Origin of the sequence: Alteromonas gilva (genome assembly GCF_028595265.1) — a bacterium.
In the GTDB taxonomy this organism is placed as follows: Bacteria; Pseudomonadota; Gammaproteobacteria; order Enterobacterales; family Alteromonadaceae; genus Alteromonas; species Alteromonas gilva.
Window position 1 is genome coordinate 403,701 of sequence record NZ_JAQQXP010000002.1, and the last position, 115,343, is coordinate 519,043.

Annotated in this window: 94 protein-coding genes and 5 tRNA genes (2 of these 99 cut by a window edge); 60 read left to right on the top strand and 39 right to left on the bottom strand. The window is 48.7% G+C overall.

The window, feature by feature from the left end; translation table 11 throughout:
- Nucleotides 1-250, top strand: the 3' portion of a protein-coding gene (locus OIK42_RS15440) for a hotdog fold domain-containing protein (RefSeq protein WP_273641948.1). It extends 227 nt beyond the left edge of the window; only the last 250 of its 477 coding nucleotides appear in the window; its start codon lies off the left edge, out of view; it ends in the stop codon at nucleotides 248-250.
- Nucleotides 251-315: 65 nt separating this feature from the next.
- Here OIK42_RS15440 and OIK42_RS15445 read toward each other — a convergent pair whose 3' ends face one another.
- The 7 genes from OIK42_RS15445 to OIK42_RS15475 all read right to left on the bottom strand — a co-directional run bounded on the left by OIK42_RS15445 (nucleotide 316) and on the right by OIK42_RS15475 (nucleotide 10,193).
- Entirely contained in the window at nucleotides 316-2,727 is a 2,412-nt protein-coding gene (locus OIK42_RS15445; protein ID WP_273641949.1) for a glycosyl hydrolase 115 family protein, read from the bottom strand.
- A gap of 202 nt (nucleotides 2,728-2,929) precedes the next feature.
- The gene (locus OIK42_RS15450; protein ID WP_273641950.1) at nucleotides 2,930-4,249 is read right to left on the bottom strand and encodes a sensor histidine kinase; all 1,320 of its coding nucleotides are present in this window, start codon (nucleotides 4,247-4,249) and stop codon (nucleotides 2,930-2,932) included.
- A complete protein-coding gene (locus OIK42_RS15455) occupies nucleotides 4,246-5,589 on the bottom strand; it encodes a sigma-54-dependent transcriptional regulator (RefSeq protein ID WP_273641951.1) in 1,344 nt (447 codons plus the stop codon). Before OIK42_RS15455 ends, OIK42_RS15450 begins: the two co-directional genes overlap by 4 nt.
- A gap of 83 nt (nucleotides 5,590-5,672) precedes the next feature.
- On the bottom strand, nucleotides 5,673-6,878 hold the full coding sequence (locus OIK42_RS15460) for an ABC transporter permease (RefSeq protein WP_273641952.1): 1,206 nt from the start codon (nucleotides 6,876-6,878) through the stop codon (nucleotides 5,673-5,675).
- 10 nt (nucleotides 6,879-6,888) lie between these two features.
- Nucleotides 6,889-8,202, bottom strand: a complete 1,314-nt coding sequence (locus OIK42_RS15465; protein ID WP_273641953.1) for an ABC transporter permease — start codon at nucleotides 8,200-8,202, stop codon at nucleotides 6,889-6,891.
- 1 nt (nucleotide 8,203) lies between these two features.
- Complete coding sequence (locus OIK42_RS15470; RefSeq protein ID WP_273641954.1) at nucleotides 8,204-8,920, bottom strand: ABC transporter ATP-binding protein; 717 nt, start codon at nucleotides 8,918-8,920, stop codon at nucleotides 8,204-8,206.
- A gap of 16 nt (nucleotides 8,921-8,936) precedes the next feature.
- Complete coding sequence (locus OIK42_RS15475; RefSeq protein ID WP_273641955.1) at nucleotides 8,937-10,193, bottom strand: efflux RND transporter periplasmic adaptor subunit; 1,257 nt, start codon at nucleotides 10,191-10,193, stop codon at nucleotides 8,937-8,939.
- A 758-nt stretch (nucleotides 10,194-10,951) separates the two neighbouring features.
- Here OIK42_RS15475 and OIK42_RS15480 point away from each other — a divergent pair.
- Together OIK42_RS15480 and ilvN are read left to right on the top strand one after the other, a co-directional pair.
- Complete coding sequence (locus OIK42_RS15480; protein WP_273641956.1) at nucleotides 10,952-12,670, top strand: acetolactate synthase 3 large subunit; 1,719 nt, start codon at nucleotides 10,952-10,954, stop codon at nucleotides 12,668-12,670.
- Nucleotides 12,670-13,167, top strand: coding sequence for an acetolactate synthase small subunit (ilvN, locus tag OIK42_RS15485; protein ID WP_273641957.1), 498 nt, complete (start codon nucleotides 12,670-12,672; stop codon nucleotides 13,165-13,167). Before OIK42_RS15480 ends, ilvN begins: the two co-directional genes overlap by 1 nt.
- A gap of 167 nt (nucleotides 13,168-13,334) precedes the next feature.
- Here the strand turns inward: ilvN and OIK42_RS15490 are convergent, their stop codons facing one another.
- Nucleotides 13,335-14,135, bottom strand: coding sequence for a hypothetical protein (locus OIK42_RS15490; protein ID WP_273641958.1), 801 nt, complete (start codon nucleotides 14,133-14,135; stop codon nucleotides 13,335-13,337).
- Nucleotides 14,136-14,688: 553 nt separating this feature from the next.
- Here OIK42_RS15490 and tatA point away from each other — a divergent pair.
- The 7 genes from tatA to hemB all read left to right on the top strand — a co-directional run bounded on the left by tatA (nucleotide 14,689) and on the right by hemB (nucleotide 20,344).
- Entirely contained in the window at nucleotides 14,689-14,925 is a 237-nt protein-coding gene (gene tatA / locus OIK42_RS15495; RefSeq protein WP_273641959.1) for a twin-arginine translocase TatA/TatE family subunit, read from the top strand.
- Nucleotides 14,925-15,224: a Sec-independent protein translocase protein TatB gene (gene tatB / locus OIK42_RS15500; RefSeq protein WP_273641960.1), complete on the top strand. Its 300-nt coding sequence runs from the start codon at nucleotides 14,925-14,927 to the stop codon at nucleotides 15,222-15,224. The genes tatA and tatB overlap by 1 nt, the downstream gene beginning before the upstream one ends.
- Nucleotides 15,225-15,986, top strand: a complete 762-nt coding sequence (gene tatC / locus OIK42_RS15505) for a twin-arginine translocase subunit TatC (RefSeq protein ID WP_273641961.1) — start codon at nucleotides 15,225-15,227, stop codon at nucleotides 15,984-15,986.
- A gap of 63 nt (nucleotides 15,987-16,049) precedes the next feature.
- Complete coding sequence (locus tag OIK42_RS15510) at nucleotides 16,050-16,670, top strand: hypothetical protein (RefSeq protein WP_273641962.1); 621 nt, start codon at nucleotides 16,050-16,052, stop codon at nucleotides 16,668-16,670.
- 1 nt (nucleotide 16,671) lies between these two features.
- Entirely contained in the window at nucleotides 16,672-17,442 is a 771-nt protein-coding gene (locus tag OIK42_RS15515; RefSeq protein ID WP_273641963.1) for a TatD family hydrolase, read from the top strand.
- A 13-nt stretch (nucleotides 17,443-17,455) separates the two neighbouring features.
- Nucleotides 17,456-19,336: a sensor domain-containing diguanylate cyclase gene (locus OIK42_RS15520; protein ID WP_273641964.1), complete on the top strand. Its 1,881-nt coding sequence runs from the start codon at nucleotides 17,456-17,458 to the stop codon at nucleotides 19,334-19,336.
- A gap of 9 nt (nucleotides 19,337-19,345) precedes the next feature.
- On the top strand, nucleotides 19,346-20,344 hold the full coding sequence (hemB, locus tag OIK42_RS15525) for a porphobilinogen synthase (RefSeq protein WP_273641965.1): 999 nt from the start codon (nucleotides 19,346-19,348) through the stop codon (nucleotides 20,342-20,344).
- A gap of 28 nt (nucleotides 20,345-20,372) precedes the next feature.
- Here hemB and OIK42_RS15530 read toward each other — a convergent pair whose 3' ends face one another.
- Nucleotides 20,373-21,884 carry a Ppx/GppA phosphatase family protein gene (locus OIK42_RS15530; RefSeq protein ID WP_273641966.1) on the bottom strand — a complete coding sequence of 504 codons (1,512 nt, stop codon included), beginning with the start codon at nucleotides 21,882-21,884 and terminating at the stop codon, nucleotides 20,373-20,375.
- A 12-nt stretch (nucleotides 21,885-21,896) separates the two neighbouring features.
- Nucleotides 21,897-23,171: an ATP-dependent RNA helicase RhlB gene (rhlB, locus tag OIK42_RS15535; RefSeq protein ID WP_273641967.1), complete on the bottom strand. Its 1,275-nt coding sequence runs from the start codon at nucleotides 23,169-23,171 to the stop codon at nucleotides 21,897-21,899.
- A gap of 100 nt (nucleotides 23,172-23,271) precedes the next feature.
- Between rhlB and trxA (OIK42_RS15540) the strand changes: the two genes are divergently transcribed.
- From trxA (OIK42_RS15540) to OIK42_RS15555, 4 genes are all read left to right on the top strand, one after another.
- Complete coding sequence (trxA, locus tag OIK42_RS15540; RefSeq protein WP_105936165.1) at nucleotides 23,272-23,598, top strand: thioredoxin TrxA; 327 nt, start codon at nucleotides 23,272-23,274, stop codon at nucleotides 23,596-23,598.
- Nucleotides 23,599-23,890: 292 nt separating this feature from the next.
- Nucleotides 23,891-25,156 carry a transcription termination factor Rho gene (gene rho / locus OIK42_RS15545; RefSeq protein WP_273641968.1) on the top strand — a complete coding sequence of 422 codons (1,266 nt, stop codon included), beginning with the start codon at nucleotides 23,891-23,893 and terminating at the stop codon, nucleotides 25,154-25,156.
- 104 nt (nucleotides 25,157-25,260) lie between these two features.
- The gene (locus OIK42_RS15550) at nucleotides 25,261-26,568 is read left to right on the top strand and encodes an amidohydrolase (RefSeq protein ID WP_273641970.1); all 1,308 of its coding nucleotides are present in this window, start codon (nucleotides 25,261-25,263) and stop codon (nucleotides 26,566-26,568) included.
- A 6-nt stretch (nucleotides 26,569-26,574) separates the two neighbouring features.
- Nucleotides 26,575-29,361: an ATP-binding protein gene (locus OIK42_RS15555; RefSeq protein WP_273641971.1), complete on the top strand. Its 2,787-nt coding sequence runs from the start codon at nucleotides 26,575-26,577 to the stop codon at nucleotides 29,359-29,361.
- Here the strand turns inward: OIK42_RS15555 and OIK42_RS15560 are convergent.
- On the bottom strand, nucleotides 29,336-30,214 hold the full coding sequence (locus tag OIK42_RS15560; RefSeq protein ID WP_273641972.1) for a LysR family transcriptional regulator: 879 nt from the start codon (nucleotides 30,212-30,214) through the stop codon (nucleotides 29,336-29,338). The genes OIK42_RS15555 and OIK42_RS15560 overlap by 26 nt on opposite strands.
- A 261-nt stretch (nucleotides 30,215-30,475) precedes the next feature.
- On the opposite strand from OIK42_RS15560, the gene purE reads away from it, so the two are divergent.
- The 5 genes from purE (at nucleotide 30,476) to OIK42_RS15585 (ending at nucleotide 34,576) form a co-directional block, all read left to right on the top strand.
- Nucleotides 30,476-30,961, top strand: coding sequence for a 5-(carboxyamino)imidazole ribonucleotide mutase (gene purE, locus OIK42_RS15565; protein ID WP_273641973.1), 486 nt, complete (start codon nucleotides 30,476-30,478; stop codon nucleotides 30,959-30,961).
- 2 nt (nucleotides 30,962-30,963) lie between these two features.
- Complete coding sequence (locus tag OIK42_RS15570) at nucleotides 30,964-32,118, top strand: 5-(carboxyamino)imidazole ribonucleotide synthase (RefSeq protein ID WP_273641974.1); 1,155 nt, start codon at nucleotides 30,964-30,966, stop codon at nucleotides 32,116-32,118.
- 218 nt (nucleotides 32,119-32,336) lie between these two features.
- Nucleotides 32,337-32,813 carry a copper chaperone PCu(A)C gene (locus OIK42_RS15575; protein WP_273641975.1) on the top strand — a complete coding sequence of 159 codons (477 nt, stop codon included), beginning with the start codon at nucleotides 32,337-32,339 and terminating at the stop codon, nucleotides 32,811-32,813.
- Nucleotides 32,814-32,895: 82 nt separating this feature from the next.
- Nucleotides 32,896-33,366 (top strand): Dps family protein, encoded by a 471-nt coding sequence (locus tag OIK42_RS15580; RefSeq protein ID WP_273641976.1) that lies wholly within the window; start codon nucleotides 32,896-32,898, stop codon nucleotides 33,364-33,366.
- A gap of 94 nt (nucleotides 33,367-33,460) precedes the next feature.
- A complete protein-coding gene (locus tag OIK42_RS15585; RefSeq protein ID WP_273641977.1) occupies nucleotides 33,461-34,576 on the top strand; it encodes a PQQ-dependent sugar dehydrogenase in 1,116 nt (371 codons plus the stop codon).
- A gap of 75 nt (nucleotides 34,577-34,651) precedes the next feature.
- Here the strand turns inward: OIK42_RS15585 and OIK42_RS15590 are convergent, their stop codons facing one another.
- Nucleotides 34,652-36,712, bottom strand: coding sequence for a S9 family peptidase (locus tag OIK42_RS15590; protein WP_273641978.1), 2,061 nt, complete (start codon nucleotides 36,710-36,712; stop codon nucleotides 34,652-34,654).
- Nucleotides 36,712-37,050 (bottom strand): Mpo1-like protein, encoded by a 339-nt coding sequence (locus OIK42_RS15595; RefSeq protein ID WP_273641979.1) that lies wholly within the window; start codon nucleotides 37,048-37,050, stop codon nucleotides 36,712-36,714. The genes OIK42_RS15590 and OIK42_RS15595 overlap by 1 nt, the downstream gene beginning before the upstream one ends.
- Nucleotides 37,051-37,174: 124 nt before the next feature.
- On the opposite strand from OIK42_RS15595, the gene trxA (OIK42_RS15600) reads away from it, so the two are divergent.
- The 6 genes from trxA (OIK42_RS15600) (at nucleotide 37,175) to OIK42_RS15625 (ending at nucleotide 42,196) form a co-directional block, all read left to right on the top strand.
- The gene (gene trxA / locus OIK42_RS15600) at nucleotides 37,175-38,035 is read left to right on the top strand and encodes a thioredoxin (protein WP_273641980.1); all 861 of its coding nucleotides are present in this window, start codon (nucleotides 37,175-37,177) and stop codon (nucleotides 38,033-38,035) included.
- A gap of 120 nt (nucleotides 38,036-38,155) precedes the next feature.
- Nucleotides 38,156-38,344: a DUF2065 domain-containing protein gene (locus OIK42_RS15605; RefSeq protein WP_273641981.1), complete on the top strand. Its 189-nt coding sequence runs from the start codon at nucleotides 38,156-38,158 to the stop codon at nucleotides 38,342-38,344.
- Between the two features lie 113 nt (nucleotides 38,345-38,457).
- The gene (locus tag OIK42_RS15610; RefSeq protein ID WP_273641982.1) at nucleotides 38,458-39,756 is read left to right on the top strand and encodes an adenylosuccinate synthase; all 1,299 of its coding nucleotides are present in this window, start codon (nucleotides 38,458-38,460) and stop codon (nucleotides 39,754-39,756) included.
- Nucleotides 39,757-39,901: 145 nt separating this feature from the next.
- Nucleotides 39,902-41,284 carry an aldehyde dehydrogenase family protein gene (locus OIK42_RS15615; RefSeq protein WP_273641983.1) on the top strand — a complete coding sequence of 461 codons (1,383 nt, stop codon included), beginning with the start codon at nucleotides 39,902-39,904 and terminating at the stop codon, nucleotides 41,282-41,284.
- 33 nt (nucleotides 41,285-41,317) lie between these two features.
- Complete coding sequence (locus OIK42_RS15620; RefSeq protein WP_273641984.1) at nucleotides 41,318-41,737, top strand: VOC family protein; 420 nt, start codon at nucleotides 41,318-41,320, stop codon at nucleotides 41,735-41,737.
- Between the two features lie 171 nt (nucleotides 41,738-41,908).
- Nucleotides 41,909-42,196, top strand: a complete 288-nt coding sequence (locus tag OIK42_RS15625) for a hypothetical protein (RefSeq protein ID WP_273641985.1) — start codon at nucleotides 41,909-41,911, stop codon at nucleotides 42,194-42,196.
- Between the two features lie 50 nt (nucleotides 42,197-42,246).
- On the opposite strand, the gene ggt is transcribed toward OIK42_RS15625, so the two are convergent.
- The 3 genes from ggt to pbp4b are packed head-to-tail and all read right to left on the bottom strand — an operon-like array spanning nucleotide 42,247 to nucleotide 47,827.
- A complete protein-coding gene (gene ggt / locus OIK42_RS15630) occupies nucleotides 42,247-43,920 on the bottom strand; it encodes a gamma-glutamyltransferase (RefSeq protein ID WP_273641986.1) in 1,674 nt (557 codons plus the stop codon).
- A 4-nt stretch (nucleotides 43,921-43,924) separates the two neighbouring features.
- Nucleotides 43,925-45,301, bottom strand: coding sequence for a Na+/H+ antiporter NhaC family protein (locus tag OIK42_RS15635; protein WP_273641987.1), 1,377 nt, complete (start codon nucleotides 45,299-45,301; stop codon nucleotides 43,925-43,927).
- A 48-nt stretch (nucleotides 45,302-45,349) separates the two neighbouring features.
- Nucleotides 45,350-47,827 (bottom strand): penicillin binding protein PBP4B, encoded by a 2,478-nt coding sequence (pbp4b, locus tag OIK42_RS15640; RefSeq protein ID WP_273641988.1) that lies wholly within the window; start codon nucleotides 47,825-47,827, stop codon nucleotides 45,350-45,352.
- A 340-nt stretch (nucleotides 47,828-48,167) separates the two neighbouring features.
- Between pbp4b and OIK42_RS15645 the strand changes: the two genes are divergently transcribed.
- From OIK42_RS15645 to OIK42_RS15655, 3 genes are all read left to right on the top strand, one after another.
- Complete coding sequence (locus OIK42_RS15645) at nucleotides 48,168-50,012, top strand: glycoside hydrolase family 3 N-terminal domain-containing protein (RefSeq protein WP_273641989.1); 1,845 nt, start codon at nucleotides 48,168-48,170, stop codon at nucleotides 50,010-50,012.
- A 9-nt stretch (nucleotides 50,013-50,021) separates the two neighbouring features.
- Nucleotides 50,022-51,161, top strand: coding sequence for an acyltransferase family protein (locus OIK42_RS15650; RefSeq protein WP_273641990.1), 1,140 nt, complete (start codon nucleotides 50,022-50,024; stop codon nucleotides 51,159-51,161).
- Nucleotides 51,162-51,231: 70 nt separating this feature from the next.
- Nucleotides 51,232-51,963 (top strand): substrate-binding periplasmic protein, encoded by a 732-nt coding sequence (locus tag OIK42_RS15655; protein WP_273641991.1) that lies wholly within the window; start codon nucleotides 51,232-51,234, stop codon nucleotides 51,961-51,963.
- Nucleotides 51,964-51,967: 4 nt separating this feature from the next.
- Here the strand turns inward: OIK42_RS15655 and OIK42_RS15660 are convergent, their stop codons facing one another.
- A complete protein-coding gene (locus OIK42_RS15660; protein WP_273641992.1) occupies nucleotides 51,968-53,308 on the bottom strand; it encodes a M14 family zinc carboxypeptidase in 1,341 nt (446 codons plus the stop codon).
- Between the two features lie 189 nt (nucleotides 53,309-53,497).
- Between OIK42_RS15660 and OIK42_RS15665 the strand changes: the two genes are divergently transcribed.
- The gene (locus OIK42_RS15665; protein ID WP_273641993.1) at nucleotides 53,498-54,370 is read left to right on the top strand and encodes a MurR/RpiR family transcriptional regulator; all 873 of its coding nucleotides are present in this window, start codon (nucleotides 53,498-53,500) and stop codon (nucleotides 54,368-54,370) included.
- Here OIK42_RS15665 and OIK42_RS15670 read toward each other — a convergent pair.
- Genes OIK42_RS15670 through OIK42_RS15680 form a run of 3 tightly spaced genes read right to left on the bottom strand, consistent with a single transcriptional unit; the run spans nucleotide 54,361 to nucleotide 58,104 of the window.
- A complete protein-coding gene (locus OIK42_RS15670) occupies nucleotides 54,361-55,518 on the bottom strand; it encodes an exo-beta-N-acetylmuramidase NamZ family protein (protein WP_273641994.1) in 1,158 nt (385 codons plus the stop codon). The genes OIK42_RS15665 and OIK42_RS15670 overlap by 10 nt on opposite strands.
- 11 nt (nucleotides 55,519-55,529) lie before the next feature.
- Entirely contained in the window at nucleotides 55,530-56,468 is a 939-nt protein-coding gene (murQ, locus tag OIK42_RS15675; protein ID WP_273641995.1) for an N-acetylmuramic acid 6-phosphate etherase, read from the bottom strand.
- A gap of 55 nt (nucleotides 56,469-56,523) precedes the next feature.
- The gene (locus OIK42_RS15680) at nucleotides 56,524-58,104 is read right to left on the bottom strand and encodes a sodium:solute symporter (protein ID WP_273641996.1); all 1,581 of its coding nucleotides are present in this window, start codon (nucleotides 58,102-58,104) and stop codon (nucleotides 56,524-56,526) included.
- A gap of 209 nt (nucleotides 58,105-58,313) precedes the next feature.
- Between OIK42_RS15680 and alr the strand changes: the two genes are divergently transcribed.
- From alr to OIK42_RS15695, 3 genes are read left to right on the top strand one after another with little or no spacing between them, the layout of a single operon-like run.
- Nucleotides 58,314-59,384 carry an alanine racemase gene (gene alr, locus OIK42_RS15685; RefSeq protein WP_273641997.1) on the top strand — a complete coding sequence of 357 codons (1,071 nt, stop codon included), beginning with the start codon at nucleotides 58,314-58,316 and terminating at the stop codon, nucleotides 59,382-59,384.
- 27 nt (nucleotides 59,385-59,411) lie between these two features.
- A complete protein-coding gene (locus OIK42_RS15690) occupies nucleotides 59,412-60,194 on the top strand; it encodes a ZIP family metal transporter (RefSeq protein WP_273641998.1) in 783 nt (260 codons plus the stop codon).
- A 3-nt stretch (nucleotides 60,195-60,197) separates the two neighbouring features.
- Complete coding sequence (locus tag OIK42_RS15695; RefSeq protein ID WP_273641999.1) at nucleotides 60,198-61,097, top strand: glucosamine kinase nucleotide-binding domain-containing protein; 900 nt, start codon at nucleotides 60,198-60,200, stop codon at nucleotides 61,095-61,097.
- A gap of 10 nt (nucleotides 61,098-61,107) precedes the next feature.
- Here the strand turns inward: OIK42_RS15695 and OIK42_RS15700 are convergent, their stop codons facing one another.
- Nucleotides 61,108-61,764 (bottom strand): YitT family protein, encoded by a 657-nt coding sequence (locus OIK42_RS15700; RefSeq protein ID WP_273642000.1) that lies wholly within the window; start codon nucleotides 61,762-61,764, stop codon nucleotides 61,108-61,110.
- A 580-nt stretch (nucleotides 61,765-62,344) separates the two neighbouring features.
- Between OIK42_RS15700 and murB the strand changes: the two genes are divergently transcribed.
- From murB to OIK42_RS15765, 13 genes are all read left to right on the top strand, one after another.
- Complete coding sequence (gene murB, locus OIK42_RS15705) at nucleotides 62,345-63,349, top strand: UDP-N-acetylmuramate dehydrogenase (RefSeq protein WP_273642001.1); 1,005 nt, start codon at nucleotides 62,345-62,347, stop codon at nucleotides 63,347-63,349.
- Nucleotides 63,346-64,320: a bifunctional biotin--[acetyl-CoA-carboxylase] ligase/biotin operon repressor BirA gene (gene birA, locus OIK42_RS15710; protein ID WP_273642002.1), complete on the top strand. Its 975-nt coding sequence runs from the start codon at nucleotides 63,346-63,348 to the stop codon at nucleotides 64,318-64,320. Before murB ends, birA begins: the two co-directional genes overlap by 4 nt.
- Nucleotides 64,310-65,038 (top strand): type III pantothenate kinase, encoded by a 729-nt coding sequence (locus OIK42_RS15715; RefSeq protein WP_273642003.1) that lies wholly within the window; start codon nucleotides 64,310-64,312, stop codon nucleotides 65,036-65,038. Before birA ends, OIK42_RS15715 begins: the two co-directional genes overlap by 11 nt.
- Before the next feature lie 134 nt (nucleotides 65,039-65,172).
- Nucleotides 65,173-65,248 (top strand) — tRNA-Thr (locus OIK42_RS15720).
- Between the two features lie 13 nt (nucleotides 65,249-65,261).
- Nucleotides 65,262-65,346: transfer RNA gene (locus tag OIK42_RS15725), tRNA-Tyr, on the top strand.
- A gap of 32 nt (nucleotides 65,347-65,378) precedes the next feature.
- Nucleotides 65,379-65,453, top strand: a tRNA-Gly gene (locus OIK42_RS15730).
- 8 nt (nucleotides 65,454-65,461) lie between these two features.
- Nucleotides 65,462-65,537, top strand: a tRNA-Thr gene (locus OIK42_RS15735).
- A 68-nt stretch (nucleotides 65,538-65,605) separates the two neighbouring features.
- Nucleotides 65,606-66,790, top strand: coding sequence for an elongation factor Tu (tuf, locus tag OIK42_RS15740; protein ID WP_273642004.1), 1,185 nt, complete (start codon nucleotides 65,606-65,608; stop codon nucleotides 66,788-66,790).
- A gap of 699 nt (nucleotides 66,791-67,489) precedes the next feature.
- Complete coding sequence (locus OIK42_RS15745) at nucleotides 67,490-68,560, top strand: chemotaxis protein (protein WP_273642005.1); 1,071 nt, start codon at nucleotides 67,490-67,492, stop codon at nucleotides 68,558-68,560.
- Nucleotides 68,561-68,572: 12 nt separating this feature from the next.
- Nucleotides 68,573-69,625 (top strand): aldo/keto reductase, encoded by a 1,053-nt coding sequence (locus OIK42_RS15750; RefSeq protein WP_273642006.1) that lies wholly within the window; start codon nucleotides 68,573-68,575, stop codon nucleotides 69,623-69,625.
- Nucleotides 69,626-70,425: 800 nt separating this feature from the next.
- Nucleotides 70,426-71,613: a hypothetical protein gene (locus tag OIK42_RS15755; protein WP_273642007.1), complete on the top strand. Its 1,188-nt coding sequence runs from the start codon at nucleotides 70,426-70,428 to the stop codon at nucleotides 71,611-71,613.
- Nucleotides 71,614-71,964: 351 nt separating this feature from the next.
- Entirely contained in the window at nucleotides 71,965-73,911 is a 1,947-nt protein-coding gene (gene acs / locus OIK42_RS15760) for an acetate--CoA ligase (RefSeq protein ID WP_273642008.1), read from the top strand.
- An 11-nt stretch (nucleotides 73,912-73,922) separates the two neighbouring features.
- Nucleotides 73,923-74,576: a response regulator gene (locus OIK42_RS15765; RefSeq protein ID WP_273642009.1), complete on the top strand. Its 654-nt coding sequence runs from the start codon at nucleotides 73,923-73,925 to the stop codon at nucleotides 74,574-74,576.
- A 29-nt stretch (nucleotides 74,577-74,605) separates the two neighbouring features.
- On the opposite strand, the gene OIK42_RS15770 is transcribed toward OIK42_RS15765, so the two are convergent.
- The 5 genes from OIK42_RS15770 to OIK42_RS15790 form a co-directional block, all read right to left on the bottom strand.
- Nucleotides 74,606-75,469, bottom strand: coding sequence for a hypothetical protein (locus OIK42_RS15770; protein ID WP_273642010.1), 864 nt, complete (start codon nucleotides 75,467-75,469; stop codon nucleotides 74,606-74,608).
- 70 nt (nucleotides 75,470-75,539) lie between these two features.
- The gene (locus OIK42_RS15775; protein WP_273642012.1) at nucleotides 75,540-76,004 is read right to left on the bottom strand and encodes an ATP-dependent zinc protease family protein; all 465 of its coding nucleotides are present in this window, start codon (nucleotides 76,002-76,004) and stop codon (nucleotides 75,540-75,542) included.
- A 1-nt stretch (nucleotide 76,005) separates the two neighbouring features.
- Complete coding sequence (locus tag OIK42_RS15780) at nucleotides 76,006-77,037, bottom strand: succinylglutamate desuccinylase/aspartoacylase family protein (protein WP_273642014.1); 1,032 nt, start codon at nucleotides 77,035-77,037, stop codon at nucleotides 76,006-76,008.
- Nucleotides 77,037-77,942, bottom strand: coding sequence for a 30S ribosomal protein S6--L-glutamate ligase (gene rimK / locus OIK42_RS15785; RefSeq protein ID WP_273642015.1), 906 nt, complete (start codon nucleotides 77,940-77,942; stop codon nucleotides 77,037-77,039). Before rimK ends, OIK42_RS15780 begins: the two co-directional genes overlap by 1 nt.
- Nucleotides 77,943-78,398: 456 nt before the next feature.
- Nucleotides 78,399-78,974: a TetR/AcrR family transcriptional regulator gene (locus tag OIK42_RS15790; RefSeq protein WP_273642016.1), complete on the bottom strand. Its 576-nt coding sequence runs from the start codon at nucleotides 78,972-78,974 to the stop codon at nucleotides 78,399-78,401.
- Between the two features lie 85 nt (nucleotides 78,975-79,059).
- Between OIK42_RS15790 and OIK42_RS15795 the strand changes: the two genes are divergently transcribed.
- Nucleotides 79,060-79,461 carry an MAPEG family protein gene (locus OIK42_RS15795; RefSeq protein ID WP_273642017.1) on the top strand — a complete coding sequence of 134 codons (402 nt, stop codon included), beginning with the start codon at nucleotides 79,060-79,062 and terminating at the stop codon, nucleotides 79,459-79,461.
- Between the two features lie 36 nt (nucleotides 79,462-79,497).
- Here OIK42_RS15795 and OIK42_RS15800 read toward each other — a convergent pair whose 3' ends face one another.
- Complete coding sequence (locus tag OIK42_RS15800; protein ID WP_273642019.1) at nucleotides 79,498-82,929, bottom strand: PAS domain-containing hybrid sensor histidine kinase/response regulator; 3,432 nt, start codon at nucleotides 82,927-82,929, stop codon at nucleotides 79,498-79,500.
- Between the two features lie 255 nt (nucleotides 82,930-83,184).
- Here OIK42_RS15800 and OIK42_RS15805 point away from each other — a divergent pair, with 255 nt between their 5' ends.
- The 6 genes from OIK42_RS15805 to OIK42_RS15830 all read left to right on the top strand — a co-directional run bounded on the left by OIK42_RS15805 (nucleotide 83,185) and on the right by OIK42_RS15830 (nucleotide 89,415).
- On the top strand, nucleotides 83,185-83,451 hold the full coding sequence (locus OIK42_RS15805) for a DUF4212 domain-containing protein (RefSeq protein ID WP_273642020.1): 267 nt from the start codon (nucleotides 83,185-83,187) through the stop codon (nucleotides 83,449-83,451).
- 4 nt (nucleotides 83,452-83,455) lie between these two features.
- Nucleotides 83,456-85,180 (top strand): sodium:solute symporter family protein, encoded by a 1,725-nt coding sequence (locus tag OIK42_RS15810; RefSeq protein ID WP_273642021.1) that lies wholly within the window; start codon nucleotides 83,456-83,458, stop codon nucleotides 85,178-85,180.
- A 184-nt stretch (nucleotides 85,181-85,364) separates the two neighbouring features.
- Nucleotides 85,365-87,197, top strand: coding sequence for a DUF294 nucleotidyltransferase-like domain-containing protein (locus OIK42_RS15815; RefSeq protein WP_273642022.1), 1,833 nt, complete (start codon nucleotides 85,365-85,367; stop codon nucleotides 87,195-87,197).
- A 1-nt stretch (nucleotide 87,198) separates the two neighbouring features.
- The gene (locus tag OIK42_RS15820; protein WP_273642024.1) at nucleotides 87,199-87,903 is read left to right on the top strand and encodes a 3'-5' exonuclease; all 705 of its coding nucleotides are present in this window, start codon (nucleotides 87,199-87,201) and stop codon (nucleotides 87,901-87,903) included.
- 65 nt (nucleotides 87,904-87,968) lie between these two features.
- Nucleotides 87,969-88,055, top strand: a tRNA-Leu gene (locus OIK42_RS15825).
- Between the two features lie 652 nt (nucleotides 88,056-88,707).
- A complete protein-coding gene (locus tag OIK42_RS15830) occupies nucleotides 88,708-89,415 on the top strand; it encodes a coiled-coil domain-containing protein (RefSeq protein ID WP_273642025.1) in 708 nt (235 codons plus the stop codon).
- Between the two features lie 688 nt (nucleotides 89,416-90,103).
- Here OIK42_RS15830 and OIK42_RS15835 read toward each other — a convergent pair.
- Entirely contained in the window at nucleotides 90,104-91,279 is a 1,176-nt protein-coding gene (locus OIK42_RS15835) for a tetratricopeptide repeat protein (RefSeq protein WP_273642027.1), read from the bottom strand.
- A gap of 66 nt (nucleotides 91,280-91,345) precedes the next feature.
- On the opposite strand from OIK42_RS15835, the gene OIK42_RS15840 reads away from it, so the two are divergent.
- The 4 genes from OIK42_RS15840 to OIK42_RS15855 all read left to right on the top strand — a co-directional run bounded on the left by OIK42_RS15840 (nucleotide 91,346) and on the right by OIK42_RS15855 (nucleotide 95,296).
- On the top strand, nucleotides 91,346-92,206 hold the full coding sequence (locus tag OIK42_RS15840; RefSeq protein ID WP_273642028.1) for a DEAD/DEAH box helicase family protein: 861 nt from the start codon (nucleotides 91,346-91,348) through the stop codon (nucleotides 92,204-92,206).
- A 161-nt stretch (nucleotides 92,207-92,367) separates the two neighbouring features.
- Nucleotides 92,368-94,008 (top strand): hypothetical protein, encoded by a 1,641-nt coding sequence (locus OIK42_RS15845; protein WP_273642029.1) that lies wholly within the window; start codon nucleotides 92,368-92,370, stop codon nucleotides 94,006-94,008.
- Nucleotides 94,009-94,131: 123 nt separating this feature from the next.
- Nucleotides 94,132-95,001, top strand: a complete 870-nt coding sequence (locus OIK42_RS15850) for a histidine kinase (RefSeq protein WP_273642030.1) — start codon at nucleotides 94,132-94,134, stop codon at nucleotides 94,999-95,001.
- A complete protein-coding gene (locus OIK42_RS15855) occupies nucleotides 94,982-95,296 on the top strand; it encodes an STAS-like domain-containing protein (RefSeq protein ID WP_273642031.1) in 315 nt (104 codons plus the stop codon). The genes OIK42_RS15850 and OIK42_RS15855 overlap by 20 nt, the downstream gene beginning before the upstream one ends.
- A gap of 297 nt (nucleotides 95,297-95,593) precedes the next feature.
- Here the strand turns inward: OIK42_RS15855 and OIK42_RS15860 are convergent, their stop codons facing one another.
- The 5 genes from OIK42_RS15860 to OIK42_RS15880 all read right to left on the bottom strand — a co-directional run bounded on the left by OIK42_RS15860 (nucleotide 95,594) and on the right by OIK42_RS15880 (nucleotide 104,152).
- Nucleotides 95,594-96,364, bottom strand: a complete 771-nt coding sequence (locus tag OIK42_RS15860; protein ID WP_273642032.1) for an AsmA family protein — start codon at nucleotides 96,362-96,364, stop codon at nucleotides 95,594-95,596.
- A gap of 224 nt (nucleotides 96,365-96,588) precedes the next feature.
- Nucleotides 96,589-96,807 (bottom strand): hypothetical protein, encoded by a 219-nt coding sequence (locus OIK42_RS15865; RefSeq protein WP_273642033.1) that lies wholly within the window; start codon nucleotides 96,805-96,807, stop codon nucleotides 96,589-96,591.
- A 357-nt stretch (nucleotides 96,808-97,164) separates the two neighbouring features.
- Nucleotides 97,165-99,909: a M16 family metallopeptidase gene (locus OIK42_RS15870; protein WP_273642034.1), complete on the bottom strand. Its 2,745-nt coding sequence runs from the start codon at nucleotides 99,907-99,909 to the stop codon at nucleotides 97,165-97,167.
- A 90-nt stretch (nucleotides 99,910-99,999) separates the two neighbouring features.
- Nucleotides 100,000-102,069, bottom strand: coding sequence for an amidohydrolase family protein (locus OIK42_RS15875; RefSeq protein WP_273642035.1), 2,070 nt, complete (start codon nucleotides 102,067-102,069; stop codon nucleotides 100,000-100,002).
- Between the two features lie 100 nt (nucleotides 102,070-102,169).
- Nucleotides 102,170-104,152: a methyl-accepting chemotaxis protein gene (locus OIK42_RS15880; RefSeq protein ID WP_273642036.1), complete on the bottom strand. Its 1,983-nt coding sequence runs from the start codon at nucleotides 104,150-104,152 to the stop codon at nucleotides 102,170-102,172.
- A gap of 247 nt (nucleotides 104,153-104,399) precedes the next feature.
- On the opposite strand from OIK42_RS15880, the gene OIK42_RS15885 reads away from it, so the two are divergent.
- Nucleotides 104,400-105,041 (top strand): LysE family translocator, encoded by a 642-nt coding sequence (locus OIK42_RS15885; RefSeq protein WP_273642037.1) that lies wholly within the window; start codon nucleotides 104,400-104,402, stop codon nucleotides 105,039-105,041.
- A gap of 67 nt (nucleotides 105,042-105,108) precedes the next feature.
- Here the strand turns inward: OIK42_RS15885 and OIK42_RS15890 are convergent, their stop codons facing one another.
- Entirely contained in the window at nucleotides 105,109-105,873 is a 765-nt protein-coding gene (locus OIK42_RS15890; RefSeq protein ID WP_273642038.1) for a ParA family protein, read from the bottom strand.
- Nucleotides 105,874-106,046: 173 nt separating this feature from the next.
- Between OIK42_RS15890 and OIK42_RS15895 the strand changes: the two genes are divergently transcribed.
- Nucleotides 106,047-107,198, top strand: coding sequence for a tetratricopeptide repeat protein (locus OIK42_RS15895; protein WP_273642039.1), 1,152 nt, complete (start codon nucleotides 106,047-106,049; stop codon nucleotides 107,196-107,198).
- A gap of 9 nt (nucleotides 107,199-107,207) precedes the next feature.
- Nucleotides 107,208-108,152, top strand: coding sequence for a M28 family peptidase (locus tag OIK42_RS15900; RefSeq protein ID WP_273642040.1), 945 nt, complete (start codon nucleotides 107,208-107,210; stop codon nucleotides 108,150-108,152).
- Between the two features lie 36 nt (nucleotides 108,153-108,188).
- Here OIK42_RS15900 and OIK42_RS15905 read toward each other — a convergent pair whose 3' ends face one another.
- The 5 genes from OIK42_RS15905 to OIK42_RS15925 all read right to left on the bottom strand — a co-directional run bounded on the left by OIK42_RS15905 (nucleotide 108,189) and on the right by OIK42_RS15925 (nucleotide 112,967).
- Nucleotides 108,189-109,028 carry a 2OG-Fe(II) oxygenase family protein gene (locus OIK42_RS15905; protein ID WP_273642041.1) on the bottom strand — a complete coding sequence of 280 codons (840 nt, stop codon included), beginning with the start codon at nucleotides 109,026-109,028 and terminating at the stop codon, nucleotides 108,189-108,191.
- A 107-nt stretch (nucleotides 109,029-109,135) separates the two neighbouring features.
- Nucleotides 109,136-110,347: a NupC/NupG family nucleoside CNT transporter gene (locus OIK42_RS15910; protein ID WP_273642042.1), complete on the bottom strand. Its 1,212-nt coding sequence runs from the start codon at nucleotides 110,345-110,347 to the stop codon at nucleotides 109,136-109,138.
- Nucleotides 110,348-110,361: 14 nt separating this feature from the next.
- Nucleotides 110,362-110,985, bottom strand: a complete 624-nt coding sequence (gene udk / locus OIK42_RS15915; RefSeq protein WP_273642043.1) for a uridine kinase — start codon at nucleotides 110,983-110,985, stop codon at nucleotides 110,362-110,364.
- 235 nt (nucleotides 110,986-111,220) lie between these two features.
- Nucleotides 111,221-112,195, bottom strand: a complete 975-nt coding sequence (locus OIK42_RS15920; RefSeq protein ID WP_273642044.1) for a hypothetical protein — start codon at nucleotides 112,193-112,195, stop codon at nucleotides 111,221-111,223.
- The gene (locus OIK42_RS15925; protein WP_273642045.1) at nucleotides 112,182-112,967 is read right to left on the bottom strand and encodes a PhnD/SsuA/transferrin family substrate-binding protein; all 786 of its coding nucleotides are present in this window, start codon (nucleotides 112,965-112,967) and stop codon (nucleotides 112,182-112,184) included. Before OIK42_RS15925 ends, OIK42_RS15920 begins: the two co-directional genes overlap by 14 nt.
- Nucleotides 112,968-113,529: 562 nt before the next feature.
- On the opposite strand from OIK42_RS15925, the gene OIK42_RS15930 reads away from it, so the two are divergent.
- Nucleotides 113,530-115,343: the 5' portion of a TonB-dependent receptor gene (locus OIK42_RS15930; RefSeq protein ID WP_273642046.1), read on the top strand. The gene runs 1,357 nt beyond the window's last position; only the first 1,814 of its 3,171 coding nucleotides appear in the window; its start codon is at nucleotides 113,530-113,532; its stop codon lies beyond the right edge, outside the window.

Below are 115,343 nucleotides of genomic sequence, written 5' to 3' on the forward strand. Positions count from 1 at the left end.
AATGGCCATGGGGTTTATGTGCGAAGCCTCTATTCCCAAACATTTACGCTGGATCCCCAAAGGCATGACGGTGAGCTATCCGGCCAGGGCCGATTCAGACATTCGTTGTGTGGCCGAGGTGCCATCGGATGCCTGGCAGCCCGGAGAGCTCCCTATTAAAGTGACCGCTTATAACCAGCAGGGCACAGTGGTTGTCGAGGGCACAATAACCGTTTGGGTTAGTGAGAAACCTGCTAAACAGGCTTCCTGATTGCGCAAGTAGTGCGTTGTTGTTTAACGCCTTGCTGTTTTGTAATCGCTAACTTTCTATAACCGCTACTTCTCTACAACCGCAACCTCGTCAATGACGATGCCAGTTTGATTGACCGCCAGCTGCACAGTATGCGTACCTGGCGCAAGCTGCCCCAGACTGATTTTGTTAGTGATGCGGTTCGACAACACCCCAAGCTTCCAGGTATCGCTGCGTCCCACAGTGTTGAGCCGGATTTGTGTTACAACCTGGCTATTGAGGCGCACCTCTATTTGGTGATCAAAGCTGTTGGCATGAGTAGGCAGTGTAGCAATTTGCAGTATGACATCCTTGGGGTGCTCAAGCACAAACTGGTACTGCAGCGCGGCGTCCTGCTGGGTAAACCGGTGTTGGGTGGCGGGCAATAGGGTTAATGCACCACGGGAGTAACCCAGTTCAGGCAAGGCCCGCCATGCGAAGTCTGCCGGAGCCTTCATATCTGAAGGTTTAAGTACTGAGCGACGGTGTTGCTGTGTCGCCACTACTGTTGTGTTATCGGATAACGCCGGCTTGTCAAACACCGGTAATCGCCGTGGCGCTGCGTCCATCATGTAGCGCCATTTGCCGTTTTCCAATTCATTGTATTGCCTGGTGAGCTGCTGGATGGTGGTATGAGCGTTGATGGCTTTGGCCAGGTATGTGCGCTGCTCAGCTTCGTCTGTGGCAACAGATGCAAGATGACGATAAAGCCATTTTTGATTCATTGCGGCGGCGGCTTTTACCGGATACTCAATCAACTGAAACCACGCCGATGTTTGCGCGTCGCTTATTTGGCCCGCGTATTCTGATACGGCCTCAAGTAGCGCTTGAAATTGCGCCAGTCGAGCGTGAATCTTCTCCACAGTGAAGCCGGTCAGCTGGGTCGCTGTTGTTGGTTCTGTCTGGCTCCAGCCCATAAATTCCGGGCGGCGTTCAAATGCCAGATGAAAGTAATCCAGGAGTATTTTACTTACCGGGCCGGCAAGGTGAGGGCCAAAATCCCGTTTAATCTGGTAGCTGATAAAGTCATGGCTTTGTTGAAATTGGTGTTCCGGCCCATGCCAGGCAAGCTTAAAAAACCACTCTGTGTTGTATTCGATGGGTTTGATGTCACCCACATTGGCAATCCATAACTGCCTTGCGCCATTAGCATACGCTCGCGCCATCTCAAACTGAATGAGCGCCGGGTGGGTGCTGCTTAACCATAAATAGTCATGCGGTCGTCCCCAGTAGCTAAGATGATAGTAAACGCCGCTGCCACCGCGGCGGGATTGTTCTGCGTTGTTGCTCAACCGCCGGATATAACCATAGTTATCATCGGGCCACACAAGGGTAACATCATCGGGAACCTGTAAACCGGCGTCGTACAGGGCGAGCACCTCTTTATAAGGGGTAAATACCTGACGAAGCTCAGGTAGCGGAACGTCAAAGGTTTCGACGAGCATACTGCGCTGACGGGCGATAATCTGCTCTAAAACGGCAATGTTCTCTTGTGCAGATCCGGTGCCCTGCATATGGCTGTCGTGAACGCCACGCATACCCAGGGTAAACATTGCCAGTGCCGGCATACTGCTTACCTGCTGCACCCGCTCTTGCCAATAACGCTCAACGTTGCTGGTGTTAGCAACATAGTTGAAATCGCCCATTGAGCTGGCTTTCCACTCATCAACATTGTTGCGCAACATTGGCTCTGCATGGGATGAGCCAATATTTATATGGTACTTTTCGGCCATTGCCTTATTGCCCTTGATGGCAAAAAAGGCCCGGGTACCAGGATGCATGGCTGGCCACAGGGTGTTAGCTTTGAGACGCAACAGCAGCTGAAATACCTTTTCGTAGGTCTGCGGACCAATATTGGCTACTATTGGTTCGAAGGTATTGGCCGCCCAGGGCAGTAACCCCCAGTCTTCATCGTTGATAAAAATACCGCGAAATTTAACCTTTGGACTGTCTACAATGGGGAGTTCACTGAATTTAACGGCGGTTTTATTTGAAGACGGTATTGGCACGTCGGCCCACCACTGCCATGGGGATATTCCGGCTTTTTCAGCTAAGGTAAATAAGCCAAAGACCGCCCCGCGTGTGTCGGCGCCAGTAATATGCAGGTTGCCGTTCTGCTGGTAAATGACAAAGGCCTCCCATTTGCCGTGTGGGCTGTTTTCTAAGGGCTCAAACAAAGCTAAGGTTGGGTCTACCGCAATGATCAGGCGCGGTGAGGTCGCGTCATCACGCTGCGGAGAAAATGAAAAGGTCGTGCCGGTAATGCGACTCAAATCACGGGTTACATCGTTGGCAGCCCATTGTATTAATGGGTCGTCAGTCTTCACTTCAACGGCTATCGAAGATTCAGAATGGAGGGTAAATGACCCGGCCTGTACCGGAAGCAGGATACTGCCAGCAATAAAAGTCAACACTACAATAAACGTTCTTAATACCGGCATTCGTTGCTCATTATCCATTCAACTGCTTCGTTTATACGCTAAATCAGTGTTGGCGGGGGAGCAATGCGTGATGCTGTTTTGGTTCAGATATGAAGTTATATTCCGTCATGGCCTGCTTGTGCTATTGCATGAATATTCCAGCCTGTTGTCGCAAGCTTGACAAGATGTCACCTAATGGCACCATGGGTAATCCAGAGATTACATTTGCTGCGTCAAGGTATCAGTCAGGATGTGCCGGCAGGGCTGATGGCAGTATCACCCGCACCCGCAGGCCGCCTTCAGAACGGTTTTGTAAAGCTATCTGGCCGTGATGAGCTTCGGCTATTTCGCGGCATAACGCCAGACCCAAACCACTGCCGTTACTTTTGGTTGAGTAAAACGGGATCAGTGCCTGGGACAGTACTTGTTCGCTCATGCCCTGGCCCTTATCGGTAACCTCGATGATGGCTTCTTTTTTACGTAAGGTGATGGCGAGGGTGATCTCTGCGTCCGGTGAGTCTGACTCGTGCGCATTTTTGAGTAAGTTGATCAGTAGTTGCTCTAATTGAGTGGGATCGGCAATCAGACTGCTGTCGCCGTTTTGCACATAATTAAACGGCCATTGTTGCTGTAGCTGCGATATAAACGCTACCAAATCGATGCGTTGTAATTTTGGCTCTGGCAACTTGGCGAACTTACCATAACCCTGAACAAACTCAGTTAAGTGTTCAATACGGTCCGAAATGGTGGCAAACACGCGGCTTAACCGCGGCTCACCGAGGTTTTCACTTAATAGCTTGCCGCTGTGCAACATCGACGATATCGGTCCAATCGAGTTATTCAGCTCGTGACTGATAATACGAATGACTTTTTTCCATACCGCTACTTCCTGGCGGCTTAATTCGCGGGTCATGGGTTTAAGAATATACAGGGTATGGTGCTGGTTATTAAGCAAAAAACGGCCTGTCGCCAAGTGCCAGGTTTCGACTTCTTTGCCATCATAACTAATCGTAAACAGACCTTCGCGGCCGGTCCGCATTGCTTCGGTTACGCCAAAGGGTATGTGTTTGAGCAGATTGGGTAATGCGCACCCTTCCAGCCTGCTGCGCGAATGAAAGAATTTACGCGCAGCGTAATTGCTGAATACCACCACATCGTTGTCGTTGGTCAGGAGCAAAATCTCCGGTGAACTTTGCAGTACTTTGTCGAGCATGAGTTCGCGCTGGTGAAGCCAACGTTTTTCGTGCCTGAGCTGTTCGGCCGACTCATTGTATAACTGGCTCAGTTCGCTCAGCGCATCGTTGCGGCGGTATACTAGCTGGTTGGCAAAATCGCCATCTTTAAAGTTGAGCAAACCAATTTTAAGTGACTCAATGGCGGCAGCCAGGGGGGTTAAGCCCTTGTGAGTCAACAACAGGCAGGTCACTAACGTTATGCCGTATAAGCCAAGAGATTGATGCCATGGCCAAAGGTGAAGCCAAAACAAGGGGGCAAAGCCTGCCGTGATCGCTATGGTGACAGTCAGGTACACGATGGTGAAAGGGGGCCATTGGGGTTTCAATATTCAATTCCGAATTTCTTTAGCCTGCGATACAGCGACTGGCGACTTAATCCTAACTCCTTGGCGACCCGCGCAATAACCCCTTCGTGCTTATCCATGGCGTGCTGTAACACTTCACGGGAGACGTCATGGTTACTCTGCGCAACTGTCGGCGCAGTATTGCTTTGCACAGCCGGCGCTAAACGAAAGTCAGTCAGTTCTATAACACCATCAGGTTTTAGTACATTTACCCGTTTACAGGCGTTTTCTAATTCGCGCACATTGCCCGGCCAGGCGTATTCGGCGAGACCTTTGAGTGCGGTTAAACTGATATCCCGGCGCGGTAAAAAGTGCGCAACAAGCGGCGCAATATCCTCAGGCCGTTCCTTTAATGGCGGCAGCCTGAGTTCGATGGCGTTGAGGCGATAATACAGGTCTTCCCTGAAACGGCCTTGCCGGATATCGTTTAGCAGGTCAGCGTTGGTAGCAGAAATAACCCGCACATTCACTTTTTGGGTCTTAACAGAGCCCAGTCGTTCGAATTCACCGGTTTGTAACACGCGTAACAACTTCATTTGGCCGGCCGGCGACAGGTTGCCAATCTCATCTAAAAACAACGTACCGCCGTCGGCAGCTTCAAAACGGCCAACCCGGGCTTTTTGCGCACCGGTGTAAGCCCCTGCTTCTGCGCCAAAGAGTTCTGCTTCCATCAGGTCTGGCGGCAAGGCGCCAGCATTAATGCTAATAAATGGCTTATTGGCTAACGCAGAACTGGCCTGAATGAGTTGAGCGATTTTCTCTTTGCCGCTACCATTCGGGCCGGTAATCAGTACGCTGATATCCGATTTGGCCACTTGTATTGCCATGTCGATTAAACGTTGCATCGCGGCACTTTGATATACCAGTCCTACCCTGGCAGCGGCGTCTTTGGCATCGAGGCAGGCATGTTGCTGGCGGGTTAGCTGTTCGCTTTGCACTCTGGCTTTACCCAAATCAATCAGGTTGGCCACGGTATTCAGTAGTTTTTGGTCATCCCAGGGTTTGGCGACGTAGTCGGCAGCCCCGGCCTTAACCAATTCAACAGCATGCTCTAACTCCGTCCATGCCGTCATTAGAATGATCGGTAAATGAGGGTTGAGTTTGCGTAGTTCATCAAACAACACTTTGCCTTCCTCTCCGGAAGTCGTATCAGCGGTGAAGTTCATATCCTGGATCACCAGCGCGATCGCCTGGTAATTGACCGCCTGGCATGCTTGCGCTGGTGTGCTGGCCGTGACTACCTCATAGCCGTGAATCTCAAACAACAACGACAGTGCATCCAATACGGCCACGTTGTCATCTACAAGCAGAATTTTATCCATATAACCCTAACTATCTGTGCGTGAGTATGAAGTGTCGCTCAGGAAGTGCGTTACTATACGATAACCCTGAGCGACAGGCACGATTAAATGCTGCGCGTCGCAACACTGGGCGAGATCCTGGCGGCCCGGCGAGCGGGCGAAATAACCGCTAATAATGTCATTGCCAGGACCATGATCGCGGTACCTGCAACGTACCACATATCAAGGGCCGGTAACGAAAACTGGGCCAGTAGCTGCTGTCCCATAGCGATAGCCCCTATGCAACCAACGAGCAACCCTCCCAGGCATATCACGGCATTTTCTACCAGAAAGTAGCGGATAATGTCAGACTTACGGGCGCCGAGTGCGCGGCGTGTACCAATCTGGCGGGTACGCTTGCTGATATTAAACAGGGTCAGGCCAAAAATGCCCAGCGCCGTAACGCCGACTAATACTACTATCAAAACGATTAACATCCGCATCATTAAGGTATCGGATGCATTGTACTGGCGCTTGTTTTCATCCAGTGCGATGACATTAGAAATAACGCGTTTGTCATAGGCGTCGAGCATTTTCTCTTCAATGATACGCATTACGGCATCGCGTTGGCCAGGCTCAGTGCGCACCATAATTTTCTGATAAGTTTCGGCGCGCGTGTAGGGAAAGATCACCACGTTATCCGGGCGGCTGTCCTTTAACCATGGGCCTTTCATGCTATCGACAATGCCAATAATTTTAAATGGCCGGTCGCCCATATACATGACTTTGCCAAGGCCTGATTCGTCGGGATACGCTTCCTCAAGAAAGGCTTTTGAGGCAATGGCGACATTAGGTACTTTGGTGCGGTCCTGAGTGACGACCACTTCATCGGGGTAAAAGTTACGCCCCTCGCTGACCTCAACACCGAGGGTCGTTAGCATATGCTCATCCCCGGAGAGATAGCCTGTCCTTATATTACGGACGGGTTCCGGCTCAGGTTGCAAACCAATTCCTGTGGCACTGCCGGAACCACTTAGCGGTACAGCATTGGTGAGAGACGCATCCACGACGCCAGGCAATGCTCGGATCATGGCTTCATCTTCCTCAAATTGTTGAGATAAGTCGCGATCCTTGCCAAAGGTTAAAATCGTCAGCGAGAAGATATCCTGTTCAGGGTAACCGGTCTCTTGTTGTAAATAGCTGAGTCGGTCCTGAATAATAAACGCCGCATTACTCACAATGGCAGTAGTAATAGCAATTTGGATCAACAATAAAATGGCGCCAACCTTAGAGCGGCGCAAGGCATTTAGAATAGGTTTAAGTTCTAACATGGTCTTGTTCCTATTGGGTTTTAAGGTAAGTAGCCGGTGCTGTGCGACACACCAACCAGGCTGGGTAAATACCGGCAATAATGCAGGCTGAAATCGCAATCACCGGTGCAGCCAACAGCATACTCCAGTCCATTGTGGCCAGTGGCGAATAATACTGTTGCGTTACGCGCACGCCCCACAAGCCCAACTGAGCGATGCCAATACCGAGCAAACCGCCCACTAAACCCAGCATGGATACTTCTACGATATGCTGCAAAAACACTTGTCTTTTGCTGGCGCCCAAGGCGCGTCGTACACCTACTTCTGGTGCACGGCGCATAAATTTCGCCAGTAGCAAGCCCAAGATGTTGGCCAGGCATACCGCTAAAAACATGAAACTGAGGGCAACTAATACTTCGTTTTCTTCGGACACCACGTTGCGATAGTCCATCCACTCATTCACATTGCGCAAGCCATACTCCAATTGTTCGCGGTTAAAACGGCCGGTTTCCTGTTGCTGCGCCATGTAATTCATCAGGTATTCGCCGTAACGTTGAACCTCTGCATCGTTGTCGAGTTGCACCCAAAACTGCAGCCAGAATTGCTCGCCCTGGCGTTTCTCTTTCATACTGTTGATATTTTCAAACTTCCAACCGTTGGTATTTCCCCAGGTGTCCAAATCCATTGCGGCAAGTAAGCTAAACGGAATATAGATATCCTCATGAGTGTTAAACGCGCCGTTATTGACATCGTAAAATTTCAGATGCGCATCCCAGGGTTGAGTTACCCCGACAATTTGAAAACTGGTGTCGTCCAGGTAAATTTGTTGACCTACAGAATTGCTGCCGCCGAACAGTTTCTCGTTGACCTCAGCACTGATCACCACCACCGGACTGGCCGCCGCCGATTGCTCTGCAGTCCAGGGGCCACCGTACTGAAACTTAGTATCAAACAGGGTAAAAAAGTCGCGGTGAGTCACCCGGGCATTCTCTATAAATGGCCGTACCTCCGGAGAATTCATATGCACGGTAAAACCGGAGCGCAGCATTGCCGCTTTATATTTCGGAAAGGGCGCCTCGGCCAGATTTTTGGCATCCTGGTAAGTCAGCTGGTAAGGCAGGTTATCTTCTGACCAGCTATCGTTGCCATCATCCATGGTTTGTAACTGCGGATGAAACAAACGGGTACTTTTTTGCGGGATGGGGTCCATTGACATCATATGGTAGACCGACAGGCTGGTCATGGTAATGCCAATACCCATCGCAATAGCCAGCACCATCAAGATACTTACCAGTGGTGTACGACGCAGACTGCGCCAGCCCAGATCAAGATAATGGGTAAACATATTACACCTCCGCGGGCTGACGGGTTTCAATGTCAGTAGCGCCCTGATAGAGCGTGAAATCTGCCATTTGACCATCGACAATCTGAATATTGCGTGGCGCCCGGCGAGCCAGTTCCGGGTCGTGGGTGACCATCACAATGGTGGCGCCAGCGGCATTGATTTCTTCCAGCAGTTCCATTACCTGACGCGCCATCAGACTGTCGAGGTTACCGGTAGGTTCATCGGCAAGTAAGAAGCGCGGTTCACCTGCCAGCGCACGGGCTATGGCAACCCGTTGTTGCTGACCACCCGAGAGTTGTTGGGGCAGGTGTTTGGCACGGCTGCCCAGGCCAACCTGCTCCAGACAGGTCTCGATACGTTTTTTGCGTTCAGCCGCTTTGACGCCCCGATAGCGCAGCGGTACTTCCACATTTTCGTATAAGTTGAGGTCAGGTATGAGGTTAAAGCCCTGAAAAATAAACCCTATTTTTTGGTTACGTAAATCAGCGCGCTGATTATCCGACAAGCTACCCACGTCGACATCGTCGAGCATGTACTGGCCACCGGTAAAGGGTTCGAGCATACCGGCAATATTCAAAAAGGTGGTTTTTCCTGAGCCCGACGGGCCGGTAACGGCGATAAATTCACCTTCGTTCACCTGCAGATCAAAATCACGTAGCGCGTGAGTCTGAATCATTTCTGTTTGATAAACTTTGCTGACTTTTTTCATACTTAACATAAATTTATTCCTTTATTTAGCGCAGTAATACTGACGGCGCTTGTTCAAATGCCTGGTAACTGGAAATAATAATCTGGTCGCCCGGTACCACACCGTCGAGAATCTCGACTTCGCGCATGCTGGTGGCGCCGGTTTCAATCTGAATACGGGTGGCGATGTCATCATCGACTTTGTAGGCCACAAAGCCGCCCGATTGCATAAAGCTGCCGCGGCGAACTTTTACCACATTGCTTTTATTTTCAAGCAAAATACGCGCGGTGATTTGCTGGTTCTGGCGAATTTGCTCAACGGCGTTTTGGTCGAATCTCACCCGGGTTGTTACCTCCCGTTCGGTCACTTCCGGAGAGATCGCTGAGAGCGTGCCCATCACCGTCTGGCGGCCAATTTTTAATTCAACGTCCATGCCCAGACCTAACTCGTTGGCAAAACTTTCTGCAACATTGAGCTCGGCTTCATAGGCGGTTAAATCGACCAGGGTCATCAAAGACTGGTTTTGAGTAACTAATGAACGGCGGCTCACAAATAAATTACCTACCACCCCGTCAACACTGGCAACAATGCTGAGGTTATTGACTTTTCTTTCTAACTCATCAACCACAAATTGCTGGCGTTCAAGCGTATTTCGCGCTGAGTCCACTTCGAATGCAAGAGTATCCTTTGCCAGGGCGACTTCATGTTCTGCATGGGTGACGGTCAGGACGGCCCTGGCTAAGTCATCTTCGGCTTTCTCAAAGTCAATTTGGCTGATAATGTTGCTCTTGATAGACTTGTTGGCACGCCGGCTCTCGCGTTCGGCCGCTTTCAGTTCTACTTTTGCCATATCCAGTTGTTTGGTTAATAGCAGTGTTTGCCGTCTGGCGTCGAGTTCTTTGCGTGACAGCTCCCCTTCAAGCCGGGCAAGTTCGGAGCGCTCCTGCTGCAATTTGTTTTGTAGCTCGGGGCTGTCTACCGCGGCGATGACTTGACCCTTCACCACGCTGTCACCGGCCCGTACCTGCAGTGTTGCGATGCCTTCCTCAGGGCTGTATACCTGTGGTGCGTTGGCAGCAACTATGCGTCCCGTCGCTGCGATGTCGCGCACCAAATCCCCTTGTTCTACCGTGGCGATCTGAACCGTGGCACGACGGACTGACTCGCTGGCCGAGCCGGTAGTTAAAATTGCCTGGGCTGACAACACGATGGCGATACACGCTGTCAGTCCAATCAAAATCGGTTTGAGCCAGTTGCGCTTAGTCTTTACAGCGGTGTCCTGGGCACTGGTATCTTTAATCATTTATCGAATGCTCCGGTGTGATTCAACCATCCCAATTGACAGGCCGAGCAACAGCAAAGTGATAGGCAGCAAAAGAAAATGTGCAAGTAACATGGCGTATACCCCGTTAAAAATTAAAAAATGAACTCCTTTCTTAATACCAGTTACGTGCCAAAATTTAACCCTTTGTTAAATATGGGGTTTCTTTGTTGTTGGTGTCCGATCACGGTGACGCGGACACTGAGACTGTCCGCGGCCGGACACTTTTAAATGCGGTGTCCGCAACGTTGAAGCGGATGAGAGTGTTGATGCAACGAGGGCGTCATACACCCTATTGATATTGGATATAAGCGATTGTTACTAATTTGCCCAAGTCGAAAGCTTTATCCTAATATAGCGGTGGCAATTAAAACGTTTATTTTTTGCTGTTTAATAAAATAATGCTTTATTTATTAATGTTTAGATTGCAGCGTATAACGTCATGGCTGTTAATTTGATGTAAATAGAATAATCCTAAATTTCGACGTTAATTTTATAAAATTGAAATATATATCCTAAAAATTGATGTTTTGAGAAAATGTCTCTCACTATTATTCAAAAAACAGTTTGATCTTACCCATGCCTTAGATATAGTCCGCCTATCGCGATGGGCTTAGCGCATAAACAGGCTGAGTGGCTGTCGCCGGTACATTTTACTTTGTCGTGCTAACACGTAGGCAGGGCGAACAAAAACACAGTAACGTCTGTGATTGTTAAAATATCCAGTAGGAGATAATACCGTGAAGATGATGTCGGGCGCCGCCATGGTGGTGGAAGCGCTAAAAGATGTAGGAGTTACCCATGTGTTCGGTTACCCGGGTGGTGCCGTATTAGACATTTATGATGCATTATTTGCACAGGATGATGTCAAACATGTGCTCGTACGTCACGAACAGGCAGCTGCTCATATGGCAGATGGTTACGCGCGTTCGACAGGCAAAACCGGTACAGTGCTGGTCACATCGGGTCCGGGCGCAACCAATACGTTAACTGGTATTGCAACGGCGTATATGGATTCTATTCCTATGGTGGTGTTGTCAGGTCAGGTACCGTCGATGCACATCGGTGAGGATGCCTTTCAGGAAACCGATATGGTGGGGTGTTCCCGACCCGTGGTAAAGCATAGCTTTTTGGTAAAACGCGCGGAAGATATTCCCAATGCGATTGCCAAGGCGTATTACATTGCCAATACCGGACGACCGGGGCCGGTAGTGGTTGATTTACCTAAAGACATCGTTAACGTTCAGGAAGAGCATCCCTATGAGTTCCCGACGGATGTCACCATGCGTTCATATAACCCGACCGTACGTGGGCATATGAAGCAGGTTAAAAAAGCCGTTGCGTCGATGCAAAAAGCTGAACGGCCGGTTTTATACGTAGGCGGCGGTGCGGTTGCGGCCGAGGCTTCCGGGTTGGTAACACAGCTGGCGGAACTCCTGCATGCCCCCGTTACCTGTACGCTGATGGGCCTTGGTGCGTTTTCAGGCACGCACGACCAGTTTGTCGGGATGCTGGGCATGCATGGTACGCTTGAAGCCAATAAGACCATGCACAATGCTGATTGTATTATCGCACTGGGCGCTCGTTTTGACGATCGGGTGACCAATAATGTCGAAAAATTCTGTCCGCATGCTGAGATTATCCATGTGGATATCGATCCCGCGTCTATTTCTAAAACCATTAACGCACACATTCCGGTAGTGGGTTCTGTTGATGTCGTGCTTGAGCAAATACTGGAATTGCTCAAGCCTGAAGAATTAACCGGGCAAAGCGATAAGCTGGCGGATTGGTGGCAGCAAATTAATCAGTGGCGCACACGTCAATGTTTAAATTACGTCCAGGGTGATACCGTCATCAAGCCCCAGCGCGTTATCGAATCGCTGTACAAGCATACCAATGGTGATGCTTATGTCAGCTCGGACGTGGGGCAGCATCAAATGTTTGCCGCGCTGTATTATCCGTACAAAAAGCCGCGCCAGTGGATTAATTCGGGTGGCCTGGGCACCATGGGATTCGGTTTACCCGCGGCAATGGGCGTGCAGTTTGCGCATCCTAAATCCACGTCAGTGGTGGTGACCGGTGATGGTAGTATCCAAATGAATATCCAGGAACTGGCCACCTGTTTGCAGTACAATTTGCCGATTAAAATTATTTCTCTGAATAACCGCGCCTTAGGCATGGTTCGTCAGTGGCAGGACATGATTTATAAAGGCCGTCATTCGCATTCTTACATGGAGTCATTGCCAGATTTTGTGAAGCTGGTTGAAGCCTATGGTCATGTAGGGATTAAAGTTGATTCTCTCGATCAGTTAGATGATGCCATGGAGAAATGCTTTGCAATGAAAGACCGCTTAGTATTTATGGATATTCTGGTTGATCAGAATGAACACGTATACCCTATGCAGATCAAATATGGCGCAATGGATGACATGCGTTTAAGTAAGACGGAGAGAACCTGATGAGAAGAATTATTTCTGTATTAATGGAAAATGCCCCGGGTGCGCTGTCTCGTATTGTCGGCGCGTTCTCGCAACGCGGTTATAACGTCGATTCACTTTGCGTTGCCCCTACTGAAGATGCAAGTTTGTCACGCCTGACCATTATTACCCATGGTGATGACAAGGTGATTGAGCAAATTACCAAGCAGGTGAATAAACTCATCGACGTGCTCAAGGTGGTCGATTTATCAGAGAACACGCACATAGAGCGTGAAATGATGTTAATCAAAGTGGCCACCCGCAGTGAATCTGTCAGAGCTGAAGTTAAGCGTAACGCGGATATTTTTCGCGCCAATATTCTGGATGTGTCAGTGAGTAACTACACCATGGAAGTAACCGGCACAACAGACAAGCTCGACGCGTTTGCCACGACTATGGCGCAGTGCACTGAAATAATCGAATCATCAAGAACCGGCGTGTGTGGTTTAGCCCGAGGAGAACGAGCGCTGCGTCCTTAGCCTTGCCGCCGATCCGTATATCCATTGTCTAAAGCCAGCAATTACTGCTGGCTTTTTTGTATTGAAACCCGAGTGTCAGCAAAGGAGAAGGCCTCGGCAACATTGTCGGCAGCTTATTTGGCTTTGTTACGGCGTAAAGCCGGGAGGGGCGGCTGGCGGCAGTATGGTCAGGTTTTGCCATAATAAAACTCAAAGCGCAGGGCAACACCAAATGAAGGGTTAAAATCCTCCTCGCGCAACCAAATGACGAAAGGTTCGAGCTCAAAGAAGAGCCAGGAGCGAAGATAGTTCGTGCGCCAGCGCGCGCTGGTATACACTTCGCCAAGCTGGTGGTTTGGGCGCGACACACCGTTGGTTACGAGCCTGAATAATACGGCGCTGTCTGGCGATACCGGACGCAACAACTGAACCTCATGACGCCAGAACCAGTCATTAAAACGATCGCGGTAAAAATAGCGGTTTTTGAAGCGCAGATAATTATCGTCAGCCAACGAAAATGCAAAGTTAAGGCCCAGCTCCGCGCCCAGTTCGTCGCGTGTGTAATAATACAATTCGGCGTCATAGTCGATACTTACTGTATCAGTGAATGCATAACGTTGCTCATACTCACTTTTTACGAATAACTGGCCGCGTCGGCCGGCGCCTATCCGGTATGACAGCGGAGAGTCCTTCTGCTCCTGGTAGCGCAAAGCGAGTGTCGCTGAGTTTTGTGCATCGTCCACCGAGTCGCGGGCTGCGCGGATTGAGTCGTCCTGATTGAAACTGTCATCATCCGATAGTAATAAATCCACGCGGTCTTCGAGGGCGGGTAACGTTACTCTAATGCGAAATCGAAAATCCTGCTCAGCCAGTGAGGTAGTGCGTGGCTCCCAGCCAAACCTGACCCGTCCTTCTGCGCGGGCATCATGGTGTTTATTGCTGGTCTCAAGGGCAAAAAACTCATCCAGCTGGCGGGCTGTGTAATCCATTGACTCACTGAAGTTACTGTGCCATCGATCAAGCCAGCTATGGGAAATAGCAGGGGAGGAAGGTGGTGCAGACTCAGCTGTGGCCGATTGTTCGGCGCACCAGGCGTTATTACCCAGGCAGCAAACTACACTGATTCTGCATAGCCAACCCGCTAAACTCCTGGTACTAACAAACACGATATATCATTCCCATCAAAAGCCTGAAATACGATTAAGCTCTGGTTAAGTTAAAGATGTTTGCCTTGAGCTTTGTTGAACTTTGATATTGATAACCGGTCAACAAACCACAATGTTCGGCCAAATAATGGTGCCTGAACACTCATTTAAGCTTGCGTGATAAATACAGTCCCTGCAAATTATTTTTCGTCTCGGCGAGTGATGTAAACAGCGCAGGTTAGTGGTCGATGCAGACTTCAGTTGTGGCGTAAGCTAACATACAGTTGCTGTGTTACAGGCAATTGCTCGGTAGAATATAGTGATTAAACGATAAAAATGCTGGCGAAGACGACAGTCAGTGGCATACTGTACCAACAGATGTAAGTTAGAGGTTTTTATGGGTAATATTGGTTGGGTACAATTACTGATTGTACTGGTAATAGTTGTGTTGTTATTTGGCACCAAAAAGTTAAAAGGCATTGGTTCAGATCTGGGCGGTGCTATTAAAGGGTTTAAAAAGGCGGTGTCTGACGAAGACGCTGACTTTAAAGATAAGCAAGCCAAGGTTGAAGATAAGCCTCAGGCTGAAGGCGAGCCGCTTAAAACAGAAAGCGAAGCGAAAGATAAACGCTAATGTTCGATATCGGGTTTTGGGAACTTTTGCTGATTGGCGTGATGGCGCTCCTGGTACTGGGGCCGGAACGTTTGCCTGGTGCTTTGCGCTCGACACTAAAAACGGTGCGCAGCGTACGTAATGTTGCCTCTGGCTTTAAAGAAGAGGTTGAACATCAATTGCGGGTGCACGAGTTACACGAGAATCTGAAAAAAGCCGAACAACAAGGCCTAAAAGACCTTTCACCGGAATTACAGAGCAGTGTCGACGAACTTAAAAAGTCCGCCGAATCTGTTCAAGAACCGTATAAAAAGCCGTAAATGACCGAAGAAAATAGTCTTATTTCGCACCTGATTGAGCTGCGCTCAAGGTTGTTGCGTGCCGTACTCAGTGTGCTGCTGGTATTTGCTTGTTTAGCGTATTTTTCTAACGATTTATACCAACTACTGGCGCAGCCATTATTGAAAACCTTACCGGTTAATTCGTCGATGATAGCCACTGATGTTGCATCGCCATTCTTTGCGCCGTTCAAACTCACCATGGTGTTGTCATTCTTTTTGGCCATTCCGTACGTGCTGTATCAGGTGTGGGGCTTTGTTGCGCCGGGTCTGTACCGCAACGAGAAAAAGCTCGTTGGGCCATTACTGTTTTCCAGTACATTGTTATTTTATACAGGAATGGCCTTTGCGTATTTCGTGGTGTTTCCGGTGGTCTTTGCGTTTTTTACGTCGGTCGCACCGGAAGGCGTGACGGTTGCCACAGACATCAACAGCTACCTGAACTTTGTCTTAAAATTGTTTTTTGCCTTCGGCGTGTCTTTTGAAATACCGGTTGCCATTGTACTAATGTGCTGGACCGGTATGACTGATGCTGCCAGTCTTCGTCAAAAGCGGCCTTATGTGATTGTGGGTGCCTTTGTCGTGGGAATGCTGTTAACGCCGCCGGATATCATTTCACAGTCATTACTCGCCATCCCCATGTGGATATTGTACGAGTGTGGGATTGTTGTCGGTTCTTTTTATTCTCATAAAGAAGATGACGAAGAGGATGAGCAGCCAGAGAGTGATAAGTCAGGCGAGTAAGGGCTTACAGGCCCGAATTTAATCCGATTATCATCCGATTATCATAACAATAGGACGCAGTTTATGAACAAGTCTGCTTTGCTTATCGTAGTCAGTTTGGTGGTGTTGTCAGCATCTAATGCACAGGCTGAAACCCTGCAACAAGCCATTGCAGCGTGCAAGCGCATTGCCAATGATAGCCAGCGTCTGAATTGTTTTGATGCGCTGGTGATTTCTGGCGAGCAGTCTGTAAAGAAGCAGGCTGCAGTCGAGGCGCCGCCATTGGTCCGACAGCGGTCAGAAAAGAGCGCAGCAGCCGATGTTGCGGCCAGCCGCACGCCGGTCTCTGCACCAACCCCACAGAATAACAGTAACCGTCGCGCTGCACCGCCCGCACAAAGCCGCGAGGCCGTTACACAGAATACCCCGGCGCAGTCTGATAAGGTCTCTGAATTCGGGTTGGCCCCTAAAAAGCCGGTTGATCAGATAGAACGTATCGCCTCGGTTATCGCCAGCATTGAGGATGGACCGCGTGACACGCGCTACGTTCATTTGCAGGATGGCTCAGTGTGGAAACAAACCGATAGCACCCGTATGCGCCTAAAAGAGGGGCAGGAGGTATATGTTGAGCGCGGTGCTTTGGGGGCGTTTTACCTGAGTCGTGAGAATGTAAACCGTCGCATAAAAGTTAAGCGGATACAGTAACGTGGCCTGGTTTGATGCGGGGGTAAACGTCTTTGACCAACGTTTACCTGCTGAAGCGACACTGGCCGCTGCCGCACAGGCCAATGTTACGCGTATGTGTCTGATTACGACGCATCCTGACGAATGGGCCGTTGCGGAATCTCTTTACCAACAATATCCCCATACATTGTGTTATACCCTCGGGGTGCATCCGCATCATGCGAAAGATGTCAGGTCGTCGCATTGGGCGGAATTGCGCCGCCGCGTCAGTCGTCCCGGGGTTGTTGCTATTGGTGAGTGTGGTCTGGATTATAATCGTGACTTTTCACCGCGGGATGTTCAGCAAGCGGTGTTCAAAATGCAAATAGAGCTTGCCTGTGAACTTAACAAACCCCTGTATTTGCATGAGCGTGATGCGTTCGATGAGCAATGTGCCTGCTTGCAACCCTATTTAGCATCATTATCGGGCGGCATTGCACACTGTTTTACCGGCACTCCCGAACAGATGCATCACTACCTCTCGTTTGGCTTATATATCGGCGTGACTGGCTGGGTTTGCGACCCAAAACGAGGGGCGATGTTGCAACAAGCTGTGACCGAACTCCCCTTAGAGCGTTTAGTTCTGGAAACCGATGCGCCCTACTTGTATCCTAAAACACTGAAACCCAGAAAACGTGATAACTCACCGGCATATTTACCCCATGTAGGCCTGGAAGTGGCAGTATTAAAAGGCCTCGATGTTGCCCAGGTAGAAGCGGCTACTTTTCGAAATAGCTGTTTGTTATTCAAATAATTGAGTATTTGCTATGCAACTTTTTGCGTCCACGACACGCGCAACAGAAAAATGGCTGTTCAGTATCACCAGCGTTATGGTCATTGCTATACTCATTGTTATCGCGCAGGTTACCAGCAAAAATCACGGGGGCAACTACCGGCCAACACTTTACAGTTACCAAAGCCAAACCGGGGTGGAGTTCGACCAGATCCGTGCCCTTTCAGAAGACAGCTGGGCAGAAGTCGATAATCCGGCGTCTTTTGGTTTCAGTGAACAAGTGCACTGGTTACGATTTGACTTGGCGTCAGCCAATACGGCTAAAAACACATCTTATATTGAGATGGATTATCCTCTGCTCGATAACATTGACGTATGGATTGAGCAGGCGGGTGAGCAGCAGCAAATTTTTTCTGGTGGTGACGCTCGTCCGTTCTCGCAGCGGCCCCGACAGTATCACGGCTTTTTGATCCCGCTGCCTGATAGTGAGCAACCGGTTCGCGTTTATATCAGGGTCAGCTCAACCAGCGTCATAAAAGTACCGGTGACAATTTGGCAGCGCGTGGCCTTTGGTCAGCATGTCAGCAGTGTGAATCTGGTCATGGGGCTCTTTTTCGGATTACTGCTGGCCATGGGGCTGAGCAATCTGTTCTTTTTCTTTACCACTAAAAACTTCACGTTTTTATATTACAGCGGCTATGTCGTTTGTCTTGGTTTGACACTGGCGACCCTGCACGGCTACAGCTACAAGTATTTATGGCCCGAGCAGGTATGGTTTCAGGCTAAAGCCGTCAGCTTTTTAGCCAGTGCAACACTAATGTTTGCAGTGATTTTTTCCTCGGCGCTGTTAGAGGTGCGTCGCCATAGTATGCGCGCCGATAAGTATTTGAAAGCGCTGATGCTGGCGTTTGCCGGATTAACGGTGAGTTCCTTAGTCATTGACTATGCCATTTCCATAAAGCTGTTCTTAGTTTTGTTAACTATCGTCGTGTTTTTAATTATGGGCGTAGTAATTTGGCTTAGCTACCGTAAAATCATTATCGCCCGCTATTACACCTTAGCGTGGGGCGCGTTATTGATTAGCGCTTTTTCCGCCAGCCTGGACAACCTGGGTATCATATCGGTGAACGTTCCTTCCCATGTTTTACTGGTATATGGGGCGACGATCGAAGCGCTTATGCTGGCCCTTATTCTGGCCATTGGCTATAGCCGTCAGCGCGAGCAGATGTTTAAGGCTCAGGAAGATGCACTAGAGCAAGAGCGCAGTGCACTGGAGGCTAAACAGGCGTTAATTGACGTTCAGATGCGTTCTCAAAACGAACTTGAGTACAATGTACAGGAACGGACCCTTGAACTTGAAATCGCCTTAAGGGAGCTTTCTGAAGCCAACCGCGAGCTGGAGAAGCTCAATACCATCGATCCGCTTACCGGCATACGTAATCGCCGTCATTTCGATAAACGGGTGATTGCCGAGGGTCGCCGTAGTCGACGGGAACAAACCCCGTTGGCGCTGGCGATGCTCGATATTGATCACTTTAAACAGGTGAACGACCAATATGGTCACAGTGTGGGTGACGCCTGTATCACCCATGTCGCCTCTCTTTTACAGGAAATGTTAAAGCGTCCCAGCGACGATGTTTGTCGTTATGGTGGCGAAGAGTTTGTGATTATTTTACCCAACACCGATATAGAAGGTGCCTACCAGTTGATTGAAAGTATGCGCCAGGTCGTTGAACAAAGCCCCTGCCACTGTGACGGTCATACCGTTCCTCTTACCCTGAGCGGTGGTGTTGCCAGTGCGGTCATTAGTCGGGATGAAGGGCACGCCCGCCTGTTAAAGCTTGCTGACGAGCGCCTTTACATGGCCAAGCAAGCAGGCAGAAACCGTGTGGTTGCCAATCCTAAACCCAAATAGAGTTAATTTATGAGCTATTCACAATATTTACCCCGCCGCCCGCGTCGCTTACGCCGTACAGAAGGCTTGCGGGCCATGGTGGCTGAGCATCAGTTACACGCCGCAGACCTGATTTACCCGGTATTTGTATTGCCTGGCAGCAATCAGCGTGAAGCCGTGCCTTCCATGCCGGGTGTCGAGCGCTTGTCGGTAGATTTATTAATAGAGGAGGCCCGTGCAGCTTATGAGCTAGGCATCCGTAGTATGGCGCTGTTTCCGGTCACCCCGATGGAAAAAAAATCTCTGTGCGCCAGTGAGGCATTCAACCCTGATGGTATCGCACAGACCGCGATTCGGGCGCTCAAGCAAGCCCTGCCAGAGATGATGCTGATAGCCGATGTGGCATTAGATCCTTTTACCTCACACGGTCAGGATGGCCTGATAGATGACGACGGTTACGTGATTAATGATGCAACTGTCGAAGTGCTCATTAAGCAGGCCCTATCCCACGCCGAAGCCGGCGTCGATATTGTTGCGCCATCAGATATGATGGACGGGCGTATTGGTGCTATTCGGGATGCGCTGGAAGATGCCGGGTTTGTGCATACCTGCATTATGGCGTATTCGGCTAAGTATGCATCAAGTTACTACGGACCTTTCCGGGACGCTGTCGGATCAGCAGCCAATATTAAAGGCGGTAATAAAAAAACCTATCAAATGGATCCGGCTAATAGTGACGAGGCAATCGCCGAAATTGCGCTGGATCTGGAAGAAGGGGCGGATATGGTAATGGTTAAGCCGGGCATGCCGTATCTGGATATTGTACGGCGTTGTAAGTCTGAGCTTGCGGTACCCACTTTTGCTTACCAGGTAAGCGGTGAATATGCCATGCATATGGCGGCGTTTGAAAAAGGCTGGTTAAAGCAAGACGAAGTGATACTGGAGTCGTTGCTGGCATTTAAGCGGGCTGGCGCCGATGGTATTTTAACCTACTTTGCGCCGGCAGCTGCCAGGTTACTGAAAGGATAGACAACGCGATAGACATTGAGGTATTGGCTTACTGGCAGACCAGTCGCCAGCCGGCTTTATGTTGCAGCCATGCCTCATTGACTAACTCAGCATTAATCAGGGGATGTTCTTTCAGCCACTTCTCGGGGAATGAGAGTGTCCACTCACTGTCGTTAATGCTTAGGGAAATAGCAGGAATATGCTGCTGATGACGTCTTAAGCATACCACTACGGCAATACGTAATACCCGCAGTAAGCCCAGCAACATGGGCCTTACCTCGTTGTGATAAAGGGCAAAAGGCGCCAGGTCGATAGTTTGTCGGTGAGCGCCTACCAGGTCACGCACGGCGGCGCGCTGTAAACGGGTATAGCCCGGCAAATCGATAAAGTTCAGTATGTAAGCGCCATGCTCGTGGTGCTTTTTGTATTCGATGTGCAAACCAATTTCGTGCAGCATAGCTGCGGCATCAAGCACGGTTTCGGTATCCAGGTGACAAAAGGAGGTTTGCTGGCACAATTGGCGACACAGCGTCAGAGCCACGTCTTTCACGTTCAGGGCGTGAGGTTTGTCGATATGATAGCGGCGCAGCGTGTTATTAATGGTTTGTATGCGTCTGTCATTGTGCTTTAAGTTATCGAGCATACCGTAAATCAAGCCTTCACGAAGTGCGCCGCCGGAGATATTCATTGTGCTAATCTTCAGTCGTTCAAACAACGCCAGTAAGATAGTCAGGCCGCTTGGGAATATAGGCTGTCGGCTGGCATCCAGGCCATCAATAACCAAATTGTTAATATTGCCGCAGTCGATACATTGCTGCTTTAAATTATACAGGTAGTCCAGCCGGATGGCGTCGCTGATGCCTTGCTTTACCAGGATCTCGGTAATTGCCTGGGGAGTGCCTGATGCGCCCAGGCAGTTGCGCCAGTCAAAGCAGAGAAAGGCGTCTGCTACCGGGTCTAAACGTTCATACGCCGCGGCCTGAGCGCGCTGAAAATTGGCTTCAGATAGCTCACCACCGGCAAAGAAACGGTCCATAAAAGTGACACACCCCATATCGAGGCTCACCATATGGATAGGCTGCATATCATTGCCGATAATTATTTCGGTACTCGCGCCGCCGATATCAATGACCAGAGAATTGCCCTGATTGGCTGAGGTATAGGCAACGCCCAGGTATATCTGACGGGCTTCTTCCTCGCCGGATATCACCTCAAGATGATGCTTTAAGATGGACTCTGCAGTGTCGATGAACTGTTGTGCGTTGGCGGCAAGTCGAAGAGTCGCCGTTGCCACCACCCGAATATTAGACGGCGGAATATCCTGAAGTCGTTCGGCGAATGTTTGCAGACAGTCCCAGCCGCGCTGCATGCTCTCTTGGCTGAGCACCATATCTTCGTTAAGACCAGCAGCGAGACGGACTTTTTGCTTTATTTTACCCATTATCTGCACGCTGCCATTAACAACGTGCACTACAACCATATGAAAACTATTCGACCCAAGGTCTACCGCGGCATAATATTCACCGAGTGTTTCGGCGTCAAATTGGGTTTGTGGCTGCATACGTCTTCTGTATTATGAGTTTTTCTTATGTTGTGGGCGTTTCCCTGATCCACCACGACGTGAAGTTGGTCGTCTGTTTTGCCGGCGTTGACGCGGTTTCGGTGGCGTAATGTCGTCCAACAGCGCATCCTGAACATAATCAGTCACCGGAATCGGGTGCTGAATATACTCCTCTATTGCCGGTAAGTTTAACGCGTACTTTTCACAGGCAAAGCTTATGGCGACGCCACTTCGGCCAGCGCGCCCGGTGCGGCCAATTCGGTGTACGTAATCTTCCGGGTCGTCGGGCAAGTCATAATTAAATACATGCGATACATCTTCAACATGGAGGCCCCGAGCGGCGACGTCGGTTGCCACGAGTATGTCCAGTTTACCGCCGGTAAAGCCTTCAAGAATGCCAAGCCGTTTCTTTTGCGGTACATCACCACTTAGTAATCCCACCCGATGGCCATCGGCCTCCAGCCAGTCGGCCACTCGCTCACAGCTGTGCTTGGTATTGGCAAAAACAATGGCTTTCTCAGGCCATTCTTCTTCCATTAAGGTTAACAATAAACGCATTTTGTCGTCATCAGAAGGGTAAAACAGTTCTGCTGATACACGACTTGCGGTCATTTGCTTGGCTTCTACCTGCACGTGAGTCGGATTGTCCATGTGTTCGTAAGCCAACTCCTGAACCCGGTAGCTTAGTGTTGCTGAAAACAACATACTCAGGCGTTCGGTTGCAGGCGGCATACGGCGGAACAAATAGCGAATATCTTTAATAAAACCGAGGTCGAACATACGGTCGGCTTCATCAAGCACGGCGACCTGAATATTATCGAGTGTAAACACCCCTTGCTTATAATAGTCGAGAATTCTGCCCGTGGTACCAATGATGATATCAACACCATCTTGTAGCGTTTCGCGTTGACTTTCATATCCCTCGCCCCCATATATGAGACCAAGTGATAATCCCGTGTGCTTACTCAGCAGCTCGGCATCATTATAAATTTGTACGGCAAGTTCTCTGGTAGGTGCCATAATAATGGCCCTTGGACCACTTTTTGTACCATCAGTTTTGGCCGGTTGGCTTAAAATATGGTGGAAAGTTGCAACCAGAAATGCAATGGTTTTACCTGTTCCGGTTTGAGCCTGGCCAGCAATATCGTTACCTTCTAGTAAAGGAGGTAAGCTTAACGCTTGAATTGGTGTACAATGCGAAAAATTTGCGGCATTTAAGGCATCAATAACATTGCTATTGATGGGTAAATCGGAAAAATGTGTTTCGGTTAAATGAGTTGTTTGCATAGCTTATAGCTTATCAGTGCTTGCATTAAAAAACAGTTTCTATATAACACTTATGGTAGAGCTGAAACAAATCAGCAACAGACCAATTACGGAGAAAAGAATGAGCGACAAAATTATCCAGTTGACTGACGATAAGTTCGAAGCAGATGTTATCAATGCTGAAGGTCCTGTGCTGGTTGACTTCTGGGCCGAATGGTGTGGCCCCTGTAAAATGATTGCCCCAATTCTCGAAGAGGTAGCAACCGACTTTGAAGGAAAGTTAACAGTTGGTAAGCTGAATGTCGATGAAAATAATGAAACTCCGCCAAAATACGGCATTCGTGGCATTCCCACACTGTTGCTGTTTAAGGGCGGAAATGTTGCAGCGACTAAAGTCGGCGCCTTGTCAAAAGCGCAATTGACTGAGTTTCTGAACGAAAATATCTAGCTTTTAAAGCTTCCTTGTACAGATAGTAAAAACCGGCTAAGGCCGGTTTTTTGTGGTCTGTTGTGAGGGGGCCGCAGGCATCGGCAGCTGTTCGAATCAAGCAATCAGAAAACCAGAAGGTAAATTTTTTTAACATTTGGCCGATTTAGTCTGGACGGTAATAAGATATGGTGCTACCTTTACTGAGTCTAGGCAAACCTAGCATCCTTACTGCCCGCATCTGGGCGCAAGCTCGAATTCTATTAATTAACGAATTTCCCTAAAAGACGTTCAAATACAAAGACCCACCAGTATGAATCTAACGGAACTTAAGAATAAGCCAATTAGCGAATTGGTAGCCCTTGCCGACGAAATGGGCCTAGACAATATGGCCCGGGCGAGAAAACAAGATATCATTTTCTCGATTCTCAAATCCCATGCAAAAAGCGGTGAAGACATTTTTGGTGATGGCGTACTGGAAATCCTCCAGGACGGCTTCGGCTTTTTGCGCTCTGCAGACTCATCTTATCTGGCCGGGCCTGATGATATTTATGTCTCACCGAGCCAAATCAGACGATTTAACTTACGCACGGGTGACACTATAGCCGGGAAAATTCGCCCGCCTAAAGACAGTGAACGTTACTTTGCCCTGCTTAAAATTCGTGAAGTAAACTTCGATAAACCGGAGAATTCACGGAACAAGATCCTTTTTGAAAACCTTACCCCACTGCATGCCAATGACCGTCTGCGGATGGAGCGTGGCAACGGCTCATCTGAGGATATTACGGCACGGGTACTGGATTTGGCATCGCCAATCGGTCGCGGTCAGCGTGGCTTAATTGTTGCGCCACCCAAAGCGGGTAAGACATTATTACTACAAAACATTGCGCAGTCGATTGCGGCTAATCATCCGGAGTGTGAACTCATGGTGTTGCTCATCGACGAACGCCCGGAAGAAGTCACCGAAATGCACCGTTTGGTGCGTGGCGAGGTGGTAGCTTCTACCTTTGATGAACCTGCCAGCCGCCACGTTCAGGTAGCGGAAATGGTAATTGAAAAAGCCAAGCGTTTGGTAGAGCACAAAAAAGACGTGGTCATTTTGCTTGACTCGATTACCCGTCTGGCGCGCGCCTACAACACCGTAATTCCCTCGTCAGGTAAAGTATTGACCGGTGGTGTTGATGCCAACGCACTGCACAAGCCTAAACGCTTCTTCGGTGCCGCCCGTAACGTTGAAGAAGGCGGTAGTTTAACCATTATTGCCACTGCGCTGATTGATACCGGCTCTAAGATGGATGAAGTTATCTACGAAGAGTTTAAGGGTACGGGTAACATGGAGTTACATTTGCACCGTAAGATTGCAGAGAAACGTGTTTTCCCTGCCATTGACTTTAACCGTTCTGGTACCCGTCGCGAAGAGTTGCTGACCACTCAGGATGAGCTTCAGAAAATGTGGATCTTGCGCAAGATAGTGCATGAGATGTCAGAGATCGATGCGATGGAGTTTCTTATCAACAAGCTGTCGATGACCAAAACCAATGACGAGTTCTTTAATGCCATGAAACGGCAACGCAGCTAGTCAGCCCATCACTACGAAAAAACCGCTTTTAAAGCGGTTTTTTTTGTGCTTTTTGCACAGACAGAGTACTGTTACCTTTACTAATTACAATGAAGGAACACCCTATGTTCAGGATTGCTTTGGCCGCTTTTGTTACTTTCTCGTCTTGTGCTGTACTGGCCCAGAATAGTCAGGTAGATACCCTCGCTGACAAAATTGAAAGTGATGTGATTAGCTGGCGTCATCATCTTCATCAATATCCCGAATTATCTAACCGTGAATTTAAGACCGCCGAATATATTGCTACGTATTTGCGTTCGCTTGGTCTGGAGGTACAAACCGGTGTTGCCAAAACCGGCGTCGTCGCGGTGCTTGACAGCGGTCGTCCAGGTCCTGTTGTCGCGTTGCGCGCCGATATGGATGGTCTGCCTGTGCCCGAAGAAAATGACTTACCCTGGCGCTCTGAAGAGGTGGGTGAGTATAACGGTAACGAGGTGCCTGTTATGCACGCCTGCGGACACGATACGCACATGGCGATGTTAATGGGAGCCGCCGGCATACTCACCGACATGAAAGACAAGCTATCCGGTAAGGTAAAGTTTATCTTTCAGCCGGCCGAAGAGGGCGCACCTCCGGGTGAAAAAGGCGGCGCCGAAATCATGGTCAAGGAAGGGGTGCTTGAAAACCCCAAGGTTGATGTGATTTTTGGTTTGCACATCAGTGCCAATAACGACGTGGGTACGGTAAGTTATAATCCCGGTGGCACCATGGCCGCGGTTGACCCGTTTAAAATTGTTATCCATGGCAAGCAAGCACACGGTGCCTATCCGTGGAAAAGTGTTGACCCTATTACCACCGCGGCGCAAATGATCATGTCGTTGCAAACCATCGTTAGTCGTGAACTGAAAATCATTGATGATGCTGCCGTGGTCACGGTAGGTTCAATTCACGGTGGTAATCGCTCTAATATTATCCCTAACGAGGTGGAATTGGTCGGTACCATTCGTACGCTTAATCATAAAGCCCGTGAACATGTCTACGAGGCAATGGCGCGCAAGGTAAAAGGTATCGCCGATAGCATGGGCGCTACCGCTGAGCTGACCTTGCCGCTTGATTACAATTACCCTATCACTTACAACGATCCATCGTTAACCGCCGAAATGCTGCCAACTGTGGAACGTGTTGCCGGTAAAGAAAACACGATTCTGGCCAAGCCTGTGACAGGGGCAGAGGACTTTTCATTTTATCAGGAGAAAGTTCCGGGTCTGTTCATGTGGCTCGGTGGTAAACCGCTTGATGTACCAGCCGAAGATTCGCCCGCACACCATACGCCGGAGTTTTATGTGGATGACAGCGGTATGAAACTGGGCGTTCGGGTACTGACTAATTTAACGCTGGACTACATGGATACGCATTCCTCGAACGCGCAGTAACCTGCCATGTTGAACAGGACGCTGCAAGCATTGGCGCTGGCTGTTGTTGGCGCTGCAATGAATTTTTTACCCTCTCCCTTGCAAAGTGGCGGGGTAATATTTTTTGGTGGCGGCTTTGCCATTACTGCAGCCTTGCTATTGTCTTTCAGAGCGACATTTATTGTCACTGCCATCATTTATGGCGTCCTGTTGCTCAAAGGTAACGATCCACTACTCGTTACCTCACTGGCCTTTCAGCCATTACTGGTTAACGGCTTATCCAGCAAAACTGAACTGTTAAGCCCAATAAAAGTGGGACTGGGTGGGTGGAGTATTATCGCCATTCCGCTCTATGTTGTGATTTTCTTCTTAACAGAGAGCACGCATTTATCGCTGACCTATACTGACTTTTCGGTTACCTGGTTAAGTGGCATATTCTCCGGCTTATTCGGTCACCTTTTTTACCTGGCTTTATTACGCCGACTGAAACTTGATTTTTCGTTGCAAGCCGAGGCTGAAACGCTATTTCGGTACATGTTTTCGGCGCTGTTTTTCTTCGCTATTTTCATTATGACCTATGTTCATGTAAGCCAGCTGCAGCGTCAGCAGGCAGGTCAGCTAGCCAGCTATATGTCGCAGCGCGCACAAGTGATGGTGACTGAGTTGAGTCAATTTTTAGATAACCATGCCGGCGCCATTAGCAATACTGCCAATACGTTATCGATGGCCAGTAAATTTGGTGCCAGCATCAGCGATATGGCACCGGATGTACTGGCTAATCTGGCGCGCGAATATCCTGAATACCTCACCTTTTTGATTACTGATCGGGACGGTGATATTACCCATGCTTATCCGACTAATCTGCTGAGCCGGGCAAGGCGCCTGAATCAGGCGAACGTGGCACAGCGAGATTACTTTAAGCAGGTGATGGCAACCGGTCGCCGTTATATCTCACCGGCGTTCCAGGGCCGCGGGTTTGGCAACGATCCTATCGTCGCTATCGCCAGCCCTTTGTACGACGAGCAAGGCCAGATGACAGGTATTTTAGAGGGCTCGCTCAATTTAAGCAGTTTTGTAGAATACGATAGTCGCAATCTACCGCGGTTCTGGTCCCTGTATCGCGATAACAATGGCAAGGTTGTGTACGCCTCCCCTGAGCTACGTTTAAACCCACTGGAACAACCGGCATTGGATGATTGTGGACGAGAAAACTGTTTTAAGCGCGATGAGTTTTTAACGCATCAATGGTTTGTAGCACACTCGCGCGAACCGCAGCATGGCTGGACAGTCACGGTACTTTTCGAGTACAGCAATTACATGACATTAAGTGCCAGCTACTTGGGCTGGGCGCTAATTTTACTGGTGTGTCTGGGATTGGTGGGGATCTTTATTGGTGGCCACGTTGCGCAGATTTTTGCCCGTCCTATAGCCGCACTGATGAAAACCTTTGCCGGCTACACCCCCGAAAACCCCATATCGGTTCAGTCGCTTCGCAACGACCGCATACAGCTTAAAGAAATTACTGGCTTAGCGCTGGAATTTGATCAACTGGGCGAGCGACTGGTCAGCGCTTTCAACGAACTCAATGAATCGAGGGAACGTCAGAGCCGGTTAAACGAAGAGCTGGAGCAGCTTAATCTGACCTTAAGTGAACGTGTCGAAGAAAAAACCGCGTCACTGATAAAAGCGCTGGAGCAGGCAGAGAGTGCCAGTGTGTCAAAGTCTAACTTTCTGGCCAATATGTCACACGAAATACGCACGCCAATGAATGGTATTTTAGGTACCTGTGAGAATTTGTTAGAGCAGCCGCTCGCAACGGACGTGCGAAAACGGATTCAGGTGATCATGCAGTCAGCAAATAACTTGCTGTTAATCCTCGATAGTATTCTGGACTGGTCAAAGATAGAAGCGGGTAAAATGACCGTAAATCAATTGCCGTTTTCACCCGTCGACGTACTCGAAGGCTGCGCCGAAATACATCGCCAGGCCGCCAGCCGTAAACAGATTTCCCTTGATATTGAATGGATAACCGATGTGCCTGCGATGTTGCTCGGGGATGCAGGGAAAATTAGTCAGATATTGAATAACTTAATGAGCAACGCGGTTAAATTTACTAATAAGGGTGGCGTGTTGGTGCGGGTTGAATACCGAAAACAGTGGCTTACGCTTTCGGTAAAAGACAGTGGTATTGGCATTGCACCAGAGGAGCAAACTCGAATCTTCGAGCAGTTTATTCAGGCCGATGTCTCCAGTTCCCGGCAATTTAATGGTACCGGACTGGGGCTCTCAATCACCAGCAAGCTGGTCGACCTTATGAACGGTACCTTAGCGCTTAATAGCGAAGCCGGTGCTGGCAGTGAGTTTATTATTAGTTTGCCGCTTCCACAGACCACTCAGCAAAAAGAGCCCAGCGTTGAGGGTAAATTCGAACTGCCTTCCGGATTAAAAGTCTTGCTGGTTGAAGACAATGATATTAATGCCGAAATTGTTCTGGATATGATGAAAGATTGTGGTGCCCGCTGTATCCGCGCTAAAAATGGTCGTGAAGCGCTGGAGATACTACCTAAAGTACCCTTTGACGTTATTTTAATGGATTGTCAGATGCCGGTCATGGATGGGTTTTCAGCCACCATGGCAATACGTCAGTTGCCATCTGATAAATCGACAATTCCGATTATTGCGTTAACGGCCAATGCGTTTGAGGATGACCGACAGGCCTGCTTAAATGCAGGCATGACCGATTATTTGAGTAAACCCGTGCGCCGCAATAAGCTTTACCAAACCATTGCTAAGTACGTGGTTTATTCAGAATAGACTGACGAAACGCCTGGGCAGCTACGCTAATTGGCCTGCGTCTATTGGTAACTACCTGCCAGGTGCTGACAATCGGGAAGTCGGTGATATTCAGGATTCTGACCTGATCGTCTGAAGATTGCGCCAGGGTGTGCTTTGACAGCACCGCTAAGCCCAGCCCTGCTGATACCGCTAAACGAATCGCCTCATTACTTTCTATAACCATAGTGTTGGTGAATGTAATATCGCGTTTATCGCAGTATTCATCGAGCGTACGGCGAGTGCCGCTACCATACTCGCGCAACAGAAACTTACGTTCGGTTAATTCACTCAGCGCGCAGTTATCCGGGCCGTCATAGTCAGGGGGCGCTATAACAACCAGTGGATTGGCTAAAAATGGCTCACATATGAGTTCTTCATCCTGCGGTGGATAGGTAAAAATGTACAAATCGTCACGGTTTTGCATGAGCCTTTCGGCTATCTGGGCCCGGTTACCCACGGTAAAGCGCACGTCAATATTCGGGTGTTCTTTGCAAAACGGGCTGAGCAACGGCGGTATAATATACTTGGCCGTGGTGACGACGGCGAGTTTCAGGGAACCGATTTCAACACCACGTAATGCGCTAAGCTGGCTTTCGAGCTTTTCTTTTGAGCTTAAAATTTCCTGGGCGCAGCGGTACACGGCAATGCCGGCTTCGGTTAAGTGCTGGCTGCCCTGAAAATGCTCCAGTAACGGCATGCCGACGATACTATTGAGCTTTTTTAACTGCAGTGACACAGTAGGTTGAGATAACTGTAACGCATTCGAAGCTGCGGTCACAGAGCCGCAATCAACCACCTGTTGAAATACTTCAAGAAGCCTGAAAGTTAACATGTTCGTAGATCCGCGCTGCAATATGTTGCTATAAAAATAAACCAGAATTGAATTTATTTCTATCTATAAATAATAAGCAAGTCTTTGTGTGCAATAAAAAAAACGGTTGTACAGCATTTGTACCGCCATAATTGCGCGGCAATCCCTCGGCAGACTATGGGCAAATGCAGCAAAATAGGCTAATATCGGCCGCTTTTCAAACACAGGTCGAGAGATTCAGACCGTTGATTGTTGAACGCAAAAGTCTGTGAGGGCTGAACAATGGCAAAAATCGCAATAGTAATGGGGTCAACCTCTGATTGGCCAACAATGCAACATGCAGCAATAATGTTAAAGCAGTTTGGCGTTGATTTTGAGGCGCAGGTTGTCTCTGCGCACCGCACTCCAAATCTGCTGGTAGAGTTTGCTGAACAGGCCGAAAACAGTGGTTTTAGTGCCATTATTGCCGGGGCCGGCGGCGCTGCCCATTTACCCGGTATGATTGCCGCCCATACCCATTTACCTGTCTTTGGCTGCCCGGTTAAGTCTAAGGCGCTAAATGGTCTGGACTCATTGTTGTCAATTGTGCAAATGCCCAAGGGCGTGGCAGTGGGTACGCTGGCGATAGGTGAGGCTGGTGCTGCGAATGCCGGATTGCTGGCTGCGCAGGTTGTGGCCTTACAGGAGCCCGAAGTGCGTAAAGCGATTATCGAGTTTCGTGAAAGTCAAACCGAAACCGTGTTAGCCAATGGTAAGCTGGAGTTATAGTCATGCAGGTGCTGGTGTATGGCGCCGGTCAACTGGCGCAAATGATGTATCTGGATGGAGCGGCGCTGGGCATTGACGTCAGGGCGGTCGATGTAAACAGTAATACCGTGGTTCACCCGGTCAGTAAAGCACGCCTGGATGGCACTATTGCGCAGGCTATTGACTGGGCCGACGCGCTGACCGTGGAGTTTGAGCACGTACCCGAAGACCTCCTTGAGCAAGCCGAAGCGTCTGGCAAACTGCTGCCGGGAATGGCCTCGGTGTTAATTGGTGCAGACCGCGTGCGCGAAAAACAATTGCTGAGCCGGTTAGATATTCCCAACTGTCCTTATCAGATTGTCACCAACGTTGATCAGTTGCCAGACTGTGTTCAGCAGCTCGGCGAACGCTTAATCATTAAGGCCAGTCGCGATGGTTATGACGGTTATGGTCAATGGCGTTTAAATAAAGCAGAGGAATTACCGCAGCTGCAACAACAGCTCGCCGGGCTCGATCTTGAAAAGGTGCCGCTGGTAGTTGAAAAGATGCTCAACTTTGACCGCGAACTGTCGCTGATTGGCGCCCGCAGCCGCAACGGCGAAGTCATGGTTTATCCGCTGGCCGAAAACTTACACCACCAGGGGCAATTGCACGTTTCTGTGGCACCGGCAACTGCAAGTAATGAGGCCCTCACTGCCAGGGCGCAAGAGATATTTACCCGCTTGGTTGAAGGTATGGATTACGTGGGTGTGCTGGCTGTTGAGTTGTTTCAATGTGGTGAGACACTGCTGGTCAATGAGCTGGCGCCGCGTGTTCATAACTCAGGCCACTGGACCCAGGCTGGCGCCCATACCAGTCAGTTCGAGAATCATCTGCGTGCTGTGTTAGGTTTATCGCTGGGCGCGACAGGCAACATCGGTGGTGACGCGGCAGTCAGTGCTATGGTTAATATCATTGGCTGCGATGATCATCAGTTGGCGTTGCTGAGCATCCCTGGCGTGCATTTAAACTGGTACGGTAAATCGGTCAGGCATAAACGTAAAATGGGTCATATCAATGTAACAGCAGAGAGCTATCAGGCGCTGGGCAATAAACTGCAGCGCTTAAGCGGTTATCTGTCGACCACCCATTTCCCCTGTTTGCCGGATGAAAGTCAGCGCCTGGCTAATATTCGTTAGCGCGTCCATCTGTATAAACTGAATGAACTGATAATAAGGACCTCGCCAAACGCGGGGTCTTTTTGTTTGCAGTGCTGCATGTCATTGGCGCGACCAGTGTTAAATTTTACGCTGAAGTGCGTGTTATACTTACGCAACACATGCCTTTTTCAATATTGAGCAATCGCAAAATTAGGTTACAGTGAAAAGGCTAATAAACAAAAAAGAATGGAGTGAAAATGAGCGTCAAATCGGCAGTGATAACTTTAGTGCTTGCCACTCACCTGTTTTGGGCAGCGCCAGCGGTGTTGGCCATGGACTCAATTATGGTGCATAACGCCAATGCCCGGGCCACCTTTGCGTTAGCCTCCACTGCAGCGGTCTATTTGACCGTTATGAATCATCATGACTCGCCCATCGTGCTCGAAGGTGTCAGTGTTTCAAGTGATATTGCCGCCGAAGCGCAAATTCATACCACTTTCATGGAAGGTGATATGATGAAAATGCGACAAGTTACCGATGGTATTGGTATCGCACCGGATGCGATGGTTGAATTGAAGCCCGGTAGCTACCATATTATGCTTATGGGATTGGTTAAGCCGCTTGAAACTGGCAATACGTTTAACCTCACACTGCATTTTGATAATCAGGCCGATAAAACGGTGTTGGTGACGGTGGGAGACGCGGCCAAAGCGGGTACACATTTACACCATTAAGCACAGGTTGCTAATAAAGTAATCTGAATCCGTGATTGACTGCTATTAATGACTAGCAGAAGTTTTAAGCCAAGGAGTTAGTATGAGCGTAATTGATATAGGCATCGACGAAGCGGATCGCGAAGCGATCGCCGCAGGTCTGAAGAAGGTGTTGGCAGATTCCTATACCTTGTATTTACAGACCCATAATTTTCACTGGAACGTAACAGGGCCTCAGTTCAGAGAACTGCACCTGATGTTCGAGGAGCATTATACTGAGCTGGCAACAGCGGTAGATGACATTGCAGAACGTATTCGCACGCTTGGCGTCGCCGCCCCGGGAACCTATAAAGGCTTTGCTGAATTAAGCGCGATTGAAGAAGTCGAAGGCGTGCCGGAAGCCACTGAAATGGTAAGCTTACTTACCCACGGTCATGAGCAGGTAGTCAAAACCTGTCGCGCAGTGTTAAGTATTGCGCAAAATGCAGACGATGAGTCAACGGCCGCGCTGGTCTCCGATCGGATGCGCGTGCACGAGAAGACCGCCTGGATGTTGCGGGCAATGCTCCAGTAAAATTTACTGCAATAAAGCGGCCTGCTGAACCATAACCGACAACGCGATGTGCCGGCATCAGCAGGCTTTAACCTAAAAACAACAAGAGACGACAATGAAGCGACCACAAAATAAGGTTGCTAAACTCACAGCACTGGCCTTCGCCGGTGCTGTTGCGTTTAGTAGTCAGGCAACAACCGATGTTACCGTAAACGAATTAGCCAGTGGCCTGGATCACCCGTGGGGAATGACTTTTCTGCCCACAGGCGATGTGCTGATAACTGAACGCAGTGGCCAGGTTCGCCGCTATAATTTTGGCTCGGGCCTCAGTAAGCCCTTATCGGGTGTGCCAAAAGTGGCTGCAAATGGCCAGGGCGGCCTGCTCGATATCATTGTTGATCCGGATTTTACGACCAATCAGCAGATCTATTTTTGCTACTCAAGGCCGACAGACGGCGGCAGCAGTTCCAGCGTCGCGCGGGCCACTCTGGCCGGCAACGCTCTGACCGCGGTCAGCGACATTTTTATCGCCGATTCAGTCGTAGATAACGGTTTTCATTTTGGTTGTCGGCTGAGTTTTGATAGCGCTGAGAACTTATACGTCGCCATGGGCGATCGTTATAAATACATGGATGAAGCGCAAAACACCGATAACCATTTTGGTAAAATAGTGCGTATTACCCGTGACGGTGAGCCGTTGGCAGACAACCCGTTTATTGATGGCGATGCGCCCGAGGTGTTTAGCTATGGTCACCGCAATATACAGGGCCTGACCGTTCACCCGCAAACCGGTGCGTTGTGGGCCATGGAACACGGCCCGAAAGGCGGTGATGAGGTTAATTTGATCAAAGCGGGCAATAATTATGGCTGGCCGCTTATCACCTACGGTATTGATTACGACGGTGATATTATTTCTGACAAAACGGCCCAGCCAGGCATGGAGCAACCTGTGCTTTACTGGGATCCTTCCATTGCCCCCAGTGGCATGACCTTCTATAACGGCAATGTCTTTAAAGACTGGCAGGGTGACTTGCTAGTGGGCGCGTTAAAGTTTCGTCACCTACGCCGTATTACCTTTAACGACGCGGGCGAACCAGTCAGTCAGACTGAGTATTTACGCGATCGCGGAGAGCGGATACGGGATGTTGAGGTAGGACCAAACGGCATGATTTACGTGTTAACTGACGAAGATAACGGTAAATTATTGCAGCTGCTGCCGGCGGCTAAATAACGTTAAGCCAACATCACTTGTCAAAAAGGCGGCCAATGGCCGCCTTTTTTGTTTTCGTTACACAGTGGCGATTCGCTAGTTGCCATCCGGTGTTGTTCTGTAACGTTCAAACCAGGCCAGAATGTTGCCGACCTTTTGCGCTAAGCGCGATGGTTTGCCAGCGATACCATGGGATGCGCCGGGCAAGCGGAGCATGGCGGCGTCAACGCCCTGTAGTTTGAGTGCCTGATAGTATTGCTCTGACTCACTAATAGGTGTTCTGTAGTCGGCTTCGCCGGTCAGCAGCATGGTGGGGGTGGTGACATTACCTACCAGTGAGAGCGGCGAGTGCTGCCACAGGTGATCAGGAATTTCCCAGGGCATCCCCGGCATCCAGTACTGACTGAAATAAGGATACGCATCAGCAGTTAACGCAAAGCTCATCCAGTTAATTACCGGCTTGGCGACCACCGCTGCGGCAAAGCGATCGGTTTTGCCGATTGACCAGGCAGTTAATACACCGCCGCCTGAGCCGCCGGTGATGAACAAGTTGTCAGTATCGATAGAGCCTTTGGCTATGACGCCATCGACAACATCCATCAGATCATTGTAGTCCTGTGAAGGGTAATTGTGATGAATGAGGTTTGCGAAGTCTTCGCCATAAGAGGTACTGCCGCGAGGGTTGGCCCAAACCACCACATACCCTTTGGCCGCCATCAACTGGATCTCAGCGCTAAAATTAGGGCCGTAGGCCGCGTGGGGGCCACCGTGGATCTCGAGAATCAGCGGATACTTTTTGCTGGCATCAAAGTCGGGCGGCGTCAGCATCCAGGCTTGAATGGGGCGATCATCGACCGATGAGGCAACGGTTAGTGGTTCAATCGCTGACAGCTTGAGGTGGCCAAGCACGTCATTGTTGAGCGTGGTTAATTGTTTAACCTGGCCGCGCTTGTCGTGCATAAACAGATCGGCCGGTGAGGTACCATCGGATGAGGTAAATACCAGCGCACCGCTGCCTGACAGCGCAAACTCGCCGGAAGTGTATGGCCTGCCCATGGACTGGCCGCCTAATGCAATACTGAGCCTGTCGGTATCGCCGTCTAATTCGATGCGCGCTACTCTGGTCTGGCCTGCATCGTCATAGCTGATGTACAGCTCATCACTGCCATGGGCCCATTCGAACTGACCTACCGAGCGGTCCAGGGACTCAGTCAGGTTGGTGAGTTTGCCGTTATCTAAACGCATCACCCACAGGTCGTTACTTTGGAAGCTCAGCTTGCGGTCGGTCACATGACTAAATGCCAGGTATTTGCCGTTGGGGCTGACTTTAGGGCTACCTTCCGGGCCTTCTAAACTGGTAACCTGCGACAACTCGCCACTGTTAATTGCCAGCCGATAGATATCGCTGGTCATCACTTCCATGGCGTAATTAGCGCTGGGGTTAGTTGAAAATAGCAGACTCTTGCCATCATGCGACCAGTCCAGGTCACCATTGATGGGCACATCACTAAAGGTGAGCTGGCGCGGGGTTCCGCCGTCGAGTGGCAGTATATAAATCTGCGCAAAGCCGCCAGGGACGTAGCCCGCACCGTCAGAACGGTAATTAATGTCTTCAATAAAAATTCCCGACTCAGCCCACTGGGCATTATCCGGTTTTCCGGGCATACCGGTAAACAGAGGCTTATTAGGCGCCGGGGTAAACATGGTGAACGCCAGTGTTTTGCTATCCGGCGACCATGTCACGTTACCCGGTGAATAACTGGTGTTGGTAAGCAGTGCATCTTCGCCGCTGTCCAGGTAACGCACATACAGTTGTTGTGAACCGCCCCGGTCTGACAAATAAGCAAGCTTATTACCATCCGGCGATAATACCGGGCTGCGTACATTCGCCTGTTCAGCAATGAGGGGGCGGTGGGCCCCGGTTTTTACGTCAATCCGCCATAAGCTGGTGTGCATGCGGTCATGCATAATGTCATTACTACGGCGTTCGTAAATAATGTGTTTATCATCGGGCGTGAACAAGGGCGAAGACGCATATTCAAGCTCAAAAATATGTTGATAGTCGAACGTTGTGACCGGCCCTTCTGCGCTGTGTCCCGGCAGTGATGCTGCCAGCACGGCACTGGCAAACAGCGCTTTGATGGTGAAATGCTTCATTATTGTTGTTCCTTCGATTCTGTCGTCGATAAACTGATTTTGCCCTGCAATATATGGGTGAACATAACCCAGTCGCCAATAAAGCTATACAGTGGATAGCGAAAGGTTGCAGGTTTATTATGTTCAAACTTAAAGTGACCAAGCCAGGCAAATCCATAGCCTGCCACTGGCAATAACCATAACAGCATCCACGTTTGCGTCACCAAACACAATATCAGTAAGCTGATTACCAGTGCAGAGCCGATAAAATGTAAGCGCCGACACATCGGGTGTTGGTGTTCAGCAAGGTAATACGGGTAAAACTCGCTGAACGAGGCAAAGCGTTGTTCATTGGTCATAATTCCTACATCGTTTATGGGTATGCAGTAGATAGTGTAGCCTGTCACTTGTAATTAAGTACAATGTGCCCATATATGCCTAATAGATATGGCTTTAAAAACGAATTATGACAGGCGAATTACCATGCAGGAACTGATGTCAAACAACATCGTAGATTTAACCGTGGAGAATTTCCAACAGGTTATTCTGGAAGTATCCAAAGAAAAACTCGTACTTATCGACTTTTGGGCAGAGTGGTGTGAGCCCTGCAAAGACTTAATGCCGGTATTGGAAAAAATCGCCGGCGAGTATCCCGATACCCTGCTGTTAGCTAAAGTTGATTGCGAAAAACAGCAGGAAGTCGCCGCGCAGTTTGGCATTCGCAATTTACCCACCGTCATGGTTGTCAAAGATGCACAGCCCATTGATGGCTTTGCCGGCGTTCAGCCCGAAGCCGAAATCCGCGCCATGCTGGGTAAATATTTACCCAAGCCGGAAGACGAGTATTTAGCCAAGGCTTCTGAGTTGGTCGCCGGCGGCGACTATACCGGTGCCTTCCCTCTGGCCAAACAGGCCTATGAGCTGAATGGCGACAATATTGACGCTAAATATATGTATATCGATTGTCTGATTGAGACCGGCGCGGTGCCAGTTGCAAAAACCCTGCTGGAAGAGATTAAGATGGTCGATCAGGATCATCGGTATCAGGCTCTGCAAGGGAAAGTTGAGCTGGCTGAGCAGGCCGCCGATACCCCGGAGATCCGGTCATTGCAGGAGCAGGCTGCTGCCAACCCGGACGATCTGCAGGTGCAGGTGGACCTCGCTGTAGCGTTGTATCAGGTGCAACGTTCGGAAGAAGCACTGGCGTTATTATACGCCGTGTTGTTGAAGGACTTCGCTTTTGGCGACGCCAAAAAGTTCATGCTGGATGTCATTAATGCACTACCTGATGGTGACTCGCTTAAATCGAAGTACCGGCGCAAGTTGTACAGCCTGATGTACTAATGGCGTACTGCTGCGGCCCGTTGTTGTCGGGCTGTGCCAGGTCACGCAAGTTGTAATCCTTAACGGGTCGTCCTGGTTGTTGTTATAGCAGGGCGATACCCACCAACCATTGAGAGTAATATGCCTGACTGGTTATGGGTCTCCCTCGCTATTGTGCTGATTATCGAAGGCGCTGGTCCGCTGCTGATGCCCAATCGCTGGCAACGGTATTTAACGCAGCTGGCACAAACGAACCCTAATCAGATACGCCGGATAGGCGGAGCATTGGTGATAACCGGGCTTATTTGTTTGTATTTCACGGCTATGTAAACCGGTAAATAGGGTTTAATCGGCCCCCAGCTGAATATTTGTGCATAAAACAGATGATCCTGTATACGGATTTTTGATAGAATCCACGCCTAATTTTTTAACATACTCGACTCATGGCTAAAAATATTGTGGTCCTTGGCACCCAATGGGGTGACGAAGGTAAAGGTAAAGTAGTAGATCTGCTTACTGACCGGGCAAAGTATGTTGTGCGCTATCAGGGCGGACACAATGCTGGTCACACACTGGTAATCGACGGTGAAAAAACCGTTCTGCATTTAATTCCCTCTGGCATTCTGCGTGACAACGTGACCTGCATCATAGGTAACGGCGTGGTATTGAGCCCGGAAGCGCTGATGACAGAAGTCGCGATGCTTGAAGAGCGTGGTGTGCCCGTACGTGAGCGCCTGAAAATCAGCGAGGCTTGCCCGCTTATTTTGCCTTACCATGTGGCCCTTGATGTTGCGCGTGAGAAAGCACGCGGCACTAAGGCTATCGGTACGACCGGGCGCGGCATTGGCCCTGCCTACGAAGACAAAGTAGCGCGCCGTGGCCTGCGGGTAGGTGACTTATTCAATGCCAAGGATTTCGCTGCCAAGCTGAAAGAAGTACTGGATGTGCATAACTTCACGCTTACCCAATACTACGGCGAAGAACCGGTCGATTATGATAAAACCCTGGCCGACGCGCTGGCAGTTGCCGATATTTTACGCGCGATGGTGGTCGATGTAACAGACGAACTGGACAAGGCGCAAAAGGCCGGTCTGCCTATTATGTTTGAAGGCGCGCAGGGCACGCTGCTCGATATTGACCACGGTACTTATCCTTACGTGACGTCGTCGAACACCACTGTGGGTGGCGTTGCTACCGGTGCCGGATTTGGCCCGTTGAACCTCGACTACGTGCTGGGTATTGTTAAAGCTTACACCACGCGTGTTGGCTCGGGCCCTTTTCCGACCGAATTGGATGACGATGTTGGCCAGCACCTCGGCGTGAAGGGGCATGAGTTTGGTGCAACCACTGGTCGTAAGCGTCGTACTGGCTGGTTTGACGCCGTAGCGATGAAGCGTGCTGTACAAATTAATTCTATTACCGGTTTTTGTTTAACCAAACTCGACGTGCTGGATGGTTTGGATACGCTGCAAATTTGTATCGGCTATAAAGACAAAGACGGCAACGTTAAAGACGTACCACCGATGGCTGCTGACGGGTACGATTTGGTAACGCCAGTGTACGAAGAAATGCCGGGCTGGCATGACAACACGTTTGGGGTGACCGAGTATGATAAGCTGCCGCAGCCAGCCAAAAACTACATTGCCCGTTTAGAGGCCATCACAGGTGTGCCGGTTGATATCATTTCGACCGGACCGGACCGCAATGAAACCATTGTGATGCGCCATCCTTACGATGCCTGATTAAATAAATCAGACACCTAAATACTCTCAAAGAGCCTCGTTAAACGGGGCTTTTTTGTGCCCGACGATGGGCAATTTGCCGGCTTTTTTATTGCGCTGCGATAATGCTACTATGATGCTCTATACCCCACAGGAGCACGTATCGGTGAGTATCAATTCAGGCACTATTGAGGGAACCTTCGAACGGTTACAACAGTCTTTTTCATTAGGTAAAACGCGTACCTATGAGTGGCGCAAGGCCCAGCTCGATGCCTTACAACGATTGTTAACCGAAAATAAAACGGCATTACTCAGTGCATTAAACGAGGACCTGGGTAAAAGTGCCAGTGAAGCCTATACCACCGAAATCGGCTTTTTGCTCAGTGATATCCGCCATACCAAAAAACATCTGCGAAAATGGATGAAAGCGGAAAAAGTGAGTACGCCGCTCATCGCGCAACCGGGCCGTAGCATGATACAGCCGGAGCCCCTGGGGACAGTATTGATCCTCGGTGCCTGGAATTACCCGCTGCAGCTAACCCTCGCCCCCTACACCGCCGCGTTGGCAGCGGGTAACTGCGTTATATTAAAGCCTTCGGAGCTGGCCCCCGCCAGTGCCGCGATAATGGGCAGGCTGATCCCCAGGTATTTAGACGGTGATGCTGTGAGCGTCATTGAAGGCGATAAAGATGTTGCCACCCGGCTGCTCGCCATGCCTTTTGACCATATATTTTATACCGGTGGCGAGAACGTAGGTAAAATTGTGATGCAAGCGGCAGCCAAACACCTGACCCCGGTCACGCTGGAATTAGGCGGCAAAAGCCCCTGTGTGGTTGATGCGAATACCGATATGGCCACCACTGCGAGGCGCGTGGTATGGGGCAAGTGGACGAATGCCGGACAAACCTGCATCGCCCCTGACTATGTGCTGGTGGAGCGCAGTTGCACCAGTAACTTTCTTGCCAGGCTGGAGCATGAAATTCACCGTCAGTTTGGCGCGCAGCCTATTGCCAGTGACGATTACGGCAAGATTATTAACGCCGGGCACCTTGAGCGTTTGCAGGGATATTTGCAAGGGCAGGACGTGATTATGGGGGGCGAAAGTGATGCTCAATCGCTGCGCATGGCACCCACTGTTATTCTCAACCCGGATATCGAAAGCACGGTGATGCAGGAAGAAATTTTTGGCCCTGTTTTACCAGTGATAGAAGTCAGTAGCATATCTGAGGCATTCGATTTTATTAAACGCCGGGCTAAACCGCTGGCTGCCTACCTGTTTAGTGAGAAGCCTGATGTACAGCAAAAAATGATTGACGAAATTAGCGCAGGTAGCGTCTGTATTAATGATACTATGATGTTTATGGCAAACCCTGCGCTGCCTTTTGGTGGTGTAGGGCATAGCGGTATGGGGCGCTATCATGGGCGTTTTGGTTTTAATACCTTCAGTCATCACAAGAGTGTGATGAAACGCAGTTTTTGGTTTGATGTTGCCGTGCGCTATGCCCCATCAAGCGCCAGAAAACGCTTTATATTAAAAAAGTTGCTGTGATTTGATTTCGACTATCCACGGAGTACGCCTGTTATGCCCCAGCCCTTTCATTTAGCAATTCCGGTTGATGATCTCGATAAAGCCAGGCAGTTTTATGGCACGTTGTTAGGGTGTCGCCAGGGGCGTAGTGATAGTCATTGGATTGACTGGGATTTTTTTGGCCACCAGTTGGTGACTCATTTGGTTAAGGCTATGCCTTCAAAGCCAGAATATAACGCGGTGGATGGCCATGCAGTGCCGGTGCCGCATTTTGGCGTGGTAATGACGATGGACGATTGGCAGGCACTGGCAGAGACGCTTGAATCAGCAGGGATGGAATTTGTTATCAAGCCCTACGTCAGGTTCAAAGGCGAGCCTGGCGAGCAGGCGACAATGTTTTTCATGGACCCTGCCGGCAATGCGCTGGAGTTTAAGGCGTTTGCTGATATCAACCAGCTTTTTGCTGTGGATTAAAATGTTGTCCAGCGATGTAAGCTATTGTTAAGCCTTTTTTTCTAATAACTTAGCATAATCTAGAGCCTTTTCACTGCAGTTCAGTAGCGCTAATTTGTACTGAGTGGGAACCTGTGCGACTGATCACAGGTCTTAGGTAACAATAATAATAACCAAACGACGGGACCCAACGTGATAGGAGAAATAGTAACCGAGACAGGCAAAGGTGTTTTCAGAGGTGTTGGCTACCTGATTGCCGAAGTGTTTTTTTGGCGATTATGTTATGCGTTGGGGTGGCCGCTGTGCAAAATTCTCACCCTGGGACGCTATCCGCGTCGCGTTGTCAGAGAGCGGGCCATCTTCCGCTCCGAAAACGCCCATACCGGATTTACCTGCGCTGCGATTGGCTTACTTGCATTAATCGCCGCGGTGTTAATGTTGTCGGGCTACTGGCCATCAAGTTTACCCCCTGGTATGTGACGGCAGACCTTTTAACCCGGTAAGGGTAAAAGCCTGCCGCGTACCGTCATTTATTGCGCTTTTTCGACGACAGCCCGACCGCGGCCACTGGCCTCTGATGCGGCGGAAAGCCTGCCATCTTGCTGTAATATCAAATGTAAATCACCGAACCGTCGTTCATCGAGGGTATACCCCATGTCCGTTAACGCCTGCCTGGTGGTCGCCGCGAAGCCAGGATGCATGCGAATGGTATCTTTGGGCAGCAACTGATGATGAAAACGCGGACTGTTAACAGCATCCTCTGCGCTTAAATCAAACAGCAGTGTATTTAAAATTGACAGAGTAACTGACGATATTATGGTGGTACCACCCGGCGATCCGGTCACCAGTTTTACCTCGTCATTATCCAGTACTATGGTGGGGGTCATCGAAGACAGCATGCGCTTATAGGGTTCGATGGCGTTAGCTTCGCCGCCCACAGCACCAAAGAAATTGGGAACGCCCGGTTTGGCACTGAAATCGTCCATCTCGTCGTTAAGCAAAAAGCCTGCGCCCTCTGCGACTACGCCGGCACCAAAGCTAAGGTTTATCGTTGTGGTATTGGCGACCGCATTTCCCCATTTATCCACTATCGAAAAGTGGGTGGTATCCTCGCTTTCATACAAACCGGGCTGGATGTCCGGGGTGGCTGAAATAGCGCTAAGGTTTATCGCCGCGGCGCGTTTGGCGATGTAAGCAGGGTCAACCAGTTGTGACTGCGGCACAGCAAAGAAATCGGGGTCACCAAGGTACTCCGCGCGGTCCGCAAATACCCGTTTACCGGCTTCACTGACCAGGTGCAAATACTCAGCTGAGTTGTGCGCTGGCAACGCGTTGTCGCTTACCACGTTGTCTACCATACCCAACCACTGAGCGACGGCAATACCACCCGAGCTTGGCGGCGGTGAGGTAATGATCTCATAACCACGCCATGCAAAGGTAATAGGAGTGCGCCATTTAGCGGTATAATTGTGCAGATCCTCACGGCTGATTAATCCGCCGTTGGCTTGCATAAAGTTAACGATGTGGGCGGCAGTCTCACCGCTGTAAAAGCCCGCCTGGCCACGATCACGAATACGCGTTAATGTTGCCGCCAACTCCGGTTGCTTAAACAGCGCACCAGGCGTAGCAGCGGCACCGAAATAGTCGGCAAAGTTGCTTTCGCGGCCACGTTGTTCAAGCCGCTGAATATACCGGCTCACTCTGCCGGCGAGCTTTTCGGGAACGTAAAAGCCGTCCTGAGCCAGCGTTACGGCAGGTTGCACTAATCTTTGCCAGGGTAATTTTGCGTATTTCTGGTGTGCTTGCCACATCCCTGCAACGGTGCCGGGAATGCCCGATGCTTTAGCGCCAAAGAGCGAGTCACTCGGATGCACATCACCGTTCTCGTCCAGGTACATATCACGGGAGGCAGCAGCAGGGGCCATTTCCCGGTAATCAAGAAAGTCAGTGGCATCATCCATGTAGATAGTCATAAATCCACCGCCACCAATGTTGCCCGCTTCGGGGTAGGTTACGGCGAGAGCAAACTGGGCTGCGATGGCTGCATCAACGGCATTACCGCCTTCTGCCATGACATTAAGGGCGACCTGCGCGGCAAATTGGTCTGGCATGGCGACCGCATATTCAGCCTCTGGCTGAGTCGGGCCTGCTGATGAACAGCCAAACAAAGTTACGATAAAACAACTCAAAATCACATTACGCATAATGTTATCCAATCATAATTAAGCTAGTGATCACATAAGCAATCAGGGTTAAACCACCACCGACCAGGGCGTAGGGCATTTGCGTGCGCACATGCTCAAGTAAATCGCAGCCGGAGGCTATGGAAGACACCGCGGTGGTATCGGATATGGGCGAACAATGATCGCCAAACACGCCGCCGCCAAGTATCGCGGCGATAACCAACGAGGGTGGCAGACCAAGCTGCTGAATAAGCGGCACACCAATGGGAATTAATATGGCAAATGTTCCCCAGGAGGTACCGGTGGTAAACGACATGATTGCCCCGGCAAGGAACAACATGGGTACAATCATAAATAATGGTAAGTACTCACCAACTATTCCGGCCACGAATAAACCGGTGCCCAGAACCTTTAAGCTACTGCCAAGGGTGAGTGATAACAATACAATGGTTACCAATGGGAGTAATTCGCCCATCCCTTTAAACCCCGTGTCGACGGCCTGATGGTGGGTGAACCGCTTATTCAGTACTAACATCAGGTAAGCGACAGCGGTGGCTAAAATAGTCGCGTAAAGGACCGATTTACTACCACTGCCTTGCGACAGCACGCCGTTGCCGGTCCATAACATAAAGCCCACCATGCTCAATACCATGGTTAAAATGGGCACAACCATATAGGCGGGGCTGGTCGCGGGCGCTGCTGATAATTCCTGCTGATTACTGCTCAGGCTTTTTTCTGCTTTGGCCAGCGGACCGTGCACTTTGTCGGCAAATACCGTGTATCCGGCTATGAGCAGCGCAATAATGGCGTAAAAGTTAAAGAATACCGAGCCCCACAAAATACTTGCGGACGAGGCGGGCAGCTCGTAGTTATCCAGCAGGCCAAGCACAAATGCACCCCAGCCGTTGAGCAGGATCAGAATACAAATCGGCGCGCTGGTGCTGTCAATAAGATAGGCCAGTCGTGCCCGGCTCATACCAAACTTATCAAACAATCCGCGGGCAAAAATCCCCGCTGTTAAAACGCTCAGGTTCGACTCAATAAATACTACGATGCCGGTTAACATGGTCAGGCCGCCGACCTGGCGACGATTTTTTGCCACGCCGCGGCGCGTTAACCAGTCTACGGTGGCAGTTACCCCGCCAGAATCGCGAATATAAGCGAGCAATGCGCCAACTAACACACTGAATAGCAATATGCGTGTATTGCCAGCACTGGTAGCGACTTCAACCACCCGTTCAATAGAGGTAAGCGGTGCCAGTAAAATACTGTCTGGTGTTGCAGTGAATAGGATCAGTGCTTCAGCACTGAGTACAGCCATTAATAGTGCCATGATGACTTCTTTTTTCCAAAAGACGATCACAATGGCCACGACTGGCGGAATAATGGAAACCCAATCCATAACGGAGAACCCTGTTGTTGTTATTGTAAAGTCGCAGCAGGTTATCTGCTACGGTGCAGCAGTGCGGTTTAATACCGCCTCATACACCAGAGACACAATACTGCCATATTTTCCGGTTTCAAACTGTTTGCCGGTAAAAATCGGCCTGTCTTGTTGCTCTTCCACAATGGGCGAATGACGTGAATTGGTCAAGAGAATGACGGCCAAATCCAGAGCTGGGTCGATAACTGTCGCCGTGCCGGTCCAGCCGGTATGACCATAAGCCTGATCACTGGCATAGGGGCCAAAGTGCCAGCGATTAATGCCATTGGCGGCGCGTCGCCAGCCTAACCCGTATTGCCAAAAGCGATTGTCGGGCTTAATAAAGGCGTTGATCACATTGCTGTCGAACAGGTGGGTTTCACCGTATCCGCCACCGTTTAATAAAGTTTGTGCTAACACGGCCAGGTCATCAGCGGTGGCAAACAAACCAGCATGGCCTGCTACGCCCTGCATGGCGTAAAAGGCTTTTTCGTCGTGCACCTCTCCTTGTAACGTGTACTGGCGGATATTCGGAAACTCGATGCGTCCGCCGCGGGTATTGCCGTTTAATTCGGTGGCCGCAAACTCATCTTTATGATGGCCTTTGTACAGTGGGTTAAACAAGGTGTTACTCAGCCCTAAAGGCTGGTAAAGGTAGTTTTCGGTATAGCGGTCCAGCGGCATCCCGGTAATACGCTCTACAATAAGTCCCAGCAGCATAAAGTTCGTATCGCTATAGGCTGCCTGTAAACCGTTGCCGGTAACAAAAGGCGCACGGGTAATCAGCAGCTCACTTGTTCGCTGTTTGTTTTGTGAATAAAACAGCTCGCCGAGTGTGTTGTCGGGGGTGTAAAAGGCAATGCTTGGCGCATAGCCTGATTGATGTGACAGCAAATCACTTACCCGGCGCGCCTCCCGCCCGTCTCCCCGGTATTCCGGTAAATAATACTGGATAGGCTGATTGACATCGAGTTGGCCGGTTTCTACCAGGTGCATCAGGGCAAAGGTGGTGGCGAACATTTTTGTATTTGAGGCCAGATCAAACAAGGTGTCTGTCCGCATAGGTTGCGGTGATGCCAGGGGCTGTTGATTTTCGTCGTAACGTTTTTGGTAACCATAAGCAGAACGTTTAATGATCTCGCCGTCTTTTACCACCAGCAATACAGCGCCGGGAAAACCCTCTGCTACCTCCCGGTTGATTAATGCATCAACCGCGCTAAAAGCCTGCTTATAGGCGTCGGTATTGTCAATGAGTTCAGGGTAGGGCACCTGTAGGTGTATTTTGGCATCCGGCGGTGTGATATCGGTGACGGCCAGGGTATTGATACCATTATGGGTTCGTCTGTGCAGGGAATAACGATAAAGCTCTCTGGCGTTAAAGGTGTCTGCGAGGTTGAGTGTCTGACCGTTCACACTGAGCGTGGCTTGTGCGGGTTGATCGGTTTCAATGAGCAGCTTTCCTCGTCCGGCATAACTTTTAAAGGCAAAGCGGTCGTTTACGTACTGGCGTTTTGAGGGCGATTCAGCGGGTAACCAGGTGTCAATCTGGCCCCGTCGAGGCGTGGCGGGTACGGCGTTTTTGGCCTGTGCATCGAGAATGTCGCGCTCGGTGTGGTAACGTGCCAGCAGTTTGTCTTTGTGCGCCGGAAAATACTTATCAAGGAGTGCAAAAACCGCCGCCGCTGTTCTGCTGTCGGGCTGGCCGGTAACGTGCCAGGGCAAAAAGTGCATTTGAAACGCGGCAATTGCATTGAGTGTCTGGCTGTCGGCAATGCCCGTTTCAATGATGCCATAACCATAACGACGCATCGCCGATTGCAGTAAACCAATGCTGGGTGTTTGCTCACTAAAGGTTTTCCAGTAGCCCGCCATGGTGTCGTTGTCGTACCAGGCGCCTATACCAGCCTGATAAAGCTCAAACCAGGGAAAACGCGGACCGGGATCATTTTTGCGTGTAAAAGCGATGTCTGAGTGACCCACTACTGAGGTGGGGGCAATGTCCGGATTGCGGGCGATGATATCTTTAGCTAACTCAATGACAACTGCAATTTGGGCCGGATCATAATCGGGGAAAAAGCATAGCCGGCTATCGCCATGTTCAGCCTGCGATGCCGCCATTTGGGTATCTCGCTGACACTCCGGGACGTTAACAATTTCGATGCCTATGGAATGATCGTTGAGACCGGTTCGACCCTGCCAGTAACTTTTGCCGGCATGCCAGGCTCGCTTGGATTCATCGACCAGTTGAATAATTCTTGGTTTGCCATCCGGATCGCTGGGATCATTGGACTCGGGTACCAGGTAGTGAGCGCTAAGGCCCCCTTCGTTCACCAGTGCATCGACGGAGCGGGCGTAATCAATGGCGGTATAGTGGATGACCAGTGATTTTACCCGTTCGCCGTAGTTAGCGGAGGGCATATCGATAACCTGACGGCTACTACAGCTCAGTAACAACAGTGTACAAATAGCCCATAAAAATGCAGAGCGAAAACCTTGGATGGTCACGGTGAATCCTCGAAATTTCGGTTAAACAGACGCTTGTCGACAGCGGCGCTACAAGCCACCTCCACACCAGCATAGTGCCAAATTACCATACTGCTTAATAAAGTAAATAATAAAATATTCCTGTCGTTTTGTATGTGGGTGAATTATCGAAGTGCTGCGAAAAACAATATTATTAAGGGTGTTAGCCTCATATGGCCATTAATGCTGAAGATTGACGTGACGTAGAAGCTGTATGCCAACCAGTAACTCCGACGCGTATTAATAACGTTCAGGAATAATTTATTTTTACCGGCTACTGGGTTAAGCTAGCCTTCACACGTTTGTTTTTGCGGAACTGTTTATGAAATATCTGTGCCTTAGGGCGACATTGTTATGCCTGTCAGCCTTAATTGCTGCCGGCTGTTCAACCAAGGAACACAGCAGTGATATGCTGGGTCAGAAATTAATGTTGGATATACGCTATTACTGTGCAGATGGTACCCCTGCCGAAGCGTGTAAAACGCCGGTAACCACACTGTTACCTGAAATTGCCGACATTATCCGTGAAGGCCGGATCGGCGGCGTCATACTGTTTGCTGAAAATCTGCAAAATACTGCGCAAATAGTGGAATTGACCTATGCCTTACAAAAAGTCGCAAAGGATGCTGGCCTGCCCCCCCTTTTTATTGCAATTGATCAGGAAGGTGGCCGGGTAGCGCGCCTGCCGGATAATGTCGCCACCCGATTTGTTGGCAATATGGCGATCGGCGCCACCTACCCGGTGCATCAAACTGAGTTTGCCAAAAGGGTGAATAAAGGTATCGCCAAAAGTATTGGCCAGTTAGGCTTTAACGTTAATTTTGCGCCCACCGTCGATGTCAATGTGAATGCCGATAATCCGGTCATTAACGTGCGCTCCTATGGTGAGTCTGCGCCGCTGGTTGCCGAGCTTGGGGCGGCAGCTGTAGCAGCACTACAGAGTGAAAATATCCTCAGTGCGCTTAAACATTTCCCCGGACATGGTGATACCCATGTCGATAGCCACACAGGGTTGCCCCGCGTGGAACATGATATAAGTACCATCGAAGAGGTGGATCTTTTACCCTTTAGTTATGCTATCGGCCAACCGCAGCCGCCGGCAATGATCATGACGGCCCATATCCAGTATCCGTTACTTGATAACACTGAGTTTACCGGTAAAGATGGTCTGCCTACGCTGGTGCCTGCCACGTTGTCACACAAAATTCTCACCGGGCTGCTGCGCGACAAACTTGGTTACCAGGGCATTATTGTAACGGACGCCCTGGATATGGCGGGTATCGCTCATTATGTTGACCATCGCGATGCCGTGATACGCACATTTAATGCCGGCGCCGACATTGCGTTGATGCCCTATGCTATTCGCAATCCAGCAACAGTGAAACAGTTTTGGCAGCTTTACCAGCAGTGGCTGGATGCTATCGACAATGACGAGCTTAATAGCGATGAGATGGTCGCCTCTGTGCAGCGCATAGTGGCGGCCAAACGCGCCTTCAGTATTGATGACTATATCGCCAAGCCATTCAGTGAAAGGCTTGCGCAGGCACAGGCGACACTACCCTATGCAGAAAACCAGCAAACCGAACGGGCGCTTGCCGCAGCCGCACTCACAAAGGTGTACGATCACGGCGTGCTGCCGCTCAAAGGGCCGGTGATGACGCTGGTAATGCCTGACGAAGCCCGTTGTCAGGCCATGTCCGCAGCGTTGATGCACCGTCAGGAGGCGTTGCAATTACAGTGTATTGCCTTAACCGACATTACCAGCCGACCGCAATTACCTGACTTAACCAATAGCAGTGCGCTGATCGTCGGCGATATCACGCCCCAGCATAGCCTGGTTGAAATGGGCGGTATGGCCGACTTATCGACCTGGCGCAACCGGCCAGACAAAACCACCCAATCTCAATGGCTGCGTCGTTTGTTTTCGCAGGCCAGAGTCGAGGGGGTGAAGAGTGTTTTTGTAGCATTAAGAGCCCCCTACATTATTAGTGACTACCGCGAGTCAGCCGACGCCGCTGTGGCCACCTTTGGTTATAACGTGACTGTTAGCTCAGCATCGCAAAACGGTGGAAATCCGGAGGTTAACGGGGCGGTATTTGAGGCACTTGCCGATGGGTTGTTGGGGCTTGCTCCCATGCCCGGGCAGTCACCGGTAACCATCCAATAGGCAGGTAGCATGACGCAGCGAATTCGGGCACTGGATGCCTTTCGGGGGTTGGCAATATTTGCCATGGTGTTGGTCAATAACCCGGGCACCTGGGGCGCTATTTTCGCGCCACTCAAGCATGCCAGTTGGCATGGTTTAACGCCTACCGACCTGATCTTCCCCGGTTTTATATTTATTATGGGGGTGACCATTGCTATTCATTTGCCTCGCGAAGCCGAGCGCCTTGGCAACCGCCTGACAGTGTTGGCAACGGCGGCGAAGCGGGCGCTGATCCTTATCTTACTGGGCTGGGGGCTTTATTTATTTTGGTACAGTGGCGAGCCCGACTTTAACTGGGTGGAAGATCGGTTGCTCAACCTGCGTTACCTTGGTGTATTACCGCGTCTGGGATTGGTGTATGTGTTAACGGTAGCCGTGGTATCGGCGCTGCATGGCAAACGACTGGGGGTTGCCGCGCTGGCTTTGCTCGCCGGGTACTGGGCGGCCATGACCTTTATCCCTTACAGTGATGCCAGTGGCGAGTTGTACCGGGGAATGTGGGCATTTGGCAATAGCTTTGCGGCCTACCTTGATCATCACCTTCTTGGTGCACAGCATTTGTATTACAGCAATGCCAGTCCCTTTGCTTTCGATCCGGAAGGCGTATTGTCGACGATACCTGCCGTGGCAACCTGCCTGAGCGGTGTATGGGTGGGCCAGTATTTACTGCTGCGCCGGGCGTCAAAAGCTAAGCTATTTATGGTAGCTGCGCTGGCGATTGTGGCAGGCTATGGGTTAGCGGCCTGGGTACCGGTGAATAAAGCACTGTGGACACCGACGTTTGTGTTAGTGAGCAGCGGCATGTTGACGATTATTTTGTTGTTGTTTTTATGGCATGAAAATAAATACGGCTCACTCGCCGACGGCCATCCGTTGCTCGTAGCGGGAACCAATAGCATTGCTTTTTATATGTTATCCGGCGTGCTGGCCAGACTGGTTTCCATGATTCAGGTTAATGGCAGCTCTGTTAAGGCCTGGTTTTATGGCGTTGCAGAGGCTTTCATCGGTTGGCCGGAGTTAGCCTCCTTAATTGTCGCGCTGGTCTTTACATTGATTTGTTATGTGCCAATCAGATACATGTACAGTCACAAGATCTTTTGGCGAATTTGAGTTTAGCTTGCATGATATGGGGTATATACTGTCGGGCGGAGTGACAGGGATAACGTGATAAGGGATTATTGTGAGACTGATTGTATTGTTCTGTGCAATGTTTGCCGCTTTGCCGGCTTTATCAAACCAGCCGCTAAACAAGACAATTACGCTTGCCTCGGCGAAAGACTGGAAACCCTATATCTATGTCAACGCGCAGGGCAAGGTGGCCGGGACTGACTATGATTTACTCCGCAAGACGTTGCAGCAATCAGATGTCACGCTGCGTACAGAGAACCTGCCTGAACAACGCCTGGCAAAGCTGATCGAAGAAGGCTCTGTTGGTGTTATTCTCGGCGCGGCGTTCACCACTGACAGGCACAAGCATAATTACTTCTCAATCCCCTATCGCCGGGAAACGATCGTTTTAGGCTTCAGACGATCGCGTCACAGCGCCTACAGCAAGGCGAGCATTACCGACGTATTGGCCGCAGATAAACTGGTTGCCCTGAACAGGAGTGGCTGGTTCGGCGAAGTGCTGAGCGACCAGCTGTTGACCCGTTATAACAATAATATTGTCCATGCAGAAGGTACTCAACGGCGCTTGCAACTGCTCATGCTTGATCGGGTTGATGCAGTGGTGGGTGACGTAGATGTGCTTATGGCCGGGGCGCTGGAGTTAGGTATCGACGATTTTGCAGTGTCAGAAATACCCATCCATCAAACCGATGTCCATTTTATGTTTGGTCACAAGCAGGTGACTGCCGCTTTTGTGCAGCAGTTTAATCAGTCCTTAGCAGCCTTAATTACGCCCGCCACTTAACCGTTTATAGCTCTATCACCTGACCGTTTAATACCGCCCATTGGGTATTATCAGCATCAGTCATCAGCCAGTAGGCTGGCGCTCCGGGAAATAACGCAGGGGTATCAAGCGGCTGCGCCAAACAAAGTACCGGCATACCAGTTTCGTTGTTGAGCGTACTGCTATCGCCCACAAAGTAGCATACGCCGGCCGCTAATAAGTCGAGATAGTTTGCTTTAGTTAACGTAAAGGGCTCGCTGAAGTGTTTGGCTTTTAGCGGTAATACCACTGCGTCATAGGCACCCACGGTTTTAAATGCTGACTGCGTTGAGAGATCGCCAATATGGCTGATGCTTCCATTACCTCCGGCGTCGATATTAACGCTGATATCACAGGTGTAAGTGGTATGGTGAATGGTTTGTTTAACCTGGCCGAACTTTACATCGGTCAAACCATCCTCAACGTTGTCCGGGATAGCGTAATAATCGGCCAGGGACTTTTCCTGATAACGGTTACACAGCAAAGCATCCAGGGCGCTGTGCAGCGCTATGACATTCATTTTTCTGGCCACCTGGCGGTGCGGATCCTGCGGATGCGCGCCAGATTCGATCAGGATTGTACTTGCGCCGGTGCCAGCAATATTATCGCCAAAAGAACGCAAGGAGTAGGTGTCGTCGTATCGGCCAATATGGCAGGGTAACCAATGGCTCAGTGTTTCTGCCATACACGCGATTAATTGTTTGGCTCGCAAGCGCGGCGCATCAACATGTTTATCGGGGTGGAAAGCGGGCGCCAAAAAGGCAATGGTTGACGGGTAGGCGCTGTTCCCGGCGGTGTAATAGGGATTTTGATCATGCAGATTAAACGCGACATCCGGGTGTAGTTCATTCACCTGTTGCCACAGAATATTGCCTTCCGGCGTCTGCAATTGGCGCGCATCCCGGTTAATATCGATACCCTGTTCATTGACCCGTGTACAACGCTCGGCCCCGTCCGGGTTTAGCATTGGAATAACATGAATAGTGACCAGGGATTGCCAGTCTGAGGGCAAAGACGTGGCCGCCAGGTCGGGCAAAATACGCAGCCAGTCGAGTACCGCCGCCGTTGCCGTCGGTTCGTCACCATGCATTTGCGTCCAGGCCAGAATCACCATCGGACCATGACCGGTGGTTAACCGATAAATCGGCCGTTGGGCACAAGTGTGGCCCAGTGTGGTTAACGTGATGTCCGCACGTTCGGCCAGGGCTTTAATGATGGGTTCGATGTCGTTAAAGCGCAGATGCGGCTTATCCAGTTGCCGGTAATTGTGCGTTTGCCAGAGCGTCTCAGCCACCTGAACGGTGGTATGCGGATGGGCATTTTTCATAATTTACATTAACCTTACAGCGACAGTTGCAACGCCGACAGCGCCAAAGGATCCATTAAAAGAGATTTTGATATTCTTATCAACTAGTTTATATTTGAATAAAAAATTCATGATCGTATTTCTTAAGCAACAGAGACTTAGTTTGCCGCTGTGCAAGGATCTCGGCAATCAATCAGGAACCTAATACTTATGTCTGCCTTTGTTAAGATAAAAGCCATAAAACATTCGTTGTCCAGCAGTGAGTCGAAGCTGGCCACCTTTACGCTGGATTCGCCCAATGCAGTGCGCGATTTGTCATCACAGGAATTGGCAAATGTGGTGGGGGTCAGTCAGTCAAGCGTGGTTAAGTTTGCCCAGAAACTGGGTTACAAAGGCTATCCGGCATTTAAACTTGCAGTGATTGATGCGCTGAACCGTGAGACTCCCAATACCCAGCTGCACGGCAAAATTACGCTGAATGACGGTTTTGAACAAATGGCCGATAAGCTCCTGAGCAGTAAGATCAGTGTGCTCAATGAAACCCGTAGCCTTAACGAATTGGTTGAGTTTGAGAAAGCCGTCGAGATCATCAAAAACGCCAGACGCATCATGATTTGCGGTGTTGGCGGCTCGGCGCTGGTCAGCAAAGATTTTTCTTTTAAGCTACAAAAGTTAGGCATGATGGCCATCGCAGAGGCCGATGGTCATATACAGTTGGCGCTGGCAGCGACGTTCAATGAGGGCGATGTTGTCATTGCTATATCGGAGTCTGGTGCAACGCGGGAAATTATTAATGTGGTGAACCAGGCAAAAGAAAATCACGCCAGCGTTATTTCCATTACCAAATATGGCACTACCCCGGTATCAGAACCTGCCGACGTGAAACTCTATTCGGTGGCTGAAGAGGCATCGGCGCGACTGTCGTCAATTCTGGCCCGCACAGCGCAGGAGCTGATTATTGATATGTTGTTCATTGCCTTAACACAGGCTTCCCGCCCTGGCCGCAAGCTGCTGGAAAAAACCAACGAAGTGGTTTCACAGTTCAGACGCGGCAGCGGTACTACGCAGAATAATCAGGGGTAAAGCAAATAAGGCTGGCGGCGCGTTTTAAAAGCCGTGAGGTCAGCCTGCCAGCTCGCGCGAATATCGGCGGCGCTCATACCGCTCTCTAACTGTTGGCGAAGACGGTCGGTACCGCTCAGCAGATCAAAGAAATCCGGCCGGTCAATAAGCGGTATACCAGCTTGCCTGAACTGCGTAAAGACGCGGTGAAGCAGCGTAATATCAAATCCTTCTATGTCGCTGTCCTGCAATAACGCACCATACAACAGTTCTCCCTCAAGCTTTGGATTGGGGGCACTTTCGGGCATCGGACGCGGCGTAAAGTGAAACTCACCCAGTGGTAACTCGTCGAAGCCAATGACCTGAAAGGGCCATGGTGTGCCGCGGCCAACACTCACCACCGTTGCTTCAAACAGACATAACGACGGGTACAGTCTGACGGCATGATGATTGGGTAAATTCGGACTGGGCGCTATGGGTAATGGGTAGTGCATTGACCGGTTATACTGTGCGACAGGAATAACCGTCAGGGATAAATCCTGTGCCGCGTTTATCCAGCCTTCCCCCTTAATCATCCGGGCCAGTTCGGCCACGGTCATACCATGCAGCAAGGGGATTGGATCCAAGCCCACAAAAGACGCAAACTCTGGATCGCGCACGGGGCCATCAACAAAACGGCCATTGGGATTAGGGCGGTCGAGCACGATAAGCGGTATGTGTTGTTCCGCAGCGGCCTCCATTACATAGTGCAGCGTACTGATATAGGTATAAAAGCGCGCGCCCACATCCTGTATGTCAAACACCAGAACATCGATATCAGCGAGCATGTCGGGGCTGGGCTTTTTATGCTTACCATACAATGAACGGATCGGCAGGCCGGTCTTAGGATCTTTACCATCGGTGACTTTTTCGCCGGCGCCGAGTTTACCTCTGAAGCCATGCTCCGGGGCAAATACTGCCTGTACCGCGATATGTTTACTTATTAAAAAGTCAACCAGATGCAGGCTGTGAGCACGGCTGGTCTGGTTGACGACCAGGCCAACCCGTTGCCCTTGCAGCAACGGCAGGTAGCGTTCAGGTTGTTCGGCTGCTACCGTGATAGTTGCCTGCACCGTTTGCAGGGCGCTAACAAACAGTATGAAAACGGTTAGGCAGATTCGGCTAATCATTTGACCGCCTTTTACTTTAAACCAGAGTCAACGGCGCGTCGCAAAAAGCCACCATGTTGCGCCAGTAACGATTCGGCATCCTCGGCATTTTGACCGGTTAAAATCATCAAAATAGCCAGTTTTGCACTGTTATTAGCATCTTTAAGCGCCTGGTCGGCGACGTCTTCTGTGCAGTCTGTTGCCTGCATCACTATGCGGGTAGCGCGAGCTTTGAGTTTTTGATTGCTGGCGTTAACATCGACCATGAGATTTTCGTAGGTCTTACCCAGTCTAATCATGCTGGCGGTGCTGATCATGTTGAGTATGAGCTTTTGGGCCGTGCCTGACTTCATACGCGTTGAGCCGGTCAGACATTCTGCACCCACTACCGCACAAATGCCGATGCCAGCGCAAGCCATCATAGGTGAGTCCGGGTTACAGGTAACGGCCACCGAGACAGCCGCAAGACTGTTGGCATATTCCATGGCAGCAGTAACGTAGGGCGTGCGGCCGCTGGCCGACAAACCAATAAGCACATCGTTAGCGGAAAAGTCGATAGCTTTAAGATCTTCAATGCCTTTAGCTGTATCGTCTTCGGCCCCTTCAACGGCATGTTTAATGGCATGATCGCCGCCGGCAATAATACCGACGACCATTTTATCTGATACACTGAAGGTGGGTTTACACTCAACTGCGTCAAGGATCCCCAAACGGCCGCTGGTACCCGCTCCCATATACACAAGACGCCCACCTTTTTGTAAGCGTGGCACAATTGCGTCGACAGCCTTGGCAATATGCGGAATAGTTTTGCGCACCGCATCAGCAACACCGGCATCTTCCTGGTTTATTTTTTCGAGTATCTCGATGGTCGGTAAAACGTCGATATCCATCGTTCCCGGGTTGCGACCTTCAGAGATGATTCTGTTGAGTTGTTCGAGCAGTGTTGCCGAGTGTTTGTCTGTTGTCTGCATAATTAAATGCCAACCCTAGGGTTAAACAAAACCCACGTTAAGTGCTTCATTCCTTTCATTTTGCTTTCGCCTCTAATACAGGGTTGTGATGGGCTTGTTGGCCCCATGCACACACCAGCGACGCAACCAGTGTTCCAATCACGAGTTGCCAGGTAAAACCCAGGCTAAATTGCCAGGTTTCAGGTAAATAGATTCCCATTACATAGGGTTGTAACAGTAAGGGGACAATAAAACCACACAACAATGCAGCGGCGACAGACGCAGGGCTGCCACGCTGAGTAAATAGTGTAACAAAGTACACCCCAAGTAGACCACTATATGAAAATACCATGACTCCCAGTGCAAACTGCAGCAACGGTGTGTCGGAGTATTGTTGCCAGTAATAGCATAAACAGGCCATCGAGGCTAATGCCAATGCGACTCCTGCCATCGCAGTACGGCCTGCATTGACAAAGTGTTGCTCATCCACATGTTGATTTCGTTTTAGCTTCCAGGGCCGGTATAAATCCTGTATCAATACGCTCGACATAGAATTAAGACCAGAATTAAGTGTCGATAATGCGGCGGCAAGAATGCCGATAGTGACCAGTCCTTTAAGGCCGGCTGGTAAGTCGGTAAGCACATAGTACATAAATATTGTCACGGCTTCGCCAGCAAACTCCGGCGTGGGTGCCCCCGCTCTGGCCGCCATAAGTGAAGGCTGCTGGTAGTAGATATACAGTAATAGGCCAATCGTAATGAACAACAGCATCACCGGGATTACCATGACTACCGACCACAGCATCGCACGAGCGCCCTCACTGGCATTTTTACACGTGAGAACCCGTTGTGTCATGTCCTGATCCAGACCAAACGCGGCAATATTGAGTAATACAAATCCGGTAAAAACCGACGCCAGGGTAAATACACCGCCAGGGCTAAAATCGACCCGGGTATCAAACAGGGTCAGTTTGGACAACTGTCCGTCTCCGGGATTTTGTAACGCATCCAACATGCTGGGAATATCGGCCGGTATGGCTGATAGCAGGGCAATAATCACGGCCACCGCCGCGCCGATATAGGTGAACGCCTGCATAACATCGCTGTATATTACTGTTCTTATACCGCCATAAATACTATATACAAGCCCCACCACAGTGATAATGACAGTCGCCGTAATGACGCTGGATGATGCAATATCGCCATACAGGATCATGGCGACGGCCAGGGCAGCCATATACAGACGGGCACCGCTGGCGAACACACGGCCGAATAAGTACATTAAACCTGCCTGGCGTTTAGCGTTGGCACCAAAGCGAGACTCAAGCAATTCATAAACGGTATACACTTTCATGCTATAAAAGCGTGGAATAAGAAAACGTGCCACGAAGAATGCCGCAATAAACGCCCCAAGATTGGTTGCCAGATAAGACAGGTTGCCGCGATAACCTTGATCAGGGCCGCCTAAAAAAGTGGCTGCAGATTGCGACGTGGCCAGCACCGACATCGCCACCATCCATACCGGCATTGACTGACTCCCCAGAAAGTAGTCACTGGTATTATTGGCTTTACGGTTAAAATACCAACCCGAGACGAGCAGCAATACGCCGTAAGAGGCAAAGAGAAGTACGTCAATCAGTGTATAGTGGGCTAGCATGTATTGTCGTTCTCACTGTGTGAAAGCTGGGTTATGATGCTCATTTACGATGACCATTAACCATACATCGTGGCGGTTTCGACAAGCATGGTGTACCTTTAGAATATATTATTCTACGATAAATTCAAATTAAGAATTTATTAATTTTATATGAGCGTGTATGGTAAATGTTGTCCCCGATTAAACCTGTAACCTGAAGAGTCATTCGCTTGAGCAGATCAACACGCGCTATCATTGACCCTGACGCCCTGCGCACTAACTACCGCCAGCTTAAACCAGCCAATGGCGCCGGTGCAATTGCGGTTATCAAAGCAGATGCATACGGACACGGGGCCGTGTTTGTCGCCCGCGCCCTAGGCGCAGAGTGTGATTGTTTCGCGGTTGCGATTTGCGAGGAAGCTGTCCCTCTTCGCGCCGCTGGCATAGTACACCCGGTGCTGATTCTGGAAGGGCCGCATGATGCAGAAGACTGCAATATCGCGGCCCGCGAAAACTTCATTTTAATGGTACATAATCGTTACCAGTTAAATTGGCTGAGTAAACTAAGCGATACCAAACGTCCACGGGTTTGGTTGAAAGTCGATACCGGCATGCACCGGCTCGGTTTTGCGCCGGATGAAATTGCGACATTGTTCGAAGAATATCAGTGGCTGAAGCGTACAGAGTGTGTTTTAGCGTCACATTTTGCCTGCGCAGACGAGCCGCAGGACGACTTTAACACGCACCAGTTTGCACGGTTTAATGAAGTGGCTGAAACGCTGGGCCTGCCAATTTGCATGGCCAATTCTGCCGCCACACTGACCCAGCCGATGAGCCAGGGCATGTGGTGTCGTCTGGGTATCGGCTTATATGGTGCCAGTCCGGTGAATGGCGTCAGTGCCGAAGAGTACGGGCTGGTGGCGGCGATGCAGCTTAAGGCACAGGTTATCGCACTGCACAATGTCGCCAGGGGAGAGTCAGTGGGATACGGCCGCGACTGGGTTGCCCCGCGGGACAGTGTTATCGCTACCGTTGGTATTGGTTATGCTGACGGGTATCCGCGCCACTGTCCCAGTGGTACGCCGGTCATCATTCGCGGCCAACGTGCACCGCTGGTTGGGCGTGTTTCCATGGATATGATTACTATCGATGTCACCGGTATAGAAGGTGTCGCCCTGCAGGATGATGTGGAGTTGTGGGGAGCGCGGTTACCCGTGGATGAGGTGGCTGGCTGGGCCGGAACTATTAGCTACGAGTTGATCAGTCGTGTATCGTCGCGAGTACCAAGGGATAGTCGTTAACGTAATCTGATCACACGAGAACCTTATATGGATACGTCGCAAATAGTCTGGGCCGGTTTTTTGGCGAGTGGCTGCGCCAGCCTGGGAACCGCCGCAGGCAGCCTTGGCGTGTTACTGATTAAACGCTTATCGCGTCGATTACAAGATGGCTTGTTGAGTTTAGCTGCCGGTATTATGCTCGCCGCCACGTTTTTTTCTTTGTTGCTCCCCTCAATTGAATACGGCAGTGGTTATTACGGTAGCAATGTTGCCGGTGCGCTGGTGGCGTCGACAGGGTTGCTGGCCGGGGCTTTTTTACTCTTTTTTATACACCAGTCAGTGCCTCACGAACATTTCGTGACCGGTCGTGAGGGCGCATCGAAAACCGATATCGCCAGAATATGGCTGTTTGTGCTGGCCATCACGTTGCATAATTTTCCGGAGGGGCTGGCGGTGGGTGTCGGCTTTGCCGGTGGTGAAGTGGCCAATGGCGTAACGTTGGCAATCGGCATTGGCATTCAAAATATACCAGAAGGTCTTGCCGTATCCGTCGCGTTATTGTCGGTCGGATTTTCGCAATGGCGAGCTGCCTTAATTGGAATTGGTAGCGGACTGGTAGAACCGCTCGGTGGTTTGATTGGAGCGTTGGCAATATCTACCGCGGAGGCCTTTATGCCCTGGGCGTTAGCGTTTTCGGCAGGGGCGATGTTATTCATTATTTCTGATGAAATTATTCCGGAAACGCACCAAAACGGCAATCAGAATGTGGCGACCTTTTGTTTGTTAGTCGGCTTTGTGTTGATGATGATACTGGATGTGGTATTAGGATAGGCGATGAGTACAGCTAAGGATAACCGAACCTACTGGGTGGGGATTGACGGCGGCGGCACTAAAAGTCATGCCGTGCTATTTGATGCGCAGTACCAGGTTCTTGGCGAGGGACGCAGTGGCCCGGCGAATATCGCCAGACATGGCAAACAGGCGCTTAACGCCATTCTCGGTTCGGTTGAACAAGCCGTGGCAAACAGCGGTTTATCCTTTGATTCGATAAAGAGTGAATTATCGGTGAGTGCCGGATTGGCGGGGGCGTGTCTTGACTCTTCGGTTGCGTTGCTTGAACGCTGGCAACATCCCTTTGGCGATTTTACGTTCACGTCTGATTTGCATACAGCGCTGCTGGGAGCGCATGGTGGTGGCGACGGAGCGGTGTTAATTACCGGTACCGGTTCGTGTGCGGCGTCACTGGTAAATGGCCAAATCACCCAGTTTGGTGGTTTTGGTTTCCAACTTGGTGATCAGGGCAGTGGTGCATGGCTGGGACAGCAAGCAATACAACTGGCACTATTGCACGCCGATGGAATAACCAGTGCTGAGGGATTGTGGCATGCCGCCAAAGAGGTTTACGGATGCAATACACCAGCACAAATAGTCGACCTGCTGAATGGCGCCTCGTCAGCGGAATTTGCCCGCTTCGCACCGCAGGTATTTACCCTCGCCAGCCAGGCAGATGAGTGCGCACAGCAACTTATTCAACAGGGGGCTGATTATCTCAATACGCTGGTGATGCGCGCATTGGCTGATTCATCGATGCCACTGGTATTTAACGGTGGGCTCGCCGCGCTGTGGCTACCTTACCTGGATGCTGCGATCAGGGCCCATATCAGACCCGCCCAATATAGCGCGGAGTGGGGCGCTGTTTATTTTTGCCGACGAGGACAGAGTTGCCCGGCGTAATAACCGTTGGTTAACCATTTTGTGGGTGCAGATGATCAGCGTCATCATCTGCGGCGGACTTTTTTACGGAGGGCAACGTGTAGCGCTCCGGGCGATGATTTAATGAGATCACCATATTCAGACAAAATGCCGCCAAAATAGAAATCAGTACCAATTCAGCGTCTATATAAAGGAACGATAAGCTTAAAATACAGGTATCGACGGCCAGTTGAAATGTCCCCGCGCGAATATTAAACCGGCTTTGCAGGTAAAACGCCAATATTCCCAAACCGCCAAGGCTGGAGCTATGCCGAAACATAATGAGCATGCCTACGCCAATTAGGATGCCGCCAAACACCGCGGCAAAGATTGGGTCGATGCGAGAAATATCGACAAAGTGAGGCACCCACTCGGAAAACAACGATACTGTTGTGACCGAGATGAAAGTATTGATCATAAAACGCTTGCTGATATGGCGCCAGGCAAGATAGTAGAACGGCAAATTGATAAGAAAAAACAACAAGCCAAAATCGAGCGGTGCAATGTAGGTCGTGAGCAAAGCCAGCCCGGCAGCACCACCTACCATAAGCTCCTGAGACTGGAACAGGAAAATCCCAAACGCAATAAACAAGCCTGCGCACAGCAATGCAAAGACATCTTCGTAAACACGGTGTGATGTATTATTCATAATTATCTGAAATTCTGTCGTTCGAAAATAGTGTTGATTCGTCTGTAGTAGTTTTGATTAGGCGACGAATATTAAGGGCTCATTATACCCGCATTAAATAACGGGAATAGCCTGCGCCTTGGTGCACAGGTAAGTTGGAACTCACCATGGTATGACAACTTTACAACATGTTATCAAGTCTTATAAAACCTGTGTTTGTTATGTAAATTAAAGGGCTGGACTGAGAAAGCGTAGTGCAGGAATACGTCGGGACAGGTGCTACCAAGCTTGTTACCGCTATAGCGTGTCGCGAATACCAGGGCCTTTTATAGTAAGTTCAGATAGTGTGTTTTTGTGCGAAGGCGAAACTAACAAACAGCCACTAAAGCAAACTACCTTATATAGTGGTGCAATATAATAGTGGAGGCGGTAACCGGGATTTTACCGTTTCGCTCTTAGTATGGTAGCGATCACGCCGTTAGCTGTTAACGCTGCGCTGCTATTGTAAGGCGCGCCTACCACGCAAAATAATGCGCTGGCATAGCCAGCCGTGACACTTTTAAGGCATACTAGCAAATCTCTGAGTTCAATCCCTGTTGCCATGCCTGATTTATCACAACGTCACACTTTTGGTATTGCCAGCCAATGCCGTACGCTCTATGAGTTTTCTTCAGTTCAACAATTACTCGAATTGTATCCGCAATTATCACCCTGCTACGTAATGGGCGAGGGCAGTAATACTATTTTTGTTGAAGACTTTGATGGCCAGGTATTAATAAACAGGATCACCGGCGTGACGGCAACGCCTATGACTATTGCCGGACAATCGGGCATTCATCTGAGCGTTGGTGCAGGTGAGAACTGGCATGCACTCGTGCAATATACTGTTGAGCAGGGGTGGGGTGGGCTGGAAAACCTGGCGTTAATTCCCGGCTCGGTGGGTGCTGCGCCTATTCAGAATATTGGTGCATACGGATTGGAAGTGGGAGAACGCATTCTCGACGTTGAAGTGGTTGATGTCAGCAGCGGCAGACTGTTTAAGTTAACCAAAGACGAATGTGAATTTGCCTACCGCGACAGTATCTTTAAGCGTGACAAAGCACGCAACTGGGTGGTAGTGAAGGTCGATTTTTGGTTACCCGATGACGTGACCCCCATTGCCACCTATGCTGAGCTGGCCGCCTTATCGAATCCGGACGCGGCGGAGATTTACCATCAGGTAATAGCAATACGGCAGCGAAAGCTACCCGACCCGAAGCAATTGGGCAATGCGGGCAGCTTTTTTAAAAATCCGACAATCACCCGCCGCGACTATCAAAATCTGCAAGCGAGCTATCCTGGGATCCCCGGGTTCATCGTTAGTGCCGACGCCGTTAAGGTACCGGCAGCATGGCTAATTGATAACGCAGGGTTAAAAGGCGTGTGCATTGGTGGCGCCTGTAGCTACCAGCAACAACCATTGGTATTAGTCAATCAGGGTGAAGCTACTGGCGAGGCGGTTATTGCCCTGGCAAAGAAAATCATTGCCACGGTAAAAAGTCAGTTTGGGGTGACTCTCGCACCGGAAGTGCGTTTAATTGGCAAACAGGGACGTATCGTATTATGAAACTAAAAGCCCGGGAGGTACGCCAACAACTACTCTGCATGCTGGCAGATGGCGAGTTTCACTCTGGCGAAACGCTAGCCAGAACTTTGCACCTATCCAGAACGGCTATTGCTGGCCATATTAATCAGATGATTGATTGGGGGCTGGACGTGTTTAAGGTCAAAGGTAAAGGCTATAAATTAAGCAGAGCAATGACTTTACTCGATGCTGACAGCATCAGGGCGCTGATACCGACCACTAATAATGCAGACATTACCGTTATGCAGGTTATCGAGTCGACCAATACCGAGCTTAAAAATGCCAACCGAATTCGCGCCAATGGCGATACCGTGCTGGCAGAAATTCAAACCGCCGGTCGCGGCCGGCATGGCCGTCATTGGTTAGCGCCGGTCGGCGGTAGTCTGACGTTTTCATTATACTGGCGCTTTAACGACGGCTATCAGAGTATGGCAGGCCTTTCGTTATTGGTTGGCATAGCAATTTGCCGGGCGCTACAAGATTGCGGTGTTGATGACGCCCGCTTGAAATGGCCAAACGATGTCTACCTGTTTGGTAAAAAGCTGGCCGGTGTATTAATAGAAGTAGAAGGTCAGATTGGTGCCCCCGCTGATTGCATTATTGGAATTGGTTTAAATGTACGGGTTCCGCAACATGAATATGACGTGGGCCAGCCGCACATCGATCTTAGTCAGGTAGCCGAAGCAGAAACCAACCGCAATATCATTGCGGCGCAAATCATTCATCAACTGTGGACCTTATTACCCGATTTTACACAGCGAGGCTTTGAACCTTTTATGGAGGAGTGGAAGCAGTTAGACTGGTTTGCCGATCGCACAGTAGTGATCAAATCAGGAGACAAGCGCATAAAAGGAGTTAACCGGGGCATAGATGCCAGCGGCGCACTGCTGCTGGAAACCAGCGACGGGATTACACGTTTTCATGGTGGGGAGGTAAGTTTACGTGCCAATTAAACGCCAACTCTTGGTAGATATCGGCAACACCTGTATTAAGTACAGACAATTAACAGCAGCAGCGGAAAACGTAAATACCGTTGACGACCTGGCTGCGTTAATTGATCACATCGAGCAAACAGCAATAGACAGTATTTATATCGCCAATGTCGGTAAACCGGCTGTCGAAGAAACATTATCGCTATTGTGTAAGCAGCAGGGTATCGAATTTCACAGTATCAAAACCGAAAAAGACGCCTTCGGCATTAAAAATAGTTACCACAATCCTCAAAAAATGGGCGTCGATCGATGGCTTGCCATGCTGGGTGCTGCAAATTTAACCAATAAGCCTTTTGCTGTGATTGATGCGGGCACGGCAGTGACAGTAGATTTTGTGGCAAATGGTCAACATTTAGGCGGTTGGATTGCGCCAGGTTTTCATACAATGAAAAAAGCGTTGCTGGAAAATACCACGCGCGTATTCGAAGATAACACCATTCCGGCCCAACTCGATGTGGCCAACGATACCGAAAAATGTGTGGCAATGGGATGCCTGGCAAGCTTGCAGGGCATTTATTGGTCAGCAAAACGCACATTAAATGCGCAATTTAAAGAAAATGTCATAATTTTTACCGGTGGAGACAAAAAACTGCTGACAAGTGTTTGTGAGGGTGATAGTCTCTCCGCCGCGAATTTGGTGATAGACGGCCTAGCCCGCTATGCTGAAAAAGCTTCTTGAAGCGAAGAGAAATCTGAGCAAATTGTGCAGTTGGTAGTTAATTGACCAGTTAAACAAAAAAAAGAAAATTTTTCGCAAAAGCCTATTGCATAGAGCAAATCATTACTCTAGAATTCGCACCCACTTGATGAGGAGCCGACTTAGCTCAGTTGGTAGAGCAACTGACTTGTAATCAGTAGGTCGCCAGTTCGATTCCGGCAGTCGGCACCATTCATCAATCTCTGGAGGGGTACCCAAGCGGTCAACGGGAGCAGACTGTAAATCTGCCGGCTCAGCCTTCGCAGGTTCGAATCCTGCCCCCTCCACCACTTTCTATGAGTGTGGCAAGAGAATTAGGAATGCGGGCATCGTATAATGGCTATTACCTCAGCCTTCCAAGCTGATGATGCGGGTTCGATTCCCGCTGCCCGCTCCAAGTCCCGTGCTGATATAGCTCAGTTGGTAGAGCGCACCCTTGGTAAGGGTGAGGTCGGCAGTTCAAATCTGCCTATCAGCACCATTTCTCCCCAGCTCATGTAATAATACGTAAATTCACCTAAAATTGTACTTTGCTGGGATATTAGAAAAATGGCAAAAGAAAAGTTTGAACGTTCGAAACCCCACGTAAACGTGGGTACTATCGGCCACGTTGACCACGGTAAAACCACTCTGACTGCAGCAATCACTACTGTCCTTTCAAAGACTTATGGTGGTTCTGCTCAAGCGTTCGATCAAATCGATAACGCGCCAGAAGAAAAAGCCCGTGGTATCACCATCTCTACATCACACGTAGAGTATGACACGCCTACTCGTCACTACGCACACGTAGACTGTCCTGGACACGCTGACTATGTTAAAAACATGATCACCGGTGCTGCACAGATGGACGGTGGTATTCTGGTAGTTGCTGCGACTGATGGCCCTATGCCTCAGACTCGTGAGCACATCCTGCTTGGTCGTCAGGTTGGTATCCCTTACATCATCGTATTCATGAACAAGTGTGACATGGTAGATGACGAAGAGCTGCTTGAGCTGGTAGAAATGGAAGTTCGTGAGCTGTTATCAGAATACGATTTCCCAGGTGATGACCTGCCGGTAATCCAGGGTTCTGCACTGAAAGCGCTTGAAGGCGACGCAGAATGGGAAAAGAAAATCATCGAGCTGGGCGAAGCTTTAGATAGCTACATCCCAGAGCCAGAGCGTGACATCGATAAGCCGTTCATCCTGCCAATCGAAGACGTATTCTCAATCTCAGGTCGTGGTACTGTTGTAACAGGCCGTGTTGAGCAAGGTATCGTTAAAGTAGGTGAAGAAGTTGAAATCGTAGGTATTAAAGATACTACCAAGACAACTTGTACCGGTGTTGAAATGTTCCGTAAGCTGCTTGACGAAGGTCGTGCAGGTGAGAACGTAGGTGTTCTGTTACGTGGTACTAAGCGTGACGACGTAGAGCGTGGCCAAGTACTGGCGAAGCCTGGTTCAATCACTCCACACACTAAGTTCGAAGCAGAAGTTTACGTACTGTCTAAAGACGAAGGTGGCCGTCACACGCCATTCTTTAAAGGTTACCGTCCACAGTTCTACTTCCGTACAACTGACGTAACTGGTGCTGTTGAGCTGCCAGAAGGCGTAGAAATGGTAATGCCAGGCGACAACCTGAAGTTTGTTGTTGACCTGATTGCACCAATCGCCATGGAAGAAGGTCTGCGCTTTGCAATCCGTGAAGGTGGTCGTACTGTAGGTGCTGGTGTTGTATCTAAAATCATCGATTAATCCGGACTCCCGGAATCGATTGGTTTAAACACCAAATCCATGAAAAGGTCGCGAAAGCGGCCTTTTTTGTGTCCGAACAAAAAGCACCGGCTGAAGACCATCCCGGCCTCCGAGCCGGGATCGCCTGAACAGGCTGACTCTCAAGTCATCGCTTACTTCGGCGGGGGCGGCAATAAAGCCGCCGCGACTACTACACCGAGTGTTACCTTTCTCATAGATACTCCTTATTATGGTCTGCAAAAAATATGGGCAACTAATGAGCGGTGCTCAAGTCTTCAACCGGTATCAATCTTTCTGGTAGTCGGTACAGCTTAAAATATGCCTGAAATAAGGCAGGCTAAAGGTAATTTAATCTTAACTTCTGCCTGTAAACGGCGCTGAAAACCCAGGTAAGACTATGCTGAAAATAATTACATGCCATGCACTTCAGGCATTCGGTATCTATATGGTTTACATCAACATCCTTAATTGGATGACAAACCAGATGTTTGAACTGATTACAGACACAAGCATATTGCCTTATTTCTTTATATTATCTGCTTGCAATCTGTTTCTTCGCCAGCAAGAGGCAATGAGTCAGCGTGGCCTTTCTTTCTGGTAACGAACTTAGAGCTGTGTAGTTATCAGCAAACTACCACGTCATGTAAACGTCATAAATATGGGGTAGCGTCTGGCTTTATTTGCCAGCGAGGTGAAGCGATGAAATGGGATTCCATTAAGTCCCGCTTACTTGTAATGACCACTCTGTGTGTACTGGGAATGGGATTAATGACCATTAATCAACAGTACTACGGCAAGAAGCTACGGGCGTTAAACGATCACAATGTTGCCCTGCATCAGTTACAACGTGATTTATTGCAGCTACGCCGACATGAAAAAGACTTTCTGTTGCGTCGGGATGAACATTATCTGGCGCTGTTTGATGCGCAAAAGATACAATTTGTTGCTGCCATTTCAACCCTTAACGACGTTATTAAACAGTACGAGTTATCGCAGAGTCTGATTTCCGACATTGCCGTCAACACGGAGCACTATGCTCAGGGCTTTAAACAGTTGGTGATGCAACTTACTGAGGCAGGTCTGTCATCAAGACTCGGGATCAGCGGTGAGCTTTACAGCATATCAGCGCAACTGGGAAAATCGATGGACACTGCTGATCCCGCCATCGCGGATAAGCTGACACGTCTTAAATACCTGGTGCTTGACTACCAGCTTACACTCGATCCGCAATACCCCGATGAAATGTTGTTAATGATTGAAGATTTGGTCCGTACAAAGGGCCTTTCGACTGAAACGATCGTGTTGCTGGAACGCTTTAAAGACAGAATACACCGATACGGCAGCATCAAAAAACGTATCGGCATTACCGAGTCGTCAGGGCTTCGAGGTGAGTTTCGTGACAAAGCGCACCAGGTGGAGGCCGACCTGGAGGCTCTTGATAATGCGCTGCAGCCGATCCTTCAGGCCCATCGCGAACAGGCTACCTGGTACAGTACAGCTATTGCTGTGTTAACTTCTGTCGCGTTAATTTTATTATTAATCAAAAGTTTTGTGACCTTTCACCGGTCTTTTGCTAACTTCGTATTGTTTTTTTATCGCTGTAAACGACAATATCAGCGTATTGATCCCCGCTCACTGGGGTTTTCAGAATTTCGCTCATTGGCTGCATTAGCCAATGAAATGGTTGAGTCTCGCCGTGAAATTGAGCGACGGCTGGCAAACCTGGAATCAGGTACAGGTCAGGCTAAAGGGGCCATCACCACAGACTAAGAGAGAAGTTAAATGCAATACAATAAACTCGGTAGCAGTGAACTACAGGTATCAGAAGTTTGCCTGGGCACCATGACTTTTGGCATTCAGAACACACAGCAAGAAGCCAGCGAGCAACTCGATTATGCTATCGACAGCGGGATTAATTTTGTTGATACCGCCGAAATGTATCCCATTCCGCCGAACGAACCCACATACGGTGACACAGAAAGGTTTATTGGCAACTGGCTTGCGGCAAACCCGCATAAACGTGACAAATTTGTGTTGATGACCAAAATCGCCGGTGGCGGGCTTAAATACATTCGTGAAGCGAGCAATATTAGCAGTGCTACCATTGCGCTGGCGCTCGATGAGTCACTGAAGCGTTTACAAACTGACTATATTGATGTTTATCAATTACACTGGCCAAACCGGACATCGCCCCATTTTGCCAAGCACTGGCCGTGGCGTACCAATCCGTTGGAGACTGATTTAGCCAAAGAGCGCGATGGTATGCGTGATATTGTGGCCGGAATTGGTGCGGCCATTGACGCCGGTAAGATTCGTCACTGGGGACTGTCTGATGATACGCCCTGGGGTATCCATACGTTTTTAAACCTGTGTAACGAGATGGGAGTGCCTAAACCTGTTTCTATTCAGAACGAATTTAGCTTATTGCATCTTAAAGACTGGCCCTATCTTATTGAAAGCTGTGTGTTTGAGGATATAGCCTACTTACCATGGTCACCGTTGGCGACTGGCCTGTTAACGGGGAAATATGCCGATGATGCTCGGCCGAAAGGTAGCCGTTGGACATTTGTGCAGCGCCAGGGGCTGTTCAGAAACACCGCCGAAGCGCATGAGGCGACGGCGCGTTACCTGGAAATTGCGGCGCGAGCCAATATCACCCCGGCGCAACTGGCTCTGGCATGGGTAAAACAGGTGCCGGGTGTCACATCGACCATTATCGGCGGCACCACTGTGGACCAACTGAAAGAGAATGTTTCTGCCTTTGAACTTTGTTTAGGCGAAGACACTAAAAAGCAAATTAATCAGGTAATTAAACACTTCCCTGCGCCATTTTAATGGGTAACCTGAGGGTCAGGTGACTGTCTTATCTGGCCCTCACAACGTGCCTTTGGGTTACACCTGATGCGCACCTTTTGGCCATGCATATAGCTACATCGGGTGCGGTATTTTTGCCGGTTACCTTATCCACTGCGTCACCCACTTTTTTATGGTGTCACCCGCTTTTGTCCTAAGATGATGTTGTCCACACCGGAATAAAAAAGGCCACAAAACTTGTGGCCAATGTGGGAACAGTCCAACACAATCAGCAGCACTCAAAACGCTGCTATCAACAGTATAGTCACGAAAGGCGGTTGTTGCCCAAAAAGTCATGGGAATTACGTGCTTTTGGAGTAATGGTGAAAAGGCAGTTGTAACACTGGGCCTGAACCACCTGGCGTCCGATCGAATGATTGAAATTGTTTTTAAGTCTGGTAGGTAACCCTTTGCAACCCATGCAAAAAGACGGAAACAAGAACAACTTTTATTATGTAACAAAGGTGGAAATCGACAGGTATTGTTACGGGATAAGGGTTCGTAATGTTACCGCTCAGCCCGAATGTCGAGCGGTCTGTGCGTAAATGAAGACCCCTGTAGCGCGCAAGTTTGGGTGCTAATGCTAAGACTTTGGTCGCAAAACCATCGATTTATAGGGTAATTAGGCTAATTTTGTCTCACAATGAATTTGTATTTTTAATGTTAATAATATGTTGTGTGATTGAGGGTCAGGTTTCATAAACTTGTTCTTTTCATCCGCAGATAAAAAACACAATTCAAAATAACCTGAACCAACAATGAGATGAATCGGGAGAAAACACATGTATAAACGAATTGCCGCATCGTGTGCACTGGTCTTTGCTGTCAACCCAGTTGATGCATTTGAATTTAGCTTCCATGGCATGATTAAAGCCGAAGCAGTGACCTCCACCGAAGGCGTCGCCAGTTTCGGTAGCGCCTACAGTCACGTCGCTCCTACCCATGCCTTAAGAACGGATGTCTATGGCGGGGCTCCCGCGACAGACCAGCAAATGAGTTACCTCAATTCTCAGTCGACCTCATTACAGATATCGCAAACACGATTCTCACTCAATATGAGCCATGAAAAAATGCGCGGTGTGCTGGAGCTGGACTTTATTGATGGTGAGGATGGTTTTACTAACCAGACAGCACTTCAGGCACAGGAGCCAAGACTTCGTTTAGCCACACTTTATTATGACTACAGTGATAATCTGACTTTCTTTGGTGGACAAAAATGGTCAACGGCGTCAGGCATAAAATCCAGTGGCAGTTATAACTGGGTTGGTAACGGTTACCGCGCAGGTAATACCGGCTTCCTGGCGATGGAGGTGGGGGCCACCTATAAAGTGGATAGCCTGACACTTACCGGTGCGTTAACTGGTAAAGGGCGCAACAATAGCGCCGGTGGCGTAAATGCCAATGAGCTCGGCAGCATGCCCGGCATCGCCGTTGATGCGAACTACAGTTTTTCCGGCCATAAAGTGGGCTTTGCGGCACATGTTGCAGAACTTAATTACGAGGATGAACCAGGCTTTAGCGGCGGCAGTAATCAGGACGCAAACCTGTTTAAGGTTTACACAACGCTTAACTTTGGGACGGTGAGCCTGAATGCTGAATACTATACCGGTGAATCGCTTAACAATCAGAATGCCCTGGGGATTGCGCCGGCTTCCGGACTTGATGGTAGCGGAACCGTTAGAGAAAGCTATGGTGAGAGCGGCTACTTTGCATTTGCCAGCTGGAATCCCGCTCCCGGTCATAATATAAAAGTAGGCCACGGCAGTGCGTCTGTAGACTCAGGTGACCGGGCGCGACTGGGCTTAACGGCGCTGCATGAAAATTCCACGACTTACATCAACTATGGGTATCAGGCCGCGGAAGGTGTTACTACCTTTGTTCAGTTCACGCACTTTGATACAGAATATGGTGCAGACTTTGATAGTTTCTCTACTGTAGTGGGTCGGGCGGGGGTCGTCTTTAAATTCTAATCGCACGTAAACCGCCATCCCGGGTAAACTCATCTGTCTGGGATGGCGTATCATTATACCGGGACTGTGGCAGTAGCCACTCATATGATGACTGACGAAGTGTAGTCAGTCATGCTTAAATTAAAATGATAGAGTATGTGTTAACGTTTAGTTAATGTTGTCGCAAAGACAGGGTATCCCTAATCAGGTATGCGCCGAGGCACCATCCTGTAACTGTTGCTAATGTGAGCGAACAGCACAAGGTATCCAGCCCGCTAAGACCAAAGTCTCATTTTTCTTTGGGCAGGAAAAGTTACATTTGGTTAGTTAAATATTATCACCGCTAAATAGTAGAAATTGGAGGCACATTGTATGACTGCCAGCAAGATATATCCGGTTCCAGAAAATATTAAATCATCGACCCACCTCACAGAAGAGCAGTATTTTGAAATGTACGAGCATTCGGTGAAGGATCCGGAGGGGTTCTGGGGGGAATATGCGAGTACGCTGGATTGGTTCACCAAACCTACCAAAATTAAAAATACTACGTTCGGACCAGATGACGTCTCCATCAAATGGTTTGAGGATGGCGAGATTAACGCCAGCTACAACTGTATTGACCGGCACTTAGCAAAAAATGCCAAGAAAACGGCTATGTTCTGGGAAGGTGATTCACCTGACGATAGCGAAGAAATCAGTTATCAGGAACTGCATTACGAAGTCTGCAAACTGGCAAACGGTTTGAAGAAGCTCGGCGTAGAAAAGGGCGACCGTGTTGCTATTTATATGCCGATGGTTCCTCAGGCTGCGTACGCAATGTTAGCGTGTGCGCGAATTGGCGCAGTGCATTCAGTTATTTTTGGCGGCTTCTCGCCAAACGCCATTGCCGATCGCATTAATGACAGTGCGGCTAAGATAGTGATCACCTGCGACGAAGGTCGTCGGGCCGGGCGCAGTGTGCCACTGAAAGCCAACGTTGACCGTGCGCTGGCCAACGATGCATGTCCCTCTATCACTAATGTGATAGTACATAAACTTACCGGTGGCGACGTGTCATACAATGACAGTGTCGACGTTGTATGGGATGACCTGGTTGAAGATTGCTCAGCCCAATGTGAGCCAGAAGTGATGAATGCAGAAGATCCATTATTCATCCTATATACATCAGGTTCCACCGGAACGCCCAAAGGTGTTGTGCACACCACCGGCGGTTATCTGTTGTACACTGCAATGACCTTCAAATACGCCTTCGACTATCGCGATGACGATATTTACTGGTGTACCGCTGACGTAGGCTGGATCACAGGTCACAGCTATATGGTGTATGGTCCCATGATTGCAGGCGCCACTCAGGTCTTTTTTGAAGGCGTGCCTACCTATCCTGACGTGCGCCGCATCGCTCAGGTGGTTGAAAAGTATAAAGTGAACTCCTTGTACACCGCCCCCACGGCGATTCGGGCGCTCATGGCCCACGGCGAAGCGCCGGTTGAAGGTTGCGACTTATCTTCACTGCGCCTGCTCGGCTCTGTTGGCGAGCCGATTAATCCGGAAGCGTGGGAATGGTACTATCGGGTCATTGGTGAGAGCCGTTGTCCCATCATGGATACCTGGTGGCAAACCGAAACCGGCGGCATGATGATTACGCCTTTACCCGGTGCCACGCCGCTTAAACCCGGCTCAGCCTCGCGACCAATGTTTGGTATTCAGCCGGCATTGTTTGACGCAGAAGGCAACGACCTACAAGGCGCTGCAGAGGGTAACCTGGTAATTAAAGACAGCTGGCCGAGCCAGGCTCGTACGGTTTACGGCGATCACGAGCGCTTTATAAATACGTATTTCAGTGCTTATAAAGGGGTGTACTTTACCGGCGACGGTGCCCGCCGTGACGAAGATGGTTACTACTGGATTACCGGTCGTGTCGATGACGTACTGAACGTTTCAGGTCACCGCTTAGGTACTGCAGAAATAGAAAGTGCGCTGGTGGCGCATCCCAAGGTCGCTGAGGCCGCCGTGGTAGGTTACCCCCATGATATTAAAGGTCAGGGTATCTATGTCTATATCACCCCTAATGAAGGCGTGGTTCCCGACGAAGCGCTAACCAAGGAAATCCGTGCCTGGGTACGTACTGAGCTGAGTCCAATAGCCACCCCGGATATGATTCAGTGGTCCGGTGGTCTGCCTAAAACCCGCTCGGGGAAAATTATGCGGCGGATATTGCGTAAAATTGCCGCTAACGAACACGACCAATTAGGCGATACGTCAACATTGGCGGATCCGTCGGTTGTTGATACACTCATTGAGGAGCGACTGAATAAGTAAACGGAGACAGAATGATAACGCTGCTGATTGCCGATGATCACCCTTTATACCGCGATGCGCTAAAGGGAGCGTTATCTATTTCGTTGCCCGAACTGACCATACTGGAAGCGGGTGATCTGACCGCCACCACCGACATCCTTGAAAAACAGGATGTCGATTTATTACTCCTCGACCTTCATATGCCGGGGAGTAATGACCTATTTGGTTTACTGCATATTCGTAAGCTTTACCCGGATTTACCTGTTGCCGTCGTCTCTGGTACAGAAGACGCTACCGTTATTTCAAAAGTTGTTGCGGTGGGTGCGCTGGGCTTTATTGCCAAAACCACAAGCGCCGAGAACATCGCCAAAGCCGTACAGGTCATTCTTGATGGCGATATCTGGTTACCTGAGTCGGTCAGCGAAAAACTTGAGGATATCGATGAAGAGTTTTCTGCGCTGGCTGATAGTGTTGCCAGCCTTACGCCTTCACAATATAAAGTGCTTTGCTATATGCGTGATGGCCTGCTGAATAAGCAGATCGGGTATAATCTCGATATCGCCGAAGCAACCGTTAAAGCCCATGTGACCGCTATATTCAGGAAGCTGGGTATTAATAATCGCACTCAGGCGGTTCTTATTGCGTCCCAACTGGAGCTGGAACCGCCTGCCACCGCTAACAAATAATACCAGGTCAGGTGTTGAACAAGCGCCAGCTAGTTAGGAGCGGGGGTATACAGGATTTGTGAGTAATCGCGCAGCGCTGTCGCACATTCGCCCATGTTATTTGGGTTTGTTAAGCGGATAAGCGCTCTGCCCGCCATTAATTGCCGGCTACTTTGATACCACGGCTGCTGCTGCAGAAGCTCGGTATATCTGCCGCTGTCGATAATACGCTGAAAGCCGGAGCGTAGCCGTTTGGCTAATTGATGGTTAGTTTTACTGACATACAGCACATATACCATAGGATAGTGCAACGCATGTAGTGGTGCTATTTGTACCGAATCAAGTCCAACACCAGCTATTTCATATTCAATCTCAGTCACTGAACGTGGGTAAAAATCGGCTAAGCTCCGATGAATTGCCCGGTAGCCGGCATACCGGCCGGTGTCTAAAACCGTTATGCCGTTATGTCTTAAAATACCGGCATCGAGCCATCTGCCTGCCTGCGCGGCAATCATGTTTTGCAGCGGTTCGAGGGTGCTTAAGGCATCAAAACGCGGATCGTTGTTACGCACTACATTAAGACGATAACCAAAAAGCCCGGCCATCAACGGAACCGCGATGGGTGTGTACTCACGGTTACGTTCTTCGCTGCACAGCGCCCAAACTACATCGGTAATGCCTAAATTCAAATTACGCAGGTGGCGTTCTTCTGCCACGTCAATTTTTACCGGAATTGTACGAACGCTGGGGTAATCATCCTCGGTTGCTGACAGAACATCATTGAGCTGTTGTTGCAGGAAGCTGTTCACCGGGTGCCCGGCTGTTAAAGAAGGTATTAACAGTTCTTCGCCAGTGGCCCTGGCATGGCTGCTTATCAGCATGTAACTGAGCAGCGCGAACAATACGGCTTTCACATTAAGTACTACTCATCAGAATAACGTCGTAAACGCTATTATAGGTGAATGCAGACAAATTCGCTGTTCTCTACTTCACTTCACCGCCCTGAGGGGTTACCGGCTTGGTCAGCACAAAGTCATACTCGGGATCAACATAAAACTTGCCGTTCATCGCCTGACGGCCCATTAACATCAGGTACGTCATTTCGGAGCGATCTGTCAATGTCAGCTTAATACGCCATTTACGGCTGCCGAGCTCCAGCAATGTTTTAATCACATAACGGCGCTCGCGGGTAGCCGTGGAGCTTTTGATTTTTTTCTGCGACAACACTTTGTGCTCACAGCGAATGGTTTTTTTTACGTTATGAATATCCGGATGAATATCAAAGGCTATCCAACGTTCGTCATTCTTATCAAACTCCTGAATGTTGTCGACATGCAAGGAGGATGTGGCGGCGCCCGTATCGATGCGCATCACCAGGTTATGAATACCCAGTTCAGGCAGATTACCGAGTTCTAATGCACCGATGAGTTGCTTTGATTTTCTAGTCATACTAAATCGCTACCGTGGTATCCACAGGAATAATGTTGTCCTGGAACAGTTCAACTTGTTCAGCCACTGTATCCGGGGTTTTAAAATAAGCAATATGGTAAATTGCTTCACCTTCCTGGGTCAGCGGAATGTTTTGCTTGCCAATCACAACCCCCTCTGCAGGGCTGATTAACGTACCCAGAAACTGCCCGTAGGAATCGGCGATAGTCGCCAGTTTATCGCCCTTCTCAACGTGGTCACCGAGCTGAGCCAGGTGATTGATAAAGCCGCTCTCCGGCGCGCGAACCCAGCCACTGGCGCGGGCGATATACGGTTTTATTGGCACGCCCTTGCTGCGACTTTTGTTCAGCATACCCAAATGTCGCATCACGTTAATAATGCCCCTGACCCCGGCGCGAATAGAAAACTCATCATAGCGTAGGGCCTGACCGGCTTCATAAAGTAATATTTTAATGCCTGCCTCACTGGCGGTGGCGCGTAATGAGCCATCACGAATATCAGCATTCAGTAATACCGGTACACCAAATGCTTTTGCCATAGCCAGTACTTCCTCATCGTCTAAGTCTGCGCGGATTTGCGGCAGATTACTGCGGTGAATTGCACCGGTGTGGAGGTCGATACCAATGTCGCACTTGCTGACAATTTCGTTAAAAAACAAATGCGCCAGGCGCCCGGCCAGGCTGCCTTTGCGACTACCAGGAAAGCTGCGATTCAGATCGCGGCGGTCAGGCAGATAGCGGGATTGATTAAGTACGCCATAAACGTTCACGGTCGGCACAGCAATGAGCGTGCCTTTGAGTCTTTCGATTGAGCGTGACTTAATAAGCCGCGCTATTATCTCGATACCGTTTAGTTCATCCCCGTGCACCGCAGCACTGACAAACAACGTAGGGCCAGGACGCTTACCGCGCCTGACAAACACCGGAATACTCATGCTGGTGGCGGTGTAAAGTGGAGGCATGTCCAGGGCGATTTTTTTGGTTTCACCCGGGGCAATACTGACGCCACCAATCACCAACTCCTCTGCTCCCATCAACCTTTTCCTTTTGTTTTAGTGCTGTGTGGCTTTGCCGACTTTTCGATGAAGTCGATAATCATGCTGGCAACATCTTTTTTGGTTGCATTTTCAATTCCCTCAAGGCCGGGTGAAGAGTTAACTTCCATAACTACCGGGCCGCGGCTTGAACGTAAAATATCGACGCCGCAACAGTTAAGTCCCATGGTCTTTGCCGCATCAACTGCCGTTTTGCGCTCAGCCGGCGATAACCGCACGAGGCTGGCCGAGCCACCACGGTGTAAATTAGAGCGAAACTCACCGGGAGCTGCCTGGCGTTTCATCGCGGCGATAACTTTACCGCCTACAACAAAGCAGCGAATATCAGCACCACCTGCTTCTTTAATGTATTCCTGCACCAGAATGCTGGCATTCAGGCCCATGAAAGCTTCGATCATCGCTTCGGCGGTTTTTTGTGTTTCTGCCAATACCACACCAATGCCCTGAGTGCCTTCCAGCAGTTTGATTACCACGGGCGCACCACCGACGTTTTTTATAACGTCGTCGACCTTATCGGGGTGATGGGCAAAACCGGTACGCGGCATGCCAATGCCTTTTCTGGATAGCAACTGAAGTGAGCGAAGCTTGTCGCGAGAGCGGCTAATGGCAACAGATTCATTGATACTATAGGTACCCATCATTTCGAACTGGCGAACAACCGATGTGCCGTAAAAGCTGACTGATGCGCCAATACGCGGAATAACGGCGTCGTAGAGTGGGAGTTTTCTGCCATTATAGCGCACTGAAGGGTTACTGCTGGTGATATCCATGTAGCAGTGCATGGTGTCGATAACGTCGACAGTGTGACCTCGTTCCTCGCCAGCCTCTTTAAGGCGACGGGTAGAGTATAATTTTGAGTTTCTGGATAATATCGCTATGCGCATTGTAAAGCCTGATTATAGTTACGGCAAAAGCGGCATACTTTGCCTTATATGAATGGAGTGTAAAACGAATTAATTTTATCGTCACGGTATGAATTATTCCCGCTTTCAATAGATTAATCGAGGAATGAGTAAGTCAGGTAAGCATGCCTCGTATTTATACAGCTTAATTCATTTGCACAAAACTGGATAGCCACAATACAAAGATTACAAACCAGCCGTAAAAAACCATGGTGCTGACAGCGGTTTGTGTTGGTTCGCCAGTCATATTATCTGTAATGACGATGGCGGCTTAAACCCGACAGCCTGCTTTTAGCAAACAAAACGTATCAGTTGCGCATCTTTAAAGTGTCAGGTTGTCGTTAAAGTGCGGCCTGGTTAACTAAACAAACAGCATACTGGCTGACCACAGAGCAGGGGCCATAAGTAGGTATTGGCAACGGCGGCTCCATCAGGGGGTTATATGCCTCCCAGTATTAAGCGGGCTTGTTGGCGGCAGGCGCTTAACATACTGACTACCAGGCTTTGATCCTCGATAGTTCTTGCCACCGCCACCGCGCCAATAATCATCGAGGTTAAGCCCAGAATATCTTGTTCGGTGCACGGCGCATTCTGACGTGCATAATGCCAAATCAATTTGTTCATGTTCTGATAGGTATGGGTATAGGCTGTTTTCGCCGCTGTATCACGGGAAACCACATCAGTGGCCAAAAATGCCAGCGGGCAGGGCCGTTCGCCATTGACATGGGCGACGCTCAGATACTGGTCGAGCAATTGCCCCAGCCACGCACTTGTTGATATCTCTGCAGGCTTTCGTTCTGCCAGCGAGGTATTAAATGCCGAGAATGTCAGGGCTTCTTTGTATAGCTCAGATTTACTCTTAAAGTGAGCGTAAAAAGCGCCCCGGGTTAAACCGCTATCCCGCATTACCTCATCAATGGTTACCGCACTGTATCCCCTGGACGAAAATAACGTATAGGCATGTTTGAGAATAATCTGTCTGGTTCGTTGTTTATGTGCTTTTGAGTATGGCAAGGTGATGCCTCGGGATTTAAATATGTTCTTTATCATAAATAGATTGTTGATAACCTCAAGGCTTATATACCAACGCAAGGGCTTAATGATGATTTATGCAATGTTTAGTATGGCCATGTTAACCATTTTGGTTGGCCTGATAGTGGTTAAGGTAAGAGTTCAAAGTGTAAAAAGTGGCCAGCTCAGGGTTGGATACTTTAAGTTGATGCAGGGCGATAAGGCGCCAGAGGCCATTATTAAAACCACGCGGTGCTTTAATAACTTATTTGAGATCCCGGTATTGTTTTATGTGGTGTGTACCTTGTATGTAAGCCTGGGGATCCACAGCATGCTGGCACTGACAGCGGCTTGGTTGTTTGTCCTGTGCAGATATGCCCAGGCTTATATCCATATAACCTACAATCACGTGGGCCACCGCATGTATACATTCGCAGGCTCGGTATTATGCATGTGCATACTGTGGATAAATCTGGTCATCAATGTGTAGTGTGTGTCGCCATCTGGATGGCGGCACATGAACGGCTTAATCAATATGCTTGATATGACGCGTCATGCTTTTCAGCAGGGCTCTGAGCTTGGCGGGCTTCAGAGGTTTACTCAAGTAATTTACGCCCTGTTCTTTGCAGCGCGCCACAAGCGCTTCATCGTGGGTTGCTGTCACTAACGACGCGGGAATGACAATATCCAGATGATGACGAATGGTATTTATCAGATCAAGGCCGTTTATGTCTGGCCCCAATTGATAATCCATCAATAAAATTTGCGGCGAAAAATGCTCCGCCTTGGCAATGGCGTCATGCCAGTTATCGGCCAGCACCGTGCTTATCCCCCAGCGTTCCAACAAGGTTTGCAAGGCATCGAGGTTTTCCTGCTGATCGTCAACACATAATACGCGTAAACCAGAGAACGAAGCGGTGGGGTTTATTGGCGTACTACTTTTTGTTTGTAGTGGCTCAGCCATTGGCACACAGACCGAAAAGCAGCTTCCCCGGCCGACCTCTGAATCTACAGTTACCTGGCAGTGCATTTGCTGACTCAGGCGTCTCACTACGCCGAGGCCAAGGCCAATGCCGTGCTCGGCACTTTCGTTGGTGCGGTAGAAGTCGCTAAAAATAAGCGCCTGTTGCTCCTCAGAAATACCAATACCGGTATCGCGTACTTGTATGAGTATTTTGTCGGCACGGCGTCTGGCAGAAATCAATACTTTACCCTGATCGGTGTACTTCACTGCGTTGGATAACAGGTTTTGAATAATCCTGTATAAGAAGGTTTTATCTACAAATACCCAGTAATCAGGCATGCGAGTACGTAGTTGCAAACCCTTCTCTTTGGCCCGCATTGATAACTCATCCACAATGGGGTCGCAAATTTCATGTATGTTCACCACTTCCGGGTTGGGCTTAAGTTCACCCTGATCAAGCCGGGAGATGTCCAGCAGTGTGGCAATAAGTGCTTCACTGGATGTCACGGAGTGGTTCAGCTTGGTGACTATACTGCTCACCGGTGGCGGCAACTGCGCTTCCTGTAAGGCCGATACATACAGCTTCGCGGCATTCAGGGGCTGCAGCACATCGTGGCTGGCCAGTGCCAGAAAGCGCGTTTTGCTGGCGTTAGCATCTTCAGCTTGTTTGCGGGCGCGGATCAGTTCTTTTTCGACATCACGACGACGTTCTATCTCAAGGCGTAGTTCGGCGTTTATCGAGTGCACTTCTTCGGTACGTTTTTTAATGCGCAGCTCAAGGTTTACGTTAGATTCCTCCAGTGCTTGCTGAATTTCGACGTGGCCGGTAATGTCATTAAAACTGGTAACAAAACCACCGCCAGGCAGCGGATTGCCGACCATTTCTATTACCCGGCCATCACTGCGCTGCCGGGTAAAACGGTGGGGGGTGCCAGAACGTAAATGTTCCAGGCGTTTTTCGATTTCTTCTTCGATATCGTTGACCCCGAACTCGCCGCGTTCAGCGTTGTAACGGATGAGCTTTTCGATAGGTGTACCCACCGATAAAAAGTCTTCGGGGTAGGAATACAACGAGGCGTACTGTTTATTCCATGCCACCAGATTAAGATGCTTATCAATCACACTGATACCCTGATCCATATTTTCCAGCGAGGTTAACAGCGCAGTCATGTTAAATTGCATGGCCTGTGTCGTGTCATCAAAAAAATTGATGACCTCGGTAAAGTCGAGTTTTTTACCGCGCAGAACACTGTCGATGAGCGCTTTAGCACTTGATGCGCCAATAACACCGCCGAGTGCCCGTTCGCAGAAAGCCATAAACCCTTCATCGGGAGCATCAGACGTTTCTAGTTTGCAGTGATGTAACTGTTGATATTCGTTAACCAGTTGCTGACAGCGGCCAGTGCCCATGAAGGTTGAGAGTAAGGTGATCAAGTCGGCGATGGTGATATTGATGGTTTGGTTTTTTCCCGGGGTGTTGCGAACTTCGGCGGGGGAAACGAATGCCTCAGCCTGAATACGGTCGATTAAGCGGGCCGGAGCAAACCATGAGAACACTGAGTAGGCAATGGCGTTGGTGATTAAGCTGATGATTGCCCCCTGGCTAAGCAGTTCACTTTGCTCAAAGTCAGACATCGCATCGTTAACAATGGGCAGCACCAGCCACATGATCCAGGTGGTCAGGCCAACCATTAATCCTGCATATACGCCATGCGCATGACCGCGTTTCCAGTAAAGTCCGCCAAGTACCGCTGGTAACAGTTGAATTACTAAAGAAAATGCAATCAAACCAATAGAATGCAAAGAGCGGCTGCCGGTCATTTGTTGGTGATATAAAAACGCCAGTAACAGGATAATACCTATAATGACACGCCGAATAAGTCGAATACGTTTGCCGTAATCACCGTAAGATGAAGAGTGCTGTTTAATGGCGAGTAACCGGGGTAATACCACGTCGTTGGTTAGCATAGTACTGAGCGTTAGTGTGGCGACAATGATCATGGCAGTGGCAGCTGATAATCCACCTACAAAGACAAGCATTTGTAACAACACCGATTCGGAATGCATGGCCAACGATAAAACATAGGTGTCAGGTTCTACGGCATTATTTGCAAACACCGCTTCGCCAGCCATGGCGATAACCGGAATTACCGCGGCAGTAATTGCCAGATAAAGCGGAAATAGCCAGCGTGCAGTTTTCAAATGTTTAAGGCTTAAATTATCCACAATCGCGACATGAAACTGACGTGGCAGGCAGATTATAGCGGCAGCTGCCATGATGGTTTGGGCAAAAAAGGTAAAGGATGAAAACTGCGACAGGGCTTCATCAGTATAAAACTTGGCCAGAATGGGGGTGGTTTCGGTGGTATACCACGCCTGGTACCCGACAACTGCGACCAGTACCAACGCCAGCAACTTGATTGTGGATTCAAAAGATATTGCCAGTATCAGGCCCCGTCGATATTCGGTTACGTCGGTTTGTTTGGTGCCAAAATAAATCGCAAACAGCGCAATGAAGGCTGTTGCCAGCACAATAATAAACTGGCTGTTGGGTTGATGGGTAAGCAGTTTAAAGGTAGCGCCGATGGCTTTTAATTGCAGTGCAATGTAAGGAATAGTCGCCATTAAAGCGATAATGGTGACTAACAACGCCACGGGTTGACGTTTGCCGTACCGGGATGCAATAAAGTCTGCAATGGTATTGATATGCTGCTTTTTACTGACCAGCGTCAGTTTAAAGATAAACCGGTAGCCAATAATGTAGACCAGTACAGGACCAAGAAGTATCGGCAAGTAAATCCAGGTATCCCGGGTGGCCTGGCCTACCGCGCCAAAAAACGTCCACGCTGTACAGTAAATGGCTAACGCCAGAGAGTAGATTACCGGATGTGAAGTTATCCATCTGGCCGTCGGAGAATTTCTATCGCCCCAACTGGCAATGTAAAATAATAAAAATAAATACAGCAGTGCAAGCGTAACCCAACCGAACGTCATGCCTTGTCCTAACAGGTTTTTAACATATCTGGTGACATTATACGCAACCCTCTCATCACCGACCTACGACCATGGTCGCATTTCTTGATCGAATCGGCACGTCTAGAGTATACCGGAAGCTCCTAATTATGCGATTTTTAGGCGATTTTGGCGCTGTGAAGAAAAGTTTGGAATCGCTAAAGTCGCCTGTGAAGCTTGTCGTTAGGAAAATGTAAAAAAAATACATCGAGTTAACCTGTTTATGAGGACGGAAAGATGGCATTTAGAAATGATGACGACAAAACGGCGTATTGGAAAGAGAACCTCTCTATCCTCGCCAAATTGTTAGTAGTCTGGTTTGTCGTGTCTTTTGGCGCCGGCATTCTATTTGTGGACGTGCTGAACGAGATCCAGTTCTTTGGCTTTAAGCTGGGATTCTGGTTTGCACAACAAGGTGCAATATATGTGTTCGTTGTGCTCATTTTTGTTTATATGGCCAAGATGAATGCGTTGGACAAAAAATACGGCGTAGACGAGGAGTAATCCAATGGATGTACAATTATTAACTTTTATCATCGTTGGTGCCTCGTTTGCCCTGTATATCGCAATTGCGATTTGGGCGCGTGCGGGATCAACCAACGACTTTTATGTTGCCGGCGGTGGTGTACCGCCTGTCCTTAACGGCATGGCAACCGCTGCGGACTGGATGTCTGCCGCATCATTTATTTCTATGGCCGGTCTGATTTCCTTTATGGGGTACGACGGCGCGGTGTACCTGATGGGCTGGACGGGCGGTTATGTACTGCTGGCGTTGTGTCTTGCACCATATTTACGTAAATTCGGTAAATTCACTGTACCGGATTTTATTGGCGATCGCTACTACTCACAAACGGCCCGGACGGTGGCTGTGTTTTGTGCCATCTTCGTAAGCTTTACCTACGTTGCCGGACAAATGCGTGGTGTGGGTGTTGTATTTAGCCGCTTCCTGGAAGTCGACATTGTTACCGGTGTGATTATCGGTATGGCCATTGTGTTTTTCTACACCGTACTCGGTGGTATGAAAGGGATTACTTATACGCAGGTTGCTCAGTATTGCGTACTGATTTTCGCTTATCTGGTACCGGTGGTATTTATCTCTGTGATGGTAACAGGCCACATCCTGCCGCAAACCGCTTTTGGTGCCACGCTTGCCGACGGGTCGGGGATGTACATGCTCGAAAAACTCGACAGTGTATCGGTGGCGCTGGGCTTTAATGAATATACCTCGGGTACGAAAAGTACTATTGATGTATTCTTTATCACCTTTGCACTGATGGTCGGTACGGCAGGACTGCCGCACGTAATCGTACGTTTCTTTACGGTACCAAAAGTACGTGATGCGCGTAAATCGGCAGGGTGGGCGTTGGTGTTCATCGCTATCCTGTATACCACTGCACCGGCACTGGCGTCATTTGGTCGTTTGAACATGATTGAAACTATCAATGGCCCTGAGCTGACAGGAACCCCTTATTCAGACGCTCCGGCCTGGATCAAAAACTGGGAAAAAACCGGTCTTATCGAATTTAAGGATAAGAATGGCGACGGCAATATGTACTACGCCGCAGGTAGCATCAACGATCCGGAGAGTGCTAACGAAGTGATGGTCGACCGTGACATCATGGTACTGGCAAACCCGGAAATTGCGAATCTGCCGGCCTGGGTTATTGCGCTGGTGGCAGCTGGTGGTGTAGCAGCAGCACTGTCTACGTCAGCCGGTTTGCTACTGGTTATTTCTACATCGGTTTCCCACGATTTGCTAAAACGTAACTTTGCGCCCAATATAACCGATAAGGCAGAGTTAGGTTACGCTCGACTGGCAGCTGGTGTGGCAATTGTGATAGCGGGGTACTTCGGTATTAATCCACCCGGATTTGTGGCGCAGGTGGTCGCCTTCGCGTTCGGTCTGGCTGCGTCGAGCTTCTTCCCGGCGATTATTATGGGCATCTTTAGCAAACGTATGAATGATAAAGGCGCGGTTGCCGGTATGGTCTCAGGGATCGCGTTTACCGCAGCGTATATCATCTACTTTAAGTTTGTTAACCCTGCGGCGAACGTGCCAGCCAACTGGTGGTTTGGTATCTCGCCAGAAGGAATTGGTACGCTGGGTATGATGGTTAACTTCGTGGTGGCTTTCGCGGTCTTTAAAATGACTGATGAAGCGCCACAGGAAATCCAGGATATGGTTGAGAGCATCCGCTTCCCGAAAGGTTCTGGCGAAGCGTCAGCTCACTAATACTGCGATGACATCATAATGGCGAAGGCTCACCCCACGTGGTGGGCCTTCTTTATTTATAGCGCTGTACTGCGCCATAAAACAAAAACTCAGTACAGCGCTATAAGTAGTATTTAACCGTTATAAATATAGCGGTCGGAAAAGCGCGTTACGCGTTGCCAGATAATATCTTCAGGGGCCAGTCATGAGTACAACGCCACAGCAAGTAATGGACTTTTTAAAAACCTCGGCGCCGTTTGACCAACTCGACGACGAAGCATTGGATGAATTAGCCAGGCAAGCCCGGCTGCTTTATCTGGCGAAAGAGAATCAGCAAGAATTACTGGCCGAAAACCAGGACCGGTTATTTTTGATCCACAGCGGGCAGTTTTCTGTGACGGACTCTAACGCGCCCGAGCGCCACTTAAGTGAAGGTGATTACTTCGGTTTTCACAGCGCCATCGACGGCGTTAGCTATCCGTTGACGGTAAAAATCGACAGTCCCGGACTGGTGTACAGTTTTAGCGAAAAAGCGTTTAAAAAATTGCTGACGTTGCCTGACGTGGCCAACTTTTTTCAAAGCACCAAAACGGAGGTATTACAAAACCAGGCGGTACTGGACTCTAACTCAATGTGGCTGTACAAAGCATTATCAGAAGTCATTGAGCGGCAGCCGGTTAAAGTCGACGTGTCGTTGTCTGTGCAACAGGCGGCTGAAAAAATGTCGCAAAATAATGTGTCGTCATTGTTGATAACCGAACACGACAAACTCGCGGGCATTGTGACCGACCGTGATTTACGTAACCGGGTGGTGGCAACTGGCCTGGATATGAGCTTACCGGTGAGCGCCATCATGACCGATAAACCGGCAATGATTATACAGAACCGAACCATGTTCGATGCGATGGCATTGATGACAGAGCGAAATATCCACCACTTGCCGGTTATCGACCGCTCCACACGACAACCCGTGGGGATGTTAACGGCGTCAGACATTGTCAGGCACCAGAAGGGCAATGTGTTGTACATCATTGGTGAGCTGTCGAAAGCGGAAAACCTCTATGAGCTAACCCGTCTGTCCTGGCAGATCCCTCACTATCTGGCCACCCATGCTAAACGCCTTGGTGATTTTGATATCGCCGGTAAAGTGCTGGCGCAGGCCACCGACATTATGACCCGCAAACTGATTGGGTTTTATCAACAGCAACATGGCCTGGCTCCGATGAATTTTGCCTGGATTGTTTATGGTTCCCAGGCGCGCGAAGATCAGACCATGGGGTCGGATCAGGACAACGGTCTGCTATTGGAACATGAGCCTGATAATCATCAGGCAGAGTACTTCGCCGGTATGGCCGAATACGTGTGCGATGGCCTGGGTAAGTGCGGCATTAAATTGTGCCCGGGTAACATAATGGCCAGTAACCCTGAGTTACGGCTGTCGCTGGATGCCGCGCTAGCGCAGTCGCAACAGTGGGTAAAACAGCCCACCAGCACGGCGATAATGCATTTTAATATCTTTTTGGATGCCCGCGCGGCAGCTGGCGATGTTGAGTTGTTTAAGAAAATGCAAAAAGCCCGCGCGCCCTTGTTTAAGCAAAAAATGTTTTTGGCGGCATTAGCCCGCCAGGCCAATGAAACGTCGGTACCGCTGACCATGTTCCAAAAATTCAGCTACGAAAAAGGCCATAAGATAAAGGATACCATTGATTTGAAAACCCGGGCGACAGCCATTATCAATAATCTGGTCAGGCTGTATGCATTGGCGAACGGCTTAACCATGCCGGCAACGCTTGGGCGCATCGCCAGTTTGCCGGCTGGCGCCGGGCTATCGAGCCGCGACACCGACAATATTCGCGATATCTGGTTGTTTCTCAATCGCCTGCGCTGGCGTCATCAGTTGCAAAATAAAGCAACCGATAACCGGGTGTCTGTCAGCGATTTGTCGTCGATAGAGAAACACCAGTTAAAAGCCGCATTTAAAGCCATTGATCGCGCACAGCAGGCGGCTGTGATGAAGTTTTCTGGTGGGATGTCATAACATGACTGTTGAGCGCAAAGTGACGCTTTGGCAGCGGTTTCGACAATGGTTAAGTGGTGGCACTGCGTTACCCGACTCACGTAAAAACCAGTTGCTTGTTGATACGCCGCTGCTGGCTGTCGACTTAGAGCTGACATCGCTGGACCCACAAAAAGCCAAAGTAACCTCTATTGGCTGGGTAGAGGGGCGGGCTGGCAGCATTGATCTGAGCCAGTGCTTTTACTCCGTTATCCGCGCTTCGGGCGATCTGGCACAGAGTCCGGTGATTCATGGTCTAACAGCTGAAGAACTCGCTCAGGGCCGCCATATTAATGAAGTGTTGGCAGATTTAGCCCGGTACGCCAGTACGCATGTTTGGGTGTTTCATAATGCCGGGCTGGATATGGCAGTGTTAAATAAAGTGATGGCCGCCAATGATATTTTCCTGCCGCAAATCATTACCCTCGACACATTAAAGCTGGCCGTGTATCAACTCCAAAAACAGCACGAGGTATTACCGCCCAACAGCGCAACCCTGACCGTGTGTCGGCAGCGGCTGAATTTACCCCTGGCGCCGGCCCATAATGCACTCGATGATGCGGTGGCAACACTGCAACTGTGGTTTGCGCAGTACTACTCGATGGATCCCAAGGGCCGGATGAGTTTACAAGACCTTACACATACGCAGGCTGTAGGCTGCATGAATTTAGGAAAAACTTCGCAATAAGGATTGACAAAAAAAGCGTAAGGGCGTATCTTCACGCCCGCGCTGAGCAAGCAGCTTAGCGCAATGCCCAGGTGGTGAAATTGGTAGACACGCTAGCTTCAGGTGCTAGTGACCTCACGGTCGTGGCGGTTCAAGTCCGCCCCTGGGCACCATCCCCGAGTAAACCCCTAGTAAACCCCTAGTATTCAAGCGATACAGAGGGATTTAATTCTCGATAGTATGCTTACGTTGACCACTTAGGTTGACCACAATGCATAATCTCGTTTTAAATCAGAACCGCGTCTACACATACAGAAGAACTGTTCAAGGCCGTTCAATTAGAATCTCCTTGCTCACAAAAGATAAACTTGAAGCCCTTCGAGTCGTTGAGCATATCAATACAACTCTATCCTTGGTTTATCCGCTCAACAGACAGGTTGCAATTAAGATAGTCCATGCTGCCTTACACAAGTTCCAGCCCAGCTTTCAGTAACATCAAAAACCGAGTCTTGACAGATAGCGATAGGACATCATTCCACTCATTCAGGCATACCTTTGTTGACTACCTCTACAATAAGCTTAAGCTGCAAGGAAACCCTCTTGTTAAGGCTCTGCTAGGCCACTCAGACAATGAAATTACATCAGGAGTATATGGCTCGTCGTTTGATATTAAAGATCTTAACCAAATCATTCAGGCATTAAATTTCCAAGAATATGGGCTTACTGTATAAACGTTCCTTTTATCATTAGAATGCAGAAAATACATAAAGTGGTAGCAAGTGTTGAATTTAGTTTCCAAATTACAGATGTTTAAGTGAGAGTTTTATGAAGAGGTCATTAATTAATTCTTGTGCGATGTTCGCAGTGATAATCACGCTTTTAAATGCTTGTAAAACGACTTCGGAGATGCCACCTGAATTAATTACAAAAAGAGCTGCTGAAACAGCAGACCAATATCAACTGCGAGTATTATTGGAGGAACTCAAGGTTGCAACTGAAAAGCATAATGATGTATTTGATAAATATGGCGCTGGATCCGTTGAGTTGGAGAAGTCACACAAGCGTATACATAGAATTAATACACATCTGAACCTTTTTTATGAAATGCAGATGATTAAGCAACAAGCTCAAGATATTAAATACCTTACTGATAATGCCGCAGAACTTGCTGATATTGAGAGAAGGGCAAGCATTAGGAGAGCAAAAATTGAAAACCTAGAGAGCGAGATATCTTTGATTAATGTCAGAATAGATGCTTTAGGAGAGCAAGCAACTATAATAGAGAAACAAATAAATATGTTCAGTGAACTGCAAAATGTGCTTCATGTAGAAAGCATGAGTAGTAATGATAGTGTCAGCCCAAGCGCTATAAAGACGCAAATAGGGGAATCATTTAAGGGTAGTTCTGATTATTTGCAAAAACTTCAAGCTGAATACAAAGATTTAACCGAAAAACAAAAAGAGAGTTTTGAACAACTTAGCAAGGTATCAGAAAAACTATACCGTATAAAAACAATGATTGAAGATAAATAGCAGTGAAAGGTACAAGCCTAATAAACTTTAAAATAACTAATAGCTTTTATAAGATCCTGCGATTACGTAAGCATACTATCGAGGATTAAATCCCTCTGTATCGCTTGAATACTAAGGGTTTACTCGGGGATGGTGCCCAGGGGCAGAGCAGAATCATTGCTGCACTCTCCCTTGGAACCCGCATTTTTACGTTGGGTTTATAGAGCAGTAACTGAACATTGGGCAATGGATCTGGTTAACCCTAGGCGTTTAATAGCAGCATAAATGTAAATTCAGTGGAGTCAAAAGGGACACTGGGGGTACCAATGTTTACGTCAGTCGATACTAGCTGTAATTTCAGTTCTGAGGTATCCACAAGAAACGGTCATACAAAGCCCTATGAGATCCGTGGTGAGCACCTCTAATTTCCCTTTGGATGAGCGCCATAGGCAGATGAAATAGTCTCTATGTATTACCTGGGGAGCCCCTTATAGTTGTAGCAGAAGAAAAATACAGCTTTCTCATAACCATTTGTTTAAAATAGGAAATAACTGAATGAGTAATAATTATCTGCTTCAATAAGTATAATCAAGGGTTACCTATGGATAAATTAGTGATGGGTTCTTGCTTACATGTTTTATAAACAAGAATACCCTACTAATTGCTGTGCTTGCCTAGGAAAAATCCTTGGCTACCTGCTGGTAGATTGTCATTTGACACAAACTTTTAATTTACTGTCGCAAGAGTATCCAAGAGAACAATCAGTATCGAAAGAACATCGGCCCTTTACGCTCATATTAGGCAAGATACTTGAGGGATCCTTTTGAGGAAATGTCGGGTACTCATACTCATCTACCTCTTTTAAACATACACCAGTTGATGATAATGGAGCTTTGACGCACTTCATTCCCATTCCACAATTGAAATCACTATTACACCCAGCCTCTGTACCCAATGTCGATTGAACTTCACTTTGAACTTTAGTTGATTGATTCTTGTTTAGTGTATTCTGTCCATCTGGACTTGGGAGAGAAAAACCAGCAGATGACGAAGTAATAGCTTTGACTTCTGTAGGTTTTGCTCTGTCATATGTTCTCTGTTGATAGGTTGTGAGAGGCTGAGTTGAATACTTTGGACTTTTATTTTTTAAAACGCCCTTCCAAAAACCAGTTTTAAAAGCTCTAGTATTTAATGAATCCTCATCAGAAGGGATTGTTTCTGCGATTATCGCAAAAGCTGCGATTACTTTGAAAATATCAGCTATCGAAAATGGTTCACCATTATTTGTACTCCTGTATGGTTTCGACTCACTATTAGCTCGAAGTCTATTTAAAGCTGCGCTATCGTATTCGTTATTCTTCGTTTTCTTAATATATCGATTGGCAATTGCAACTTGTGTTTCGTAATCTTGCTCAGAAATAACTTTAACTGCATCAGTCGAGGACTTTAGTTCTTTTACCCTATCTATACTTTTGTCTGGATCATAAACATCACAGTATTTTGGAAAAGATATTTTCTGATTCCACAAACAAAAAACATTATCAAGTGACCAATCTCTTGATTTTTCATAATATTTAATAGCTGCATCGTAGTATCCTAACTTTTCTGCGGAATATCCTAAAGTATGGTAAACAACATTGTTCCCTGGCAACAATTCTAAAATGTAGAGTGCTGATGCAGCATAATTTTCTTGCTCAATTAATTCATAAGGTTTAATCAAAACTCCAATTGTTTCTGGGTTTCCGGTCGGTAAGATGGCTGTGCCATTTACAAAGTGTTCGAAACTAGTTTGAGCATGATTTCTTGTTTTAATAGTTGGTGAGGTAGAACTACACCCTGTAATCAGCAAAAGTAAAGTAAATATCAATTTGATTTTTATGAGCACAACGTATCCTTACAAAGTCTGTGTTATCTTTAATTTAAAAACAACACTCCTAATATAGTAAATAAAATGGTAGCTCAATCTGTTAATTATGTCGATGGAGTCTGTGGAAGCGGAAAAACCCAGACAGCTATTAAGAAAATCTCAGCTAGAGTGGCTTCTTGGGAAACCATTCTATACGTTACCGACACCAAAAAATTACTTGAGCAAACAAAGGAAGGCTTTGAAAAGCTCAATGTCCCCTGTGCTCTAATAGTTGCACCGAAGCAGTCGAATTGGCGTAAGCAGTACAAGTCAGCAATCGAAGACATCATCAAGGAAATATCGTCTGCATCAGAATTTCCCCATGTTATTCTTTGCACTACAAAGTCTCTGATTAGAGCAGCGCATTCGATGCCAGATAGATTCAAACTCCCTTTATATATAGATGAAGGTTTCACTGTCGCTAAAGGCAATGAAATTATTAGTAATACAAAGTCAGAAACTCAGGGCCTTATGTACAGACTCGGATTAGCAGATAAAAAGCTCGAAGGTTTCGATGGACTTGGGTACAAGTTTCTGAATGAACACCGCGAGTTTGTATTGTACGTGCAGAACCCATTAATGATTGTTGAGTCAAAAGCCACGGGTTCAAAACTACAGTGTAATGCCTATTTAGATTTACCCGCTTTCTGCGCTAAGTTCTCGGATATTACGTTACTTGCTGCCAGCAACGAAGATACACTGCAATATTCTGCATTCAAATCAGCTGACATAAAACAAGTTCCCGTGGATTGGGGATTAGCAACAGAACATGTTACTCAAGGAACAGTTAATATTGCTTACGTTTTAGAGAACGCTGAATGGAGAACGACTCTTAAGGACAAATTAACAGATAAGGAGCTTGAAGATATTGCACTCACATTTGAACGTGAAAACTGGGACATATAACAATGTGCCGACGGTTAATACGAAGAGCAGTTAAATTCTAGCTACAGTTTTTGTGCGCGAGGTAGTTGTTTTGCGATATGACTATCTCGACCTATCTTAACTGAACCTCTTTTCAATAAGGAGTTCAATTACGTTTGTAAATTTTTTTTATGATGGATTAAATGTATAAGTTTAAAAGAGTTGAAGATAAGAAAATTCGTATTAAACAAGCTAACATTTTCTATAACTATTCGATTTGTTTCGAGAGTTTTGATGTTAACCTGATCCAATTAGCGGGGAAGCTTCTTAAGGAGGGGTTTACTGAGGCTGTATGTTTTTCTGATTTTAAATTCCTGTATTTAGATTCTGAAAGTGAAATTAGTCTTGGTGTGCCTGAAATAAATGACAAAGATGGACGCTGGGACATAACCCTTGAAGAAGACATCCCTAAGAATGTAGCTCAGAAAGTTTTTAGCTCCTTAGAAATAGCTTTCTTTGAGAATAAAGCAGGAAAATCACAACCTCACTACCTAGTCGCAAATTTACCGCCTATTGTCTTAGCACTGTTTGAGTATGAGTTGAAACTTTTTCCCTCAGTGAAAATTTTTGCAGACGGGATTGCTGTTTTGAGCTTTCAGTTTGATGCTACTTGGGAAGGTATTTCTGAAGATGACTTTATTAATCGCTTCCTAAATTTAACTAACTATAACTTTGATGATATATGGATAGATCGACGCCTACAAAAAATGGATGCCGAGCTAAGCTTGTTGAATGCCTTTGACAATGAACTGTCGATCGCTGGTACATCGATAAGTAGTAGAGCTATAAATAGATTAAAAAAACAGTTAAAAAGTGACACTGAAAAAGTTGTTAAAAATGCTTTGAACAAGGAAGGTAGAAATTTCGATTTTAATGGTCAAAACCTTATCTTGCATTCCTTAGCTGGCTCGGATACTTGTGATCATAGAAGCTTCGCCGGTTCATTGGCAATCGACATCTATATAGGAGCGATTCAGAGTATAGTTAATCCGAAAAACGCAAAAACAACTCCTATTTATTGGAGCGGAAGGCCATCTGTATCTCTCTTAAGGTTTGACAAGCAACCTGAAGAGAAAAGAAATTTCGTAGAAAAGCATTCGAAATTCCTAAGTAAAATTATGTTACGTAGCGCCGCAAGTACGACAACCTTGAAAGGGGTAGAAGATTTGAGGCTAATGGATGATTATTGTTTGCTGGCAAACAGAGCCGTTCTTCTTTGGTGTTGGACAAAGACACGTCATGAAGCTGAAAATGCTTGGTCAGATGAGTATACGAGGGCAAGAGTATTAGAAAATCAAGCCAGAGCACAGTTTGTTGAGTATTGTTCAGCAAGGATCGTTAGAGCGTGTCATTGGGCACAAAATCCAGTAAGTAAAGTTCATTTGCTTTATGCGTACAAAAATCTGGGAGAGCTAAATGTTTCTATTCGAAACAGCAGCCACTCTGGAGAAATAATCGATTCTATAATCTCAATAATGGAAGCTTCTGGTATACCAGATATGATTGAACCGTCAAAAGAGCTTGCGAAATTTCATTTGGATGAGCTGAAATATAATGCTCAAACTAAAGTGTCTCGCCAGGCAACCTTACTTACTATGATATTTGGATTTGTAGGAACTACGAGCTTGGCTGAATTTGCGTTCTCTCCATTAATCAGATACTTATACCCAAGCTTTGCGAAATTTGAAGTTGCATGTATTTCCCTTTTAGGGGCTGGTTCATTTGTTGGAATAACTATTTTTATAATCTGGCACCTGTTTAAATGGACTAGCAATTCTCGATAAATTTATAAAAGTAAAAATACTTTAACGAATTAGTATTCGGCCGGTAGAGATTGATTTTTTTGACTTTTAAATAGCTAATGTAGGATGATTCGGAAAATTTAAATTTTATATATCCAAGGGAATATGGAAAATACTAATGTTGGCGAGATTTTAAATTTTATTAGGCAAGTTAATGAATGGGATAATACGAATAGCATTTCTTTACCCAACTTCCTCAAGCCGTTCCATCTTGCAATGCTCTCAGCTAGCTGTCGTAGTAAGAATTGTCACTTAGATATCAATCATTCTAATGAAAGTTATATAAATCGAATGGGGTTATATGAGGCGATAGGACAAACTCCGCCTAATAGAGTTACTCGAAATGACCAAACAGGACAAATCATTGAGGCTAGGGCTGTGGAGGATACTAGCTCAGTTCATAGGCTGTCTATTGAGATTAGTGAAATGTTCACGAGTTGTGCTGATAACAGAACTCAAGGTGATCTTGAAGTTTTAATATCGGAAATATTGCAGAATTGTTGTGCTCACTCTGTTACAGGGGACACCAATCCATTTGGTCTCGTGTGTGGGCAAGCTTGGAGAAATGGTGGGTTAGCGCAGTTAGCAATTGTAGATACCGGTATTGGCATAAGAGCTTCATTAAGTGGCAATCCTGAACTAACTGAGGAATTGCAGCAAAACAATAGTTGTATGCTTGCTTGTGAGTATGGAATAACGGGTAAACCAAATAGTAGTCATTCTGGATATGGACTAGCCCTAGCCAAAGGTTTAGCGGAAAATAACCATGGGAGACTGATCGTAATCTCTAATAGTGAGCTATACATTAGTGGTAATGGTGAAGATAAAAGTGTAGATTTGGATTCGGGGTGGAACGGAACTATAATTATATTCGAATGGAACTTGAACAACCCGCTCGACTCGGTTGCTGTTTATAATAATTGGCCGTGTCCGACAACAATGGATGAGGACGAATATGATGAAATTTTTGATTAAAATATCTGAAGAGTTTGAAGTCTTATCTTCACGTCAAGCTGGAGCTTCTGCTCGTGTGCGATTTTTATCATTACTTAAGTCGTCCGAAAACTTTTTAGTCATTGATTTTGAGTGTCATAATATATCTCCTTCATTTGCAGATGAATCTATTGGACTTTTGGCTCAGCAATTAGGAATGAAGGAATTCAAAGAAAGAGTAAAAATCATAAATGCTAGCGCTCAAACTAAAGCTATTTTAAAGCACGTAATTACAAGCAGAGTATCAACCAAAGCGAAAGAAAATTCATTTGCATAAAAGCTTTTAGTAACACAGATAGTAACAAGTTTGAAATCAACTCTTCATTAAGCCCAAAGATAACAAGGGGGTTGCAAGCTTGGTTCAGTGCTGCCCCTGGGCACCATCCTCTTCTTGATATAAAAATTCCCTATTAAATAATTGCTAATTCGGCAGTATCTGCCCGGCGGACTATTCCAGCCTCTGGCTGAGCTCGAGTCGTTCATTCGCACGCGAACCACAGCATTAACGTAGCGGCGAGCGACGGACTTATGTCAGTCACCCTAAACCAACGCGCGAGTGCAGTGCGAATTTAGCTTAATTATCGAACAGCTCTTTGAGCTTATTCTTGCCTTTTTCAATCAGTTTGTCTTTTTCTTCTGCGACTTTTTCTTTGGCTTTTTCGGCCATAATTTTCTTCGCTTCCGCTTTGGCCTGTTTGATGGCGTTATCAAGCATTTGACTCACAATAGCGGCGCCGACCTGATCGGCAGGGAGGCCATCGGGCTGACCAATGGCACCTGCATTAAAGGTGGGCAGCGTCACTTCGTAGGCCTTTTTATCAATCTCAAACTCGCCGGTGTCCAGTTGTTCAAAGTTCAGCATCAGCCTGGTATTGCTGACCGTTACCTTATCGACAATTAGCTTAGGACTGGCTGACGCAGACTCTGCAGGCTGCTGCTCGTCACCTTTGGGAAGATTGGCCGTGAGGTTGTCTTTAAGGACTATCAGGTTGCCCTGACCGGTAGCGTTGACCTCATAAAGTATTTCCGGGCCATCAACGGTGACTTCCTGAATGCGATAGGGTTCCTCGGTTGAGGCGGCCAAATCCAGGGTAATGCCACTCATACTTAACGCGTCCTCGTCGCTAAATCCGTCCGGGTTTTCAACGTCGATATCTGAAATCGTCAGTCGGCCCTCGCTGAATGACAAATCTACCGCAGCCACCGTCACCGGTGTAGCCAGGTATTTTGTGCCCTGCGTTTCAATTTGGTCGCGAATCAAATCGTTAGCGCCACTGAGAAAATACATCACAGCGCCAACGATGGCGGCAATAATGAGCAATAAGACAATAACAATGTTTTTCATGAGGCTTCCCTTTATGTATTAATGCGTATCCTGAACCGCTATCGGCCTGTGCTTATCGTGCCAGGCGGGCAACAATAGCCGTTCTGACTATCGATACGCGTCAACTGAAAAAATGTATTCATTCGGCTAACGCGATGAGCTGGATATTAACCTCCCGGACTTTTTTAATCCGGGAGCTTATCACTCTAAACATAGCAGAGTGGGCTGATGGATGTATTGTTCTTTCACGTTTCAGAGCGATTAAATAAACCTGAGCTAAAACTCAGCCCGCCAACACCAAGTACAAAACCGAAATCGTACCAGCCACCATTGTTATAGATGGCATATATGGCAATGTCATCGAAGAAAAGCGATGCTGCCCAGGCAAAAATAATAATAAGACCGTGCCACAAGCCATGCAGAAAACCCACCTTGTCTGCTGACTGGGCTTGCTCGAAGCTCATCTGATCGGCACAGCTGCTTAGCAGTAAAACCGATAAAATAATAAACAACAGGTTATATTACGCATAAAATCCCTCTTACTATCGCCGCTGAGCGAACGCTTTATGGTTGCGGTTATCTATGACCCTGTCCGTACACAGGGTCACTACTACTTTAGCAGGTTCACAAACTTGTACACAGGCATAGATTTGCCAAACATGTAGCCCTGCGCGCTATTCAGTTTGCGCTGGTTTGGCCACGATTGTGTTGGCCGCGATGGTCGCTGTTTAGTGCTTGCAGGATTAGTGTTGTTAAGGCATAAAAAAACCGGTGCCATCCGGCACCGGTTTTTACATTATGCTGTTATAAAAAAGCAGCGGTTACAGACTACTCATGCTTTGTACCGACACCGGTCCCAGGCCCGCAGCTTCAACTTCCGCTTTGATTTTCTCTGCATCACCAATAATCAACCAGGTGAGTTTATCCGGGTGAATGACTTCGGCGGCAGCAGCATTAAGGTCGTCTAACGTTAAGCTGTTGTACTTTTCTACCAGTGTTTCCGGGTAAGTGTACTGGCGGTTAAAGCGGCTGCTTGACAGCAGACTGCCCAGTACAGAGCCAGCCGTTTCAAACTGACCCGGCAATGAGCGTACCTCGTCTAAACGGGCTCGCTCTAACTCATCCTGCATGGGTGGTTTGTCGCCCAGGTAACCGATAAGTTCTTTTTTGAGTTCCACCAGCGATGGACCGGTTTTATCGGTTTGTACCGGCGCATACACCATAAAGGGGCGCTGTCCACGTGCGTCCTGCAAGAAGGTATAGGCGCCATAGGCCCAGCCTTTGTCTTCGCGCAGGTTCATGTTAACCCGGGCAGTAAAAGCGCCGCCTAACGTTTGGTTCATGGCTTCAATAGCAATATTGTTATCGGCGCCGGTAGGCGGTGCCAGGTGGGCAGCCAGGATCAGTGACTGCTGTGAACCGGGGCGGTCTATAATAATTGCCTGTCCCTGCTCAGGGAGGCTGGCTTTAGCTATTTTCTTGCTTCCCTTGGAGCCAGATTCCTGCCAGTTACCAAACTCTTTTTCCAGAACCGGTTTAATCTCATCCAGGGTGGTGTCGCCGACGACAAAAATGGTGGCGTTGTCAGGGCGCAGCCAGGTCTTTTTAAAGTTAACCAGATCGCTACGGGTGATGGCAGTGACATCCTCTTCGGTACCTGAGCCCGTAAAGGGGATGCCATAGGCGTGGTCATCACCGTAAATCAGCGGCGGTAACAGCGTAAGGGCAATACTGACCGGCCGTGTTTTTTGCTGTGCAATTGAGCTTAAGATTAACGTTCGTTGACGCTCAATCTCTTCGCTGGCAAAAGTGGGTTGTTTTAAAATGTCGCCTAACAGTCCCAGCGATTCCACCATGTTCTCTTTTAACATCGACAGGCTCACAGTTGTGGTGTCGAGGTTGGAGCCGCTGTTTAAATTAGTACCCAGCTTTTCAAGCTCAGCAGCCAGTTCCAGCGCATCGTATTTTCCGGCGCCCTCATCAAGCATGCGGGTGGTAAAACTTGCTAAACCCAGTTTGCCACCAGCGTCGGCGGCATAGCCGGCATCAAACTGAATGGCGACGTTAACCAGTGGCACAGTCGCGCGTTGGGCAAAGACCACCTCCATGCCGTTAGACAAGGTGGTCTGGCTGATTTCAGGGAAGCTTAACTCGGTCTCGGCGGTAATATCCGGTAACCCGGTGCTGCGGTCTACGCCTTCCGATGCGGCGGCGTATTCCTCAAAGGGTTCAAAGGTTATTTGATGCCAGCCGTCGCCAAGCCATTGTTGTGCTGCCGCCTTTACCTTTTTAGGGGTTGAATTGGCGAGCTCGTTCAGCTCAGTTTTAAAATAATTGGGGTCGCCGGCAATGTATTCGCCAGTAGCCAGGGTATCGGCTTTACCGCCAAATCCGCCTACTTCCTCAAGACCACGAATAATAGACGCCCGGCGTTTGGTTGAGACCAGTTTGACTTCGTCTTTGGTTGGCCCTTTACGTAAAAATTCGCTGATGATTTTATCCATTTCGCGTTCGACCTTTGCCGCGTCTTCACCGGCCTTTACGTCTACGCTCACACCAAACAGAGATGCCATTTGTAATTCGTAATTAAATACCGACGCATTGGTCGCTATTTGTTGGTCGTACACCAGCTCTTTGTACATCCGCGAGTTCTTACCATCACCTAAAACGCTGGCAGCAATGAGCAAATCAGTGGCTGTGGGGCTGGTATTCTCGGGCGAAACCCATAATCGGTAAATGCGGGTTTGGGGTACTTTATCCTGCACAATCTGGCGGGTGTTTGCGTTACGCTTTGGCACCCAAGACTGCCATTTAGTTAATGCCGGACCCGGTTCAATATCACCGAAATATTTGTTAACCAGAGGTTTCGCCTCAGCAGCGTTAATATCGCCACTGAGCACTAAGATGGCGTTGTTTGGGCCATAATACTGATTAAACCAGGCTTTGACGTCTTCCAGTGACGCTGAGTTGAGGTCGTCCATTGAGCCAATCACCGTGTGTGAATAGGGATGCTCATTGGGGAACAGGGCTTCTACTGCGTGGGTTAGTAAAGTGCCATAGGGCTGATCTTCACTCTGGCGTTTTTCGTTTTGTACTACACCGCGTTGCTCATCGAGCTTTTCCTGAGTCACAGCGCCCAGCAGGTGTCCCATGCGGTCTGATTCCATCCACAGGATTCTTTCCAGCGCGGGGGTGGGAACGGTTTGAAAATAATTGGTGCGATCAAAGTTTGTGGTGCCGTTTAATCCTGTGGCACCGGCCTCCTGAAGAGGTCCAAACCATTCATCGTCGTAGTTTTCGGTACCGTTAAACATTAAGTGTTCAAACAGGTGGGCAAAGCCCGACTTACCGTCTGGCTCGTCTTTGGAACCGACTTTGTACCACACCGCAACGGCGACTACCGGGGCTTTACGATCTTCATGCACAATAACGGTTAACCCGTTGTCTGTGGTGAATTTTTCGTAACTAATATTAATGTCATCTGCGGCGATGGCCGGCGCGATACATACTGTCGTTAATGTCAAAATACTCAGCAGGCGCCGGGTAATTTGTTTTATTATTGTCATTACTATTCATCCTTAATTAATGTCGTCTGCTATAGCTGCAGCTACTATTACTATTATTACCATGTTACGTTTTTTACACCAGCGTATTTACTATCGCGCTGGCTCGGTCACTTTCGGTACGTCGGTGAATGGCTGAATACCAAATTCAGGATACACCTCGGTAGGAAAGTAAAATTTACCTTGCGTTGCCACCATTGAAATGGTCTTTATAGCTTTTAAATCTTTGGTCGGATCGCCGGGTATTAAGAAAAAGTCAGCGTCATTGCCTGCCTTAACGGCGCCACGCGTTGAATGGCCAAGATACCGGGCCATGTCATACGAACCGCGCTTTAATGCTTCTGCTGCAGTCATGCCGATTTGGGTAAATAACTCTAATTCACGGTGCAGATAAAAAGCGCCGCCCATGTCGGTGCCGGGGACCAGCAATATGCCGCGTTGATGCATTAGCGATAGGGTTGCCAGTATTTTATCGTAGGCGGCGCGATAGGCCGCATCTTCGGCATCGTCGGCCACGTTGAGCATGGCTGATTTAGCCTGGCGTTGAACACTGACTGGCATATGATCAATATAATCGAGTACGGCATTATTGGTAATGCCGTTACGACCTGTCATGGCATATTCATGAATGACAGCGGTAGGATCATGAGCAATATTATTTTTCACCATGAGATCCAAAGTGCGCTGTGCTTTTGCGCCGCTTAAATCCAGATCAACAAAGCGTTTCATGCCGGTTATGCGAAACAGTGTGCGGGTGTCTTCGTCGGCCTCTAATACCCAGCCGAGCATGATCTGATTGATATGCGTGAGCTCGTCATATCCCGCCTCAATCATCTGGTCGGCCCGATAAAACGCCGGGACGTGCCCGGCTACACGCAGACCGAGGCGGTGAGCTTCCTCAACAATGTCAGCTATCCAGTCACCGTTCATAGAATTATAAATTTTAATTTGCCAGTAACCTTTGTCGGCATAGTCGCGTACCAGGGCCAGCGCATCGTCTTTACTGGGCGCTAGTTCGCCAGTGGCGGCACTAAAGTCACTCACGCCTTCAATAAACCCGCTCTTGGTAATTGTCGGGCCAATTAAAATGCCGCGCTCAATTTTGTCGATGAGAGCAGACAAAACGGCATCCTCATTGCCCATATCACGAACACCGGTCACCCCCGCCATCACGTTGAGTAGCGCCTGGTTGTCGCCCATGTGGCCGTGCATGTCATACAGGCCAGCCACTAAAGTGCCGCCGTTACCCTCAATAAACACTTCGTTGGTGCCGGGGCCGTCTTGTCGTGGCTCAATAGCGGCAATGGTTTTGCCCGTTACAACAACCGACCGGGGCTCGGTTAGCGCAAGGGTGTGTGGGTCAAAAATACGTACATTATTAATGCGTACCGGGTGGTTATACTGATGCGTAACATTGGCCGCGATGTTTTCATAGCGCTCGGAGTTTAAGGTCGCAGCCAGTTCTCTGAGGCGCGCATCCTCACCGCTTAAATTGTCAGGCAAAATAGCAAAACGTGGTGACACTACACCAATAAAGCGCTCATCAGTATCAAGCAGTATATAGGTAGGGTTAAGGTCGATACCACCTACCGCATATAACGTAGCGCCAACCGAACCTTCTTTGCCGGTAAGGGTAAGCTCGCGAAGTGGGGTGACCGTAACCTGGCCTGAGGGCAGTGCCGGATAAGGTTCTCCGCCAGCATCCAAAACGGTTTTGGCATACACATAATAGGCATAGGGGCTCGGATTTTGGGCAATGTATAACGGCGCGTCAACGGCGTTATCTGCACCTTTCCCAGCTGCTGAACGCCACGTCGCCTTGCCGTCTGCAATCTCAAAACGCTCATCGACCTGGTTGCCAAAAGTAGTGTTGCCGGTGATGGTCCAGTTGATTGGCAAGCCGGCTTCCGACAATAACAGCGTTTCCTGGCTGCTGGCACCGCGACCATTATTGCTAAAGCCGTAATCGAGGCTGATGACTGTGCCGTTATTGGTAACGGTCAAACTCCCCACGTCCGTACCACCAAAGATAACCTTATAAGCGGCTGTGGTTGCATCTTGTTGGCTTTCAGAAGGTGGGTTATGGTCTTGTTTGGCTGTTGGGGCTTCGCCGCTGCATGCCGTTACCAAAACAATGGCAGCGGTCAGAAATCTTAAACGCATGATAAATTATCCCTGTTATATATTTTTATCGTTAGGTGGCGCCATCATAATACTGGCGGCGCAGTTGTGCAGCGATTATATCCCTTGTGACTGGTTGCCTTTAGTACTTAAAGTTTTTCATGGTTCGTTCCAGCAGCACATTGTTGGTCTGCAGATCATCGGTAAGTGCTTTTAACTGATTAGCTACCTCAAACTCATGCAGCGCCGCCTCCTGAACCGATACAATGTCTTTCGCTATCATCTCAGAGGTTACTGACTGTTGTTCGGCAGCCGCCGACATCGTATTGGCCTGCAGGGCGACAGCACTGGCACTTTGTTTAACCGTGTTGGCAGTTTGTTCGCCAGTTTCTGTCAGGGTTAATGATTCACGCGCCGCTTTGGCGCTGTGACTTACCCCGCTGATTACTTTACTGCTCACCTGTTCAAGCGTATCAAGGAGCGACGATATTTTGTCAGACGAGCTTCTGCTGGCGGTAGCGAGTTGCCGCACCTCGTCGGCGACCACGGCAAATCCGCGGCCGTGCTCCCCTGCTCTGGCTGCCTCAATAGCCGCATTGAGAGCAAGCAAATTAGTTTGGTCGGACAGGCTGTTAATGGTGTCTAAGATACCACTTATTTCTGTTAGGTGTTCTTCCATGGTGCCGGCACTGATCTCCACCTGCTGCATTTGCTGAGAAAGGCTATCGATAGATTTTTTTATGGTGTTATTGGCTGCGGTGGCGTCGTCAGCAAGGTGATCAAGGGTCTGGCTCGCCTCAAGGGTACTGCTGGCTGCGTGAGCGATCTCCTTGCTGGTTTGCGTCATTTGTTCTACCGCTGTGGCAATACTGGTTGCCCGTTGTTGAGTGAGTTCAGACTCGCGGTGAATGGTGATGGCAGAATCGGCTACGCTATCGCCAATACGAGTGCTGGTAGCAACCGACTGGGCCAGACCGGTAATTAAATCGCGGATAGCCAGCAATGTGCGGTTAACCGCTTTCGAAATAACGCCCAATTCGTTAGTGCTGTCTAACGCGACGTCGATGGTGAGATCACCGTGCTTTGAAATATCGTCAAGGTTTTGCTGTAAGCTGGATAACTGACTATTGAGCGTTTTGATAAGGATGATGACCATAACTAAAACAACCAGAAACACCACAACAATTGCCGCGACCAGGATGATTAGTCTGGTTAGTACGGCTTGAGAGCTGTTTTCGGCAGCCTCAAGCACGGATTGCCAGGTGGAGTCTAACAGTTGCTTTACCATGCCTATTTGAGCTGATGCCTGCTCAAACCATTGTGTTGAGCCGGGCAGCGTATCAAAATCAACCGGTGATGAACGCAATTGCTGGTATACATTGTCCATAAATCGTTTAGGCGAGGAATTTACCGCGCTATTGAAGTCCGTCAGCTGTTGGCCGGAAAGGGCGATTTGTTGATTTTTGATCAGGTAATCAATACTGGCGGCATATTCAGTTAAATCGTCAGCAGTCTCGGCGGGTAAAGAGCGACTCGCCAACACACCATTGACTTTACCCCGCAGTTGGCCGAGACGCTCTTTTAGCCAGGCATAGGTGAGGGCGTGAGTGACCCGATCACTGACCTGACGATTGGTAATATACAAAAGCAGAGTACTGGCCGTATCCAGGGCAGTTTTATTTAAGCGGCTGTAGTAGGAAAAAGCGCGGCTACCTTGTTGGTTGTCGATTTCACGACGAATGGCGGCTTTTTCTTCCAGTATGGAGAATAGTCGGGCCAGGCGGTTGGTAATCGACACCTCGTCGGGCCACGCCTGTGTTGAAAGGGTGCGTAATGCTAGCACCGCGTCATCAGACTTGTCGCGCTGGGCGTCGACTTTGGCTTTTGCAGCGGCGCTGCCTGAGCCCAGATAGCCGGCCGTCAGGCCGCGTTCAACAGCATGGTTGTGAGCGATCTTTTCTACCGCATCAACCAACGCCACTACTCTGATTTCAAGCTTAGCCTGAGCCAGATCGCTGGTGCTGTCAGAGACTGCAATCCCTGTCATAACCAACATTAAACTGCCAAGTAAGCCAATACATAATAACGTCAGATGAATTATAGAAAGTCGTTTAAGTCCGTTCATTTGCGCTCTCAAAAATATTATCTGTACAGCTAACCCCAGAATAATGCTTGATATTTAAACAGTAAGTATAGTGAGGAAAAGTGTATTTGCGAGAATAATACGCTACCGCTGGAAACCGTGATTGTTATGACACAATATGGGCAGTGCAAGAATTGATACCAAGTAACCAGCTGTCTTTTATGCTAAGGCAGACATAGCTTAATGACACCGACAGAGTACCCACTATGCATGATGAGTTTGCCGCTTTATGACCCTGACCGCTGACACCTTATCCGCCTTTGTGATGGCAACACTCATTATTAGCCTGTCGCCCGGCCCATCAAATTTGTACATTTTAGCCTGTACTTTGGGATCAGGTCGTACTGGCGGAACTGCCGCGGCGCTGGGGATGGCGATTGGTTCGTCATCCTACGCACTGGCAACCGCCTTTGGGCTGGCTGCAGTGATTTTGTATGTGCCGGTATTTTTCCTGGTGATCAAATTTGCAGGGGCTGGTTATTTGATATTTCTCGGGGTTACAGCACTACGCTATGCGAAAGCACCGCACCTGCGCAAACCGGTCCGGGCCGGCACTGCCGATATAGTGCGTCGAAGTTTGTTAGTAGAACTAAGTAACCCCAAAACAGCTTTGTTTTTTATTGCCTTTTTACCCCAGTTTACCAACGCCACAGGTACGGCATTAGTCAACGATTTACTGGTGCTGGGTTTATTGTTCAGTGGTATTGCCTTGTGTTGTGATTTGCTGGTGGTGCAAATCTCGCATCAACTGGGGCGTTGGATGACCAAAAATCCACGGATAGCGGTACGTCAGGAACAGGTTGTGGGGCTTATTTTTATCGGCTTAGGCATAACATTACTGATCGATACCGCGCCACCTGCTCTGCACTAGGGGGAAAGAACAAACACTGACGCGGGTGCCTGGCAGTGCGCCGATACCAGGCAGCGTTTACCGGGCGTCAGGCTTCTATTTCATCGAACAGTGCAGCGATTTGTTTGGTGACCTTGTGGCTGGGCATTAAAAAGGGCAATGGGGTTCTGTGCGAGTGAGACTCTTTCACTTTGACCGAGCTGCTCAGGCGGGTATTAAACAGCGGCAAGCCCTGCGCCTGCAGCTCAGCAATTAATGCACCGGGTAACTTGGCCTGAGCGTTAAACTGGTTGATGATCACCCCAGACAACTGCAACGACTGATTATGGTCTTCTTTAATCTCCATGACGTTATCGAGCAGCCGCTCAATTGCCTGCGCGGAGAAATGATCGCAGTCAAAAGGGACTAAAAACTCATCTGCAGCGATTAACGCGGCCTTGGAATAAAAGTTAAAGTTTGGTGGCGTATCGATGTAAATACGCTCAAACTGCTCGGTTAACGAGTCGAGGGTTTCGCGCAGTTTGAACATCTTATAGCGCGATTCAAGTTCCCGCTCTATGGTCGCCAATGCCGGATCGGATGGTAAGACAAAGAGATTGTCGAACACCGTTGCCTGAACAAAGGCTTCGGGAGGCTGCGGCTTATTAAACCAGCCGACAATCTGTTTAAACATATCGGCTACCGTAAGGGTATCTTCGCCGATGTCGACGCCTGCGTAATGAGTACTATTGCCCTGGGCATCTAAGTCGACTAACAGTGTCTTGTAGCCTCTTAATGCGCTCTCTGCGGCAAGATTAGTACTGATCGTTGACTTACCCACACCGCCTTTCTGATTAAATACCACGCGTTTCATGAAGCTCCCTAACCTCTGCGTTATTTAGCATCGAGGTCCGTTCTGTATGAAAATCAAGCAACACCAGCATAAAATATCCCACTGCAAAAGTAACGGTTTATAATGTTTGATAAATGTTAAAATAATGTAACTTGTGCTATTGTAATGGACAGGCCAAATCAATGGAGCGACTGATGAAAGTACCTACATTGGTTGTGATATTGGTTGCCTTGACAGGGATGGTTGGCTGCATCAGTATGCAACCAGACAGCGGAAATACTAACTTTCCTGTATACGCTAACGCTTTTCCCGAAGCGGATACCCTGCTTGTTGAGTCCCCTGAGCAGATTATGGCGTTACCGCCTGCCGCCGGGCCGTTCATTGCCCGGTTAAAAGAGGATGCCCGACACAAACATTCCACCATCACCGATGAGTTGGTCGAAAGCGTGTTCTCTAAGCGTCACCTCGGGGTTGATTACAATAGTGATGCAAATTCGCCAGTGGCGGAGACCTTTGCCAACAGCGAGGCAAACTGCTTATCGCTAACGCTTATGGCCTATGCATTGGCCCGTAAAGCGGGTCTCGACGCACAGTTACAACAGGTTGATATTCCCGAGTACTGGTCACGTAAGCAGGGGTTCAGTGTGCTTAATGGCCACGTGAACGTCATCGTTTGGGACCCCTCTCAAGGGCAACAGGCCCATCGTTTAATCGATTTCGACTCGCGTCTTCAGGCACAACAGTTTGCTGCCGAACCTATGCCTCTGTTCCGCGCGATAGCCATGTATTATAACAATAAAGCGGCCGACGCTCTCATGGCAGGTGATTTCTCCCGTGCTTTTCGACTGCTGAGCGAAGCTTTGAAATCCGATGACTCCTTTGCTTCTGCCTGGGTGAACTTAGGTGTGCTGTACCGGTTTAATCAATATTACAGTTATGCAGAACAGGCTTATTTGCGTGCCACGCAAACCGATCCGGGTCATCTGACGGCCAAAGAAAATCTCGCAATTTTATATCGTTTAACCGGTCGTGAGAAAGAGGCCGATAACTTGCTGGCTGAAGTTCGTCACTTGCGCAGAGAAAACCCGTATTTCCACCTCAACCGCGGTGATGAAGCATTCGACGCCGGCGATATAAGCCGCGCCAAGCATTATTATCGTCGCGCTTACCGACTCGACAGGCACAATCATTTGGTGTTGTTCGCCATGGGCAAAGTGGCTCATGCCGATGGTGAGTTCGATAATGCACTGGCATTTTTAGAACGCGCCTTAAACCAGGCCCGCTTTGATACCGATAAGCAACGATACTTATCGAAATTAGCGCTGTTAAGCAACCAGTATGATTGAATATACAGTATGAAAATTAACGCTTTTGTGTGGTGTTTTGTGGCACTGATGACAGTCGCTGTGAGTGCCGATGATGACCTGCCACCGTGGATGAACGATCTTAACGTATTGGCTGCAGATGTAATGGAAGGTCGAGAAACCGGCTCTAAAGGTGCGCAGCGCAGTCGCGATTATTTGCTCAAGCGCTACCAGCAAATTGGCCTAAGCGCGTTGCCAACCCTCAACGACTTTACTCATCCGTTTACTGCAACCAAAAACGATCACGTTATCACCGGTATCAATATGCTGGGAATGCTTAACGCCAATCCGGGTGACGGCACTGCTGAGCCAGCCAACCGCTATATTGTAGTGAGCGCACACTATGACCATATAGGCCGCAGCGGAAGGCGAATTTATAACGGTGCCGATGATAATGCCAGTGGCGTTGCAGCCATGCTGTATTTGGCGACTCAGAGCCAGCAACAGCAGCGTCAGTGCCATCAGGTATTTTTGGCGTCGGATGCGGAAGAACATGGTCTTTTAGGTGCCCGCGCATTTGTCCGGGCAGAACTCATCAACAAAGCAGGCATCTTTGTTAACTTAAATCTGGACATGCTCTCCCAACCCGGGGGGCGTCGTGAGGTGCTGGTGAGCGGCAATAAAAGCCATCCCGCTTTTGAGCAGCTCATCAGTGATATTGAGTTTGCCAGTACTATGCCGATGATCGCGACGGATGAGCGAAGCCGTGTCGGGCGTTATCCTAGCAACGTAGACCGGCGAAAAGTCAGCGATCATGCGGCATTTGCCGAGCAGGGTGTGCCTTTTTTGTTTCTCGGCGTGGGGCGACACACTTATTATCATACGCCCAGAGATACTTCCTCGAGGGTAAATCAAGCCTTTTATGCCGAAACGGTGAATGTGGCCTGGCAATACCTGCAAAAGCTCGACGCACTGTGTGGTAAGAGCGCAGACTAAGTCAGCTTTCGCCGCGTAGTCTGCACCAGGGAGCGTTTAGATGACACCCAGTTCGCGCAGGCGCTCAGTGAGATAGGCGCCGGCAGTGTACCGGTCTGACAGGCTCACATCCGGACGTGGATGCAAAAACAGGGGTAAGGAAATCCGCGAGCGGGACATGTCGGCACCTTCCGGATTAATAACCCGGTGAATGGTTGACGGATAGTAACCACCGCTGGCTTCCTGCAACATGTCACCGATGTTCACAATCAGGTTACCAAAATCACAGGGAACGTCCATCCACGACCCATCTTTGCGTTGTACCTGCAGACCCGGCTCATTGGCTGAGGGCAAAACGGTGAGCAGATTAATATCACCGTGTGCGGCCGCACGAATAGCATCGGGCTCTTCCTGACCATCCAGCGGTGGGTAATGTAATACTCGCAACAAAGTTTGCTCGCTGCCGTCAATCATTTGCGGTAAGGGCTCATTAAAGTTGGCTTTAACCTCAGCCGGGGCATTATCTTCTACCCAGCTCAACAGTTCCGCCGCCAGGCTGGTGGCTTGCTGGTAATAATCGGCTAATTGGGCTTTTAATGCGCGCGGGCAAATACCCCAAGGGTAGTAGTGAAAATACTCTTTGATATCCTTTTTGGTAAAGCCTTTGGCGACTTCTGACACTGACTGGGGAAAGTATCCGTCCTGGGTGCCTTTGTTGTAGGTGTAATCAAACTTTTCCTCACTATCGAAAAACGACTGCCAGGCAGTGTAGATATCATTCACCACGTGTTTTTCGATAGGGTGGTTCTTGAGCACGCCAAAACCGGTTTCGTGCAGCGATTTGGCAAATAGTTCCGCGGCATTGTCGGCGCGGTAATCAACGGCAACTAAGTTCATTGGTGGTTTCCTGTTAATATAAAAGTGCAAGTGTTGCCTATTGTCCGAAGATCAAACAGGCTTGGGCGAAAGCCAGGAGGGCGGTCGCCGCTGCAATCTTATTGTTACTACGCCATCGATAGGTAAAAACCTGCCAATGCTGCACTCATCAAATTGGCTAAAGTGGCTGCAAAAACGGCCTTTAGGCCTAATTGAGCAATCTCTTTGCGGCGGGTGGGGGCCATGGCGCCGATCCCACCCATTAATATGGCAATCGATGACAGGTTAGCAAATCCACAGAGTGCAAACGTAATGATAGCCTGGCTCAGTGGCGTTAAAGTTGATTGCGCCTGCAGAAAATCAAGATAGGCAACGAATTCATTGACCACAAACTTCTGACCAATAAAACTGCCCGCTACCTGCGCCTCGCTCCATGGTACGCCCAATGCCCAGGCGACCGGTTGCAATAAAAAGCCAAGAATTTGCTGGATGGTCAGGGACTCGACGTCAAACAAGCCGCCAGCCCAGCCTATGATACCGTTTAGCATTGCAATCAGGGCGATAAATGCTAACAACATGGCGCCCACATTAAGTGCCAGTTGTAAGCCCGATGCGGCGCCGCTGGCAGCGGCATCAAACACATTCGCATACACTGTGTTTTGTTCTTCTGACTCATTCAGCTCATTTTGTGGCGCGGCAGTTTCGGGCTGCATAATTTTGGCCATCAGTAAGCCTCCCGGTGCGGCCATAAAGCTCGCTGCCAACAGGTACTTCAACTCTATCCCCATACCTGCATAACCCGCCATTACAGAGCCGGCAATGGACGCTAAACCACCGACCATAATGGCAAATAACTCAGAGCGGGTCATACCAGGGATAAAGGGGCGAACCACGAGCGGCGCCTCGGTTTGACCCACAAAAATATTGGCTGCGGCCGACATCGACTCCGGGCGGCTGGTTTTAAGTGTTTTCTGTAATAACCCACCAATTAAACGAATAATAATATTCATGATTTTCAGGTGGTATAGCACGGCAATAAGCGAAGAAAAGAAAATAATGACCGGTAATACATTAAACGCAAAAATAAAGCCCAGAGACTTATCGCCAATAGGACCGAAAATGAAATCAATACCAGCCTGACTGTAGTCGATGATATTCTGAACGAATACCGTTAATTTGAGCAGCAATTGTATACCTGGTTCAAAATACAGGACAAATGCACCCACCAGGGCCTGAATGGCAAAGGCGCCGCCTACGGTACGCCAGTTAATAGCGCCCCGGTTAGCGGAAAAGGCCAGAGCGATGGCGAGTAGCAGGGCAACGCCGAGTAAACTGATCATAGGTAATCCCTTACTTAATTTATGGCTTGCTGTATGTGTGATTTGATCACATCAAGTGCAATTTGATTTTTGCCGCCCTGGGTTACAACAACGTCTGCGGTAAACCGGCTCGGCTCGATAAACTGATGATACATGGGTTTTACGGTTGTTTCGTACTGTGATGCTACCGAATCCATGGTTCTGCCGCGCTCTTTGACGTCACGCATCATGCGTCGCATCAGGCAAATGTCGAGCGGTGTATCGATAAATATTTTCACATCGTAGAGTGGCAGGAGTTCAACCCTGGCCAGCAGCATAATGCCCTCTAAAATGATAACCGGGGCCGGATGCAACCGCTCTGTTTTGGGTAATCGCGTGTGCGTTTTAAAGCAATAGTGCGGGTAATCAATGGGTTCACCATTGCGTAGTGCACCAAGGTGCGCTTTTAATAACTCGTGCTCAAATGCATTTGGGTGATCGTAATTATTTTCTTCACGTTTTGCCATGGGGAGATGGTCCTGCGCACGGTAATAATGATCTTCGCGAAGGATCTGCACAGGTCGGCCCTGCTCAGAAAATGCATTTATCAGGTTCTCTGTGAACAGTGATTTACCCGAGCCCGAGGCTCCGGAGATTGCTATAATTAAGGGTGTTTGCATAGTGGGAGTAACGTATTTAACCTGTAGCAAAGATACGCAAATGCACGACGCGAATCAATCCCAACACAAGCGCTTACTGCAAACGCGGCGTATAAAGAGGCTATCAGCACGGGGCAAATGGTTAGTCTTTGCAATAAATGCTGACCATCTGTTCAGATTACCACTGTTTCCCTGGCTTGCAAATACTCAGTTGTTACGCCGTTTTTGCGCTGTGTAAAGCTGTTTTGCCTGTGGGTTAGTCACCAATCACCTGGATGTCGTCAGGATCAAGAACCGGTAACGCATAAGAATGTTGTTTCGAGCGAGAGCCTTCGCCCTGCGCGCGAGGCGGGTAGTAGCGTGTTTTTTGTTCGCTGAAACCGGTAAACACCTCATCCAGCGCGGCGCGTATTTCGCTGAGGGTTTTATCCAGGTTGGCATTAAAATCCGGGCGTTTGCGTTTGGTGTGGCCTAATTCCATTAAACGAATAAACACCTTGCTGGCCAGGGCGGTTAATTCTGCCGGGATATCTTTATGGTGCAGGAGCGTAGAATGGGGATTATCAATACAGTATCGAAGCAATGCGATATAAAAACACAGCGGTTTATTTTGCAACTGTACGGTGACGTTGTTGACGCCGTTACCGATGGTTTTGTCATTTAAGTTGATAACAAGTTTAGGCTCTGGCTCCGCGGTATTCGCGGGGAGGGGCTGCGCACCGCGGTGTTTTAACACGCCAGGCTTACGCGGCAGTGTCTTTATTAACAGTGGCGATGCAATAAAAGCGGCCAGTAATGCCAACAGGCTGAAAGACAAATAACCATAAAGTGGTCGCGTTGCTAACTGCACGGTGACCGACTGTTCAGAGTTTTCCAGCACAAACTGGCTCAAACGGCTATTATCGGGCTGCGCATCGGTTTGCGCTGTTACCGATTGTACTGAAACCAGCCACACGCCGGCTTGTTGGGTTTCGAGCTGATGATTGATACGCGCCAGGTACCGTTTCAGGCTCTCCTGATTCGGGGGGGTATTTAACGCCTGATTACCCACGTCCAAAAACTGCATGTCGAGGCTGATGCGCGCTTTGATGTGATGGAGCATCTGATGTTCATTATACAGCCTTGCACCGGCCTGACCGAGTATTGCAGCAGACTGAAAGATGACATACAGCACGACGATAGTGGTAATACTCTTAAGCCAGTCCTGTGGCGTAATATTATATACCTGCATCTGTTTCGCATCCCTTTATCATTAGCACATCGCGGTAATACTTGCGTGGATGGCTTTTGGCCACCTGCGCAATGACTTGCTGAATGGCGCAGCGCAGATCGGTGTTATTATCCTGCATTTTCAGATACCAACGCATGCCGGGTACTTCGTTTTCGAGCGACGTAATATAACTTCTTGATAGTGTTTGCTCATCGCCTTTGCCCCAGTAGCTTGCGATAATATCCACATCGCCTGCCGACAGGGCACGACGTAGCTCCTGATGTGAGTTATAGTAATACAATCTGATGTTAGAATCGTTGAGCCCCAGGCGTTGTAACACGGTTTTAGGTACGATATGACCGGAGCGGCTGCTCGGGTAATCGAGTATGCCAATCCGCTTGCCGAGCAAATATTCTTTACTTAATTCGGGCTTTTCCCGCAATGCAATGAAATAAGCGCTGTAGTCAGGGTGGGCAGCAATGTTATCGTAATGATAAATGCGTTCTGCGCCAAACGCGTCAACGACGTTGCTTTTAACCAGCGTCAGCTCAGGCACACCATGATTAATAAACCTGAACGTATCAAAATCATTACGGCCAATGGTGATCTGTACGTTGCCGAATTGTCGCCTGACAACATTATTACTGCATAATAACGGCAGTGCTCGTTCGGCGATTGATTGCTCTGTGAGGTACACACTAAACACGGTCGTATTTTCTGATAGTGGCGCCGGACACGACATTTGACTGGTGGTTTGCGGTGGTATTTCAGAAATATTTTTTAAATTTTGCACGTAGCTAACTGTGGCACTGCATAAGAAAATAACAGCCACAAGTAACCATCGAATTGTTGGATTCAGTCGTAATCGGTGCAAAGTTGTTCGCAGTTAGTTTTATTTGTTCAACCAATTTGACCAGTTAAACTTATTTAATGCAATAAGTAAGTTTATTTTGAAAACCTAACGCACTGTTTTTTATAGATATTGATTAGGTAACTTTGAATTTCCTTAAACGGTGTTTATTCGTTGAGGTTATGCGAAGAATATAGCTGGGCTTGTGAGCCGGGCCAGTTGTTCTGATAAGCGCTGTAAAACCAGACTGTTCGTTCAGGAAAAAATAAAAATAATAAACGTTGTCAATTACATTACGTAATGCAACCAGAACGGATCTGTCATTTTGCTGCAATAAAAATAATGAACAATCTTGGCCCGATTTACACAACATCAAAAAATTAAGTCACCTATCACGGCGGTGGTGACAAAAAGCTCTTACTGCCGGAAGCACATGGTTGACGCTCTATGCTCTTGGAAAAGGAGCAAGGCAAACGCCGAATGATTATAAATGGGAAACACACTAATGATGACAAAATCAAAACTTAATCGCGTTGCGTTAGCAGTAGCGATGTCTGTTGGTTTGTCTACTGCCGCAATGGCGCAGCAGACATCTTCAGAAATCACTGGTCGCGTAGTTGGTCCACAGGGTGCACCTGCTGCCGGTACAGTTATTACTGTTAAACACGTGCCTACAGGCAGTGTGAAAACGGTTACCGCCAATGCTAACGGTCAATTTAATCTGTCTGGTCTGCGTGTTGGTGGTCCATACGAAATCGTAATGGACTCTACGACATTCGAAGATGCGACAATCTCAGATGTTTATTTGTCTTTGGACAGTGGCTTAAACCTGAATAACTTTACATTGAATGCGCAACAAGATGTTGAGCGTATCGAAGTAACCGCATCGCAAATTGCATCCATTGCATTTGGTCAGAAAGGCCCTTCTTCTAACTTTAGCCTTGAAGATCTGCAAACGGCACCTGCCATCAACCGTGACATTAAAGATGTCGTACGTGCCGATCCACGTGTTTATATCGATGAAACCTTCTCAGACGGCATTCAGTGTGCTGGTGCGTCGCCGCGTTTCAACAGTTTGACCCTTGACGGTATGCGTCTTAACGATAATTTTGGTCTTAACTCTAACGGTTACCCTACCGAGAGCATCCCTTTCTCTTATGATGCGATTGAGCAGGTTGCTGTTGAACTAGCACCATTCGACGTTGAGTACGGTGGTTTCACAGCGTGTAACATCAACGCCGTGACCAAATCAGGTACTAACGAAGTGCATGGTTCTGCCTTCTATGATTTCACGTCTGACTCATTCAAAGGTGATTCAATTGACGGCGTTGATATCGATAACGGCAACTACACTGAAAAGCGCTATGGCTTTACTGTTGGTTTGCCATTAATCAGCGACAAGTTATTCCTGTTCGGTGCCTACGAGAAAAAAGAAGGCGTTCGTTTGCATGAATACGCAGGCTTAAGCCGCGTAACAGAGAGCGAACTGGCTGAGATTTCACGTATTTCTAACGAAGTGTACGGTTACGATCCAGGTGGCTTTAAAGGTTCTTCTCCGGTAGAAGACGAAAAACTGTTGCTGAAAGTTGACTGGAACATCAATGAGGATCACCGTGCAGCGTTCACTTATAACTGGAACGACGGTTTCAACATTTCTGAATCAGATACCGGAACGTCTCGTTTGTCTTACGACGGTCACTTTTATGAGCGCGGCGCAGAGATTGAAACTATCACTGCTTCACTCTACTCTGACTGGACAGCGGACTTTTCAACTGAATTACGTATCGGTAAAACGAGCTTAGATAACCGCCAAAATTCTGTCGATGCAGCAACTGGCTTTGGTGAAGTTCAAATCAATACCGGTTCTACTACTGTTTACCTCGGTCCGGATGATTCACGTCAGGCCAATGACCTGAACTGGGATAACCTGACCTTTAAACTGGCCGGTACCTATTTAATGGGTGATCACACCATTACTGCCGGTATTGAGTACGAAGACCTGGATGTCTTCAACTTATTTATGCAGCACCGTATCGGTGAGTACCGCTTTGCTTCAATTGAAAACTTTGAGGCAGGCACGCCATTTTCAATTGACTATAACAATGCGGCTGGTACCAACAACCCTGACGATGTGGCAGCAAGCTTTAGCTTCCAGACAACTACCCTGTACTTGCAGGATGACTGGTATGTTAATGACGACCTGACCTTACTGTTTGGTCTGCGTTACGATAAGTGGTCATCAGACGACCGTCCAAACTATAACTCCGCTTTTGAAGACTTCTATGGTTTTGCTAACACCGGTAACATGGATGGCAAGGA

Bases quoted from the DNA above. Each gene is read 5' to 3' on its own strand.
- tatB (WP_273641960.1), top strand. From the start codon at position 14,925: ATGTTCGATATCGGGTTTTGGGAACTTTTGCTGATTGGCGTGATGGCG.
- OIK42_RS15660 (WP_273641992.1), bottom strand. From the start codon at position 53,308: ATGAAAAATGCCCATCCGCATACCACCGTTCAGGTGGCTGAGACGCTC.
- OIK42_RS15580 (WP_273641976.1), top strand. From the start codon at position 32,896: ATGAGCGTAATTGATATAGGCATCGACGAAGCGGATCGCGAAGCGATC.
- OIK42_RS15590 (WP_273641978.1), bottom strand. From the start codon at position 36,712: ATGAAGCATTTCACCATCAAAGCGCTGTTTGCCAGTGCCGTGCTGGCA.
- OIK42_RS15680 (WP_273641996.1), bottom strand. From the start codon at position 58,104: ATGCTAGCCCACTATACACTGATTGACGTACTTCTCTTTGCCTCTTAC.
- murQ (WP_273641995.1), bottom strand. From the start codon at position 56,468: ATGCAGACAACAGACAAACACTCGGCAACACTGCTCGAACAACTCAAC.
- OIK42_RS15820 (WP_273642024.1), top strand. From the start codon at position 87,199: ATGACTGTTGAGCGCAAAGTGACGCTTTGGCAGCGGTTTCGACAATGG.
- OIK42_RS15905 (WP_273642041.1), bottom strand. From the start codon at position 109,028: ATGAACTTAGTTGCCGTTGATTACCGCGCCGACAATGCCGCGGAACTA.
- OIK42_RS15900 (WP_273642040.1), top strand. From the start codon at position 107,208: ATGAAAATTAACGCTTTTGTGTGGTGTTTTGTGGCACTGATGACAGTC.
- OIK42_RS15890 (WP_273642038.1), bottom strand. From the start codon at position 105,873: ATGAAACGCGTGGTATTTAATCAGAAAGGCGGTGTGGGTAAGTCAACG.
- tatA (WP_273641959.1), top strand. From the start codon at position 14,689: ATGGGTAATATTGGTTGGGTACAATTACTGATTGTACTGGTAATAGTT.
- trxA (WP_105936165.1), top strand. From the start codon at position 23,272: ATGAGCGACAAAATTATCCAGTTGACTGACGATAAGTTCGAAGCAGAT.
- OIK42_RS15865 (WP_273642033.1), bottom strand. From the start codon at position 96,807: ATGAGCTTCGAGCAAGCCCAGTCAGCAGACAAGGTGGGTTTTCTGCAT.
- murB (WP_273642001.1), top strand. From the start codon at position 62,345: ATGCCTGATTTATCACAACGTCACACTTTTGGTATTGCCAGCCAATGC.
- OIK42_RS15665 (WP_273641993.1), top strand. From the start codon at position 53,498: ATGTCTGCCTTTGTTAAGATAAAAGCCATAAAACATTCGTTGTCCAGC.
- OIK42_RS15845 (WP_273642029.1), top strand. From the start codon at position 92,368: ATGTATAAGTTTAAAAGAGTTGAAGATAAGAAAATTCGTATTAAACAA.
- OIK42_RS15885 (WP_273642037.1), top strand. From the start codon at position 104,400: ATGACCCTGACCGCTGACACCTTATCCGCCTTTGTGATGGCAACACTC.
- rhlB (WP_273641967.1), bottom strand. From the start codon at position 23,171: ATGCAAACAACTCATTTAACCGAAACACATTTTTCCGATTTACCCATC.
- OIK42_RS15635 (WP_273641987.1), bottom strand. From the start codon at position 45,301: ATGGATTGGGTTTCCATTATTCCGCCAGTCGTGGCCATTGTGATCGTC.
- OIK42_RS15860 (WP_273642032.1), bottom strand. From the start codon at position 96,364: ATGAAAAACATTGTTATTGTCTTATTGCTCATTATTGCCGCCATCGTT.
- OIK42_RS15560 (WP_273641972.1), bottom strand. From the start codon at position 30,214: ATGTTAACTTTCAGGCTTCTTGAAGTATTTCAACAGGTGGTTGATTGC.
- OIK42_RS15510 (WP_273641962.1), top strand. From the start codon at position 16,050: ATGAACAAGTCTGCTTTGCTTATCGTAGTCAGTTTGGTGGTGTTGTCA.
- OIK42_RS15490 (WP_273641958.1), bottom strand. From the start codon at position 14,135: ATGGATTACACAGCCCGCCAGCTGGATGAGTTTTTTGCCCTTGAGACC.
- OIK42_RS15815 (WP_273642022.1), top strand. From the start codon at position 85,365: ATGAGTACAACGCCACAGCAAGTAATGGACTTTTTAAAAACCTCGGCG.
- OIK42_RS15800 (WP_273642019.1), bottom strand. From the start codon at position 82,929: ATGACGTTCGGTTGGGTTACGCTTGCACTGCTGTATTTATTTTTATTA.
- tatC (WP_273641961.1), top strand. From the start codon at position 15,225: ATGACCGAAGAAAATAGTCTTATTTCGCACCTGATTGAGCTGCGCTCA.
- OIK42_RS15585 (WP_273641977.1), top strand. From the start codon at position 33,461: ATGAAGCGACCACAAAATAAGGTTGCTAAACTCACAGCACTGGCCTTC.
- OIK42_RS15460 (WP_273641952.1), bottom strand. From the start codon at position 6,878: ATGTTAGAACTTAAACCTATTCTAAATGCCTTGCGCCGCTCTAAGGTT.
- OIK42_RS15750 (WP_273642006.1), top strand. From the start codon at position 68,573: ATGCAATACAATAAACTCGGTAGCAGTGAACTACAGGTATCAGAAGTT.
- OIK42_RS15595 (WP_273641979.1), bottom strand. From the start codon at position 37,050: ATGACCAATGAACAACGCTTTGCCTCGTTCAGCGAGTTTTACCCGTAT.
- OIK42_RS15880 (WP_273642036.1), bottom strand. From the start codon at position 104,152: ATGAACGGACTTAAACGACTTTCTATAATTCATCTGACGTTATTATGT.
- OIK42_RS15690 (WP_273641998.1), top strand. From the start codon at position 59,412: ATGGATACGTCGCAAATAGTCTGGGCCGGTTTTTTGGCGAGTGGCTGC.
- OIK42_RS15895 (WP_273642039.1), top strand. From the start codon at position 106,047: ATGAAAGTACCTACATTGGTTGTGATATTGGTTGCCTTGACAGGGATG.
- OIK42_RS15795 (WP_273642017.1), top strand. From the start codon at position 79,060: ATGATGATTTATGCAATGTTTAGTATGGCCATGTTAACCATTTTGGTT.
- OIK42_RS15700 (WP_273642000.1), bottom strand. From the start codon at position 61,764: ATGAATAATACATCACACCGTGTTTACGAAGATGTCTTTGCATTGCTG.
- OIK42_RS15530 (WP_273641966.1), bottom strand. From the start codon at position 21,884: ATGCAGCCACAAACCCAATTTGACGCCGAAACACTCGGTGAATATTAT.
- OIK42_RS15910 (WP_273642042.1), bottom strand. From the start codon at position 110,347: ATGATCAGTTTACTCGGCGTTGCCCTGCTACTCGCCATCGCTCTGGCC.
- OIK42_RS15830 (WP_273642025.1), top strand. From the start codon at position 88,708: ATGAAGAGGTCATTAATTAATTCTTGTGCGATGTTCGCAGTGATAATC.
- OIK42_RS15670 (WP_273641994.1), bottom strand. From the start codon at position 55,518: ATGATTAGCCGAATCTGCCTAACCGTTTTCATACTGTTTGTTAGCGCC.
- OIK42_RS15775 (WP_273642012.1), bottom strand. From the start codon at position 76,004: ATGACTAGAAAATCAAAGCAACTCATCGGTGCATTAGAACTCGGTAAT.
- ilvN (WP_273641957.1), top strand. From the start codon at position 12,670: ATGAGAAGAATTATTTCTGTATTAATGGAAAATGCCCCGGGTGCGCTG.
- OIK42_RS15695 (WP_273641999.1), top strand. From the start codon at position 60,198: ATGAGTACAGCTAAGGATAACCGAACCTACTGGGTGGGGATTGACGGC.
- OIK42_RS15850 (WP_273642030.1), top strand. From the start codon at position 94,132: ATGGAAAATACTAATGTTGGCGAGATTTTAAATTTTATTAGGCAAGTT.
- OIK42_RS15805 (WP_273642020.1), top strand. From the start codon at position 83,185: ATGGCATTTAGAAATGATGACGACAAAACGGCGTATTGGAAAGAGAAC.
- acs (WP_273642008.1), top strand. From the start codon at position 71,965: ATGACTGCCAGCAAGATATATCCGGTTCCAGAAAATATTAAATCATCG.
- rimK (WP_273642015.1), bottom strand. From the start codon at position 77,942: ATGCGCATAGCGATATTATCCAGAAACTCAAAATTATACTCTACCCGT.
- birA (WP_273642002.1), top strand. From the start codon at position 63,346: ATGAAACTAAAAGCCCGGGAGGTACGCCAACAACTACTCTGCATGCTG.
- OIK42_RS15875 (WP_273642035.1), bottom strand. From the start codon at position 102,069: ATGCGTTTAAGATTTCTGACCGCTGCCATTGTTTTGGTAACGGCATGC.
- OIK42_RS15555 (WP_273641971.1), top strand. From the start codon at position 26,575: ATGTTGAACAGGACGCTGCAAGCATTGGCGCTGGCTGTTGTTGGCGCT.
- tuf (WP_273642004.1), top strand. From the start codon at position 65,606: ATGGCAAAAGAAAAGTTTGAACGTTCGAAACCCCACGTAAACGTGGGT.
- OIK42_RS15470 (WP_273641954.1), bottom strand. From the start codon at position 8,920: ATGTTAAGTATGAAAAAAGTCAGCAAAGTTTATCAAACAGAAATGATT.
- trxA (WP_273641980.1), top strand. From the start codon at position 37,175: ATGCAGGAACTGATGTCAAACAACATCGTAGATTTAACCGTGGAGAAT.
- OIK42_RS15810 (WP_273642021.1), top strand. From the start codon at position 83,456: ATGGATGTACAATTATTAACTTTTATCATCGTTGGTGCCTCGTTTGCC.
- OIK42_RS15520 (WP_273641964.1), top strand. From the start codon at position 17,456: ATGCAACTTTTTGCGTCCACGACACGCGCAACAGAAAAATGGCTGTTC.
- OIK42_RS15745 (WP_273642005.1), top strand. From the start codon at position 67,490: ATGAAATGGGATTCCATTAAGTCCCGCTTACTTGTAATGACCACTCTG.
- OIK42_RS15610 (WP_273641982.1), top strand. From the start codon at position 38,458: ATGGCTAAAAATATTGTGGTCCTTGGCACCCAATGGGGTGACGAAGGT.
- udk (WP_273642043.1), bottom strand. From the start codon at position 110,985: ATGCAAACACCCTTAATTATAGCAATCTCCGGAGCCTCGGGCTCGGGT.
- OIK42_RS15650 (WP_273641990.1), top strand. From the start codon at position 50,022: ATGACGCAGCGAATTCGGGCACTGGATGCCTTTCGGGGGTTGGCAATA.
- OIK42_RS15570 (WP_273641974.1), top strand. From the start codon at position 30,964: ATGCAGGTGCTGGTGTATGGCGCCGGTCAACTGGCGCAAATGATGTAT.
- OIK42_RS15920 (WP_273642044.1), bottom strand. From the start codon at position 112,195: ATGCAGGTATATAATATTACGCCACAGGACTGGCTTAAGAGTATTACC.
- OIK42_RS15855 (WP_273642031.1), top strand. From the start codon at position 94,982: ATGATGAAATTTTTGATTAAAATATCTGAAGAGTTTGAAGTCTTATCT.
- OIK42_RS15620 (WP_273641984.1), top strand. From the start codon at position 41,318: ATGCCCCAGCCCTTTCATTTAGCAATTCCGGTTGATGATCTCGATAAA.
- OIK42_RS15765 (WP_273642009.1), top strand. From the start codon at position 73,923: ATGATAACGCTGCTGATTGCCGATGATCACCCTTTATACCGCGATGCG.
- OIK42_RS15475 (WP_273641955.1), bottom strand. From the start codon at position 10,193: ATGATTAAAGATACCAGTGCCCAGGACACCGCTGTAAAGACTAAGCGC.
- ggt (WP_273641986.1), bottom strand. From the start codon at position 43,920: ATGCGTAATGTGATTTTGAGTTGTTTTATCGTAACTTTGTTTGGCTGT.
- OIK42_RS15645 (WP_273641989.1), top strand. From the start codon at position 48,168: ATGAAATATCTGTGCCTTAGGGCGACATTGTTATGCCTGTCAGCCTTA.
- OIK42_RS15870 (WP_273642034.1), bottom strand. From the start codon at position 99,909: ATGACAATAATAAAACAAATTACCCGGCGCCTGCTGAGTATTTTGACA.
- OIK42_RS15840 (WP_273642028.1), top strand. From the start codon at position 91,346: ATGGTAGCTCAATCTGTTAATTATGTCGATGGAGTCTGTGGAAGCGGA.
- OIK42_RS15445 (WP_273641949.1), bottom strand. From the start codon at position 2,727: ATGGATAATGAGCAACGAATGCCGGTATTAAGAACGTTTATTGTAGTG.
- hemB (WP_273641965.1), top strand. From the start codon at position 19,346: ATGAGCTATTCACAATATTTACCCCGCCGCCCGCGTCGCTTACGCCGT.
- OIK42_RS15605 (WP_273641981.1), top strand. From the start codon at position 38,156: ATGCCTGACTGGTTATGGGTCTCCCTCGCTATTGTGCTGATTATCGAA.
- OIK42_RS15455 (WP_273641951.1), bottom strand. From the start codon at position 5,589: ATGGATAAAATTCTGCTTGTAGATGACAACGTGGCCGTATTGGATGCA.
- OIK42_RS15465 (WP_273641953.1), bottom strand. From the start codon at position 8,202: ATGTTTACCCATTATCTTGATCTGGGCTGGCGCAGTCTGCGTCGTACA.
- OIK42_RS15780 (WP_273642014.1), bottom strand. From the start codon at position 77,037: ATGGGAGCAGAGGAGTTGGTGATTGGTGGCGTCAGTATTGCCCCGGGT.
- purE (WP_273641973.1), top strand. From the start codon at position 30,476: ATGGCAAAAATCGCAATAGTAATGGGGTCAACCTCTGATTGGCCAACA.
- OIK42_RS15755 (WP_273642007.1), top strand. From the start codon at position 70,426: ATGTATAAACGAATTGCCGCATCGTGTGCACTGGTCTTTGCTGTCAAC.
- OIK42_RS15575 (WP_273641975.1), top strand. From the start codon at position 32,337: ATGAGCGTCAAATCGGCAGTGATAACTTTAGTGCTTGCCACTCACCTG.
- OIK42_RS15550 (WP_273641970.1), top strand. From the start codon at position 25,261: ATGTTCAGGATTGCTTTGGCCGCTTTTGTTACTTTCTCGTCTTGTGCT.
- rho (WP_273641968.1), top strand. From the start codon at position 23,891: ATGAATCTAACGGAACTTAAGAATAAGCCAATTAGCGAATTGGTAGCC.